We start from the raw sequence: 114,093 nt of genomic DNA on the forward strand, positions 1-114,093 counted from the left end.
GCGGCCGAGTCGGTGATCGAGGCGTTCATGGGCCTGAAGCAGAACATCATGGTTCAGGAGTACATCAAGGAGGCCGGCGGCGCCGATATTCGCTGCTTCGTGGTGGGAGACAAGGTGATTGCCTCGATGAAGCGCCAGGCCAAGCCGGGCGAGTTCCGCTCCAACCTGCACCGGGGGGGCGTCGCCAGCCTGATCAAGATCACCCCGGAAGAGCGGATTACCGCCATTCGTGCGGCCAAGGTGATGGGGTTGAGCGTGGCGGGTGTTGATATCCTGCGCTCCAACCATGGGCCGTTGGTGATGGAGGTGAACTCATCGCCGGGGCTGGAGGGGATCGAGGTGACCACCGGCAAGAACGTGGCCGGGATGATCATCGAGCACCTTGAGAAGAACGGCGGGCCTAATCAGACCCGGACCAAGGGCAAGGGCTGAGATTTTGGGGGCTGCCTTGCAGCCCATTCGCAGCACAAGGCTGCTCCTACAGGGGATCGCGTAACCCTGTGCTGCGAATGGGCCGCAAAGCGGCCCCGGCCCTCACACGGCGTTCCGGGGTAACAGCAGCCCAAGCGGCAACCGAACCCGCGCCTCGATCCCGCCACCGGAGCGGTTACGCAGCTCCACATTCCCGCCATGCTGGGCCGCGATGCGCTTGACTATCGCCAACCCCAGACCGGTGCCCTTGCCGCCCCGTGCACGGTCCCCACGAATGAACGGGTTGAAGATGGTCTCCAGCTCCGATTCGTCGATCCCGGTGCCACGGTCCAGCACGCTCAGCACCACGTATGGTGCACTCTCGTCACCCGACACATAGGCAGCCACTTCCACGCCCTTGCCGGCATGGTGCAGGGCGTTGCCGATCAGGTTGCCCAGCATGCGCTTGAGCGAAACACGGCGCAGCGGGAACGGCGGGATTGGCTCCAGGCACAGGCGCACACGTTCTTTCGGCTGGTTGTACGGGGCCACCACTTCACGCACCAGTTCAGCCAGGTCGACCTCTTCCACCGGCTCGTCGCGGCCATCGCGGATGAACGCCAGGAACTGATCGAGGATCGCATCCATGTCCTCGATATCGCGGACCATGTCGTCACTCAGGTCGCTGTCGCTGTCCAGCAATGACAACGACAGGCGCAGGCGCGTCAACGGTGTGCGCAGGTCGTGGGAAACCCCGGCCAGCATCAGCTCGCGCTCGCGCCCGGCCTGCTCGACATCTTCGGCCATCTGGTTGAAGGCCTTGTACACCTCGGTCATCTCGCTGGGTGTATCGCTGATCGGCAGGCGCACGCTGCGCCCCTGGCCCAGCTGACGAGCGGCGAATACCAGGCGCTTGAGCGGCTGGTTCAACTGGCGCACGAAGATCCAGGCAGAGGCTGTGGACAACAGGCCGATGGCCAGGAACCAACCCAGCACGTTCCAGATCTTCTGCCCACGCAGCGGGTGCGGGTACAGCGGCACTTTCAGCCAGCCCGGGCCCAGGCTTGGCGCATTGACCCACAACGCCGGTGGCGCATGAATACGCAGCCGCACCTCGGTGTCTTCGCCCAGCTCCGCCTGCATCTGCCGTTGGTAGATTTCGCTGTAGGGCCAATGCTGCTCGCCCTCGGGCACACCCGAGCCGGTCACGCGGATAAGGCCCGCCGCCTCGGCAATCTTGTCGCGGTTTTCTTCGTCGGCAGCCCAATAGGCGCGCAAGGTCAGCGCCACACCGTGGCTGTACTGACGGTCGACCAGCACGTCCTCGTTCATCAGCAGGTAGACCAGGGTCAAGGCCTTGCTGAACAGGACGACGATCAACACCAGCCACAGGGTGCGGGCGAAGAAACTCTGCGGAAACCACAGCGGCGTTTTCATGGACGACGCGGCATCATTTACCTGCGTTTCCGTCTGGCACGAACACGTAGCCCACGCCCCAGACGGTCTGGATGTAACGCGGTTTGGACGGGTCCGGCTCGATCATGCGGCGCAGGCGCGAGATCTGCACGTCGATGGAGCGCTCCAGTGCATCCCACTCGCGGCCACGGGCCAGGTTCATCAGCTTGTCGCGGGTCAGCGGCTCGCGGGCGTGCATCACCAGGGCCTTGAGCACGGCAAACTCGCCGGTGGTAAGCATGTGCACTTCATCGCCACGCTTGAGCTCGCGGGTGGCCAGCGACAGCTCGTAGTCGCCAAAGGTGACCGATTCGTCCTCACTGCCCGGCGCACCCGGCACGGCGGGGGCCTGACGGCGCAACACAGCCTTGACGCGGGCCATCAGCTCGTCCGGGTTGAACGGCTTGCCCAGGTAGTCGTCAGCGCCCAGCTCCAGGCCCTTGATACGGCTCAGCTCGTCGCCCTTGGCGGTGAGCATGATGATCGGGATCTGGTTGTTCTGCTGGCGCAGGCGCTTGCACGCGGACAGGCCATCCTCGCCCGGCAGCATCAGGTCGAGCACCACCAGGTTGAACACCTCGCGCTGCAGCAGGCGGTCCATCTGCTCGGTGTTGGGCACCGCGCGGGCACGGTAGCCCTTGCTGGTGAAGAAACGTTCCAGCAGGCTGCTAAGCCCCGGATCGTCGTCGACGATGAGAATCTTGTCACCTTCAGCGGTGTTTGCGGTGCCGGTCATGAATAACTCCTCTGATATCGCCGCGCATTATGGCGTAGCCATTGCTGCACGTTGCGTGAGCATTGTTAGCAGATTTTTCCCCCGGCGCCAGTTCCAGCTGGCTGGGCGCCATCACCGCAAGCCGTTTGCGATGGGTATAATGCGCGGCTTTCATCCAGCGCCGCCGGGCGAAAAGCCCACAGGCGACCCCCGTATTCACAAATGTCAGGTGGTTTACATGGACAGCATCAACAGCCGTATCGCCGAGGAACTGGGCGTACGCCCCCAGCAGGTCGAGGCGGCCGTGGGCCTGTTGGACGAAGGCTCGACCGTGCCCTTCATCGCCCGGTACCGCAAGGAAGTGACCGGTAGCCTGGACGACACCCAGCTGCGCCATCTGGAAGAGCGCCTGCGCTACCTGCGCGAACTCGACGACCGTCGCGCCAGCATCCTGTCCAGCATCGAGGAACAGGGCAAGCTGACCCCGGAACTGGCCCGCGAAATCAAGCTGGCCGACACCAAGACCCGCCTCGAAGACCTCTACCTGCCGTACAAGCAGAAGCGCCGCACCAAGGGCCAGATCGCCCTGGAAGCCGGCCTGGGCGACCTGGCCGACGGCCTGTTCAACGACCCCACCCTGGCCCCGGAAAGCGAAGCCGCACGCTTCGTAAACGCCGAAAAAGGCGTAGCCGACGTCAAGGCCGCGCTGGAAGGCGCCAAGTACATTCTCATGGAGCGCTTTGCCGAAGACGCCGCCCTGCTCGACAAGCTGCGCAGCTTCCTCAAGCAGGAAGCCGTGCTCAGTGCCCGTGTGGTGGCCGGCAAGGAAGAAGAAGGCGCCAAGTTCCGCGACTACTTCGCCCACGATGAACTGCTGCGCAACGCGCCGTCGCACCGTGCCCTGGCAATCTTCCGCGGGCGCAACGAAGGCGTGCTGAGCGCTTCGCTGAAAGTGGGCGAAGAACTGCCTGGCACCCTGCACCCGTGTGAAGTGATGATCGGCAACCACGTCGGCGTCGAAAACCGCAGCCGCCCGGCCGACAAGTGGCTGGGCGAGGTGGTGCGCTGGACCTGGAAGGTCAAGCTGTACACCCACCTGGAAACCGACCTGTTCGGCGAACTGCGCGACAACGCCGAAGGCGAGGCGATCAACGTATTCGCCCACAACCTGCACGACCTGCTGCTGGCCGCCCCGGCCGGCCCGCGCGCCACCCTGGGCTTCGACCCGGGCCTGCGCACCGGTTGCAAGATCGCCGTGGTCGATGCCACCGGCAAGCTGCTGGACTACACCACGGTGTACCCGCACGCGCCAAAGAATGACTGGGACCGCACCATTTCCATCATGGCCGCACTGTGCGCCAAGCACTCGGTGGAACTGATCGCCATCGGCAACGGCACCGCCAGCCGTGAGAGCGACAAGCTGGTGGCCGAACTGGTCAAAAAATACCCAGCGCTGAAAATTACCAAGATCATGGTCTCCGAGGCCGGTGCGTCGGTGTACTCGGCATCGGAACTGGCCGCCCGCGAGTTCCCGGACCTGGACGTATCGATCCGTGGCGCCGTGTCGATTGCCCGCCGCCTGCAGGACCCGCTGGCCGAGCTGGTGAAGATCGACCCGAAATCCATCGGCGTCGGCCAGTACCAGCACGACGTTTCCCAGCTGAAACTGGCGCGTGGCCTGGACGCCGTGGTCGAGGACTGCGTGAACGCCGTGGGCGTGGACGTGAACACCGCCTCGGTCGCGCTGCTGACCCGAATCTCCGGCCTCAACGCCACGCTGGCACAGAACATCGTCGCCCATCGCGATGCCAACGGCCCGTTCGCCACCCGTGCAGCGCTGAAAAAGGTCAGCCGCCTGGGTGAAAAAACCTTCGAACAAGCCGCCGGCTTCCTGCGTGTGATGAACGGCGACAACCCGCTGGACGCCTCCGCAGTACACCCGGAGGCTTACCCGCTGGTGCAGCGCATCGCCGCCGACACCGACCGCGACATCCGCTCGCTGATCGGCGACAGCAGCTTCCTCAAGCGCCTGGACCCGAAGAAGTTCACCGACGAGTCCTTCGGCCTGCCGACCGTCACCGACATCCTGCAAGAGCTGGACAAGCCTGGCCGTGACCCACGCCCCGAGTTCAAGACCGCCACCTTCCAGGACGGCGTCGAAGACCTCAAGGACCTGGAGCCCGGCATGATCCTGGAAGGCGTGGTGACCAACGTCACCAACTTCGGTGCCTTCGTCGACATCGGCGTACACCAGGACGGTCTGGTGCACATCTCGGCGCTGTCGGAGAAGTTCATCAAAGACCCGCGTGAAGCGGTCAAGGCCGGCGACGTGGTCAAGGTCAAGGTCATGGAAGTGGACATCCCGCGCAAGCGCGTCGGCCTGTCCATGCGCATGGGCGACACCCCGGGCGAGAAGGTCGAAGGCAACCGCGGTGGCAACCGTGGCAATGGCGGCAACCGCCAGCAGCAGGCCCAACGCCCGCGTGAAACCGCCACTGCCGCACCGGCCAACAATGCCATGGCCTCGCTGTTCGCCAACGCCAAGCAGTTGAAGAAGAAGTGATGGAGGTACCCCGCGAATACGTCGAAAGCGCCTTCAGCCAGCTGCTGGGCTGCCGCCTGCAACGCCTGGACACGGGTGTTGCCGAGGTGGCCCTGGCCCTCGAGCCGCACTTGCGCAACCGTGGCCAGAAGCTGCACGGCGGGGCGATCTTCAGCCTGGTGGACATCGCCATGGGCCTGGCCTGCTCGGCCAGCCATGGCTTTGACCAGCAAAGTGTCACCATCGAGTGCAAGATCAACTACATGCGCGCCGTCAGCGACGGCGAAGTGCTGTGCACCGCCCGTGTGCTGCATGCCGGGCGTCGTACCCTGGTGGTCGACGCCGACGTAGTCCAGGGCGACAAGCTGGTGGCCAAAGCGCAAGGAACCTTCGCGGTTCTCTAGCTCACCAAGCAGTATCTGCGGTATTTTCAGCAGTGCGCTGGCACTGCTGGAACCGCGTAAACCAGGCGACAACGCCAGTTCCTTTCTTCCTACCCTTGTAGACCGTTATCTCTACCCCCATATTGGGGCGACTGACGCGTGAAGGAATACATCTTGAGCGAACTCCTCAACCGCCGCCTGAGCCTGCTCGGCGCCAATCTTCCCCTGCTCAAGCAGTGCCTGCACGGTATTGAGCGCGAATGCCTGCGCGTGACCGACGAAGGTCGCCTGGCCCAGACCCCACACCCGGAAGCTCTGGGGTCGGCGCTGACCAACGAGCAGATCACCACTGATTATTCCGAGTCGCTGCTGGAGTTCATAACCCCAGCGCTGCCCGACCCGGCCAAAGTGCTCGAAAGCCTCGAACAGATCCACCGTTTCGTCTACAGCAAGCTGGGCGACGAATACCTGTGGAGCCCGTCGATGCCGTGCACGCTGCCGGCCGAGGAGGACATCCCGATCGCCGAGTACGGCAGCTCGAACATCGGCAAGCTCAAGCACGTCTACCGCAAGGGCCTGGCCCTGCGCTACGGCCGCACCATGCAGTGCATCGCCGGTATCCATTACAACTTCTCGCTGCCCGAAGCCCTGTGGCCTCTGCTGCGCGAAGCCGAAGGCAGCACGCAAGACAACCGCGACTACCAGTCGTCAGCCTACATCGCCCTGATCCGCAACTTCCGCCGCTACAGCTGGTTGCTGATGTACCTGTTCGGCGCCTCGCCAGCGCTGGACAAAGGCTTCCTGCGTGGCCGCCCGCACCAGCTCGAAGAGCTGGACGCCGAAACCCTGTTCCTGCCCTACGCCACCAGCCTGCGCATGAGCGACCTGGGCTACCAGAGCAACGCCCAGGCCGGCCTCACGCCTTGCTACAACAACCTGGCCAGCTACACCGACAGCCTGCGCAAGGCCGTGGGCACGCCCTACCCGCCTTATGTCGAGGTCGGTACGCACGTGGACGGCGAATGGGTGCAGCTGAACACCAACATTCTGCAGATCGAGAACGAGTACTACTCGAACATCCGCCCCAAGCGCGTCACCTACACCGGCGAGCGGCCGATCCAGGCCCTGACCTCGCGGGGCGTGCAGTATGTGGAAGTACGTTGCCTGGACATCAACCCGTTCCTGCCGGTAGGTATCGACCTGACCGAGGCGCGCTTCCTCGACGCGTTCCTGCTGTTCTGCGCCCTGGAAGACAGCCCGCAGCTGGACAACGGCGAATGCCGCCAGTGCACCGACAACTTCCTGACCGTGGTGAAGGAAGGCCGTCGCCCGGGCCTGGAGCTGCATCGTGATGGCCAGCCGATCACCCTGAAGGATTGGGCCAGCGAGCTGATTGAGCGTATCCGGCCACTGGCCGACCTGCTCGACCAGGCGCAAGGCGGCGATGCCCACGGCAAAGCCCTGGATGCCCAGCAGGCCAAGGTGGATGATGCCGCGCTGACCCCGTCAGCCCAGGTGCTGGCACGCATGACCGAGCACGACGAAACCTTCATCCAGTTCTCCCTACGCCAGAGCCGTGTCCACGCCGAGACATTCCGCGAACAGCCACTGAGCAACGAACAGCAACAGGCGTTCGAAACACTGGCCCGCGAATCGCTCACCAAGCAGTCCGAGCTGGAGCAGGAAGAGGTCGGTGACTTCGACCTGTTCGTCGGCGCCTATCAGGCCAGCATCCTGGCGATCAGCAACTGATGAGCCGCGCCGTCGCCTCGCGCAAGCCGCGCGCCAGCAGCCAGGCCAGGATCGAGGCGATCCTGGCGGCTGCGCGTGAGCTGCTGGCCGAACAAGGGGTGGCGGCACTTTCCATCTACAGCGTGGCCGAGCGGGCGCAGATTCCACCGTCGTCGGTGTATCACTTCTTCGCCAGCGTGCCGGCCTTGCTGGAAGCGCTGACGGCCGATGTACACCGGGCGTTTCGTGAAGCCCTGAGCGCACCGTTCGACAGCAGCGCGTTCAGCACCTGGCACCAGCTGTCACGGCTGATCGAGCAGCGCATGCTGGATATCTATAACGAAGATGCTGCGGCGCGGCAGCTGATTCTGGCCCAGCACGGCCTGAGCGAAGTGGTGCAGGCCGACCGGCAGCACGACATGGAACTGGGCGACTTGATGCACAAGTTGTTCGACCAGCATTTTCACCTGCCGGTGATGCCGCTGGATGTGGATGTGTTCGCCCTGGCCATGGAACTGAGCGACCGGGTATATGCGCGGTCGGTGCAGTTGCACGAGGCGATCACCCCGCGCATGGCCGAAGAAGGCAAGCGGGTGTTCGAGGCGTATCTGGGGTTATACCTGCCGCCGTTTCTGGCCAAGCGTTCCAGCTGAAGTTATTGGGGCCGCGTTGCGGCCCATTCGCGGCACAAGGCCGCTCCTACAGGAGATCGCATTCCCGTGTAGGAGCGGCCTTGTGTCACGATAGGGCTGCCAAGCAGCCCCAATATCGAGCAGCATCACAGCTTGGCGATAGACACTTCAGTCGATTTCACGAAGGCAATCACTTCGCTGCCAACCTGCAGCTCCAGCTCTTTTACCGAGCGGGTGGTGATGACCGAAGTGACGATACCCGAGGCAGTCTGCACGTCGATTTCCGACAGTACCGGGCCTTCGAGGATTTCTTTCACGGTGCCTTTGAACTGGTTGCGGACGTTGATGGCTTTGATGGTCATGATGTCATTCCTTCTCTATGGCTTCAGTCAGGTAAGTGAGTGGTTCAGTGCGCCCAACGCAGTTGCGTGGGCAGAGGGGCTACAGGGTCCGGCTCGGGCGCAGTGCCCGGGGCCGACAGAACACGGTTGAGCACTTCGCTTTCCAGCGCGGCCAGGCGGTGCGAACCACGTGCCCTGGGCCGTGCCAGGTCGACCGTAAGGTCAAGCCCGACTTCGCCGTCCTCGATCAGGATCACCCGGTCAGCCACGGCAACTGCCTCGCTGACATCGTGGGTGACCAGCAGCACTGTGAAGCCGTGCTGACGCCACAGGCGTTCGATCAGTTGCTGCATTTCGATACGGGTCAATGCATCCAGCGCACCCAGCGGCTCATCCAGCAGCAGCAGGCGTGGCTGGTGAATCAAGGCGCGGGCCAAGGCCACACGCTGCTTCTGGCCACCGGAGAGGGCTGCCGGCCATTCATTGGCGCGGTCGGCCAGGCCAACCGCATCCAGCGCTTCCAGCGCACGTGGGCGCCAATCACCCGACAGGCCCAGGCCAACGTTGTCGATCACCTTCTTCCACGGCAGCAGACGTGCGTCCTGGAACATCAGGCGGGTTTCTTCACGGGCCTCTTCCAGCGGCGCAGCACCGGCCAGCAACTGCCCGGCAGTGGGCTGGTCGAGCCCGGCCAGCAGGCGCAGCAGGGTGCTTTTGCCGCAGCCGCTGCGGCCAACGATGGCAACGAACTGGCCGGCCGGAATGTGCAGGTCGATGCCCTTCAACACTTCGCGCTGGCCAAAGGTCTTGCGCAGGCCATTGGAGGCCAGCGGGATGCCACGCAGCAGGCGTGGCGGCTGTTCCTTGAGCACAGTCATGCGCCCTCCTTCTTGGCCACTTGATAGGCCGGGTGCCAGCGCAGCCAAACACGTTCCAGGCCACGGGCGGCGAGGTCGGCGAGTTTGCCAAGCACGGCATACAGGACGATGGCCAGTACCACCACGTCGGTCTGCAGGAACTCACGGGCGTTCATCGCCAGGTAACCGATGCCGGCATTCGCCGAAATGGTTTCGGCAACGATCAGGGTCAGCCACATGAAACCCAGGGCGAAGCGCACACCTACCAGGATCGAAGGCAACGCACCCGGCAGGATCACCTGGCGGAACAGGCTGAAGCCGGACAAGCCGTAGCTGCGGGCCATCTCTACCAGCGCCGGGTCGACGTTGCGGATACCGTGGTAGGTGTTCAGGTAGATCGGGAACAGCGTGCCCAGCGCGACCAGAAAGATCTTCGCCGACTCGTCGATACCGAACCACAGGATCACCAGGGGGATAAGCGCCAGGTGCGGCACGTTACGGATCATCTGCACCGAGCTGTCGAGCAGGCGTTCGCCCCAGTTCGACAGGCCGGTGATGAAGCCCAGTACCAGGCCGATGCTGCCGCCGATGGCGAAGCCCAGGCCGGCACGCCAGCCACTGATGGCCAAGTGGGTCCAGATGTCGCCGCTGCGCACCAGTTCGACGCCGGCGCTGACCACTGCGCTAGGTGCCGGCAGGATGCGGGTCGACAGCCAGCCAGCGCTGACCGCCAGTTGCCAGACTGCCAGCAGCAGCACCGGCAGCGCCCACGGCGCCAGGCGCTGGGTCAGGGTGGAGGAAGTTACACGACTCATGGCCCGGCCCTCAGCTCTGCGACACGGATTTGGGCAGGATGTCGTTGGCAACCATCTCGCCGAACGGGCTTACGTAGCCACCGGTTTTCGGTTGCTCCGGGCGCTGAACATCAAGGTGCGGGAACAGCAGCTCGGCAACGCGGTAAGACTCTTCGAGGTGTGGATAACCCGAGAAGATGAAGGTATCGATCCCCAGGTCGGCATATTCCTTCACCCGCGCCGCGACAGTCGGGCCGTCGCCTACCAGCGCGGTACCGGCGCCACCACGTACCAGGCCAACGCCTGCCCACAGGTTGGGGCTGACTTCCAGGTTGTCGCGGTTGCCGCCGTGCAGGGCAGCCATGCGCTGCTGGCCCACCGAGTCGAAGCGCGCCAGCGAGGCCTGGGCACGGGCGATGGTGTCATCGTCCAGGTGCGAGATCAGGCGGTCGGCGGCGGCCCAGGCTTCTTCGTTGGTTTCCCGCACAATCACGTGCAGGCGGATACCGAAGCGCACTTCACGGCCTTGAGCGGCCGCTTTTTCGCGCACCTGGGCGATTTTCTCGGCAACGGCTGACGGCGGCTCGCCCCAGGTCAGGTACAACTCGACCTGCTCGGCGGCCAGGTCCTGAGCGGCCTCGGACGAACCGCCGAAATACAGCGGCGGGCGTGGTTGCTGAATCGGCGGGTAGAGCAGCTTGGCGCCCTTCACCTGGATGTGCTTGCCGTCGTAGTCGACGTTTTCGCCTTCCAGCACCTTGCGCCAGATACGGGTGAACTCGACCGAAGCTTCGTAGCGCTCCTGGTGGTTCAGGTGCAGGCCATCACCGGCCAGTTCATCCGGGTCGCCACCGGTTACCAGGTTGAACAGCGCACGGCCATTGGACAGGCGGTCGAGGGTCGCCGCCTGGCGTGCTGCCACGGTCGGCGAAATGATGCCCGGGCGCAGGGCAACCAGGAATTTCAGGTGCTGGGTCACAGGGATCAGCGACGCGGCCACCAGCCAGGAATCCTCGCAGGAACGGCCGGTAGGGATCAGTACCCCACCAAAGCCCAGACGGTCGGCGGCCTGCGCGATCTGCTGCAGGTAACCGTGATCGACCGCACGTGCGCCGTCGGAAGTGCCCAGGTACTTGCCGTCACCGTGGGTCGGGAGGAACCAGAAAATGTTAAGGCTCATTGGAGTTGTCTCCTCAAGGGTGGCTCAGCCAGGGCGGCGCCCCGGCACAGGCGAATCAATCAAGGCGCGCTAGCGACCTTGGCCGGGGGTGTCCAGATCACGTCCTTGATGCTCAGCGGCTTGGGTATCAGCTTGAGCGCCTGGAAGGCATCGGCAATCTTCTGTTGCGCGGCCACTACCTCGGGGGTTAGCGGTGCTGCACCGTAGCCCTGGCGCTTGACCGAGGTCAGGGTGATGTCGGCAGGCAGGCCGAGCAGCGGTGCCACCTGGTCGGTCACTTCCTGCGGGTTGGCCTGCGACCACTCGCCCACGGCGCGCACTTCCTCGATGAGGGTGTTGATCACCGCCGGGTGCTGGGTCGCGTAATTGCGGGTGGCCAGGTAGAACTGGTGGTTGTCGACCAGGCCCTTGCCGTCACGCAGGGTACGCGCCTGCAACTGCTGCTCGGCGGCGGCCTGGTACGGGTCCCAGATCACCCAGGCATCGACACTGCCACGCTCGAACGCAGCGCGGGCATCAGCTGGGGGCAGGTACACCGGCTGGATATCGCTGTACTTGAGGCCGGCGTCTTCCAGGGCGCGGACCAGCAGGTAGTGGACGTTGGAGCCTTTGTTGAGGGCGACTTTCTTGCCTTTGAGTTCCTTGACCGACTGGATCGACGAACCCTTCGGCACCAGGATCGCTTCGCTGTGCGGCGCTGGCGGCTCGTAGGCCACATAGAGCAGATCGGCGCCGGCGGCCTGGGCAAATACGGGCGGGGTTTCGCCGGTAACACCAAAGTCGATGGAGCCGACGTTCAGCCCTTCAAGCAGCTGCGGGCCGCCGGGGAATTCGGTCCACTGCACCTGCACGCCCTGCTCGGCCAGGCGCTTTTCCAGCGTGCCCTTGGCCTTGAGCAGCACCAGGGTGCCGTATTTCTGGTAACCGATACGCAGGCTTTCGGCCTGGGCTTGGGTAATGGCGCCGAAGGACACAGCCGCCGCAAACAGGGCGACCAGACCGCGACGCAAGAAGACTGTGCGCATGGCGCTCTCCTGTGCGAATGAGGTTCGGGTTGCACCTGCTTGCCTCGTTATCGGGCGAGTAAGGTGGTGAAGCGGGTTGTGCCGGTCAGATGCTCCAGCGGGCGCTGATCAGGCGTTCGTTCAGTACGCCGGGGGCCACGGGGCGTGGCCGACGGGCCAGGGCAACGTGGAAGGTTTCCAGCGAGTCCAGCAGGCGTTCTTCCAGTGCTGGCACCAACTGCGCGGGCTTCGTGCCGTCTGCATAAGCCACCTGGCTGTCGTCGGCGAAGATCCCTTGCAGGGTCTCTTGTGCCTTGAGTGCCGACAGCACGGGTTTCAATGCGTAATCCACCGCCAGCATGTGGGCGATGCTGCCGCCGGTGGCGATCGGCAACACGATCTTGTGGGCCAGGGCGCGTTCGGGCAGCAGGTCCAGCAAAGTCTTCAGTGCACCGGCAAACGAAGCCTTGTACACCGGGGTGGAAACGATCAGGCCATCGGCCTGGGCTACCAGCTGCTGGAAGTGCTGCACATGCGGGCTGTCGAAACGGGCATGCAGCAGGTCTTCGGCGGGGAAGTCACGTACCTGGAACGTCACCACTTCAACGCCCCGGCCCTGCAGCCACTGGCGCGAACGCTCAAGCAGCACGCCGGAGCGTGAACGAGGACTTGGGCTACCACCGATTGAGACGACCAGCATTGCTGCGCTTCCTTGTGTTCTGTTGGAAATGACATTAACAGCTGCCGCATATATCTAGAAATCATATTTTTTCATTTGTTTATTCCATTTCTATCTTTTCCGCGCGAATACGGCCACACTTTTGTTCAGGCATAAAAAAGGGCCGTCGAAACGGCCCGAAAATCCCTGCTTGGCTAAGAGCAATGCAACGAGGAATCCATTAACGATTTGGCTGTGGGGTCAGACGCAGATAGGGTTTGACCGCCCGGTAACCTTTGGGGAAGCGCTGCTTGATTTCTTCCTCATCTTTGAGCGAAGGCACGATCACCACCTCGTCGCCGTCCTGCCAGTTACCTGGCGTGGCGACCTTGTGGTTGTCGGTCAACTGCAGCGAGTCGATCACCCGCAGGATTTCATTGAAGTTGCGCCCGGTACTGGCCGGATAGGTAATGGTCAGGCGCACCTTCTTGTTCGGGTCGATGACGAACAGCGAGCGCACGGTCAGGGTGTCGCTGGCGTTCGGGTGAATCAGGTCGTACAAGTCGGACACCTTGCGGTCGGCATCGGCGATGATCGGGAAGTTGACCAAGGTGTTCTGGGTCTCGTTGATGTCCTCGATCCATTTATGGTGCGAGTCGACCGGGTCTACCGACAGGGCGATGGCCTTGACCCCACGCTTGGCGAAGTCGTCCTTGAGCTTGGCAGTCAGGCCCAGCTCGGTGGTGCACACCGGGGTGAAGTCGGCAGGATGAGAGAACAACACCCCCCAGCTGTTGCCCAGCCACTCGTGGAAGCGGATTTTGCCTTCGCTGGAATCCTGTTCGAAATCGGGGGCGATATCGCCGAGTTTGAGGCTCATGGGCTGCGGCTCCTTGGCTGGGTTTTGTACCGTATGGGTTCAATGTGCCTGCATTCGGTTAAAAACAAAAAGAATAAATAACGATTTATTTATAACCATAATGCATACAAATTTACGGGCACAAAAAAGCCTCGCACTAGGCGAGGCTTCTTTTTCAGCTACGGCTTACAGGAAGTTGTAAGTGTAGTTGAAGATCAGACGGGTCTGATCCTGGTCAGCCAGTGAGCTGGTGCCGGTGCCACGGTATACGCCGTGACGCAGGCTGGCGCCCAGGCCCTTGAAGGTGCCTTCCTGGATGACGTAGTCGATACGGGCATCACGCTCCCACTCGCTGAAGTGGCCGTTGCCGTTGGCGTTCTTGCCATCTTCACCTTTCAGGTAGGCAACCGATGCTTTCAGGCCCGGCACGCCCAGGCGAGCGAAGTCGTAGGCGTACTGGCCGAAGGTGGTGTTTTCACCAGCCTTGGCGAACTGGTTGATCATGCTGTCGGTGAACAGGTAGAAGCTGGAGCCACCGGCGCCTTCGTTGCGGCCGTTGCCGTCAACCACGTTGCCTTGGTTCAGCCAGACGAAACCACCATCGTCATTGACGCGCTGGTGGCCGAGCATCAGCGAGTGGCCACCCAGGGTGTAGGTGAACATCGCGGACCAGGTCTTGTTGTCGACCTCGCCAGTGTTCTTGGCATAACCGCCGTTGTTGCTGAAGCGGTAGCCGGCCTCACCGTTCTTGCCGTCGCTGCTGCTGTCGAAGTAGCGCAGGTCGGTCTTGAACGACTGATCGTCAGCGATCTTGAACACGTGGGTCGCGCCCAGGAAGTGCTGCTTGTAGAAGTCTTCCAGGTTCGAGTAGTAGTACTGCAGGGTCAGGTCTGGAGTGAGCTTGTAGTCCAGGCCGCCGTAGCGGAACTTGTTGCTGTCCTGGGTAGCACCGGCTACCGACAGGCCGGTACGGTTGCTCGAAGCACGGCCCATGGCGTGGGTCAGCTGACCGGCGTTGATGGTCAGGTTGTCGATTTCCTTCGACTGGATGGTGCCACCCTCGAAGGTTTGCGGCAGCAGACGGCCATCGTTGGAGACCAGGATCGGCAGGTTCGGCGCCAGGGCGCTACCGTAGTGAACTTCGGTCTTCGAGAAGCGCGCCTTGGCGTTGGCGCCAACGCGAGCCCACTGGCTTTCAGCAGAGCCGTCGCTGTCGCTCGGGAAGAAGCTGCTGTTGTCTGGGTGCTTGCCACGGCCACCATCCAGGTGGATACCCCACAGGGCCTGGGCATCGACACCGAAACCAACGGTGCCTTCAGTGAAGCCGGAGATGTAGTCGAGCTTGAAGCCCTGACCCGACTCGCGGTTGTCAGCACCGCCATCACGGTTGTCGTTGTTGAAGTACATGGTGCGCGAGCTGAGCGACAGTTTGCTGTCTTCAACGAAACCGGCAGCGCCTGCTTGTTGGGCGAGAACCCCCAGTGCCACGGCCAGGGCCAGGCTGGACTTGTACATGTTTTGCTCCTCTACGTTCTAATTTTTGTGTATCTCTGGCGGAGGGATCTGCTGCCCCTTCTCACCGTGGATTGGCGATTTAGTCCCAAAGCGTGACCACTAAGTCAATCGTTTCTAAACGTTTCGCGACTTTGGTCTAAGACGCCAGCTGCGCTACAGGATAATGACAATCCTATAAATCCAAAATGACCGTTTTATGAATTGGTAAGATTTTTACGGAATATGGTTGGAACCTTTACAGCCAAACGTTGTAGCAATCCCGCCAATCATAACCATTGGTTATTTGCAAACGTTTGCTCATAATCTAATACCTTAACGTTCTATAGGGACGAAAAAGCCTAGCAGCGCGCTCTGATTTCGCCACCGGGCAGGGTTGCCCCAAAGTAGCGGGGGCCTTTTACGGTCAATGTGGGAGCGCACTACCCCTGGGCTTAAAGCATTTGGCTCCTAAGCTAATGCAAAAAGGTTATTTATTTCTAAATTCTTAGATCATTTAGTCTTCTCGCCATCCATCGCCCTGATTGCCTGACGAGAGGTTCACCATGATCCCGCACGCTCCGCTGCGCCTGTTCGCCGCCCTGACCCTCGCCAGCACCAGCTGGGTTGCCCAGGCCGCCGACCTGACCGTGGCCTACCAGACCACCGTCGACCCGGCCAAAGTGGCTCAGGTCGATGGCGACTATGAAAAAGCCAGCAAGGCCAGCATCGACTGGCGCAAGTTCGATAACGGCGCCGACGTGATCACTGCGGTGGCCAGCGGCGACGTGCAAATCGGCTACTTGGGTTCCAGCCCGCTGGCCGCTGCCGCCACCCGCAAGCTGCCGGTCAAGACCTTCCTCATTGCCACCCAGATTGGCGCTGGTGAAGCGCTGGTCGCCCGCGACAGCATCAAGACTCCGCAAGACCTGATCGGCAAGAAGGTCGCCGTGCCGTTCGTTTCCACCGGCCACTACAGCCTGCTGGCCGCCCTGAAAAGCTGGAACATCGACCCGTCCAAGGTACAGATCCTCAACCTGGCGCCACCGGCCATCATTGCCGCCTGGAAGCGCGGCGACATCGATGCCACCTACGTCTGGGACCCAGCCTTGGGCGTGGCCAAGGAAAACGGCAAGGTGCTGATCACCTCGGGCGAACTGGCCCAGAAAGGCGCACCCACTTTCGATGCCTGGATTGTGCGCAAGGACTTCGCCGACAAGCACCCTGAAGTGGTCAAGGCCTTTGCCAAGGTCACCCTCGATGCCTACGCCGACTACCGCAAGGACCCGAAAGCCTGGCTGGCCGACAAGGGCAACGTAGACAAGCTGGTGAAGCTGTCCGGCGCCAAGGCCAGCGACATCCCGGTGCTGCTGGAGGGCAACGTGTACCCCCTGGCCGCAGACCAGGCCAACGCCTTGGGCGCGCCGACCACCCAGGCACTGACCGACACGGCCAACTTCCTCAAGCAGCAAGGCAAGGTCGACGCCGTACTGCCGGACTACTCGCCGTACGTCAGCGCCAAGTTCCTTCCAAACTGATCCGGAGCCCGTCATGGCCTTGCTCGAGCTGGAGCGCATCAGCGCACAGTACCCTGGCGCCAGCACCCCGGTGCTGGCCGACATCAACCTGAGCCTGGGGCCACGCCAGCTGCTGGTGGCCCTGGGGCCGTCCGGCAGCGGCAAGACCTCGCTGCTCAACCTGATCGCCGGCTTCGTCGCCCCCAGCGCCGGGCGCATCACCCTCGACGGCGTACCGGTGCAGGGCCCTGGTGCCGAGCGCGGCGTGGTGTTCCAGGACGATGCCCTGCTGCCATGGCAGAACGTGCTGGGCAATGTCGCCTTCGGCCTCGAACTGGCCGGCGTACCCCGCGCCCAGCGTGAGGCCAAGGCCCGCGAAATGCTCGCCCTCGTCGACCTCGATGGCTTTGGCGAACGGCGCATCTGGCAATTGTCCGGTGGCCAGAAGCAGCGCGTAGGCCTGGCCCGCGCGCTGGCGGCCGACCCACGGGTACTGCTGATGGATGAGCCGTTCGGCGCCCTCGACGCGTTCACCCGCGAGCAGATGCAAGAACTGCTGCTGCAGGTGTGGCAGCGCACCGCCAAGCCGGTGTTCCTGATTACCCACGACATCGAAGAAGCGGTGTTCCTTGCCAGCGAACTGGTACTGCTGGCGCCCAACCCGGGGTGCGTAGTGGAGCGCCTGCAACTGGACTTCGGTCAGCGCTATGCCGCTGGCGAATCGGCCCGGGCCATCAAGTCCGACCCCGCCTTCATCGAAACCCGCGAGCATGTGCTGGCGCGGGTGTTCTCCCAACGCCAAAGCCTGCAGGAGCGCGCATGAGCAGCCTGGACCTGCCGGTCGCCGGCAAACACAACGCCCAAACCCGGCCAGCCGCCAAGCAGCGCCGGCCATTGTCCACCCGCTGGATAAGTACCCTGACCATGGTCAGCCTGCTGCTGGTCTGGTGGCTGGTGACGGCCGCCGGCTGGATCGAACCCCTGTTCCTGCCTTCGCCCGGTGACATCCTGGCCAGGGCCTGGACCCTGCTGACCCAAGGTTACATGGACGCCAGCCTGTGGCAGCACCTGGGCGCAAGCCTGGGCCGCATCGGCCTGGCGCTGGTGGCCGCGACCCTGACCGCGATCCCGGTCGGCATCGCCATCGGCTACAACCGCGTGGCCCGCGGCATCCTCGACCCGCTGATCGAGTTCTACCGGCCCATCCCGCCGCTGGCCTACCTGCCGTTGATCGTCATCTGGTGCGGTATCGGCGAGCTGTCGAAGGTGCTGCTGATCTACCTGGCAATCTTCGCCCCGATCGCCATTGCCACCGCCACCGGTGTGCGCACGGTCGACCCGGCCAAGCTGCGGGCGGCACAGTCGCTGGGCGCGACCAAGGCGCAGCTGATCCGCCATGTGATCCTGCCCAGTGCGCTGCCCGACATCCTCACCGGCATCCGCATCGGCCTGGGGGTGGGCTGGTCGACACTGGTCGCCGCCGAGCTGATTGCCGCCACCAGCGGCCTGGGCTTCATGGTCCAGTCGGCGGCGCAGTTCCTGGTCACTGATGTGGTGGTGCTGGGTATTTTGCTGATCGCCCTGATCGCCTTCGCCCTGGAAATGAGCCTGCGTGCCCTGCAACGCAAACTGGTGCCCTGGCATGGGCAGAGCCACTGATTGCCGACTGACCACGCCGGCAAACCGGCGCCTAGAACGAGAAAAGACATGAGCCTGACCGTTACCCCTCTCAGCCCGGCCCTCGGTGCCCAGATCAGCGGCGTGGACATCAGCCGCGATATCACTGCAGAAGAACGCGACGCCATCGAGCAGGCGCTGCTCAAGCATCAGGTGCTGTTCTTCCGCGACCAGCCGATCAACCCCGAGCAGCAGGCGCGCTTTGCCGCCCGCTTCGGCGACCTGCACATTCACCCGATCTACCCCAACGTGCCGGAAACCCCGCAGGTGCTGGTGCTCGATACGGCAGTCACCGATGTACGCGACAACGCCGTGTGGCACACCGACGTGACCTTTTTGCCGACCCCGGCACTGGGCGCGGTGCTCAGCGCCAAGCAGTTGCCGGCCTACGGTGGCGATACCCTGTGGGCCAGCGGTATCGCGGCCTTCGAGGCCTTGTCGGCGCCGCTGCGCGAAATGCTCGACGGGCTGACCGCCACCCACGACTTTACCAAGTCGTTTCCGCTGGAGCGTTTTGGCACCACGCCGGAAGACCTGGCGCGCTGGGAGGCCACGCGGCGCAACAACCCGCCGCTGTCGCACCCGGTGGTGCGCACGCATCCGGTGAGCGGGCGCAAGGCGTTGTTCGTCAATGAAGGGTTTACTACGCGCATCAATGAGCTGAGCGAGCTGGAAAGCGATGCGCTGCTGAGGCTGCTGTTCGCCCATGCGACGCGACCGGAGTTCAGCATTCGCTGGCGTTGGCAGGAGAATGACGTGGCGTTCTGGGACAACCGCGTCACCCAGCATTTTGCGGTGGATGATTACCGGCCGAACCGGCGGGTGATGCACCGGGCGACCATCCTGGGGGATGCACCTTTCTGACAGTTTTTGCGAGGCCTTTGGCCTCCATTCGCAGCACAAGGCTGCTCCTACAGGGGATCGCGTACCCCTGTAGGAGCAGCCTTGTGCTGCGAATGGGCCGCAAAGCGGCCCCGGCAATCTAACGGACCAGATGCAGGTACTGCATGTGCCGCTCGTACTGGTCGAGGATGTCGTTGATGATCTGCTCCTTGCTGTAGCCCACCAGGTCATAGTTCTGGCTGCCTTCGCTCAGGTGCACCTCCGCCCGGTAATAGCGGCGGTTCTTCAACTCCTGCGTACCCAGCCCACCCAGGGCGAACGACGGCGTGAAGTAGCCACGCATCTGCACCTGGTAAATGAACGGCTGTTCCTCGCCATGGCCAATCTTCAGGCTGACGTTGTCGTGGCTCGGGTCGTCCTGGGTAATCAGCACCAGGCCCTTCTGCTCGAACACTTCGCGCACATCAGCGATCGCCGGGCGCACCACGTCGTCCATGAAGCGGTACACCTCATCACGCGACGGGAAGTGCACGGCCTGGCTCAGGCGCTGGCGCCAGCCGCCACGGCCGCGACGTGACTGGGCGAACGGGGCCAGCGAGTGCATCTGCGCGATCTGCCGTTGCGACTCCAGGTAAAACGCCTTGTGCAGCCCCCACATCATGCACAGCAGAATCAGCGAGAACGGCAACGAGGTCAGCACCACCGCCGACTTCAGCGAGTCGATGCTGCCCGCGAACAGCAGTGCACTGGTGATCAGCGCCGTCATCGCGCCCCAGAAGATGCGCAGCCAGTTCGGCCCGTCCTCGTCCGCGTCGCCACCCTTGGCCGACAGAGTCGACAGCACCACAGTGCCCGAGTCGGCGGAGGTCACGAAAAACACGAAGCTGATGAACACCGTGGTGGCGATCACCACCTTGCTCCACGGGTAGGTTTCCAGCAGCAGGTACAGGCTCATCGACGGGTTATCCAGTGCCGACTGGCCCAGCGCGGTCATGCCGTGGTTGATGACCTGGTCCAGGGCGCTGTTGCCGAAGATCGACATCCACGCCAGGGTAAAGCCCAGCGGAATCAGCAGCACGCCAAAGACGAACTCGCGGATGGTGCGGCCGCGGGAAATGCGCGCGATGAACAGGCCCACGAACGGCGCCCAGGCAATCCACCAGGCCCAGTAGAACACTGTCCAGCCGCCCAGCCAGTCGCGGTTATCACCGTAGGCATACACATCAAAGCTCTTGCGTGGCAGAGCGCCCAGGTAATCACCCAGGTTCTGGATCAGCGTGTTGAACAAGTGTTGGGTAGGCCCGGCAAACAGCACGAACAACAGCAACGCGCAGGCCAGGAACAGGTTGATGTCGCTCATCACCCGCACGCCCTTCTCCACCCCGGCAACGGCCACGGCCACTGCCGCGCCCATCATCAGGGTGATGAGGATCACCTGTACCCACTGGCTGTGGCTGATACCGAACAGGTAGTCCAGGCCGGCGTTCAGGTGCAGTACGCCAAAGCCCATGTCGGCACCCAGGCCGAACACCGTGGCAATGATACCGAAGCCATCCACTGCGTAGCCGATAGGGCCGTTGATGCGCTTGCCGATCAGTGGGTACAGCGCCGAACGCAACGCCAGCGGCAGGTTGTGGCGGTAGGCGAAGTAGGCCAGCGCCATGCCGACAAAGGCGAATACGCCCCAGCCATGCAGGCCCCAGTGCAGGAACAGGATCTGCATCGCCTGGCGCCCGGCCTCGGCCGTGCCCGCTTCGCCCTGGGGCGGTTGCAGCATGTGCGTCAGCGGTTCGGAAACGCAGAAGAAGAACAGGGTAATGCTGATACCGGCGGCGAACAGCATGCCGGCCCACGAGAGGTAACTGAACTCGGGTTCGTCGTGGTCTGCACCGAGCTTGATCTTGCCGTAGCCGGACAAGGCGGTGACCACCACGAAGACCAGATACAGCGTCATGGCCAACATGTAGTACCAGCCGACCGTGTTGGCCGCCCAGTTCTGCGCCGCCAGCAGCCAGTCGCCTGCGGCTTGCGGGTTGGAGATGACTACCAGGCCAAAGATGAGGATGAAACTTGCCGCAAAGTAGAACACCGGGGGGTTCATGCGGATTTTGCCGTTAGCGGCGGAAGGGTTCGGTGCACTCATCGGGCGTGCACCTCGTCGAATGACGTGAGGTTCGGAATGAACGGGTTCAGCAAAGGAATCCTCCTGTTGAACACCGGCAGCGGACCAGCGTTTTTACATTGAACAAGCGTTCAAGTTAAACATGGATCGGATTTCAATGCGAATTGGGCCGCTGATTGGCGTCCTCCTGCACTGGCATCTTCGCGGGCTTGCCCGCCAAGAGGCCAGTGCAGCTAATATCAATGCCAGATCAGTTCTTGTCCTGGCAATCCAGCTGCAGGTTGGCCTGGGTGATGTTGCTTTCAGCAGGCACACTGCGGGTCAGCCACACGTTACCGCCAATGGTCGAACCCTTGCCGATGGTAATACGCCCCAGCACCGTGGCCCCGGCGTAGATCACCACATCGTCCTCGACAATCGGATGGCGCGGCAGGCCTTTGTGCAGGGTGCCGGACTCATCGCTGGGGAAGCGCTTGGCGCCCAGGGTCACCGCTTGGTAGATGCGCACGCGCTCGCCGATGATCGCGGTTTCGCCGATGACCACGCCGGTGCCGTGGTCGATGAAGAAGCTCGGGCCGATCTGCGCGCCGGGGTGGATGTCGATACCGGTGGCCGAATGCGCCAGCTCCGAGCTGATCCGCGCCAGCAGCGGCAGGCCGGCCTTGTACAGGTGATGCGCCAGGCGGTGATGGATGATCGCCAGGATGCCCGGGTAGCACAGCAGCACTTCATCGACGCTGCGCGCGGCGGGGTCGCCGTGATAGGCGGCCAGCACGTCGGTGTCGAGCAGCACTCGCAGTTCCGGCAGCGCAGCAGCAAAGCCCTGGATCAGCTTCAACGCATGGCCATCGACGCTGGCCAGTTGAGCCTTGCTTTGCCGGGCGGCGTAGCGCAACTCCAGGCGCGCCTGGGTCAGCAAGGCGGTCAGCGCGGCATCCAGGGTATGGCCAACGTAGAAGTCTTCGCTCTCTTCGCGCAGGTCCACAGGCCCAAGGCGCATGGGGAACAACGCGCCGCACAGTTGCTCGAGAATTTGTCGCATCGCCTCGCGCGACGGCAGCTCGCGCCCGCCCTGCTCACCAATGCTGCGGCCATTGCGGGTGCGCCATTGCTCACGGGCGCCGCGCAGGCCGGTGACAATGCTGTGCAACTGCCAGTGCGCGGATGAAGGTTGTTCGCTCACGGTTTTCTCCTGCCGTATAGGCCATCTGGTTTTTTTCGCCAGGCCCGAGCCTTTCGCGGTCCCTGTGGGAGCGGGTTCACCCGCGAAGAGGCCGAGCCTGCCTACATGCAATCCACTCTACGGCAAATCCGTCCCTTGGAAAAAACAACGCTTTATTCCATCCTGCGCTAAGTCAGGCATAAGCCGCGATGACGTAGCGAGCATCCTCGCCTACCCTCAAAGCAGCCAACACCTGGCACAAACTAAAAATGGAATAACAAAATAATTTTTTATTATTTCCTGGCCTAAGCAGCCGACCCTATAGTCGCCACCTCACTACTTACACAACAAGCGCGGGGCTCTGACATGTCGAAATTCGCCAAACCGCTACTCAACGCCAGCCTGGCCATCCTGCTGGGTGCCGGCCTGCTCAGCCAGGCGTTCGCCGGCGAGCAGTTGAAGACCATCCAGGAAAAAGGCGTGATCAACGTCGGCCTCGAAGGCACCTACCCACCGTTCAGCTTCCAGGACGAGAACGGCAAGCTGGCCGGCTTCGAGGTGGAGCTTTCGGAACTGCTGGCCAAGGAGCTGGGGGTCAAGGCCAAGATCCAGCCGACCAAGTGGGACGGCATCCTTGCCGCGCTGGAATCCAAGCGCCTGGACGTAGTGGTCAATCAGGTGACCATCTCCGAGGAGCGCAAGAAGAAATACGATTTCTCCGAGCCCTACACCGTTTCGGGTATCCAGGCCCTGATCCTGAAGAAGAAAGCCGCGGACCTGAACATCAAGACTGCGCAAGACCTGGCTGGCAAGAAAGTCGGCGTGGGCCTGGGCACCAACTACGAGCAGTGGGTCAAGCAAGACGTCCCGAAAGCCGAAGTGCGCACCTATGAAGACGACCCGAGCAAGTTCGCCGACCTGCGCAACGGCCGTATCGACGCCATCCTGATCGACCGCCTGGCCGCGCTGGAATACGCGCAAAAAGCCAAAGACACCGAACTGGCCGGCGATGCCTTCTCGCGCCTGGAAAGCGGCGTGGCCCTGCGCAAGGGCGAGCCTGAATTGCTGGCGGCCATCAACAAGGCCATCGACAAGCTCAAGGCTGACGGTACGCTGCCCAAGCTGTCCGAGAAATACTTCGGTGCCGATGTCACCAAATGATTGCTGAAAGCCTGCAACTCGTTGTCGACTCCGCGCCCTTCCTGCTGAAGGGCGCGGGTTATACAGTGCTGCTCAGTGTCGGCGGCATGTTCTTCGGCCTGCTGCTGGGCTTTGCCCTGGCGTTGATGCGGCTGTCGAAGATCTTGCCACTGAACTGGCTGGCGCGGATCTACGTGTCGTTCTTCCGCGGCACGCCGCTGCTGGTGCAGCTGTTCGTGATCTATTTCGGCATGCCGCAGATCGGCATCGAACTCGACCCCATCCCGGCTTCGCTGATCGGCCTGTCGCTGAACATGGCGGCCTACATCTGCGAAATCCTGCGCGCTGCAATTTCCTCGATCGACCGTGGCCAGTGGGAAGCAGCCGCCAGCATTGGCATGACCCGCGTGCAAGCCATGCACCGGGCGATCCTGCCACAGGCCTTGCGCACCGCGTTGCCACCGCTGGGCAACAGCTTCATTTCGCTGGTCAAGGACACTGCCCTGGCGGCGACCATCCAGGTGCCCGAGCTGTTCCGCCAGGCGCAGCTGATTACCGCACGCACCTTCGAAGTGTTCACCATGTACGTGGCGGTCGCGGTCATCTACTGGGTGCTGTGCAGCATCCTCGCGCACTTCCAGAACCGCATGGAAGCGCGGGTCAACCAGCATGACCAGGAGCAATGAGCATGATTGAAGTCAAAGGCCTGACCAAGCGCTTCAAGGGCCAGACCGTGCTCAACGGCATCGACCTGACCGTGCAGCCCGGCGAAGTGGTGGCCATCATCGGCCCAAGCGGCTCGGGCAAGACCACCTTCCTGCGCTGCCTGAACCTGCTGGAAACCCCCGACGCCGGGCAGATCAAGATCGGCGCCATCAGCATCGATGCCAACCGCCCGCTGGGTGGCCAGCAGAGTGCGATACGCCGCTTGCGCCAGCAGGCCGGGTTCGTGTTCCAGAACTTCAACCTGTTCCCACACCGCACCGCCCTGGAGAACGTGATCGAAGGGCCGGTGATCGTCAAGAAGACGCCCCGCGAGCAGGCCATCGAGCTGGGGCGGCGCCTGATGGCCAAGGTCGGCCTGGCGGGCAAGGAAGACGCCTACCCACGGCGCCTGTCCGGCGGGCAGCAGCAACGGGTGGCCATCGCCCGCGCCCTGGCCATGGAGCCGGAGGTGATCCTGTTCGACGAACCCACCTCGGCACTGGACCCGGAGCTGGTGGGTGAAGTGCTGGCGACCATCCGTGGCCTGGCCGAAGAGAAACGCACCATGATCATCGTCACCCACGAGATGAGCTTTGCCCGGGACGTGGCGAACCGGGTGATCTTCTTCGACAAGGGCGTGATCGTGGAACAGGGCGAGGCCAAGGCACTGTTTGCGGCGCCGAAGGAAGAGCGTACCCGCCAGTTCCTGCGCAAGTTCCTCGGCACCGCTGCCTCCGAGTAATCACGCACAGACGCAGATCCCTGTAGGAGCGGCCTTGTGCCGCGAAAGGGCTGCGCAGCTGCCCCCAGGTTTCAGCAACACCGCTGAGATTGCCGGGGCTGCTGCGCAGCCCTTTCGCGGCACAAGGCCGCTCCTACACCGATCGCGCCTGCCTGAAACAGCCACTCTCCCCCTTCCATCTATACATATTCCAAAGAGTTAGTTCATAAACTTTTTATAAAGCATTAGGGTATATAAACCGGACCACCGGACCAGCACACCTTTGTCGCGACCAGCTGTAGCGACACAACTTTTTTGTGAGGTCAGGAATGGTCAGGATCACAATCACCCCAGTGCGTATCGCCAGGGCATTGAGTGCAGCCAAGGAGCGGTACTGATGTCCAGCCAGCCAAATACCCAATTCCATAGCGATCTCGACAGCTCGCCCCTGCTGCTGCCGGCCAAGGTACTGCGCAACGACGCCGAAGCCTTGCAAGCGGCCCGCGAACTGGCCGAGGTTGCCCGCGAGCAAGCCGCCCGCCGCGACCAGCAACGCAAACTGCCGTGGGCGGAGATCGAGCTGTTCACCCGCAGCGGCCTGGGCAGCATCAGCGTACCCAAGGCCCACGGCGGCCCCGACGTGTCGTTCGAAACCGTAGCCGAAGTGTTCCGCCTGATCAGCGCCGCCGACCCGGCCTTGGGGCAGATCCCGCAGAACCAGTTCGGCATGCTGCAACTGATTCGCCTGACGGCCACCGAGGCGCAACAGGCGCTGATCTTCCGCAGCGTGCTCGACGGTTGGCGCATCGGCAATGCCGGCCCCGAACGCGGCACCAAGGACACGCTCACCCTCAAGGCCCGGATCACCCGCGCGGGCGATAGCTATCGCATCAGCGGCGAAAAGTTCTATTCCACCGGTGCGCTGTTCGCCCACTGGGTAGCAGTGAAGGCACTGGATGACGAAGGCCGCCAGCGCCTGGCGTTCGTGCGCCGTGGCAGCCCGGGGCTGCGCATCGTCGATGACTGGTCCGGGTTCGGCCAGCGCACCACCGCCAGCGGCACTGTGCTGCTGGACCAGGTGCCGGTAGACGCGGAGCTGGTGATCGACAACTGGCGCCAGCGCGATATCCCCAACATCCAGGGCGCAGCCTCGCAGCTGATCCAGGCGGCGATCGACGCCGGCATTGCCGAAGCGGCAATCGATGATGCGATCACCTTCGTGCGTGAAAAGTCGCGCCCGTGGATTGAAGCCAACGTGGACCGCGCCAGCGACGACCCTTATGTGATCGCCGACATCGGCAGGCTGAAACTTGAGCTGCACGCCGCCGAAGCGCTGCTGCGCAGGGCCGCCCGGGTACTCGACGAGGTCAATGCTGCGCCCATCGACGCAGCCAGCGCGGCCCGGGCCTCGATTGCGGTAGCCGAGGCCAAGGTGCTGACTACCGAAATTGCCCTGCAGGCCAGCGAGAAGCTGTTCGAGCTGGCCGGCAGCCGCGCCACCCTTGCCGAGTTCAACCTCGACCGCCACTGGCGCAATGCCCGGGTGCACACCCTGCACGACCCGGTGCGCTGGAAGTACCACGCGGTGGGCGCGTACCACCTCAACGGCACCCTGCCTGCGCGGCATTCCTGGATCTGATTTTTAGGCCTTGGGGGCTGCTTTGCAGCCCATCGCGGCACAAGGCCGCTCCTACGCGGGATCGCGTACCGACATGGGATCGCGCATTCCTGTAGGAGCGGCCTTGTGCCGCGAAAGGGCCGCAACGCGGCCCCAATGGCCCCGGAGAAACAACATGACTACAAAAATCATCACCAGCGACACCGAAGCCCTGAATGTCGCCGAGGACATCGCCCAGCAACTGCGCCGCGACAGCGCCCTGCGCGACCGCGAGCGCCGCCTGCCCCACGCCGAACTGGAGCTGTTCACCCGCTCCGGCCTGTGGGCCATCAGTGTGCCCAAGGCCTTTGGCGGCGCGGGCGTGTCCAACGTCACCCTGGCCAAGGTCATCGCCCGTATCGCTCAGGCCGACGGCTCGCTGGGGCAGATCCCGCAAAACCATTTCTACGGACTGGAAGTGCTGCGGGTAAACGGCAGCCCCGAACAGCAACAGCGCCTGTACGCCGAAGTACTCGCCGGCCGCCGCTTCGGCAATGCTTTGGCCGAGCTGGGCACCAAGACCGCCAACGAGCGCACCACCCGCCTGAGCCGAGACGGCGAGGGCTTTCGCATCAACGGCCGCAAGTTCTACTCCACCGGCGCCATCTACGCCCAGCGCATTCCTACCTCGGTCGTCGACGACCAAGGCGTACAGCAGCTGGCCTTCGTCCCGGCCGACAGCCAGGGCCTGCAGGTGATCGACGACTGGAGCGGCTTCGGCCAACGCACCACCGGCAGCGGTTCGGTGGTGTTCGACAACGTGTATGTCAGCGCCGCCGACGTGGTGCCGTTCCAGAGCGCTTTCGAGCGCCCCACCCCGGTTGGGCCGCTGGCGCAAATCCTCCATGCCGCCATCGACACCGGCATCGCCCGCGCCGCCTATGAAGACGCCCTGCACTTCGTGCGCACACGCAGCCGCCCGTGGGTCGACTCCGGCCTGGACAAGGCCACGGATGATCCGCTGACGCTGAAGAGCTTCGGTCACCTGGCGATCCGCCTGCATGCCGCCGAAGCCCTGCTGGAGCGCGCCGGCGAATACCTCGACCGCGCCCGCGACGACAGCACCACCGACAACGTGGCCGCCGCCTCCATCGCCGTGGCCGAAGCGCGGGCCATCAGCACCGAGATTTCCCTCGCCGCCGGCACCGCCCTGTTCGAACTGGGCGGCAGCCAGGCAACGCTTGCCGAGCACAACCTCGACCGCCACTGGCGCAACGCTCGCGTGCACACCCTGCACGACCCGGTGCGCTGGAAGTATCACGCGATTGGCAACTACTACCTCAACGATGCCAACCCACCACGCCGGGGGACCATCTGATGGCCAGACAGATTCTGCTCAATGCCTTCAACATGAACTGCATCGGGCACATCAACCACGGCCTGTGGACCCACCCACGGGATACCTCGACCCAGTACAAGTCCCTGGAATACTGGACCAACCTGGCGCGCCTGCTGGAGCGCGGCCTGTTCGACGGGCTGTTCATCGCCGACATCGTCGGCACCTACGACATCTACGGCCAGTCGCTGGACGTCACCCTCAAGGAGTCGGTCCAGCTGCCGGTCAACGACCCGCTGCTGCTGGTTTCGGCCATGGCTGCGGTCACCCGCCACCTAGGGTTCGGCCTTACCGCCAACCTCACCTACGAGGCGCCGTACCTGTTCGCGCGGCGCCTTTCCACCCTCGACCACCTGAGCAATGGCCGGGTGGGCTGGAACATCGTCACCGGCTACCTCGACAGCGCCGCCCGCGCCATGGGCCTTGAGCAGCAACCCGAGCACGACCGCCGCTACGACCAGGCCGACGAATACCTGCAAGTGCTTTACAAGCTGCTGGAAGGCAGCTGGGCCGACGACGCCGTGGTCGCAGACCGCGAGCAGCGTGTGTATGCCCAGCCCGACAAGGTGCGCAAGGTCAGCCACCACGGCGAGTTCTACGACGTCGAGGGCTATCACCTGAGCGAACCCTCGCCGCAACGCACCCCGGTACTGTTCCAGGCCGGCAGCTCGCAGCGTGGCCTGGCGTTCGCCGGCAACCATGCCGAATGCGTGTTCATCAGCGGCCAGGACAAGGCCGCCACCCGCGCCCAGGTCGACAAGGTACGCGCTGCCGCCCAGGCCGCCGGGCGCGACCCGCAAGCGGTCAAAGTGTTCATGGGCATCACGGTGATCGTCGCCGCCACCGAGCAAGTGGCCCAGGCCAAGCATGCCGAGTACCTGCGCCATGCAAGCCCCGAGGCCGGCGTCGCGCACTTCGCCGCATCCACCGGCATCGACTTTGCGGCCTACGGGCTGGACGAGCCGATTGGCTTCAGCCAGGGCAATGCCATCCAGTCCGCCACGCGCCAGTTGCAGGACAACGCCTGGACCCGCCGTCGGCTGCTTGAACAGCACGCCCTGGGTGGCCGCTACGTAACCCTGGTCGGCTCACCGGAACAGGTGGCCGAACAGTTGATCGCCTGGATCGACGAAACCGGGCTGGACGGTTTCAACCTGACCCGCACCGTCACCCCGGAAAGCTTCGAGGACTTCATCGACCTGGTCATCCCGCAGTTGCAACAGCGTGGCCGCTACAAGACCGCCTACGCCGAAGGCACCCTGCGCGAGAAGTTGTTCCAGGCCGACCACCCGCACCTGCCCGCCGATCACCCGGGCTCGACCTACCGCTTTACCCCAACCCCTGCCCCGACTGGAGCCCTGCACCATGCTTGAGAAACTGTTCCGGCCCGTCGCGGCCTTTGCCCTCACCCTGGGCCTGACCGCCAGCGCCCTGGCTGCCGAACCGCTGAAGATCGGCACCACCTCGGCCTTTGCCATTCCGCTGGAAGCCGCAGTGGAAGAAGCGCACAAGCAAGGCCTGGAAGTGAAGCTGATCGAATTCAGCGACTGGATTGCGCCCAATGTCAGCCTCAACAGCGGCGACATCGACGTGAACTACTTCCAGCACATCCCGTTCCTGGAAAACGCCAAGGCTGCTGCGGGCTTCAACCTGGTGCCTTACGCCTCGGGCATCATCAACAACGTTGGCCTGTACTCGAAAAATTACAAAAGCTTCGCCGAGCTGCCTGAGGGCGCCAGCGTCGCCATCGCCAACGACCCGATCAACAGCGGCCGTGGCCTGCAACTGCTGGCCAAGGCCGGGCTGATCACCCTGAAGCCCGGCGTTGGCTACAAGGCCACCGAAGACGACATCGTCGCCAACCCGAAAAAGCTGAGAATCCTTCAGGTCGAGGCGGTTCAGCTGGTACGCGCCTACGACGACGCCGACCTGGTGCAGGGCTACCCCGCCTACATCCGCCTGGCCAACACCTTCGATGCCACCTCGGCATTGCTGTTCGACGGCCTGGAAAACAAGGAATACGTGATCCAGTTCGTCATCCGCCCGCAAAGCAAGGACGACCCACGGCTGGCCAGGTTCGTCGACATCTACCAGCATTCGCCGGTGGTGCGCGCAGCATTGGACAAAGCCCACGGCAAGCTCTACCAAGCCGGCTGGGAAGGCTGACATGAGCCAGGCCAGCGCGCTCAGGGCGCCTACACCACAACCATTGCCGCCAACGGTCAAGGAACAGGCCCTGCGCCCGGAAGTCAATGAAGCCCATGTGCGCTTCATCGGCCTGGGCAAGACCTACCCTGGCCAGACGCAACCGGCCTTGCAAGGCATCGACCTGAACATCCGCCATGGCGAGATCTTCGGCATCATCGGCCGCAGCGGTGCCGGCAAGTCTTCCCTGCTGCGCACCATCAACCGCCTGGAGCAACCCAGCCAGGGCCGGGTACTGATCGACCAGGTGGACATCGCGCCCTTCGACGAGGACCACCTGGTCGCGCTGCGCCGGCGCATCGGCATGATCTTCCAGCACTTCAACCTGATGTCGGCCAAGACCGTGTGGCAGAACGTCGAGCTGCCGTTGAAAGTGGCCGGCGTGGCCAAGGCCGAGCGCCAACGCAAGGTGCGTGAGCTGCTGGAGCTGGTCGGCTTGCAGGAAAAACACCACGTCTACCCGGCGCAACTGTCCGGCGGGCAGAAACAGCGCGTGGGCATTGCCCGGGCGCTGGTGCACGACCCCGAGATTCTGCTGTGCGACGAGGCCACCTCGGCGCTGGACCCGGAAACCACCGCTTCGATCCTTGAGTTGCTGCGCGACATCAACCGGCGCCTGGGCCTGACCATCGTGCTGATCACCCACGAAATGGCGGTAATCCGCGATATCTGCCACCGGGTGGTCGTGCTGGAGCGCGGCGAAGTGGTCGAGCAGGGCGAAGTCTGGCGGGTGTTCGGCGCACCACGCCATGAGGTCACCCGCACCCTGCTTGCACCGTTGCAGGCCAGGTTGCCTGCCGCGCTGCAAGCCAGCTTGCGGGCGAACCCGGTTAGCCGCGACAGCGCTTTGGTACTGAAACTGACCTTGCTCGGCGAACCCGAGCTGTCTGCCCTGTTCAACGATCTGGGCGGCCGCGTGCGCCTGCTGCAGGGCAGCGTGGAAACCATTGGCGAGCATGCCTTGGGGCAACTGATCCTGTCGGTGCAACACTCGCCGCACGATACCCATCAACTGCTGGAACGTGCCCGCCGCTGGGCCGAGGACGTGGAGGTACTGGGCCATGTGGTTTGATCGCCTGCTGGAAGGCTTGCTCGATACCTTGCTGATGGTCGGCGTGTCGTCGCTGATCGCCCTGCTGGTGGGGGTGCCGATGGCGGTGCTGCTGGTCACCAGCGACAAGGGCGGAATCTTCGAGGCACCGTTGCTGAACCGGGTGCTGGGCGCCTTCGTCAACCTGTTCCGTTCGATCCCGTTCCTGATCCTGATGGTCGCGCTGATCCCCTTCACCCGCCTGGTGGTAGGTACCACCTACGGCGTGTGGGCGGCGGTGGTGCCGCTGACCATTGCCGCCACGCCGTTTTTTGCGCGGATTGCCGAGGTCAGCCTGCGCGAGGTCGACCATGGTTTGGTGGAAGCTGCACAGGCCATGGGCTGCCGGCGCTGGCACATCGTCTGGCACGTGCTGTTGCCCGAGGCGCTGCCGGGCATCGTCGGGGGTTTCACCATTACCCTGGTGACCCTGATCAACTCCTCGGCCATGGCCGGGGCGATCGGTGCCGGGGGCTTGGGCGACATTGCCTATCGGTATGGGTACCAGCGTTTCGACAGCCAGATCATGCTGACCGTGATTGCCATGCTGGTGGCATTGGTGGCGTTGATCCAGCTGGGCGGTGATCGCCTGGCGAAGGGCTTGAACAAACGATAGCCAGGGGGCCGCAAGCGGCCCCTGGGTCTCAATCCCAGCGCAGATCCGCAGCCGGCACCGGCCGACCAAACCAGTACCCCTGCCCCAGCTGGCACTGCTCCAGCAGCAGGAAGCTGGCCTGCTCCGCCTGCTCGATGCCCTCGGCATGCACCTGCATGCCCATGCTGCGTGCCAGGGCAATGATTACCCGCACGATCGCGATGTCATCCTCATCCAGAGGCAACCCGGCCACGAACCCCTGATCGATCTTCAGCTTCTGCACCGGCAAACGCTTGAGCCGCAGCAACGACGAATACCCGGTGCCAAAGTCGTCGATGGCCAGGGTCACCCCCAGCTCGCGTAGCCGATGCAGTTGCTCCAGCGCCACCTCCGGGTCTTCCATCACCGCGCTTTCGGTCACTTCCAATTCCAGCAGGGCCGGAGCCAGGCCAGTCTCGTGCAGCACCTCGGCCACCTGCCCGTACAGTTCATGCTGGCCAAACAGGCGGCTGGAGATGTTCACTGCCACAAACGCCAGCTGCCGGCCTTCGGCCTGCCACTGCACCATTTGCCGACAGGCCTGGCGCAGCACCCAGGTGTCGATTTCGGCAATCAGCCCGGTGCGCTCGGCAATCGGGATGAACTCGCCCGGCGGCACCAGGCCGCGCTGGGGGTGCTGCCAGCGTACCAGTGTCTCGACCCCTACCTGTCGGCCTGTTGCCAGATCATGTACCGGCTGGAAGTAGGCCCGCAGCTCATCCTGCTCCAGTGCCCGACGCAGCTCACCGGCGGTCTCGACCCGGTGCTGGGCGTGAGCGGTCAGCTCTTCGGTGTACAGCGCATAGCAGGCACGCCCGTTGCTTTTGGCCTTGTACAACGCCGCATCGGCATTACGCAGCAACTGCTCGGCGCTCAAGGCGTCGCTGGGGAACAGGCTGATACCGACGCTGGCACTTATGAACAGGCGATTTTCCTCGAACACGAACGGCTCGCGCATGCGTTCGATAATGCACTGCGCCAGCTTGCCCGCCTGGCCGACCTGCTGGCAGTTCTCGGCCAGCACACCGAACTCGTCGCCACCCAGGCGTGCCAGGGTCACGCCATTGCCCAGCACCTCGCCCAGGCGCTCGCCCACCAGCTTCAGCAACTGGTCACCGATGGTGTGGCCCAGGCCGTCGTTGATACTCTGGAAATGGTCCAGGTCCAACAGCAGCAGGGCACAACCGCGCTTGTTGGCCTGGGCGGCCGCCAGGGCCTGCTCGACCCGGTCGCTGAACAGCAGGCGGTTGGGCAGGCCGGTCAGCGGGTCGTGGTGCGCCAGGTAGGCCAGCTCCTGTTCCGAATGCTTGATCGCACTGATGTCACTGAACACCGCTACGTAATGGCTCAGCTCACCGTCGTCATCGCGGATGGCGCAGATGGTCTGCCATTGCGGGTAGATTTCGCCGCTTTTGCGCCGGTTCCAGATTTCGCCGCTCCATTCGCCCTGCTCGGCCAGGGTGGCAAAGATCTGCTGGTAGAACGCCTGGCCGTGGCGGCCCGATTTGAACTTGCTCGGGCGCTGGCCGATCACCTCGTCCTGCTGGTAGCCGGTGATGCGCATGAAGGCACGGTTTACATGCACGATCAGGCCTTGGCGGTCGGTAACCAGTACGCCTTCGAGGGTACTGTCAAACACCGCAGCGGCCATTCGCAGCCGCTCGCGGTCCTCGCAGCGCAAGCGCGCACCGACACCGATGAAGTTCAGCAGCCGCACGCGCGACACATAGATCAGCACGGCACTGAACAACACCCACAGCACCACGTTGATCTGCCGCCCCACGGTCAGTGCCAGGGGATCGTCAGTCATGCCGTGCAGCATCACCTCGGCGAGCGCCAGCCAGAGGATCGAGAGCACCACATACAGCGCAGCCATGCGCAAGGCGTCGCGAACGGAAACAGACATGTCGGGTGGGATTGACCATCAGAAAGGAAGGGCGATTATAAAGGTTCTGGTGCTCTATGGGGGCGGGCACGCCCGCTCCCACATCGATCGCGTGAAACATCGCGTGGTCAGCTTTGACTGGTTTTATTTCCCTGCCAAGGGATAATCAGCCCTTCCCCCCCGCATTTCGAGGGTATTTACACCTATGTGGTACAACGGCCTGCTCGACTTGTCGGCCTGGCAACTGGTCGGCATCACGCTGCTGATGACCCACGTGACCATTGTCAGCGTCACCGTCTACCTGCATCGCTATTCCGCGCACCGGGCCCTGGAGCTCAATGGCGCGCTCAAGCATTTCTTCCGCTTCTGGCTGTGGCTGACCACGGCGCAGAACACCCGCGAATGGACCGCCGTCCACCGCAAGCACCACGCCAAGTGCGAAACCCCGGACGACCCGCACAGCCCGGTGTTCAAGGGCCTGGGCACAGTGCTGCGCAAGGGCGCCGAGCTGTACCGTGAAGAGGCGCGCAACCCCGAAACCCTGCGCATCTACGGCAAGAACTGCCCGGATGACTGGATCGAGCGCAACCTCTACTCGCGCTACAAGCTGGGTGGCATCGCGCTGATGGCGGTGATCGACCTGCTGCTGTTCGGCACCGCCGGCATTACCATCTGGGCAGTACAGATGATGTGGATCCCGTTCTGGGCCGCCGGCGTGGTCAACGGCCTGGGCCACGCGCTCGGCTATCGCAACTTCGAATGCCGCGACGCTGCCACCAACCTGGTGCCATGGGGCATCGTCATCGGTGGCGAAGAGCTGCACAACAACCACCACACCTACCCCAACTCGGCCAAACTGTCGGTCAAGCGCTGGGAGTTCGACATGGGCTGGGCGTGGATCCGCCTGTTCTGCCTGTTGCGCCTGGCCAAGGTGCAGCGCGTGGCGCCGATTGCCCACCGTGTGGCGGGCAAGGCCAGCCTGGACATGGACACTGCCATGGCCATCCTCAACAACCGCTTCCAGATCATGGCCCAGTACCGCAAGCTGGTGATCGGCCCGCTGGTCAAGCAGGAGCTGGCCCGGGTGGACGCCTCGGTGCGCCACCATTTCCGCCGCGCCAAGCGCCTGCTGTCGCGCGAAACCAGCTTGCTGGAAGACCGCCACCATGTGCGTATCGAGTCGATGCTTGCCCATAGCCAGGCGCTGAAGACCATTTACGAAAAACGCTTGGCCCTGCAGCAGATCTGGGCGCGCACCAGCGCCAACGGCCACGACATGCTGGCTGCCATGAAGGACTGGATACACGAGGCCGAAACCAGCGGCATCCACGCCCTGCGCGACTTCGCGGCGCAGCTCAAGACCTACTCCCTGCGCCCCTCCGGCGCCTGACCGCCGTTGATCGGCACGCCCCATTGCGGTGCGTGCCTTTCGGAACTTAGCCACCTCGACTTGACTCAAATTTGGCACATCGCCCGCGTGGCGGGCCAGATGCTGGCCGCACGCTTTTACGTCGAGACCCGCTTCGTGCACATGGCCAAGAACATTCCAACGACATTGCCCGGCACCCCACCTCCCGAAGCCGCCCAGACTTTACTGGCGCTACTCCACGCCCAAGGCGAGGTAGCCCGCCTGAGCGAGCGCGACCAGTTGTTCAGCTCGTTGCTGGACAGCGTTAACGCGGTGCTGTGGGCCTTCGACTGGGAAACCCGTCAGGTGCTGTACGTAAGCCCCGCCTACGAGCGCATCTTTGGCCGCCCGGCCAGCCTGGTGCTGGCCGACTACAACGAATGGCGCGACAGCATCTACCCTGACGACCTCGAGTTCGCCGAACGCAGCCTGGCACAGGTGCTGCTCAAGGGCTCGGTGGAAGACCGCGAGTACCGCATACTGAATGCCGACGGGCAACTGCGCTGGCTAAGCGACAAGTGCTACATCAACCAGCAACACGAGGGCGACCGAGTAATCATTGTCGGTATCGCCGAAGACATCACCGAGAAAAAGCAGCTTGAAGGCGAATTGCAGCGCCTGGCCACCACTGATGTGCTGACCCAGAGCAGCAACCGCAGGCACTTCTTCGAATGCGCCCAGCAGGCCTTTGACAGCGCCCGCGAAGACGGCACGCCGCTGGCCTTTCTGCTGCTGGACATCGACGACTTCAAACGCATCAACGACAGCTATGGCCACCAGGAAGGGGACCAGGTGCTGCAACACATTGCCGACAGCGGCAAGGCCGTACTACGCCGTGGCGACCTGTTCGGGCGCATTGGCGGCGAGGAGTTTGCGGCGGTGTTCCCGGGTTGCAACACGCAGGTGGCAGAGCAGATTGCCGAACGCTTGCAGCGGCAGATTCAGCGTTTGAGCTTCAACCATGGCGAGCAGACATACGGGGTGACAGTGAGCCAGGGGCTGACCGGACTGACCGAAGAAGATGTGGCCCTGGACAGCCTGTATGCCCGGGCCGATGCGGCGATGTACCAGGCCAAGCGGCAGGGCAAGAACCAGATCGTCCGTGGCTGACCCATCCCCCGCTGGAAAGGTATAACTGGGGCTGCAAAGCAGCCCCAAAAACTCAGCTGGGCGCTTCAGCCTCCGCCACAGGAGGCTCTTCCTGGGGCTTCACCTCCGGGTTATCCACCTTGCGCAGCCGGTTCAGCTCCGGCAGGCCAAGCTTGAGCAAGCGCGCGGTCTTGCCGCTGGCCACTTTCTCCAGCCCCTGCTCGGCCGGCAGCCGCGACAACTGCCCGGCCAGGTTCATCGCCAGGATCTCCCGCGAATACACGCCGCCGCCCAACTGGTAGATCGCCGCGATCAACTCGCGCAATGCCAGCGGCAAGCGCCAGCGCGTGCGTAGCGCCGAACCGAACGCCGCACCAAACTCATCCAGCGATTGCTGCACGTTGCGTTCGTCCAGCTCGCCCCCGGCCAACCGCCACTCTTGCAGGCAACGCAACACCGCCAGGTCGCCCAGGCAATGCAGCAACCCCGCGCAATAGCAGCGCCCTTCGTCCAGCTCGAGCATGCGTGCCAAGGTACGGCCATATTCGGCCGTATGCAGGGAAAGGTCCCAGTAGCCGGCCGCGTGCTGCGCCAGCAACGGGTCGCTGAGCCGTGCGCTGCGCTTGAGGGCCATGCCAAGAATCAGGTTCATGCTCTGGGTACTGCCAAGCTTGTTCAGGGCCTGCAGCAACGTTTGCACCGGTGCTTCCCGGTGCAGCGCGGCGCTGTTGGCGGCCGCGATCAACACGGCGGTAACCTGAGGGTCGCTACGCACTTCCTCTTCGAGCACCTTCAGGTTCAGGCCCTGAGGGTTGAGCGCTTGCTTGATCGCGACCTGCACATCGGCCAACAGCGGCCCGCCATCGGCGGTAGCACGGCGCTGCTCAAGGTAGGCGAACAAGCTGGCACCTGCCTGCAAGGCTGGCACCGGGCAGGCGATTTCTTCGCCAACGGCCAGCAGCAGCTCTTCCAGGCGCTTGCGCAGGTTGTCCAGATTCAGTGGTTTACTCAGGTAGGCGGTAGGGTGCAGGGGCAATACCTCGTGCACACTGGCGCTGTCGCTGCGGTTGCTCATGAGGATGAACGGCAACCCCGGCCCTTTGGCGCGCACCTTGCGCAACAGGTCCAGGCCATCGACACCGGCCAGCTCGCGGGCGGCGATAATCAGGTCTGGCTTGCTGGACAGGGCGCTGAGTGCCTGCGCCCCATCGACGCATACCTGCAGGCGGGCATCGCAGCGCACGCTTAGCAGCATCTCGCTGAGCATGTCACGCACCCAAGGGTCGCCTTCGACAATCAGTACGCTGGGTGGGGTGGGGTCTACAGCGCTCATCGCCAACTACTCCTGAATAGCCTGACACACATTCCGTCGCAGCTTCCAAAGCAAATCCTCCGCTAACCATAGCGCCCCATGGCTTTTCTGGGCACAAAAAAAACCCGCCGAAGCGGGCTTTTTCAGAAGCGCATCACATCAAGCGAGTTCAGCGAAGCACTCTTCGATGATGGCCAGGCCTTTGTCCAGCAGTGCGTCTTCGGCAGTCAGCGGTACCAGGATACGCAGAACGTTGCCGTAGGTGCCGCAGGACAGCAGGATCAGACCCTTGTCGCGTGCCTTGGCAACAACCTGGCCAACAGCAGCAGCGTTCGGGGTGTGAGTGCCTTTCTCGAAGACTTCAACAGCAATCATCGAGCCCAGACCACGGACGTCGCCGATGATCGGGTACTTCTTCTGGATTTCGCGCAGGCCGGTGGTCAGACGCTCACCTACAGCCTTGCTGCGGTCCAGCAGTTTTTCTTCTTCGAACACTTCGATCACAGCCAGGGCCGCAGCGCAAGCGATCGGCGAACCGGCGTAGGTGCCGCCCAGGCCGCCCGGCGCGATGGCGTCCATGTACTCGGCCTTGCCGCACACACCGGCCAGCGGGAAGCCGCCAGCAATGGATTTGGCGAAGGTGGTCAGGTCAGGCGCAACGCCCATCTGTTCCATGGCGAAGAAGGTACCGGTACGGCCAGCGCCAGTCTGTACTTCGTCGGCGATCAGCAGGATGCCGTGCTGGTCGCACAGGGCGCGCAGGCGCTTCATCAGCTCTTTCGGCGCTGGCAGGAAGCCGCCTTCGCCTTGTACCGGCTCGAGGATGATCGCGGCGATATCGCGCGGCTCGGCGTCGTTCTTGAAGATGCGCTCGACCGAGGCGATGGCGTCGTCAACGCTTACACCGTGCAGTTCGCTCGGGAACAGGGCGCGGAAGATGCCACCTGGCATCAGACCCATGCCAGCGGAGTACGGCACGACCTTGCCGGTCAGGCCCAGGGTCATCATGGTACGGCCGTGGTAGCCGCCGGTGAAAGCGATGACGCCAGCACGGCCAGTGGCGGCACGGGCGATCTTGACGGCGTTTTCAACAGCTTCGGAGCCGGTGGTGACCAGCAGGGTCTTCTTGTCGAAGTCGCCTGGTACCAGCTTGTTGATCTTTTCGCACAGCTCTACGTAGGGTTCGTAGGCCAGCACCTGGAAGCAAGTGTGGCTGACTTTGGTCAGCTGCTCTTGCACGGCTGCAACCACTTTCGGGTGCAGGTGGCCGGTGTTCAGTACTGCGATGCCGCCGGCGAAGTCGATCAGTTCGCGGCCTTCAACGTCGATCACGGTCGAGTTCTTCGCGGTGTCGACGAAGATCGGGTGGATCTGGCCAACGCCACGTGGGACGGCAGCTACACGACGTTGCATCAAGGATTCGTTGGTCTTGCTCATAATGCCCTCATTGCGCCGACAGGAATGGCGCTTTTATTCGGGGGTGGCTGGGAGTGCTCGCGCACAGTATTCGTTGATCGACTGCCGTAAACGCCCTGGCCACCAGGTACTGCGATGTAAAAAAGGCCAGCGAGACGTCGCTCTCGCGCCCCGCTGGCAGAGGTAAAGCCTTTACCGTGCTATCAGACGCTGATGCACAGGTATTTGATTTCGAGGTAGTCCTCGATACCGTATTTGGAACCTTCGCGGCCCAGGCCCGAAGCCTTGATGCCACCGAACGGTGCTACTTCGTTGGAGATCAGGCCGGTGTTGATACCCACCATGCCGTATTCCAGGGCTTCGGCAACACGGAACACACGGCTCATGTCGCGGGCGTAGAAGTACGAAGCCAGGCCGAACTCGGTGTCGTTGGACATGGCGATGACTTCGGCTTCGTCTTTGAAGCGGAACAGAGGCGCCAGTGGGCCGAAGGTCTCTTCCTTGGCGACAGCTGCGGTTTTCGGCACGTCGACCAGGATGGTCGGCTCGAAGAAGTTGCCTTCGATCAGCTTGCCACCGGACAGCACCTTGGCGCCTTTGGAGACGGCGTCTTCGATGTGTTCCTGAACCTTGGCGACAGCTTTGCCGTCGATCAGCGGGCCAGTGGTAGTGCCGTCTTCCAGGCCGTTACCGATCTTCAGCTTGGCAACTGCAGCGGCCAGCTTCTGGGCGAACGCATCATAGACGCCGTCCTGCACGTAGATACGGTTGGCGCAGACGCAGGTCTGGCCGTTGTTGCGGTACTTGGAGATGATCGCGCCCTCGACAGCCTTGTCCAGGTCGGCGTCGTCGAACACGATGAACGGGGCGTTGCCACCCAGCTCCAGGGAAACCTTCTTGATGTCCTTGGCGCATTCTTGCATCAGCTGGCGACCGATTTCGGTCGAGCCGGTGAAGGACAGCTTGCGTACCAGGGAGTTGCCGGTCAGTTCGCCGCCAACTTCGCCAGCGCTGCCGGTAACGACGCTCAGCACGCCAGCCGGGATACCGGCACGGTGTGCCAGCTCGACCAGCGCCAGGGCGGAGTAAGGGGTTTGCGATGCAGGCTTGAGCACCATGGTGCAGCCAGCGGCCAGGGCCGGGCCGGCTTTACGGGTGATCATGGCAGCCGGGAAGTTCCACGGGGTAATGGCCGCAGTAACGCCGATTGGCTGCTTGATGACGATCAGGCGCTTGTCTGGCTGGTGGCCCGGAATGGTGTCACCGTAGACGCGCTTGGCTTCTTCGGCGAACCACTCGATGAACGAAGCGGCATAGGCGATTTCGCCCTTGGCTTCGGCCAGTGGCTTGCCCTGCTCGGTGGTCATCAGGCGAGCCAGGTCGTCCTGGTTCTCGATCATCAGTTCGAACCAGCGACGCAGCTTGGCCGAACGCTCTTTGGCGGTCAGTGCACGCCAGGCCGGCAGGGCCTTGTCGGCAGCTTCGATGGCACGGCGGGTTTCCGCAGTACCCATCTTCGGCACGGTGCCGATGACTTCACCGGTGGCCGGGTTGGTCACCTTGATGGTCTGGCCATTGTCCGCATCCAGCCACTCACCGTTGATGTAGGCTTGCTGGCGGAACAACTGAGCGTCTTTGAGCTGCATGTCGGCTTCCCGAATTGTTGATTGTTGAAAAGCGCCCAAGGCAGGGCATCGAGCGTTTGAAATCTCAAACGAATGCTAAGCGGCTGCTGGGGTGTTGGACAATAGGCTGTTCGAAAAAAAGAACGAATGGTTGAACAGTCCATCTGAAATCGCCCGAAAAACGGCCCCTGCAGGGTAGACGATCAAGCAGAAAGAAATGTGAAAGGGGGAGTGGTTGCCGTGAGATCTTCAGCGCCTATGAAAACGAGCGCCGCCCGCGCGGCGCTTCGCAGCACAAGGCTGCTCCTACATTTGTTTCGGGCCAATTATTCCTGAGGTCAAGGCGCGCGGCCCTTTGGTGCTCACCTCAATATCGTGTCGAACAAACAAGGCGGTCGCGCGCGTTGGTGCAGGCGTCACTGGCCCGAAACAAATGTAGGAGCAGCCTTGTGCTGCGAAGCGCCGCGCGGGCGGCGCTCGATGTACGCATCAACACAAAATTTACGTCAGGCCTACCAAGCTCAAAATGCCTTGGCCAGGTCGATCACCAGTGCCCGGTAGCCAACACTGCCCGGCTGCCGGCTGTGCACCTTCAACTCCACCAGCACCTCCTGGGTCCCGCGCCGCACCTCGTTGAGGACGGTGGTGGTCAGTTTCTCGGGGGTGAGGAAGTTCACCGAAGCCGAGTAGATGAACTGGGTGTCGGTCTCCGGCCGGTAGGCCACCACCGAGGTCACCGGGCTGTACCACTCGTCGCCGCGCTCCTTGCCGTACTCCCACACCTGCTCGACCGTGCCCTTGGCTTCGTCGATGCGGTACTCCACCGCCCGGCTGTAGTTGCCGGCAAGCTTGGTCGGCGCAAAGTCGCGCCCCCAGCCGTTGTCGAACACGGTCAGCGTGCCTTTGCCAGTCAGCCAGGCAGTGTGCTGGGTCCACGACCAGTCGAAGTTTTCGCTCGCAACCGGTGTCAGCACTTTGTCGCGCAGGCGCTCAGGCCAGCCTTGGGGCGAGGCAAGAATCCACTTCACCTGCTTGTCGCGACCAATCTTCACCACGCCCTGATGCCGTGCTGAAACGATGATGCTGTCGTCATCAGCGTCGTAATCGATGGCATTGACGTGTGCCCAGTTGCGCCCGGTACCCACCCCCGGGGTGTCGCCAAACGGCAGGTTACCCTCGGCCAGTTCGTTGGCCAGGCGGTCGTCCTGCTTCTGCACCCCTTCCGGCAACTGGATAGCGGCCTTGCCGAGGGTTTCCAGCAAATCGCCGCGGTACGGGTCGAGGATCTGGTTGAGGTCCCAGAAGTCCAGTACATCCCCGGCTTCGCTGACCTCGATGATGTGGTCGCGAATCGAACGCACACGCTTGCCGTCCGGGCGGCGGTAGTCGCTGGTGCCCACCCGCAGCAGGTAGGTGCCGTTGGCGGTTTCGCGGATTTCGTGGGAGAAGTCGGCGAATTTGTCGGGCAGGCTGCGCTGCCATATGCGCCGGCCCAGCAGGTCGTACTTGGAGTAGGTCTGGCCCTGGCCCCAGATCAGCTTGCCGTCGCGGGTCTGCTGGAAGCCCATGGTGCCGCCCAGGCCGTCGCGGCGGTTGGAGTCGTGGATCTGCTCGATATCCAGGTACCAGCGCACATCGCCATTGCTGTCGGCAATCCAGTTGTTGCCCACCTGGTCCCATTCCGCTGCGCCACCCAGGGCATTCCACTTGAAGGCGCGGCCGCCCGGGATGTCACCCTGCAGGTGGTTGAACAGGTACAGGCGCCTTTCAAAGCCAGGCGTCACCTTGACCGGCTGCACTTCCGGCAACGCGGCGGTCTGCCTGGCCACCACCGGCAGGCGCACGGCCGGGGCGTAGACCTGGTACTGCTCGCGAATGCGCTCGCCGTCGAGCTTGTAGGTCACCTCGACCTGGTTGACGTAGTCCGGGTACAGCCCGAATACCGGGATGCCGCCGTAGGTCCACAACGAACGATCAGACACGTCATAGACAATGTCCACACCGCGCTCGCCACGCCCCAGCACACGCACATGCGCGTCACTCAGGCTGCGCCCACCGTCGCGGATGATCGCGGTCAGCGGCGCCAGGCGGTACGGGTTCACAACCACATCGCCGAGCAGCGCCTCGTCACGCTCGGGGACCTTGGCGGTCAGGCAGGCGCCTTCAGGCAGTGCAGGGGTTTGGGTCTTGGCATTCATGGCAAAGCTCCTTGTGCTCAGAAATCGTAACGGGCGGTGGCGCCGAAGGTGCGCGGGGTGCCGAGCACGCCGGCATAACCACCGTTGGCGGAGTTCCACAGGCTGGTGAAGTAGGTTTTGTCGCCGGCGTTTTTCACCCATAGCGACAGGTCGACCACGCCGTCGCCCTGGTCCAGGCGCACACCAGCGGAAAGGTTGACCAGCGCGTAGCTGGGGATCTGGCCGAAATCGGAATCGTCGATGGTGCCCACGGCCTTCGAGCGGAAGGCGTAGCTGGCAGTGACGTAGGGCTCGACATGGTCGGTGGCTTGCCACTTGTACTGGGTGTTGAGGTTGGCGATGTACTTGGAGGCGCCGACCACCTGGTGGCCAGACAGGTCGCAGGTGGCGGTGGCATTGGCCAGGCTCACCTCAGGCGGGCATGGGGCATCCTTGTACTCGGTGTAGCGCACGTCGTTCCACGAGCCGTTGAAGTTGACCGTAAGGCCACGGACCGGCAGCGCCGTGGCTTCGAACTCCAGGCCGCGCGAGCGCACGCTGCCGGCGTTGGCCAGGTACTGCACGCGGTTGATCTGGTCGTAGACGTTGGCCTGGTAACCATGCACCTCGGCCCAGAACAGGTTGCTGTTGAGTTGCAGGCGACCGTCGAACAGGGTGCTTTTCAAGCCCAGTTCGGCGTTGTTGACCCGCTCGGTACCCACCAGCAGCGAATCGGTCCCCAGCCGTGGTGCGGCGCCGACGGTCAGGTTGACGCCACCAGACTTCTCACCGTGAGTCAGGGTGGCGTAGCCCAGCAGCTGTTCGTTGAAGCGGTAGCTCAGGCCCAGCAGGCCGGAAGGGCTGAAGCTGTACTGGTTGAGATCGCCCGAATCGTAGGCCCCTATCCGCGCCTGGCGCGCGGTGGCAGCAGCCCCGGTTACAGCGGCGCCACCGTCAGGTGCATCGCGGGTCACCCAGGCGCTCTTTTCTTCATAGGTACCGCGCACGCCGGCGGTGAAATCCAGGCGGTCGGTGACATGCCAGGTGCCCTGGGCGAAAAGCGCATAGCTGTCGGTATCAATGTGCCCGTCACCAATGGTGTTGACGTTGTTCAGCGCACCGGCCGGGGTGAGGTTCCAGACATCCGCCTGCGGCCCGTAGTAAGTGAAGGACTTGTTGTCCAGGTCCTGCTTGAAGTAGTAGGCACCCAGCACGTAGTCGAAGGCGCCACCGGTAGGCGAAGCCAGGCGGATTTCCTGCGAGTACTGCTTGTCGCGTACCGATACCCCGGCGCTGTAGAACACCGGCACGTCCAGGCCATCGTCGTTGCGCGGGGTAAAGTCCCACCAGCGGTAGGCAGTGATCGAGGTCAGGGTGAAGTCGTTAGGCAAGGTCCAGTTGGCTTCCACCGAGGTGCCGCCCTGGAACACCGTCACCTGCTGGTCGGCGTCGAAATTGACCTTGCGGTCCTTGCCCGACACCAGCGTCGCGCCCGCCTGGGCGGCCAGGCTTTCGTAGCGGTTGACGCCATTGATGGTGGGGCCGGTGCTGTACAGGCTGAGGATGCCGTTATTGGAGTCTTCTTCGTTGTATTCGCCAATCCAGCGCAGGTTGAAGGTGTCGCTGGGCTTGAACAGCAGCTGGGTGCGAAAGCCCTGGCGCTTGCCGCCGTTGAGGTCGTCACCGTTGTGGATGTTCTTCACATAGCCGTCGTCTTCGGTGCGGTAGGCACTAATGCGTCCGGCCAAGGTCTCGCTGATCGGCCCCGAAAAGCTGCCCTGGGTTTGCAGATAGCCGTCTTCGCCAATCGACTGCTGGATGCTGCCTTCGCGGTGGAAGGTGGGCTTGCGCGTGTTGATGTTGAGCACGCCGGCCGTGGTGTTCTTGCCGAACAGCGTGCCCTGAGGGCCGCGCAACACTTCCAGCTGCTCCACATCCAGCAGGTCGAAAACCGCCATGCCCGGGCGGCCGAGGTAGACGTTGTCCAGGTAGATGCCGACGCTGCCTTCCAGGCCATCGCTGGCCGGGTTGTTGCCCAGGCCACGGATCGAGATGCTCGACTGGCGTGCATGCACGTAGGCGACGTTGGTGCTGGGCACCAGCTGTTGCAAATCCTGCACGCGGTAGATGCGCTGGGTTTCCAGGGTTTCGCTGTCGAGCACGCTGATGGGCGTGGGCACGCTTTGCGCGGTTTCTTCGCGGCGGCGGGCATTGACGGTGACGGTGCCGAGCTTGGCTTCCTGCTCTACCGCCGGGGTGGCGCTGACCGGCTCTTCGGCGAAGCTGCCAGAGGACGCCGCCAGCAACACGCCGGCGGCCAAGGGTTGCAAGGTGAAACGCGACGCGCGCGCAGGCCAACTGGAAAGTCCGGACATGCAAATGCTCCTTGAGGCGTGGGCCCTGGCGAGCATTTCCGTTGGCGGAACCGAATCGCGGTCAGTCGGGCTTATATTCTTTTAAGTAATATAAATATTTGTAATTCATATTTAGTGGAATAAGTAACACCCTTTATAAGGGGACTCACCCTTGTCAGCAATTGCATTTGACCGAAGGTTTTAATGTAAAAAATGCATATCGATCTGCGTCAGTTGCGTCACTACATCGCCCTTGTCGAGCACCGCAGTTTCGTGGCCGCTGCGGCGGCCGTGAACCTGTCGCAATCGGCCTTCAGCCGCAGCATCCAGACCCTGGAGCACAACATCGGCTGCCGGCTGGTGGACCGCGCGAGCAAAGAGCTGGCGCCGACCCGCCAGGGCTTGCTGGTGCTGGAGCATTCGCGGCGGCTTGTGCACGGGGCGCACAATCTGGTCAACGAAATCCACCAGTTCAATGGCGCCACCACCGGGGTGGTGCGCTTTGGCTCCGGCCCTGCGCCAGCCGGTGGCCTGGTGCCGCGCGCGGTGGCCCGCTTCGTGGCTGAGTACCCGGCGGCGCGCACCTGCTTCCAGGTGGACAACTGGCAGGCGCTGAACCGCAAGCTGGTGGCCGAAGAGATCGAGTTCTTTGTCGCCGACACCCGCCAGTTCGAGTCCGACCCGGACTACCAGGTGCACAAGCTGACGCCACAGCGCTGGCACTTCTGCTGCCGCGCCGGTCACCCGCTGACCGAGCAGGAGGCCGTGCAGGCGCGAGACCTGTTCCACTACCCGATGGCCACCACCTTCCGCCCGCCGAACATCCGCAAGATCCTCAGCGACCTCAGCGGGCGGCAGGACTTCCTGCCAGCGGTAGAGTGCGAGCACGGGTATGCGCTGCTGAATGTGGTGATGCACTCGGACACCATCGGCATTGCCTGCAATGCCAACTTGCGGCCGTATCAACGCGAGGGCGGGTTGGTGCAGTTGAAGCTGGCAGACCTGACGCCCGAGCAGGAAGAGGCGTGCCATACCCGCTATGGGGTGGTGAGCCGGGTGGGGTATGGCTTGTCGCCGTTGGCGCAGGGGCTGGTCAGGCAGTTGATTGCCTGTGATACCGAAATGTGAAGGCTTGCGCAGACTGATGTAGGAGCAGCCTTGTGCTGCGAAGAGGCCGGAGCTGACACCATCAATCTGCGGTGCCTGCACCGGCCTCTTCGCAGCACAAGGCTGCTCCTACACAGGGTTCTCTGCTGGGCTCAGCCCTTGCGGGTAGTCCGGCTCAGTTGCCCATCCACCCCGACCGGCACCTCGCCCGCCAAGGTCACCCGCCGCACCACCCGCGGCTGGGTGCCGTAATCATCCACCGCATAATGCTGCGTCGCCCGGTTATCCCAGATCGCCACATCCCCCGCCTGCCAGCGCCAGCGCACAGTGTTCTCCAGGCGCGTCACATGCCCTTGCAGCACAGCAAACAGGTGCTGCGAATCCGCCAGCGAATACCCCTTGATGCGCTTCACGAAATGCCCCAGTTGCAGCGCCCGCTCACCACTGATCGGGTGCACACGCACTACCGGGTGCTCGGTCTCGTAAACGGTCGATGTGAACACCTTGCGATAGCGCTCCAGCTTGGCCGGGTCGACATCCGGCTTGATGCTGGCGTAGTCGTATTCGTTGCTGTGCACCGCCCACAGCTTGTCGGCCAGCTCGCGCAGCGGCTCGGGCAGTTCCTGATAAGCCGCGGCGGTGTTGGCCCAGACGGTATCGCCACCCGAAGCCGGCGCTACCACGCTGCGCAGTATCGAAGCCTTGGGGTAGGCGTCGACGAAGGTCACGTCGGTGTGCCAGGAGTTGGCCCGCTGGCCTTCGGCGCCATCAAGTTGCAGCAGGTAGCTGGTGCCATCCACCACCGGTACGGTGGGGTGGGCGACCGGCTCGCCGAGCAGTTTGGCAAAGCCTTCCTGGCTCTGGTCATCCAGGTGGGTCTGGTCGCGGAAGAAGATCACCTTGTGCTGCACCAGTGCAGCCTGGATAGCCTCGATGGTGGCTGCATCGAGGTCGGCGGACAGTTGCACACCGCGGATTTCGGCGCCGATACGGCCGGCAACCGGGTGAATGTCGAGTTCGAGGGGTTGTGGCGCGGTGGCCAGGGCGGCATTGCTCATGGTCGTGGTCCTTGCGGTCATTGTCGGGTTTTTGAAGGTTTAGCGGGCGGCCTGCACGGCCTGTTCCTGTTTCAGCGCAGCATCGAGGAAGCGCGGTTCGATCCAGTCGGCTACCTGGAAGCCGCGGCGGATCAGGCGTTCCTTGGCCGCCAGGTCTACGCCCTGCTGCAGTTGGCCGACGAAGCCAGCGTCCAGGCGTGGGTCGAAGTAGTGGGCGAGGTCTTCCTTGGCCAGGTCATCGCTGAGGATGCTGCGCGGCCAGTTGGCGTTGCTGGCCACCAGCTCGATGTAGGCCTGGCGGTTGTGTTCATCCCGCAGCCAGGTACTGGCCTGCTCCTGGGCGTTAACCAGGCGCTGGACCAGCTCGGGGTACTTGCGAATGAAATCGCCGGTGCCCAGCAGCACCGCCTGGGTGCTGCCGGCGCCTTCGAGATCCCGCGAGTTGACCGGCAGTTCGACCAGCCCGCGCTCACGTAGCGACAGCAGGTTGGACAGCCCCCAGGTGGCGTCAATCTGCTTGGCGGCCAGTGCGGCATTGGCGGCGTTGAAGTCCAGGTTGATGACTTTCAGCTCGCGCTCGGTCAGCCCTTGGCTTGCCAGAGCGCTGGCGAACGACAGCTGGTTGGCCGTGCCGCGGAACACCGCCACGCGCTTGCCCTTGAGGTCATGCAGGGTCTTGATGCCAGAGCCGGGCACCACGCCCAGGTAGCTTTTGACCCCACGCACGCCTGCCGACAGCACGCGGGTGTCCAGCCCATTGGCCTTGCCGACGATCGCGGCCAGGTCGCCCAGGTAGGCGAAGTCGGCCTGGCCGTTGGCCAGCGCCTCGTTCACCACGGGGCCGGCGCCCTTGAAGAAGTGCCAGTCGATGCGGATACCGTCCTTGGCGAATGCCTTCTCCAGCAGTTGCTGGTCACGCAGCACATCGACCACGCCACCGGCGCTGGGCTTGCTGCCGGCGCTAAGGTCGGGCACGGCGATGCGAATGCTTTCTGGTTTGGCGGGTTCAGCCGCGTGGGCACCGAGGCTGAAGGCCAGCCCAAGGGCGGTGATCAGGTGGCGCAATGGGGTTTTCATGGCAAGGCTCCTTGGCAGGCTGCCACCGGCGAAGGCCGGCGCTTTGGCCAGAAGCTAGGCAGGTCTGGTTAGAACCTACAAAGATCAAAACTTCATTTTTTAGTAACCGAAAGGCATAAACCAAGCGGCATGCGGGCCGGCGGGGAGCTTGCGGAAAACGCATGGAAAATATGAGGAAAACGCAACGGCGAGGGGCTTCCGTATGCAGGGAACGCATGCTCTTATCTCTTGAAATTCACATTACAGTTTTTTTAATTCCATAAGTGAATAACCTAACAACGCTTCGAGAGATGGCCGATGAATGGAGTTCTGAGCAGGAATCGGGGGGGGCCGCTACGCGACCCATTCGCGGCGCAAGGCCGCTCCTACAGGGGTCGCATCTTCTCTGAGGAGCGGGTGCTACCCTGGTTGCTGCCTGTGCTCATTGCCCTGCTGTGGATTGTTGCGAGCCGGCAGCACTGGATGAGCGAGCAGATCCTGCCGGCACCGGCGCTGGTGTGGCAGAGCGCGCTGGAGTTTGGCTCCGGGGAGCTGTGGGGGCACCTGTGGATAAGCCTGCAACGGTTGTTCTGGGGGCTGGCGGCGGGCATTGCCAGCGGCTTGCTGCTGGGTGTGTGCCTGGGGGCTTCGCGGCGGGCACAGACGCTGGTACTGCCGACTTTCGTGGCGCTGGCCCAGATCCCTACCCTGGCCTGGATTCCGTTGTTCATGCTGTTCTTCGGCATTGGCGAGGTGCTGAAGCTGGTGGTGCTGGTTAAGGCCGTGGTGGTCCCGGTCACCTTGCACACGTTGGTGGGTGTGCGCGATGCCCAGCCAAAACTGCGTGAGGCCGCTGCGGCGCTGCGCCTGCCCCGGCACCTGCTGTTCCTGCGCCTGTTACTGCCGGCTGCCCTGCCTGCCTTCCTCACCGGCGTGCGCCTGGCGCTGACCACCGGTTGGACCTCGCTGCTGGCGGTCGAATTGCTGGCCTCCAGCGAGGGGATCGGTTACCTGATGGTGTGGGGCCGGCAACTGTTCATGCTCGACCTGGTGATGCTGTGCATTCTGGTGATCGGCCTGGTCGGCGCCGTGCTGGAGCGCAGCTTCTCAGCCCTGGAAAAACGCCTGCTGTACTGGCCGCAACCAGCCACTGGCGAGCAGCAGCGCGGGCCTGTGCCCCGCGGCTGGCAAAGCCTGTTGCTGCCCCTGGGGCTGTTGGCGCTGTGGCAGGCCAGTAACAGCTTTGGCTGGGTTGACCCGAACATCCTCACCTCGCCACTTGAGGTACTGCGCACGCTGTTGGTCGGCCTGGCCGATGGGTCGTTGCCGCAGGCCTTGTTGCTGAGCCTGGAACGTACCCTGAGCGGCCTGCTGCTGGGCGGCGCCGCAGGCTTGCTGGCCGGATTGCTGCTGGGGCTTTCCAGTGCAGCCGAACGCGTCTTCGGGCCAAGCCTGTCGGCCTTGCGCCAAGTGGCACTGTTCGCCTGGGTGCCTTTGCTCACTGCGTGGTTCGGCCTGGGTGAAGGGGCCAAGCTTGTGTTCGTTGGCCTGGCCGCATTCTTCCCGCTGCTGATCGCTACCCAGCGCGGTATCGCCAGCCTCTCGCCGCAGCTGGGCGAGGCGGCCCGCAGCCTGCGCCTGAACCTGTGGCAACGCCTGCGCCTGCTGGTACTGCCCGGCGCGGCCCCGGCGATTTTCGCCGGCCTGCGCCTGTCGCTGATCTACGCCTGGCTGGGCACCATCGGCGCCGAATACTTCATGCCGTCGGACGGCGGCATCGCCAGCCTGATGATCGGCGCCCAGCAACTGTTCCGCATGGACCAGGTGATGGCCGCCATGGTCCTGATCGGCCTGGTCGGCGCCCTGCTCGGCACCCTTGGACAACGCCTCGAATCGCGCGCCACGCGCTGGAGAACCGCATGAACGCATTCAACACTTCGCACCTGCAGGCGGCCAACCAGCCCGACACCACCCCGCCGCTGGTCAGCTTCGAGGGGGTCGGCAAGGTGTTCAGCGTGAACGGCCAGCCGCTGGAGGCTATCCGCAACTTCAACCTGTCGATTAACGAGGGCGAGTTCATTGCCATCGTCGGGGCTTCCGGTTGCGGCAAGTCCACCCTGCTACGCCTGTTGGTGGGGCTGGATACCGAATACAGCGGCAGCATCCGCGTCGATGGCCGCGCCGTCAGCGGCATTGGTGGCGAACGCGGCATCGTGTTCCAGGAGCACCGGCTGTTCCCGTGGTTGAACGTGGAACAGAACATTGCCCTGGGGCTGGTCAACGAGTCGCTCACCCAGGGTGAACGTGCCCGGCGGGTGCATGAATTCGTGCAACTGGTGGGGCTGGTCGGCTTCGAGTCGGCTTATCCGCACCAGCTGTCGGGCGGCATGGCGCAGCGCGTGGCCATTGCCCGTGGCCTTGTAGCCAGCCCGCGTATCCTGCTGCTAGACGAGCCGTTCGGCGCCCTCGATGCCCTGACCCGCCAGCAACTGCAGGACGAGCTGCTGGCCATTCGCGAACGGGCAGGTATCACAACCTTACTGGTGACCCATGATGCCGAGGAGGCGACGTACCTGGCTGATCGGGTTGTGGTGCTGGAGCCACGTCCGGGCAGGATCAAATCGGTGGTCGAGATAGACCTGCCGCACCCCCGGTTGCGCACCGGTGTTGCACTGCATGGGCTGCGCGAGAAGGTGCTGCACCAGATCACGGGGGATGGCGGCTACCTGCCACCGCCGGTGCGACGGGTCGAAGGGCTGCGGCCGGAGCTGATTGCATTGTGAATGACCGGCGACAATTTCAATGCAGACACAAGCCCTGTAGGAGCAGCCTTGTGCTGCGAAGAGGCCATCGCAGCTGAAAATAATCTTTAGCCTTACCGGCCTCTTCGCAGCACAAGGCTGCTCCTGCAAGGGGATGCGGTAGCCTGAGGGATCAGCTTCACTTGCTGACCAGGTCACGCAAGTAAGCCCAAGGGTAGATCCCGCGCTCATGCCCATCGCTGAACACCAGCTGCACCCCATACCCTTGCGACTCGATTTGCACCACGCGCACATCGTCGCGCACCAGGCTGATCTCCCCCGACAGGCGCGCCGCTCGGCATTGTGAGCAAGGGCAAGCACCGCGCAACCGGGTGTGGCTGAGGCTGTGCTCGCCGTCTTCCCATTGCAGTACCAACTGCCCTGGCCCGCGCAGGTTGCGAATGGCTTGCGGGGCGTTCATCAGGCAGCCCCGCGCAGTTGCGCCAAGGCAATCCGCACAGCCTTGCGCACCTCGGGATCGCTGTCGGCCTCGGCGGCCTGCAGCACCGGCAAAGCACGCGCCTGGCCCAGCTCGCCCAGCGCCAGCGCCGCCTCCTTGCGCAGGTTGGCGATGCCATGGCCAAGCAACGCGCCAAGCGCGTCCAGTGCAGCGGCATAGCGCAGCCGACCCAGTGAGCGCGCTGCCCGTAGGCGTACCTGCCAGAAGTCATCGGCGAGGGCATCCACCAGCGCCGGCCCTGCTTGGTCCTGACCGACCTTGCCTAACGTGGTGGCGGCTTCCTCGCGCACTTGCCAGGCCTGGTCAGTCAATGCCCCCACCAACGCAGGCAACACCGAGTTGTCCCGGGCCAGGCCCAGCGCGCCGATGGCCGCGCGGCGCACCTCGGTGTCCGGCTCGGCCTCGGCGAGCGCTGCCAGCGCCAGCAACGCCGGCTGGTGCTTGAGCCAGCCAAGAATGCCCACTGCCTCACGCCGCACAGTGGCGTCGTCATCGGCCAGCGCCAGCAGCGCAGGGTCGGCGGCATCCTGCAGGCGCAGCTCGCGCAAGGCTCGCAGGGCACTGGCGCGGACGAAGGCATCGGCGTGTTTGACCCACGGGAGGATCAGCTGGCCGGCCTCAAGGCTCTTGAGTTCGCTGAGGCTCTGCGCAGCTGCCAGACGTACCGGCTCGGCGCCATCGGCCAGCGCAGCGCACAGGGCTTGCACAACTTCGGGTTCTTCCCAGGCCTCAAGTAGGCGCGCGGCCTCGGCACGCACCTCGTCGGCGGCGTCCACCAGCAGGGCATCGGTGAGCCAAGGCAAGCCATCCGGGTCTTCCAGGTCGGCCAGCTCGATCAGGGCAATGCGGCGCACGCCAGCGTCGCTGGCATCAAGACGAGGCAACAGGGCAAGAATGTCGGGGTTGTCGGTCGTTCGGTCAGTCATAGCGCGATCCGTAGCGGTGGGTGGTCAGTGTCCGGCAGGCCCAGCGGGGTCAGGCGCGGCAGTTCGCGGCCTTCCTCGTGGCGCAGCAACGCCAGGCAGTGACGCTTGAGGTGAGTGAATTCAGGGCTGGTCAGCAGGCTGGCGCGGCGCGGGCGCGCAAAGTCCAGGCGCAGGTCTTCGATAAAGCGACCGGGGCGCGGGCTCATCACCAGGATGCGGTCGGCGAGGAACAGCGCTTCGTCGATATCGTGGGTGACGAACACCACGGTGGTGCGGATGCTGGCCCAGATATCCAGCAACAGCTCCTGCATGCGGGCACGGGTTTGCGCATCCAGTGCGCCGAAAGGTTCGTCCATCAGCAAGAGCCGTGGGCGGTTGATCAGCACCCGGGCGATTTCGGCCCGCTGCTGCATACCGCCGGACAGCTGGTTGGGCCAGCGCCCGGCAAAGTCGGCCAGCCCCACCAGTTGCAGCATCTCGCGAGCCTGCCGGTGACGTTCGGCGCGGCCCAGGCCCTGCATCTTCAGGCCGAAGGCCACGTTGTCGAGTACGCTACGCCAGGGCAGCAAGGTGTGATGCTGAAACACCATGCCCCGCTGCGGTGACGGCCCGGCAACGGTCTGGCCGTCCACCTTCAACTGGCCGCTGCTGGGCACCAGGTGGCCGGCCAGGGCGCCGAGCAACGTCGACTTGCCACAACCGGAGGGGCCGAGGATGCAGACGAACTCGCCCGGCTCCACGGCAAAGTCCAGGCGCTGCACCGCCTCGAACGCTTCGCTGCCGTGCCCCAGGCGAATCGACAGGCCACGACCATCGATACGCCCCTGCGCCTGTTGATAACTGTTCATCAACTGGCCCCCCGCGTGCGGTACCACGGCGTGGCCAACGCCCCCAGGCGCTTGACCAGGGCGCTGCTGCCCATGCCCAGCACGCCGATCAGCAGCATGCCGACAATGATGTCCGGGTAGTTTTGCAAGGTGTAGGACTCCCAGGTGTAGTAGCCGATGCCGAACTGCCCGGAAATCATCTCGGCAGTGACCAGGCAGAACCATGACGTACCCATGCCGATGGCAAGGCCCGTGACGATGCTCGGCAACGCCCCAGGCAACACCACTTCGCGCAGGATCGCCCAGCGCCCGGCACCGAGGCTGCGCGCCGATGCCACCAGGCGCGGGTCGACGGCCTCGACGCCATGCACGGTGTTGAGCAGGATGGGGAACAACGCACCGGTGAAGGTGATGAACACCATCGACAGTTCCGACGACGGGAACATCAGGATTGCCAGCGGGATCCACGCCACCGCCGGAATCGGCCGCAGCACTTCCAGCGGCGGCAGCAGGGTATCTTCAGCCCATTTCAAGCGGCCGATCAGCAACCCCAGGGCCACGCCAACCAGTGCCGCAGTGGCATAACCGGCAAATACCCGCGACAGGCTGCTGCCCAGGTGCGCCAGCAGGGTGCTGGAGGTCAGCAACTGCCAGGCAGCGTCCAGCACCGCCCTGGGTGTGGGGACATAGGTGAACGTCAGCAGACCAAGGTCCAGTTTCACGTTTGCCGCCACCTGCCAGAACAGCAGGCAGGCCAGCAGCGACGCCAGGCGCACCGGCCAGCGCTTGAGGTTGCGGGTCATGTCGGTGCCTCCCGGTCAGCGCTGGGCGACCAGCTTCTGGTTGGCGCTGACGAAGTCCAGCGCCTCGCCACCATGGGCCTTGGCATACTGCTCGGCCTGGTCCTTGAGCAGGAACGCCGCCAGTTCGCCTTTACCGTTGCGCACGAACCAGGCCTGGTTTGCCAGCAACTTGATGCCGCTGTCGGCGGCCTGGGCGTAGATGGCGCGGATGTCCTTGCCCTCCTGCTCCAGCTGGGCCAGGGCGCCAAGGGCCGCTTCCGGCGAAGCGTAGTGGCGGACCTTGTCTTCACCGCGCACCCAGATCTGCGCCAGGCGGCTGAAGTCGGTGATCGGTTTGCCGGTCCGCGCGTCATTGGCCTTGAGTGGCAGCGCGTCGTAGTCTTTCAGCGCCTTGTCGTAGTCCAGGCCAGCCTCTTTGAAGGCGGCACGGATGTACTGGTCGTCGATGAACTTGTCGGTGTCCAGGCCACGGTCGGTCTTTTTCAGCAGCTTGAGCGTATCGATGGATGTAGCCACTGCCTGCCGGTATTCAGGCTTCCAGGTCAGGTCGCGGGTCTGCAGGCCGAGCGGGCCATGGAACAGGTAATTGACCTCGGCTTCGATCCCCGTGACCTTCTCGATCAACTCGCTGTACTTTTCAGGCTGCGCAGCGATCAGGCGGTCGGCTTCAAGGCTGGCACGCAGGTAGGCGGTGACCACTTCCGGGTACTTCTTCGCGTAATCGGCATCGACCAGGGCACCATGGAAGGTCGGTGCGTTGGCCTGGGCGCCGTCATAGATCTTGCGGGCGAAGCCGCGGTTGGGGAACAACTCGGCGAACGGTACAAAGTCGGCGTGGGCCTCGATGCGGTTGCTGCGCAGCGCGGAACCGGCGATCTCCGGTGCCTGAGCGATGATCCGCACATCCTTCTGTGGGTCCCAGCCCTGAGCGGCGACGGCGCGCAACAGCATGCCGTGGGCAGTGGAGGCGAACGGCACCGAAATGGTCTTGCCCTTGAGTTCAGCCAGCGACTGCACGCTGGAGGCGGCGGGCACGACGATGCCGTTGCCGCTGCCATGCACGCTGCCCGACAGCACACTGATGAACAGGCTGCGCTTGCCGGCATCCAGGTGGGCAACGCCGTTAAACGACCCCGGGAAGTCGGCCATGGCGCCGAAGTCGAGCTTGCCGGCGACCATTTCGTTGGTCAGCGGCGCACCGCTGGTGAAGTTCTTCCACTCGATCTGGTAGGTGGCATCCTTGTACTTGCCGTCGTGCGGCAGGTACTTGTCCAGCAGGCCCAGCTCACGGATCAGCAGGCCACCGGTGGCGCAGTTGATGGTGGTGTCCTGGGTGCCGATGGCGATGCGTATGGTTTCGGCACTGGCGCTCAGGCCAGTGAGCGCCAGCGCAAGGCCGGCCGCGGTTGCAACAAGGCGCATGGGTGTTTCCCCTCGAATCGTTATAAGAGTTGGGGTCGTCTCCGCCGCCCGGCTTGGGTGGTGGGAAACGAGGGGCACAGCAGGAGGGCGTCCGGTGGTTCGCCGGATGGCAGGATGAATCAGCGCAGCAGGTACGGGATGTCGACCTTCACCGCACCGGTGGGGCAGTCCTTCTCGCAGGGCATGCAGTACCAGCATTCGTCGAAAGCCATGTAGGCCTTCTGCGTGGCCGGGTTGATCGCCAGCAGGTCCATGGGGCAGACCTCGACACACACTGTGCAGCCTTTTTCAGCGATGCATTTGTCTTCGTCGATGGTGACCGGGGCGCTGCTGCGGAAGAAGATTTCTTGCGGCTGGTAGGCCATTTCACGGAGTCCTTGGGGCCTGTGGCCCTCGTTCTGTTTTTTGCAGAGGCTGATGGCCTCATTCACGCTGCATCAGCCTTCACTCGCAACCGGTCATAGGCGGTCTGTTCATCGGCATCCAGGGCGATCAGGTAGGGTTCGACGGCCTTCCTGAAACTGGTCATTTCACCGTTCTCGCCCTTTTTCAGGTGGCAATGGCAAAACCACTCGCTATCGTTGCGCTCAGGGAAGTCCACCCGGTGGTGGTACAGGCCCCAGCGGCTTTCCTCGCGGAACAACGAGGCCCGCGCCGCCATCTCGGCGCAATCGCGAATCACCGACACTTCCATCGCACGCATCAGTTCATGAGGGTTGCTGGCCTTCATCTGCTCCAGATCACGCTCGATCTCGGCAAAGCGCGCCAGGCCGATTTCCATCTTCTTGGTCACCTTCGGCGGCTGCAGGTAGTCGTTGACCATGCGCCTGAGCTTGTACTCGACCTGGGCTGGGGGCAGGCCATGCTCACGCTGCAGCGGGGCAAACACCCGCGCGCGCTCGCGTTCGACCTGCGCGGCATCGACCTCGGCGAGTTCGCGCCCGGCCACGTAATGCGCGGCGTTCACACCGGCAAACCAGCCATAGGTAAAGGCGCCGAGCATGTAGTTGTGCGGCACCGCAGCCATGTCGCCCGCGGCATACAGCCCTTTGACGCTGGTCTCGGCCTTTTCATTGACCCACACGCCCGACGCCGAATGCCCGGAGCAGAAACCGATCTCGGAGATATGCATCTCGACCATGTGCTGGCGGTAGTCGGTGCCACGCCCGGCGTGAAACTGGCCACGGCTGGGGCGCTCGTTGCTGTGCAGGATCTCTTCGATGTTCTGGATGGTCTCTTCGGCCAAGTGGTCCAGTTTGAGGAACACCGGGCCATTGCCGCCTTCGAGCTCCTGGTGGAACTCCCACATCATCTGGCCGCTCCAGTAGTCGCACTCGATGAAGCGCTCGCCCTTGCTGTTGGCGGTGTACCCACCCAGCGGGCCGGTGACGTAGGCACAGGCCGGGCCGTTGTAGTCCTTGATCAGCGGGTTGATCTGGAAGCACTCGAGGTTGGCCAGCTCGGCGCCTGCATGGTAGGCCATGGCGTAGCCGTCACCGGCGTTGGTCGGGTTCTCGTAGGTACCCATCAAATAACCCGACGATGGCAGGCCCAGGCGCCCGGCGGCGCCGCAGGCAAGGATTACCGCCTTGGCCCGCACCACCCGAAACTCGCCGCTTCGGCAGTCGAAGCCCAGCACACCCGCGGCGGCGCCTTCGCCATCGAGCAGCACACGAGTGCAGACCATGCGGTTGCTGATTTCCACCCGGGCACGCTTCAGCTGGCGGTACAACACCTTCTTGATGTCGTGGCCTTCGGGCATTGGCAGCACGTAGGCGCCCATGTGGTGAACCTTCTTCACCGCGTAGTCGCCGGTCTCGTCCTTCTCGAACTTCACCCCCCAGCGGTCAAGTTGCTCGATGGTTTCAAAGCTGTGGGTTGCGTAGGCATGCACGGTGGCCTGGTTGACGATGCCGTCATTGGCCACGGTGATTTCCTTGGTGTACTGCTCGGGGGTGGCGTGGCCGGGGATGATGGCGTTGTTCAAGCCGTCCATGCCCATACTGATGGCACCGCTGCGCTTGACGTTGGCCTTGTCCAGCAGCAGCACGCGCAGGCTTTTGTCCTGCTCCTTGGCCTTGATCGCCGCCATCGGCCCGGCCGTGCCGCCACCGATGATGATGATGTCGTAGTCCTGGGTCTGGATGCTCATGCCTTGCCCCCTTTCTGGCGATCAATGCGCAGGCGGTACTGGAAGGCATCGCCGCGGTAATAAAGGTGTTCGAAGTCCAGCGGCGTGCCGTCGGCAGCATGGGTCAGGCGCTCGATGCGCATGATCGGCGAGCCTTCTTCAACATCCAGCGCCTGGGTCAGGTCGCTGTCGGCCAGTACCGCATCGATGGCCAGGTCGGCGTGGCCAAGGGCGATGGCGCAGTCGTTTTCCAGCAGCAGGAAGATGTCGCGGGTGACCAGGTCGGCCTTCTCCAGTTTTTCGCCGACAGCCTTGGGCAGCCAGGTCAGCTCCAGCGACACCGGCTCGCGGTTGATCAGGCGCACCCGGCGGATCTCGGTGACCAGGCTACCCTCCTCGACCTGCAGCCGGGCGGCAACCAATGCGTTGGCCGGCACATGGCGGAAGCTGCGCAGGCGGTTGATCACTTCGTAGCCCATCTGCGTCATCGACTCGCCCAAGCCCTGCAAGGTACTGACGTTCTGGAACGCCTTGGGCTTGGCGACGAACGTGCCTTTGCCGTGGATCTTGAAGATCAGCCCTTCCTTCTGCAGGTCGCCCAGCGCCTGGCGCACGGTAATGCGGCTGACGTCGAAGGCCTTGCCCAGTTCGCTTTCCGAGGGCATGCGGCTATGCGGTGGATAAGTGCCGTCGAGGATGCGCTCGCGCAGCAGTTCCTTGAGCTGGGTATAGAGCGGTACCGGGGACAGGGGGAGCAGTTCGGCCATGGGGTCTCTTCGCTGATCGATGACTTGTTATAACAAGTTGTGACCAGAGGATAGAGGGCATAAGAAGGGTGTGGGAAATATTGATATCGCATATGGATAGATAAATTTGCGCAGGCCGGTGGCCCGCAAAAGCCGCCTGCGCAAAAAGAGGAAAAAGGCCACAGATCAAGGCGATGGACGTCAACGACACAGATGGGTATCATGCGTGCGCGTTGCACTCGTAGCTCAGCTGGATAGAGTACTGCCCTCCGAAGGCAGGGGTCGTGGGTTCGAATCCCGCCGAGTGCGCCATATCAAAAAAGCCCTGGGACATCTCCCGGGGCTTTTTCGTTTATTCCGCCTGCCCTTCTATCAACTGGCCGGCACGCCTGTCACCGTGCAACGCCATGTACCTGGCCAGTTCGCCCAGACGCTTGTCCAGCGCCTGCAGCAGCCTGTCGCGCGTACCGTTCACTTCGTTGGCGTTGAAAATGCCAGGCTCTTTCAAGTAAAGCTGGAACTGCTGGTTGATCTGCCTCGGCGAGAGGGTCACGAAGTTCTGCCCGGCGTTATGGTTGTACAGCGCCACCATCTGCCCCATGTCCTGATTGGCGTTGCGCACAAACGCCATGCTCACATACTGCCCAGGGCGCAGGCGCACACCATTGTTGTTCAGCTGGAAACACGCCTCGGTGCCATTCTCCAGGCGCACCCAGAACTCGTGCTCCTGAACATTGTGCGCAGTGACCTGCATGGTCGATGAGCTGCTACCGGTATGGCCCGTGCCCTGCCACATGTGGCCACCGGTGGTGCGGTGCGAGTGGTAGGCGTCCAGGTGCGTCTGGTTGCGCTTTTCGCTTTCCAGCACCTCGCCGTTACGCACGAAAAACATCAACTGCCGCTCAAAATGGTTGAACGGTTCCTCGACGAAATTGACGTCTTCCGGGGTTAGGGTGATGTCATACATGGTGCGGATCATTTCCGCGCGCGCGGCCTTGTCGCGCTTGGCCTGCTCTTGCAGCTGGGCACGACGCTGCTTGGCATCGTCAATCGCCTTCAGGGCCTGGGCCTTGAGCAACGGCGTTTTCTCTTGCGCGTAGCCTGCGGCCTTGTCACTGGCTTCCTTGATCAAGGGCGCGGCTTTCTGCCCGGCCTCCACCGCCAGGTCCTTGGCCTTTTCCAACGCCTGGGCGGCCTTGGCGGCCAGCTCCGGGTTGGCATCGTAGGCCTTTTTCTTCAGGTCATCCCAAAGGCTCATGCTCTTCGTGCTCCATTCGTCGATGATGAGTTGCCGATGCCGTTGATCGGACCAGGCGGAGTGTAACCGGATAAAACGTCCTTTGACGTCAAAAAGCCATCCATATGAATTGACGAAAAAAGCACTTTGCCATTAGTGTGACTCGGTTTTTCGGTATTGTTTAATGGATACCGAATGGATTCGGCTAATAGACTAGGTAGGTCTACAAGGATGCGCGGAGTATTACTACGCAGCGGTAGAAGTGAGCACTTCACCGCATTGGGCGAGACTGGCCAACCCGTCTATCGCGCTGCTTTGCAGATTCGCGAAGCGATTCGGCGCAAGTACCCGGAGCACCCGGAGCTGATCGAGCACCTGGCCATCCCGCAGAGCGATGAGCAGGGCCGCACCATCGATTGGTACAGCGACCGCCCAGGCGATGTAATCCCCTGGAGCAGCGCCACCGAGGAAGAACGCGCGCCAGCACGTGCGCAGCTCGAGGTGTTGCAAACCAAGATCAACGCCCTGAGCAACACCTTGCTTGGCCTGGATGCCAACGGCCAACCCTCGGCAGCGGCCAGAAAGGCCGCCGAAGGTGATAACGCGGTGTTCGGCAAGCTGCTGACCTGTGTCGTGCCCTTCCCTGACGAAAACTTCGTCTACCTGGTCGATGGCCGCCCTGTACTGACCTTCTGGGGCTTCATCCATGCCGGTGCCGAGCGCAGCCGACAGCCCCTGCACTGCCTGTATCCGCGCACCGCACCCATCGCCGAACCCGTGGCCACGCCGCCGGTTCCCCCAGCCGCGCCCATTGCGCCGGCGGCAGCAGCAGCGGTAGCGCCAGCCGCTGCCGTCGCACGCCTGCCGTGGTGGCGCAACTGGCGCTGGCTGCTGCCATTGCTGTTGCTGCTGGCGCTGCTGCTCCTGCTGTTGTTCGGGCTGCGCGGCTGCATCCCTGGGGTCAACCTTTCCGGTCCAGGCATCCCGGACTTTGGCCGCGATACCTCTGCATCAAACAACTACCAAGCCCAAGTGCCTACACAATCGTCGGGCATTGTTGGCGCTGCGAACGGTGCAACGGGTGTAGCTGCCCCGGACGTGGCGGTGAGTAATGGCAACCCGGCGGGCCTGCCGGGCGACTCAGCCGATGCAGGCGGTGCCGCGCCACAAGGCGATAGCCAAGCGCCGTCGGACAATGCCGACACCCCTGCGCAGGGCAAGCCAGAAACACCGCCAGCGCCGGAGCAACCGCCGGAGCCAGAGCAAACATCCGACACGCCACCGCCAGGCGGGCCCGAGGCATCAACGCCAGGGAACACGCCCCCTGCGCCACCACAGCTGGCCGATGAGCAAGCGCAAACCAGCGCTCAGCCGCCGCAACCTGATGACTTGAGCATCCCGCCAGATGCGGCCGACGGCAACGCGGACTTCCTCAACGGCAACTGGGCGGGTGCAGGCATTCAAGAAGCCGGCACTGGCAAACCCCTGCGCCTGAAATACGACTTCCAGAACGGCAAGGGCCAGGCCACGGTCACCCGCCCGGACAATGTGCAGTGCCATGCGCCAGTTGCCGCAGCCATGCAAGGCGGCCTGTTGTCGATCAACAGTTCCGGCCAGGCCGCCTGCGCCGATGGCAGCAGCTATGACTTGCCGCAAGTGGGTTGCAAAGCCAACGCCAACGGCGCTGCCGATTGCAACGCCAACTACGGTGCCAAAGGCTTCGACATTCAAATGAAAAAAGCCGGCTAATCACACGAGAAACGCAGAAGATGTTGCCCGAAATCACCCAGTTCGAAGAAACGGTCACGCTGGTCAGCGATACCGGAATTCAATTCATGGATTTCGCCCTGCGTCTCGGCCCGGATGGCGAGCAGACCGGCAAATTCGTCCAGCTCAACAACGGCATGGTGCCGACACGCCTGCTGTGGTCCAAGGAGTACAAGGACTTCTACGAGCCCGAGCCAGACAAAGTGGTGCAGGTGGAGTTCGACACCAGCGAAGAGAGCCACTTCCGCTTGCCCATGGAAGACAGCCTGAAGCTGCTGGACGGGGTCTGGTTGCCGATCCCGGTCCTGCGTTTCACGCCGCCTTATCGCTTTGACGAAGGCCCGAACAACTGGGCGCGCATGCGCCTGGTCAAGCTCGCGGAGCCCGATGTCGACGGCAACACCCACCGCCTCACCCTCGGCTTCGACAGCCGCACCATGCCAGTGGTTACCGGCGCACCGTACCTGGCGCCCAACGAAGACGACGTGCGCTCGGGCGTGGCGTTCAAGCTGGCGTGCAGTGCCCGCGAATATGGCTGGTTCCTGACGCACACATGGATCCGCGACTGGCTGGTGGAGGTGTACACCGAGGCGCGTGCCGAGTGGACGCGCGAACGCCTGGATCGTGACCTGCAGGGCAACCGCCACCTTGGCCACTATCTGAACCTGCTGAGCCTATTGCGCCGCCCGGTCCCGGCCGAGCAGAGCAACGAAAAGCCAAAGGTCGAGATCCCGGAAATCAAGGTGATCGCCAACGAGGCCAATGGCATCGTCAAGCCGATCCCGGTGGACCTGGTGCTGGACGTCGGCAACTCGCGCACCTGCGGCATCCTCATTGAGGACCATGGCCAGGCGGGTTCGGGCATGCGCCACAACTACGTACTGGCACTGCGCGACCTGAGCGAGCCGGAAAAAGTCTACAACCAGGCTTTCGAGAGCCGGGTCGAGTTCACCCACGCCGCCTTCGGCAAAGACCACCTGTCGATCAAGAGCGGCCGCCACAATGCCTTCCAGTGGCCGACCATCGCCCGTGTCGGCGGTGAAGCCAGCCGCCTGGCCAGCCGCAACCGCGGCACCGAAGGCTCGACCGGCCTCTCCAGCCCCAAACGCTACCTGTGGGATGAAAAGGCCTACGGCCATGGCTGGCGCTTCAACACCGCCTACGTCAAGACCGACAAGGAGCCAATGGCCGTCGCCGCGCCGTTCGCCAACCTGATCAACGACCGTGGCCAGCCGCTGTACCTCAAGCCCTTCGACATGCCGGTCTTCAACCCGCGCTATTCGCGCAGCAACCTGATGACCTTCATGCTGGCCGAAGTGGTGACCCAGGCGCTGACCCAGATCAACAGCCCGGCGCAGCGCTCGCGCCAGGGCCATGCGCGGGTGCCGCGCCTGCTCAACAGCATTACCCTGACCGTTCCACCAGGCATGCCCCAGGCCGAGCGCAGCCTGCTCAGCAACCGCCTGTACGAGGCCATTGGCCTGGTGTGGAAGAGCCTGGGCTGGCACCAGGACGAGAGCAACCCGTTCAAAGGCAAGGGCGTCGCGACCCGCACCCCGTTCCCTAGCGTGCGTGTGGAGTGGGACGAAGCCAGCTGCGGCCAGCTGGTCTACCTGTACAACGAGGTCAACGAGAACTTTGCCGGTCACCCGGAGGAGTTCTTTGCCACGCTGGCCCGCCCGGACAAGCTTGAGCACGAACAGATCACCCTGGCGACCATCGACATCGGCGGCGGCACCACGGACCTGGTGATTACCGATTACCGCCTGGATCGGGGCACCGGCGGTGGCGCCGGCGCCAACGCGCACATCGTGCCGAACCAGCGCTTCCGTGACGGCTTCAAGATTGCGGGCGATGACATCCTGCTGGATGTGATCCAGGAGTTCATCCTGCCCTCCTTCGCCAACGCGCTGCGCAATGCCGGCGTGCCGGCACCGGATGCGTTGATGTCGAGCCTGTGCGGGAACGGCGGAGCCACCGTCCAGGAACGCCTGCTGCGCCAGCAGTTGAACCTGCAAGTGTTCGTGCCGCTGGGCCTCGCACTGCTGAAGGCCTACGAGCAGTTCGACCCGGCCCTGCCACCCGCCGCGGTCGAGCAAACCTGGCAGCAGGCGCTGGGTGAAGCCGTTGTCAGCGACAAGGTGCTGGCGTACGTCGACGCCGCCGTGCGCCGCGAAGTGGGCCGCGATGGCACGCTTGACCTGCTGCAGACGCCGATCACCTTCGACCTCGAACAGGTGCACGCCGCGTTCATCGGCGGCCAGATCAACGTCACCAGAGCACTTGCCGAACTGTGCGAAGTGGTCGCCAAGTACCCTTGCGACATGCTGCTGCTGACGGGGCGGCCATCGCGCCTGCCAGGCATTCAGGCGTTCATCCGCCAGCGCCTGCCGCTGCCGCCCGGGCGCATTCTGCCGATGCAGAACTACCGCACCGGCGGCTGGTACCCGTTCCATCGCAACGGCCTGATCGACGACCCGAAGAGCACCGCATCGGTGGGCGCGATGATCTGCCTGCTGTGCTCCAACCACAGTGTGCCGAACTTCTATTTCCGCACCGCCGCGCTGAAGCCTTACTCGATCATCAAGCACTTTGGCCAGATCGACGCTGCCGGCACCATCAAGTATCACGACGTGCTCTACCACGACCTGAAGTCTGATAAAGGCCTGATCGAACTGCCCATCGTCGGCGAAGGCGATGAGCGTGGTACGCCTTGGCTGGAGATGCGCGGCGACCTGCACCTGGGTTACCGCCAACTGGCCACCGAGCGCTGGTCGGCCTCACCGCTTTACACGCTGCGTTTCACCCCCTCGGGCAAGGCAGCGTTCTCCAGGGCGATCGGCAAGAATGGCGAAGCGCCGGTTTTGCGCATCCGCCTTGAAGTCGAGCAGTTCGAACAGGAAGAACGCGACCAGGGGCTGATCAGCGACAAGCTGGTCATCCAGAAGCTGGAATCGAACATCCAGGATGCCGACTTCGACTTCGACCGGGATCTTGAACTCTCACTCAACACCATGCCAACCATGAGCTTGAGTGACAGCGACTATTGGCTCGACAGCGGGAACGTCAAAGGAAAATGAGCGACCTTACGCCAAAGCAACAGCAGTTGATGGGTGCCTGGGGCGCCATTCACAAAGGCGCCGGCGAGGCGCTGGAATGGATCGAGCAGGTGCGTGGCAATGCCGCCAGTGTCGAGGCCGAGGCCGATGGCCTCAACCTGCGACTACGCCAGGCCCGCAACCGCGCCAAGGACCTGCAGCGTGCCGCTTCCACACCCATGGTGATCGGCTTCTTCGGCCTGTCCCAGGCGGGCAAGTCGTACCTGATCTCGGCATTGGCCGCTGACCGCAGTGGCCGCCTGGAAACCGATTTCGGCGGCCGCACCCTGGACTTCATCGAACATGTGAACCCGACCGGCCTAGGCAAGGAAGCCACCGGCCTGGTCACCCGTTTCAGCCGGCGCGCCAGACCCAGCCCGGATGCCAACCATCCGGTCGAGCTGAAGCTGTTCAGCGAAATCGAAGTGGCAAAGATCCTGTCCAATGCCTGGTTCGAGGATTTCGACCAGGAAAAGCTGGATTACACCTATACAGACGAACGCATCCAGACCCTGCTGGCCGGCTTCGAGGGCCGCGAGAACGAAGGCCTGCAACCGGGCGTCAACGGCGATGACGTGGTCGCCCTGTGGGACTACCTCAAAGGCAACTACGAAAAGTCGGTGCGCAAGCTCAACGAGCTTTACTGGCCACGGGTGATCAAGCTGGCACCACGCCTGAACCCGCGCCAGCGTGCCAAGCTGTTTTCAGTACTGTGGGGCGAACAGGACGCCCTCACCGAAATTTATGAACTGCTGGTCGGCAGCCTGCAGAAACTGGGTTTCCCTGACACCGTCTACGCCCCCTTGAGCGTGCTGGTGAAGGAAGAAAACGGCGCCTACACCCAGGCCAACAGCATCATGAACGTCGATATTCTCGGCCGCCTGGGTACTGGCCGCGACCTGCCAGTAAACGTACTGCCGCTGCAGGGCGACAAGGTGCAGGGGAGCGTAACACTGTCGGTCGCGCAACTGGCGGCACTGACTGCCGAGATGACCTTCCGCTTGACCAACAGCCCCAAGGACCCGGTCGTTGAAGAAGTCGACCTGCTCGACTTCCCCGGTTACCGCACTCGCCAGAAGTTGCTGCGTATCGAAGATGCGGCAAGCCCGGACGTGGTCGAAGAGGTCAACCCGGCCGCCAGCCTGATCCTGCGTGGCAAGGTCGCCTATCTGTTCGAGCGCTATACCGACGCCCAGCAGATGAATGGCCTGGTGCTGTGCACCAGTTCGTTCAAGCAAAGCGAAGTGGTCAGCGTGGGGCCGGTGCTGACCCGCTGGATCCACAAGACACAGGGCGCCACGCCCAAAGAACGCAGCCAGCGCACCCCCGGCCTGATCTGGGCGCTGACCATGCTCGATGGCTTCATCGGCAACACGCTCGCCCTGAGCGAAGGGCAGCTGCCCGAAGGCTGCGAGAACATGATGAAGCTGACCATGATCGAGCGCTTCGGCAGCCAGGAGTGGATGAAAGACTGGTCCGGGGTACCGTTCAACAACACCTACCTGGTGCGCAAGCCGCGCCTGGATACCGCGTTCATCGAGCGCGATATCGGCAACGGCGAAGAAACCAGCCTGAACGAGCGCCATGCACCGCGCCTTGTACAGTTACAACAATGCTTCGCGCAAAGCCCGTCGGTGCTGCGGCACATCAAGGACCCGGCTGACGCCTGGGCCGCGATGCTCGAACTGAATGACGGCGGGATCACCCGCTTCAGTGGCAGCTTCCGGGGCATCAGCAACATCGACTTCAAGCTCACCCGTATCGAAGAACAGCTGGAACAGTGCCGCACCGACCTGCTGGAGCACGGCCTGAACACCTGGCGCGAGGAAGACTTCGAGCAACTGCTGAACAAGAAGCGTGAAAAAACCCAGTACCTGCTCGACAACCTGGGCGCCGACCCGGACGCGATCAGCGAACTGATCCATGCCTTGCAGGTGCCTGTCGAACAGCTGCGTGAACTGTACCTGGGCGGTGTGTACGACATCGACGGCATTGACGGCGAGGCCGGCGAAGAGCCGGAACCCGCCGTCAGGGCCCCGGCCAACAAGGCCCCGGCACTCAACTTCGGCAACGTGTTCGGCAACACTGCCTCGGCAACGCCAGCAGTTGCCCCCAAGCCTGTGGCCAAGCGCCTCAACTCCGAGCAACGCTTTGTACGCGCGGCGCTGAAGGCGTGGATCAAGCATATGCGCGAGCTGGGTACGCAACCGCTGCACCTGAGCAGCCTGCGCATGAGCCGCGAAGTGGTCGAGGCCCTGGTCGAGGAACTGGTCAGTGCAGTACGCCGACCGGCCTTCATCGAACAACTGGATGCCGCCGTCATGCGCCGGATTTTCAACGGCGTGCGCCGTGACCAGATAGTCCAGCGCCAGGTCCTGACCGTGCAACTGGCCATGCGGGACTTCCTGTCCTGGTTCGACCTGCTGGGCAAACCTGTCAGCGAGCGCCCGACCGCCCTGCTGGGTGAGGGCCAACCCGTATTCGGCGCCTACCAGACCTTCGCCCAGGGCGAATTGCCAGTGCTCCCGAAAGAGCCGTCCAACCAGGAGCAGAGCTTCCAGATCGACTGGCTGTCGAGCCTGGCCTGGCTGACCCAGGAAAACGCCAAAAGTGGCGCGGACCCGGAAATCACCACCGAGCAGCGACGCCAGCTGGCGGTGCTGCTGAACACCTTTCAAGCGAGTTGATTGCAATGGGTATCAGAGTTGATGTGCTGCCACTGGACGTGAACACACCAGGCCAAGGCCTGTTGCGGATCACCGGCTGGGAAGGCACCAGCGAAGGGCTGCAATGCTCTCTGCAAAGTAGCCAGTCCCACGAGTTTCTTCATGATGGCGGGCACTGGGCCAAAGTGGCTCACTGGTTCCGCCTGGATGGCATGAATGCTGTCGCAGGCGCCCCGGCCATCGAAACGCGGATCGGCCCCAACCTGATCAACCCATTGCTGCAAGCCAGCGGTACCGCCACCTTCCGCATCGAGGTCAGCGACCCGCAGACCGGGCGCAGCGACCTTGGCATGGTGCGTATCAACAGCGCCATCATCGCGTCTGTCGAGTCTGGGCCAGCGCTGGAGAAATCGCCGCCCCCGGCACCGTTGCCCAGCGCGACGGTGATTGTCGAGCCACCTGCGGTGACCACCCCTGAGCCTGCTCCGGCAGTGGCGCCAGAACCCGAGCCCGAAGCCGCGCCAGCCCCCCAGCCGGCACCTGTGGCACCGCCGCCGAAGGCGCCTGCCAAGCAAGGCCAGAAGTGGGTGCTGCCCCTGTTGGCCCTGATCCTGCTGGCGCTTGCCGCCGGGGGCGGTTGGTGGTGGTTCAACCGCAGCGCAGGCGAAGCAACTGCAGCCGTGCCGCCTGAAGACAAGCCCGTCGCACAGGCCGACGCGGCCAAACCTTGTTCGCTGGAAAGCATGCAAGGCCAGACGTCACTGGCGTTCCTGCAGTCGTGCATCCAGAGCAAACCGGACAGCGCCGCACTGCTTGAAGTGATCAGCCTGGCCAAGGCCAACGACCAGTGCGATGTGGCCCAGCGCCTGTATGCCAACCGCGCCAATGCCGGTGACATCCAGATCGCCACGGCCTACGCTCACGAATACGACCCCAAGTACCACCAGCCAAGCAACTGCTTCAAGGCGCCGGAAGCCGCCACCGCAGCCTCCTGGTACGAGACCATCCTCAGCTTCGATGAAAACAACGCCGAAGCCAAGCAGCGCTACGAGGAGCTCAAGCCATGAAGATGCGTAGCATTGGCGCCGCGCTGCTGGCCTTGTCGCTCAGCCCTGCCCTGCAGGCGGCCGACAAGCCCCTGCTGCAGGACGGCAAGAAAACCCTGTTCCAGCGCGTGTTGACCACGCCGGGCTGCAAGCTGAGCGATAACGCCGGGGCTGCCCCTGGCGCCGCGCAACCCACCTTCAGCCGCTTCTACGTGTACGAACGCGCCCAGGCTGACGCCCGCGAGTGGCTGCGGGTCGGCCCTGACACGCAGGGCAAGAGCATCGGCTGGCTGCCTGCCGATTGCACCGTCGAATGGAAAATGCAGCTGACCCTGGCGTTTACCAACCCCGCCAACCGTGATCGGCTGATGTTCTTCAAGGAGCGCAACCAGCTCGAAGGCATTCTCAACGCCCCCGACCCGGTCAGCCATGTGGCCCCGCTACGCGCCAAGCTCAAGCACGGCACCGAGGCGCCCGGCGTGCTGGCCGAAGAGCCCGAATACTTCGTCGACCTGCAGAAAAACTTCTACCTGCTGCCCGTGCTCAGCGGCGAAGAAGTGATGACCGAGGAAGGCTTCCGCACGCGCATCCTCAATGTGGCTTCGGTCAGCAAGGCCGACAGTGCCGCAGCTGCCACACCTGCGCCTGCCCAGGCCGCTGCCAACCAGCAGTTGAAGGCGTTCAGCGCGGCCGTGGTGTTCGTCATCGACTCGACCATTTCGATGGACCCGTACATCGACCGCACCCGCGAGGCGATCAAGCGCGTGTACGGGCAGATCGAGAAGGAAAACCTCGGTAAGCAGGTCAAGTTCGGCCTGGTCGCCTACCGCTCCAGCACCAAAGCCGTGCCGGGCCTGGAATACGTCAGCAAGATGTACGCCGACCCCAACACGGTGAAGGACGGTGCCGACTTCATGGCCAAGGTCGCGGACCTGAAGCAAGCCAAGGTGTCGAGCAGCGAGTTCAACGAAGATGCCTACGCCGGTGTCATGTCTGCCGTCGACCAGATCGACTGGAGCCAGTTTGGCGCACGCTATGTGGTGCTGATCACCGATGCCGGCGCCATTGACGGGGGTGACAAGCTGTCGAGCACCGGCCTTGGCGCCGAACAGGTCAAGATCGAAGCCAGCAACCCTGGCGTGGCCCTGTACACCCTGCACCTGAAAACCCCCAGCGGCGCCAAGAACCACAGCTCCGCCGAAGCGCAGTACCGCACCCTGTCGAACTACCCGGGCACCAACACCTCGCTGTACTACCCGGTCAATGCCGGCGATGTAGAGGCCTTTGGCCGCAAGGTCGACGGCCTGGCTGCCGCCATCACCCAGCAAGTGCGGGCGGCCTACATGGGCGAGGCGGCCATCGGCAGCGCAAACAATGCCAAGGCCGACCCTGCCGAGAAGAAAATGCTCGAGGATGCCGCACTGATCGGCCACGCCATGCAGCTAGCCTACCTGGGCAAGGCCAACGGTACCCAGGCGCCGCCGGTGTTCCAGGCCTGGATCAGCGACCGCGACCTGATCAAACAGAACGTGCCGACCACCGATGTGCGCGTCCTGCTGACCAAAGCCCAACTCAGCGACCTGAGCGATGTACTCAAGCAGATCCTGGATGCCGCCAACGAAGGCATGATTTCGCCAGACGAAATGTTCACCCGCCTGCGCTCGGTTGCCGCGACCATGGGTGCCGACCCGAACCAGCTGAAGCAAGGCTCGACCACTCGCGTGGCAGACCTGGGCGTGCTTGGCGAGTACCTGCAAGACCTGCCCTACCAGAGCGAAGTGCTGAACCTGGACGAAGAAACCTGGAAGGGCTGGGATGGCCTGGCCCAGGAGAAATTCATCCGTAGCCTGAGCACCAAGCTGCGCCATTACCAACGCTACAACGCCGATGTCGACCGCTGGGTTGCCCTGGCGCCGGGCAGTGACAGCCGCGACAACGTCTACCCGGTACCGCTGGAAATGATGCCCTGACCCCATATGCTCGATATCAAGGGACTACTAGTCGTTCGAGGCGAAGGATCGCAGGCTCACCGGGTACGGCTGGACGCCCTGTGCCTGCAACCCGGCGAAGTGCGTGCCATCACGGGCGAGAGCGGCTGCGGCAAGAGCACACTGCTGGAGGCCATTGGCCTGCTGCTCAAGCCTGAGCAACTGACGCACTACAGGCTTGGCCCGCAACGCCAGGACGTGGCCAGCCTGCTGGCCAGCGACCAGCAGCCAGCGTTGGCGGCATTGCGTTCGCGCGAGCTGGGCTTTGTGCTGCAGAACGGCGGGCTGCTGCCTTTTCTCAGTGTGCGCGACAACATCCTGCTGCCACGCCGCCTGCTCGGCCTGCCACCTGCCAGCACGGCGGTGGACAAGGCTGTCGAGGCACTGCGCCTGGCGCCGCTGCTGGGCAAGCTACCCCAGGCGCTGTCCATCGGCGAGCGTCAGCGGGTGGCCTGCGTGCGTGCCATCGCCCATGAACCCCGGGTGCTGTTGGCCGACGAGCCCACCGCCGCGCTCGACCCGCACAATGCAGCGCGGCTGTTCGAACTGCTGCTGCAGCTGGTGGCTGAGCTAGGGCTGAGCGCCTTGGTCGTGTCCCACGACTGGGCACTGGTCGAACGCTTCGGCCTGCCGCGCCTGGGTGCCATCAACGGTCAAGGGGAAACACGCTTTGAACCCGTGGCATAAACGCCTGGCACTGCTGGCACGGTTATCCCTGGCCGATCTCTGGCACGACCGTAACGTTTCCTTGTGCATGGCGGCCTCGCTGGTCGCTGTCATTGCCCCGCTGTTGTTGCTGTTCGGCCTCAAGCACGGGGTGGTCAGCCAACTGCAACAGGAACTGCTCAGCGACCCCCGAAACCTTGAGGTCAAGATGCTCAGCAGCGGCCATTTCGACCAAGCCTGGCTGCAACGGTTGCAGGCACGCCCGGAGGTGGGCTTCGCCATCGGCCAGACCCGCTCGCTGAACACCCAGGCCGACCTGCTGGGTACACACGGCCGCTTCGCCGACAACGTCGAGGTCATCCCTACCCGGGCCGGCGATCCCTTGTTGGCAACAGATCTGAGTGAGCTGGCGCCCGACCAGGTGATTCTCAGCGAACGAGCCGCCGAACGGCTCGACGCCAAGGCCGGTGACACCCTGCGCTTGCGCGTTGCCCGGCGCCTGAACGAAGTCAACGAGCGTGGCGAGCGCACGTTGCAGGTAAGTGCCATCGTCAGCTCGGTGCGCTTCGCCCGCCCTGCAGCCTTCGTCAGCCCCGAGCTGCTGATGGAGCTGGAACACTATCGCGACGGTTATCTGGTCGCCAGCCTCGGGGCAAGCAGTGGCCAGGCCCTTGATGCCCTGAACGTCGGCTACGCCCGGGCCCGGGTCTATGCGCGGGACATCGACAGCGTGGCACCGCTGGAGCGCTGGCTTAACGAACAGCGCATCGAAACCGCCAGCCGCCTGGCAGAAATCAACAGCGTCAAGGCAATCAACCACGTGCTCGGGCTGATTTTCAGCGTTATTGCCGGGGCCGCCCTGATCGGCTGCATCGCCTCGCTGGTCGGCGCCTTCCTGGCCAACATCGATCGCAAGCGCCGCCACCTGGCCGTGCTGCGCCTGCTGGGCTTCAGCAGCCCCGCGGTATCGGCCTACGTGGTGCTTCAAGCACTCGTGCTGAGCCTGGTGGGCTACCTGGGCGGCCTTGGCAGCTACTACCTCGGCAGCCTGCTGTTCGACCGCTTGCTGGTCAGCAGCCAGGCAACCGGCGCCTTCATTTGTCACATCACCGTATGGCATGGCCTGGTCGCCCTGCTGCTGGCCTTCCTGGTCGCCGGCCTGGTCGCCCTGATCGGCGCCTTGCGTGCCATACGCATACAACCTGCGGAGAGCCTACGTGAACTCTAAAGCCTACAGTCGCCTGCTTCTGGCGCCACTTGCTCTCGGCTTTGCGCTGCAAGCCACAGCGGCGACCTGGGAAGAGAAATACTACAACCCCATGGCCGACGCCGATGACGTGGTGCTGCCCATGCCGTGTGACGGCGCCATGGTGTTTCGCAAGGTGATGATCCCGGTGGCCGGCCCGCTGGACGACTACCCCATCAACATCGGCCAGGACAGCGCCGAGTGGGGCTATGTCGAGCAGACCCGCCCGGCGTTCATTGCCGGCAGTTTCACCAGTGCCAAAGGTGAGAAGTCGCGCTACTACCTGCTGGCCAAATACGAGATGAGCCAGCTGCAGTACAGGGCGTTGATGGACGAAACCTGCCCGACCGCCTCCAACAAGCAGCGCCTGCCGATTGTATCGGTGTCGTGGCTGGACGCCCTGCAGGCTGCCGACAAGTACAACCGCTGGTTGCGTGCCAATGCACCCGACAAGCTGCCCCGAGAAGATGGCGCCCAAGGCTTCTTGCGCCTGCCAACCGAGGTGGAGTGGGAATTCGCCGCGCGTGGCGGTTTGCAAGTCAGCACGGCCGAGTTCCGCGATGGCCGCTACCCCATGCCCGAAGGCCTGAATGCCTACGAGTGGTTCGCCGGCGCGCAGTCCGCCAACGGCCAGTTGCAGCTGAGCGGGCTGCTCAAGCCCAACCCGCTGGGCCTGCATGACATGCTCGGCAATGCCAGCGAGATGATGTTCGAGCCGTTCCGCCTGAACAAGCTCGACCGCCAGCACGGCCAGGCCGGTGGCTATGTGGTGCGCGGTGGCAACTACCTGACCAGCGAAGGCGACCTGCGCACCTCGCTGCGCCAGGAAGAGCCGTACTACAACGCCGAGGGTGCAGTGGCCAAGAAAACCAACGGCCTGCGCCTGGCCATGGTTTCCCCGACCCTCACCTCGCGCGACCGGGTAAAAAACATCGAGAAGAGCTGGAGCAACCTGGGCAACGATCAACCGGCTGCCGAAAGCAAGCAGAAAGGCACCGTCAAGGCGCTGGAAGAGCTTGCTTCCAACGTGGAAGACGAAGCCCTGAAGAACCAGCTCAAGACCGTCGAGAACCAACTGCGCGCCAGCAACCAGCAGCAGCAGGAAGCGCGAGACCAGGCGATTCGCGCCAGCCTCAACCTGGGCGCCTTCCTGTGCACCAAGATGCTCGACGACGGCCAGTACCTGGACTTTTTGCAGAAAAACTACGCCAGCAACTGCAAGGCCGGCGAAGAAGACCCGACCTGTGGCGTGCGCAAGGTCAAGCTCGAAGAGCAACAGGAGCGCCTGCACAAGCTCAGCCGCTACTACGCCAGCTCCCTGGTGGAGTCGGGTTCGCTGTACGGCAAGGACCTGCTCGAAGCCCAGGTGCCGGTGCTGGACGGTTCGTTCAAAGCCAACAAGAACCTCAAGGACCTGTCGCCCTACCTGCGTACCCACTGGGCCAACCAGATGTCGTTCCTCAAGACACAGAAGATTGATGCCAACGCATGGCTGAACAGCTGCAAGACCGTCGCACACTGACCCAAGGACATCCAGGAGCCACCATGAACTTCCCTACATCCACCCGTATCAACCCTTGGTTGGGTCTGCTGATGGCTGCTTGCCTGGCCGTTACCGGTTGTGCCAATACCGGTAGCTCGATGACAGGTAGCCAGGGCACTGTCGATCCGCGCCTGACCAGCGGCAACGATGCCAAGTTCTTTACCACATCGGGCTTCCAGGCCTGTGCCATCGCGGCCAGCGCTGGCATTCTTGCCTGCATGCTGTCCAACTCCGGCAATAAGGCAGCCTGCTCGATCATTGCCGGTGTCGGCGCGTGCGGTGTGGCCATGGGCGCCAACTACTACCTTGATCAGCGCCGGGCGAAATATGCCGATACCACCGAGCGCCTGAACGCGATGACTACCGAAGTGCAGGGTGAAACCGCCAAGGTCGCGCAGCGCAGCGATACGCTGCAACGCGTCATCAACGACGACAAGCAACAAATTGCCAGCATCCAGCAGAGCATGAAAGCCAAGACCCTGGACAAGGCCAAGGCCCAGCGGGATATCGCCAACATCGACCAGAACATCGGGTTGATGCGCAAAGACCTGACCAACATGAAAAAACGCGTTACCGAATACCAGCAGGTGGCCAAGCTTGAACGTGATGGCGGCGCCAGCCAGGCCGAAGTGCAAAAGGTCGAAGCCGAGATCACCAAGATGAACACCAAGGTCGCCTCGCTGCAGCAGGAGGTCGATGGCCTCTACAGCCAGCGTTCGGCAATCACCCTGGGCTGAAGGAGTGCACGCCATGTTTCTACGTAACTGCCTGTGCCTGGCACTGCTGGCCAGCCTTGCCGGTTGTGCGACCACTGCCTCCCAGTGCAATGCCTCCGACAGCAGCGCCAGCCTGATCGGCAAGCTCAACTGCGATTACGGCGGAGGTTATGCCGAGGGTGTACGCAACAGCGAACAGGAGCTGCTCAGCGCCAAGGAGCAGAACCGCCAGTTCAACGAAGTGTACGCACAACTGAGTGCACTGCAGGCCTCGACCCGCCAGGACCTGCAAAGCCAGCAGCGGCAGCAGGCCAGCCTGGAAAAATCGTTGAACGACCTGCTGGGCACGCTCAAGGCGCGCCATGGCAACAAGAGCGATGTGCAAAAGCAGATCGCCGGCCTGGAGCAACAGCTCAAGGCTAACCAGGCCGCACCCTCGCAAAATGCCAGCAACGCCCAGATCGAAGCCCGCAAGCAGAAGCTCGCGGCCCTTCAACAACAGGTCAGCCGCCTTCAGCTGAGCCTGGGTTACGAGTAAAACCTCATCGGCAGCTTCGGCTGCCGAATCTTCTCAGGATATCCACATGCAGCGGGTCACCCGCGACACCAGCCCCGCCAAGGACGACCTGCGGGTGCTCGAACAGGCCATGGCGATCATCGTCAGGCATTTTCCGCCGAGCATCGCTCATCTGTTTGCCACCCCACGCAACGGCAAGGATGGCGTGCGCGAATGGTGGTCGGAACTGCAAGGCCAACCGCACCAATACCATGACCTCGGCGCCGAGCAACAGGCCGCGTTGCTGCGCCTCTACGACGAGCGCCAGGAAGCCGTACACCAGCTGGTAAGCAAACTGGAAAGCCTGGGCCAGGCCAACGATGCGGCGCTGCTGCGCAAGCTCATCGGGCCTGCCGACCTGAACAACCTGTACAGCATCAACGGCCAACCGCTGGTCGTGCGCTGGGCCGAAGCTGCCCCGGTCAAGCCGTCGCCCACACCGCTGCCGCCACGCCCCGCGCCCGTGGTACGTCGGCGCTGGGTATGGCTGCCATGGTTCTTGTTGCCACTGCTCGGCCTGCTGTTGCTGGCCCTGGCCTTGTGGTTCGGCTGGCCCTACCTGCAGCATTGGCTTGGCAACCGCCCCGCCACGCCCTTCGCCTGCGTGAAAGACACCCGCATACAGCCGCCCGAATTTTCCGTGGTGCTCGACACATCGGGTTCGATGCAACTCAACGTCGCCACCACCCTTGAAGACGAACAATGGTTCTTCCAGCACATCAATGACGACCCGAACATCGATCAGCAGCGTGTCGCGCAACTTACCCGGGCCCCGGTGCGTATGGACGTGGCCAAGAGCAGCCTGACCCACCTGATCAACGACCTGCACCCGGCGGTGGATATGCGCGTGGTGACCTTCGATGGCTGCCGCGCGCCGCTGGACCACGGCGTGTTCACCCTGGCCCAGCGCCCGGCATTGATCAAAGGTATCCAGGCACTGGTACCCAATGATGGCACCGCCCTGGCGGCCAGCCTTGATGTGGCGGCCAAAACAATGAACGGTCGCGACCGCGATGGGGTGATCCTGATGTTCATCGACGGTGCCGACGGCTGTGAACAGGACGTGTGTGCAGTGGCGCAGCGGATTGCCCGCGAGCAGCCGAGGTTGCGCGTCAATCTGGTCGACATCAGCAACAGCAATTTGGCCAGCTGTGTGGCCGAGAGTACGGGTGGGAGCATCTATTCCGCCAGCGATGCCGGGCAGGTTGCCACGGCCATCAAGCTTGCCAGCCAGGAAGTCTCCAGCACAGCCGATTGCGACTAGGACAAAACATGCAAAGGGTAAACCGCGACACCCACGCCAGCCAGGATGCTGCCAGCGCGCTCGAACTCAGGGTGGCGTTGATCCGTCAGCACTTTCCGCCGGGCATCGCTCACCTGTACGCAATACCCCGGCAGGGCCGCGACGGTGTGCTGGAATGGTGGTCTGAACTGGAGGGGCAACCGCATCTGTATGCCACCCTCGGCCGAGAGCAGCAGGCTGCCTTGCTCAAGCGCTATGAAGAGCGCCAGGCAGCCGTCAGCCAATTGGCCGATGAGCTGCAACGGCGCGGCCAGGCGCCCGCAGCCGAAGCGTTGCGCACACTGATCGGCCGACCCGACCTTGCCAACCTGTACAGCATCAACGACGAACCCTTGGTGATTCGCTGGGGGCAGCCGGCACCTGTCGCTGCGCCGCCCGTGGTGTCGCCACCTCCGGCACCGCGACAGCCAGCGCCGGCCAAGCCAAAACCCGCACCAACCCCCAAGCCCACCCGGACACGAACCGTGGTGATGACCGAACGCCGCCGCCTGCGCCTGTGGCCCTGGCTGCTGTTTGGCCTGTTACTGCTCCTGCTCTACTGGCTGTACAGCAGCTGGCCTGTGCTGTACCAGCGCTGGCAGGGCTATACGCAGACTGCAATCTGTACCCCGGGGGGCGCCTTCCAGGCATCGGAGTTTGCGGTGGTGCTGGACACCTCGGGCTCCATGGACCAGCGCATCAGGGTGAAAAAGGAAGATGACCCTTGGTACATCGGCCTGCTGGCCCGCATTCCTTACGTTGACGAGCTGCTGGCCAACAACCAGCCGCAACGGCTCACCCGCATGGACGTGGCAAAAAGCTCGCTGACCGCAGTGATCGGCGACCTGGACAAGGCCGTGGACATGCGCCTGGTAACCTTCGATGGCTGCCGCAGCCCGGTGGACCACGGCGTCTTTGGCCAAGGCCAGCGCGCAGACCTGGCCAAGCGGGTGGCCGACCTGAACGCACGTGGCGGGACGGGGCTGGGTATCAGCCTGCAAGCAGCCGCCAGCAAGATGAACGGCCGTGATCGGGATGGCGTGATCGTGATGTTCGTGGATGGCCGGGACAGTTGCGGTACCAGTGTGTGCAGCGTGTCGGAACAGATCGCCAAAAACCAGCCGCGCCTGCGCATCAACGTAGTCAACATCAGCGCCAGCACCGGCTCCAACTGCGCAGCCAGCAACACCGGCGGGCGGGTGTATACCGCCAACGATGCCGCCGCTGTGGCCGCGGCACTCAAGGAAGCGAGCCAGGAGGTGGCCGCGACCGGTTGCCCGTAGGCGCAATGACGGCTGATGACGTTTTTCAATCGACTCCATGCCGTTTCCTGCATTGCCGTGCAGAGCGCCGTGCCGGATGCTTTAGTTACTCCGAGACAGCGCTTTTTTCACCCGCAGAGGCCCGTATGAAGACCGTCGAACAACTCCTCAAGACCAAGTCCCAGCACCAGACCGTTTACACCATCGGCCCGGATGACTCGGTGCTCGACGCCCTGAAAGTGCTGGCGGAGAAAAACGTCGGTGCGTTGCCCGTGGTCGAGGGCGACCAGGTGGTGGGTATCGTCAGTGAACGGGACTATGCGCGCAAACTGGTCCTCAAGGGCCGCTCTTCCGCCGCCACCCCGGTGCGCGAAATCATGAGCGCACCCGTGGTCACCGTGGAACCGAAGCGGAAGCTCGATTTCTGCATGAACCTGATGACCGACCGTCACCTGCGTCACCTGCCGGTGGTCGACAACGGCAAGCTGCTCGGCCTGCTGTCGATCGGCGACCTGGTCAAGGAAACCATCACCGAACAGGCCAGCCTGATTCAGCAGCTGGAGCAGTACATCCGCGGCGAATGACGCCCCTCAATGGTAGGCGCGCTCCAGCTCGTCCAGTTGATGGTCAAAGCTGCGCAGGCGCGCCGACCAGGTGTACACCAGCACCTCCAGGTCACGGTTGAGCACGGCAGTATTGCCATTGCCACTGCAGGTTGGCTCGCCCAGGTCCAGCTGGTAGCGTTCACGAGCCATGGCCTGGGCCACGCTGGACAGGTCGCGGGCATTGGCCAGCCAATGGTGATGGTGGTCATGGATTTCACGGTCGAGTACCCGGCACTGTCGCTTCAGCGCATCCAGGCTCTGCTCCAGCGGCGTGCCCTTGAGCTCGCCCATGACTTCTTCGAACGTGCGCCCCGAATGCCAGTAGCTGCCCCAGAAATAGCGGTCGAATACTGTCTCGACGCGGCGTAGCGCCACCTTGGTGTTCCAGATGGTGAGCAACGTTCGTCCCTGAATCACTTCGCGCTTGTTCAGGTGCAACTGTTGCCAGGCGATCCAGGTCAGCGCCACCAATACCACCGCCACCGTGACAGCGGCAGCCGCATACAGGAAGTGCACAGCCTGGTTCATCTGTTGCGTTTGCCTGATGCCATAGAAGTAACTGGCCGTCAGGGTGCCCAGGATCGTCACGGAGCACCAGAAACCTGGTGCATAGGGATCTTTCATCGCGCTATCCCCTTATTGTTTTCCTGAGCATAGCAACGGCCAATCACTCGTCAGGTGCCGCTCGGCGCTTTATTTTCGGGGGCGGCGCAACGCTTCGTTGAGTTGATCGAAGGGCACGGCCCAATCGGAATCTTCAATGATGCTTTCCTTGAGAAAAGCACGCTGGGAGTCGGTCCAGAACGGCGCATCCACCAGCTTTATCTCGTTCTTCAGCGGAGAATGGCTGGTGATGAACTGATCAATACTCTCGGGATCGTCGGGCAAGCCCAACTGTTTAAACAAGTCGGCAAAGGGATGGATCGGCGCTTCCATGGTTCCTCCTGAGCGCCAGGCAGGCCGTCCACGACGCCCGTCTGGCATGGGTGTGAAAACATCAGCACAGCTCGCGCACTTCGGCGTGCGGCACCAATTTCATGTACTGCTCCATGCTCATGTGGATCAGGTGATCGTGGTCACCCGCCTCCAGATAGACATCGCCTTGGCGAGTAAGACTCGGATCAAGCAGCATTTTTATCTGGTAGGCGTCGCCAAGGGCCGGCACGGCGCCGCGCTCGCAGTCGCCGAACAAGCTCGGCAGGCCGCTTTCTCGGGTCAATTGCCAGGCCCCGGACATGCGCACCTTGGTCATGTCCAGATGCCGGTTGGCCGGTAGCACGGCCATGATGTAGTTGCCATGCCGGTCATCGAGCATCACCGACTTGGCGACCCGCTCGGCGGGCACGCCGGCCGTACGGGCCGACTCCAGGCTGGTGGCCGAGTGTGGATGGGGAATGATGTCGTAGTCGCAGTTGGCCTTGTCCAGGCGGGCCTGCAGGGTCTTTGCCATACGCATGATGCACCTCCGGTTTCGCCCCCCAATCTCCAATTTTAGGCCGGCTGGCGCCAGCCAGGGCTAAACTTGTGTAATAGGGCCAAACGAGGTGACGACAGGTGATCGCCCGCTGCTGGCGCTGGCTGTTGCTGCTGTTGCTGCTTGGCATCACGCCAGGTGGCCAGGCAGCGCCCGGTGCAGTGTGGGTGCTGGGCATCGATGATGCCATCGGCCCGGCCAGCGCCGACTACCTGGTACGCAGCCTCGACCAGGCCCAGGCCCAGGGCGCGCAACTGGTGGTGATCCGCATGGACACCCCAGGTGGCCTGGACAGCGCCATGCGCCAGATGATCAAGGCGATTCTCGCCAGCCCCGTGCCGGTTGCCACCTACGTGGCCCCAAGCGGTGCCCGCGCTGCCAGCGCCGGCACCTATATTCTCTACGCCAGCCATGTTGCCGCGATGGCCCCCGGGACCAACCTGGGGGCCGCCACACCCGTACAGATTGGCGCCCCCCCAGGTGCGCCCAAGGACGACAAGACCAAAGGCAGCGATGATGAAACCCTGGCACACAAGCAGGTCAACGATGCCGCTGCGTACATCCGCGGCCTGGCGCAGCTGCGCGGGCGCAATGCCGATTGGGCGGAGAAGGCCGTGCGCGAGGCTGTCAGCCTTCCTGCCAGCGAAGCCTTGCGGCTGAATGTGATCGACCAGGTAGCCGACGACCTGCCCGCCCTGCTGCGCAAACTCGACGGCAAAACGCTGGAGGCCGCCGGCCAGCCACACCAGTTGCAGACAGCCGGCGCCAGCCTGGTGGAGCACCTGCCGGATTGGCGCACCCGGGTACTGGCGGTCATTACCAACCCGAGCGTGGCGCTGATCCTGATCATGGTCGGGGTGTACGGCCTGTTGTTCGAATTCATGAGCCCCGGCTCTACCTTGGGAGGCGTGGTCGGCGGCATCTGCCTGCTATTGGCACTGTACGCCCTGCAGCTGTTACCGGTGAGCTTCGCCGGGGTGGCGCTGATCTTGCTGGGCATCGCTTTCATGATCGCCGAAGCCTTCCTGCCCAGTTTCGGCGTGGTCGGGTTTGGCGGCATCGTTGCCTTTGTGGTCGGCGCGCTGATCCTGATCGACACCGACGCACCCGGCTACGGTATCCCGCTGGCCTTGATCGGTACCCTGGCAGTGCTCTCGGCGCTGTTGATCGGCGGCGTGCTGGGCATGGCCCTCAAGGCACGTCAACGGGCGCTGGTCAGCGGTGACTCCAGCCTGGTCGGCAGCCTGGTCACCGTCACCCAAGTGATGGCAGGCAACCCGTTCCGTGGCGTGGTACTGGCCCAGGGCGAGGAATGGCAAGTGCAGTGCGCAACGCCGCTGCAAGCTGGCCAGGACGTGCGGGTGACCGCGCGCCATGGCGTGATGCTGGACGTGAGCGCCGCCGCGCCTGCGGCGCAAGGAGAATAACCATGTTCATGCAAGTGGGTTTCACTGCCGTGCTGATCGTGCTGGCGATGCTGCTGTTGTCGGCGTTTCGCATCCTGCGCGAATACGAACGCGGCGTTGTGTTCCAGCTGGGGCGCTTCTGGCAGGTGAAGGGGCCGGGGCTGATCCTGTTGATCCCGGTGATCCAGCAAATGGTGCGGGTAGACCTGCGCACCGTGGTGCTGGATGTGCCACCACAGGATGTAATCACCCGCGACAACGTTTCGGTCAAGGTCAACGCGGTGCTCTACTTCCGCGTGCTCGACCCGCAAAAGGCGATCATCCAGGTCGAGGACTTTCTGGTGGCGACCAGCCAATTGGCGCAGACCACGCTACGTGCGGTGCTGGGCAAGCACGAACTGGATGAGCTGCTCGCCGAACGTGAGCAACTGAATGCGGATATTCGCCAGGTGCTGGACGCGCAAACCGATGCCTGGGGCATCAAGGTGGCCAACGTCGAGATCAAGCATGTCGACCTCAACGAATCGATGGTACGCGCCATCGCCCGGCAGGCCGAGGCCGAACGCGAACGGCGGGCCAAGGTGATCCATGCCGAGGGGGAATTGCAGGCGTCAGAGAAGCTGATGCAGGCGGCGCAGATGCTGGGCAAGGAGCCTGGGGCGATGCAGTTGCGCTATATGCAGACGCTGGGGGCGATTGCGGGCGACAGGACCTCGACCATTGTCTTCCCGATGCCGGTGGACTTGCTGACGGGCTTGGTAGACAAGCAGAAAAAATAAAGGCCGCTCCGCAATCCCTGTAGGAGCAGCCTTGTGCTGCGAAGAGGCCGGTGAGGCTAAAGATCATCTTCGGCTGCAATGCCCTCTTCGCAGCACAAGGCTGCTCCTACAGAGTCTGTGTTTGCGCCCGTGGCCCGATCAGATCGGCGCGCGACGCAGGGTAGCGAGGAAGGTCGCCGCCCCAATGAACAACCCGGCAAAAGTCCGGTTCAAGCGCTTCTGCTGCTTGGGCGTACGCAGCAAGCGCAACACCCGCGAAGCCAAGCCGGTGTACCCCGCCATCACCAGCATGTCCACGGTGATCATGGTCACGGTGATTGCCACATACTGCGGCAACAGCGGTGCATGCGGGTTGATGAACTGCGGCAGCACCGCCAGCATGAACACCAGCGCCTTGGGGTTGCTGACGTTGACCAGGAACCCGCGGAACATCAGGCTCAGCGGTTTGCCGATAGGCCGCACGCCGGACTCATCGGACATGTCCATCGGCAAGGCGCGCCATTGCTTGTAGGCCAGGTAGACGAGGTAGGCAACGCCGAACCATTTGATGACCTGGAAGGCGGTGGCCGAGGCGGCCAGGATGGCGCCGACGCCGGCGGCAATAATGGCGATTTGCACAATCAGGCCCAGTTGCAGGCCCAGAGCGTTCCAGTAACCACGCCAGAAGCCGTATTGCAGGCCGCTGGACATCGAGGCAATTGCCCCGGCACCGGGTGACAGGCTGATCACCCAACAGGCGGCAAAGAAGCCCAACCATACTTCCATCGACATCACACACCTCGCTCGAACACTTGTTGCAAAAGGTTAAGCTAAGGTTTTGGTGAAAAAATAACCAGCGATTTCTGATGGATTTCTATCGCCTGTATCCGCGAAGAGGCCATTAAAGGTTTAGTCGGCTTCGGCAGCTGTTTCTTTGTGCAGGGCCTGTACCTCGGCCCCGCGCCAGCGCCGGACCGACTTCTGGAAGAACTGGCTATTGGGCACCTGCACCAGCGCCCCGCCCGCTTCGGGCATTTCCAGCAAGGTGGTAAACAGCAGGTTTATAGCGATCACCCGCCCTTTCACCCCCGGCTTGTCCAGCGTGTCGACCAGCTCGACCACATCACCGATGCGAAACGGCCCGACCGTGAAGATCAGCACCGCGCACAGCAGGTTGGACAGCACGCTCCACATGGCGAAGAACGCCACCGCCGCCACCGCGACAAAGCCGGACAGTGCCGTCCACAACACGGTCGCCGAAACCCCCAGGCGCTCCAGCACAAACAGCAGCGCGCTGCCCATGATCAGCCAGCGCAGGCCGCCACGCACCGGGACCAGCAGCTCGGGCGGCAGCGGATAACGCTGGCCCAGGCGGCTCAACCCGCGAGCAACGATGCGCTGCAGGACGAAGGCCGCCACCAGGATCAACAGAATCTGCAAGCCCAGCCAGAAGGTGTCCATCCATTGCCCTGGCAGCAGCGAACGCAGTTCCTCCATCAGGACAGCGCCTCGAGCTCGGCCTGCATGCTTTCGAGGGTTTCCAGCGCTTCCATCCAGGCTTCTTCCAGCTCGCCTTCGCGTTGCTTGAGCTTGGTCTGGCGCGCCAGCAGGTCACGCAACTCGTCCTTGCGCGCCGCTTCGTAGAGGCCACCGTCACCCAGCGCGGTCTCGATCTCGGCCAGTTGCACGTGCACCTGGTTGAGCTCGGTTTCCAGCTTGTCGGCCGCCTTCTTGTGCGGTGCCAGTTGCTGGCGCAAGGCTGCGGCAGCCTGGCGCTGGGCTTTCTTGTCGGTCTTGTCCGGGTTGACCGGGGCCGTACTGGCCGGCGCGCTGCGCTGGCGGTACTCGACCAGCCAGCGGCTGTAGTCGTCCAGGTCTCCGTCGAAGGTTTCGACCTTGCCGTCGGCCACCAGCAGGAAGTCATCGGTCGTGCTCTTGAGCAGGTGACGGTCGTGCGACACCACCACCACAGCACCGGCAAACTCCTGCAACGCCATGGTCAGCGCCAGGCGCATTTCCAGGTCCAGGTGGTTGGTCGGTTCGTCGAGCAGCAGCAGGTTCGGCCGTTCCCAGGCAATCAGCGCCAGCGCCAGGCGGGCCTTTTCGCCACCGGAGAAATTCACCACCGGCTCGTCAGTGCGGGCACCATGGAAGTCGAAGCCACCGAGGAAGTCGCGCAGGGTCTGCTCGCGCTCGGTGGGGGCAATACGCTGCAGGTGCAGCAGCGGGCTGGCCTTGTCGTCCAGCGAGTCCAGCTGGTGCTGGGCAAAGTAGCCAACCGCCAGGTTCTCGCCACGGACCAGGCGGCCCGACAACGGCTCCAGCTCACCCGCAAGGTTCTTGATCAGGGTCGACTTGCCGGCGCCGTTGGGCCCGAGCAGGCCAATTCGCGCACCCGGGGTGAGCTGCAGCTTGACCTTGTCGAGGATGGCCTTGTCGCCATAACCCAGGCGGCCTTCGGACAGGCTCAGCAACGGGCTGGAGATTTTCTGCGACTCGCGGAAGACGAAGTCGAACGGCGAGTCGACATGCGCCGCCGACAGCTCCTCCATGCGCTCCAGGGCCTTGATCCGGCTTTGTGCCTGACGGGCCTTGGTGGCCTGGGCCTTGAAGCGGGCGATGTACTTTTCCATGTGCGCGCGCTGTGCCTGCTGCTTCTCGTAGGCTTGCTGCTGCTGCGCCAGGCGTTCGGCACGGGTGCGCTCGAAGGCGGAGTAGCCGCCCTTGTACAGGTTCAGCTTGCGCTGCTCGACGTGCAGCACATGGTCGACCACGGCGTCGAGGAAGTCACGGTCGTGGGAGATCAGCAACAATGTGCCGGGGTAGCCCTTGAGCCAGTCTTCCAGCCACAGGATGGCGTCGAGGTCCAGGTGGTTGGTGGGCTCGTCGAGCAGCAGCAGGTCGGACGGGCACATCAGCGCCTGAGCCAGGTTCAGGCGCATCCGCCAGCCACCGGAGAAGTCGCCGACGCGGCGGTCCATCTGCTCGTTGGTGAAGCCCAGGCCCGCCAGCAATTTGCGCGCACGGGCGTCAGCGGTATAACCGTCCGCGCCTTCCAGCTCACTGTGCAGGCGCGCCAGGGCGGTGCCATCGTGGGCCTGCTCGGCCGCAGCCAGTTCGGCCTGGACCTTGCGCAGGCGAAGATCGCCATCGAGCACGTAGTCCACGGCCAGGCGGTCGAGGGTGTCGACCTCTTGGCGCATGTGGGCGATGCGCCAGTCGCCGGGCAGCTGGCAATCGCCACCATCGGGCGACAGCTCACCGCGCAGCAAGGCGAACAGGCTGGATTTTCCGGCGCCGTTGGCGCCGATCAGGCCGGCTTTGTGACCGGCGTGCAGGGTCATGTCGGCGCCGTCTAGCAAGCGCTGCGGACCACGCTGTAAAGTGAGATTGGTTAGTCTGATCATGATGGTCGCGGAGTCTACCAGCTTCCTCGGCCCATAGCGCGAGTGGAACCATGCACACCGACCTGTGGAATTACGCCTTGGCCCTGTATGCGAGGCCCGGCGTGGAAGCGGCCTGCCTTGAACTACAGGCGCAGGGTGGCGATGTCTGCCTGCTGCTGTGCGCCACCTGGCTGCAGGCACGTGGCGTGGCCCTGCTGGACGCGCGCGCACAAGCCCTGCACGACATTGCCGCGCCCTGGCAGCGGGAAGTGGTGGGCCCGTTACGCAGCCTGCGCCAGCAATGGCGGGCATCAGCGTCGGGTGATACGCAACTGGCGGCGTTGCGTGAGCAGGTGAAGGGGCTGGAATTACAGGCAGAAAAAGCGCTGCTGGCGCGTATGCAGGAATGCTCGCGACGGTGGCCCGCGGACTCCCATGAGCCCACGGACGACTGGCTGGCCCGGCTGGCGCCGGACCCTGCCCGACACCACGACGCGCTGGATCTGTTGCGCGTCGCGGCGGCTGCGCTTCAAGACGCCGAAGACGGTGCCTGAGCCGGGGTGCTGGCAGGTGCTGCCGAAGCGGCCGGAGTGGCCGGGGTGGCCGAGTTGGTTGCTGCGGCCGGGGTGCTGACGGCTGGCGTAGCAGGTTTGGCTTCGGCTGGCTTGCTGGCAACAGGCTTGGCGGCAGCTGGCTTGGCGGCCGGACGTGCAGGAGCCTTGGCGGCAGCAGGCTTGGCCGCAGGTTTCGCAGCTGGTTTCGCGGCAGCGGCTTTGGCTGGCGCTGGCTTGGCTGCAGGTTTGGCAGCGGCAGCAGGCTTGGCCGCAGGTTTGGCGGCAGCAGTCGCTTTGGCAGCTGGCTTCGCGGCAGGTTTGGCTGCAGCAGTAGTCTTGGCAGCTGGCTTCGCGGCAGGTTTGGCTGCAGCAGTAGCCTTGGCAGCTGGCCTCGCGGCAGGTTTGGCTGCAGCAGTGGCCTTGGCAGCTGGTTTGGCAGCTGGCTTGGCGGCTGGCTTGGCAGCAGCAGTAGCCTTGGCAGCCGGTTTAGCGGCTGGCTTGGAGGCAGGTTTGGCTGCAGCAGTAGCCTTGGCAGCTGGCTTCGCAGCAGGTTTGGCTGCAGCAGTAGCCTTGGCAGCTGGCTTCGCGGCAGGTTTGGCTGCAGTGGTTCTGGCAGCTGGCTTGGCAGCGGCAGCCTTGGTGGTTTTGACGGCGCGCTGGTCAAGGGCTTTGGCTGCTGCTTCGCGAACCTTGCCTACACCTTGGGCCAGCTTGAGGCTGTCCTGAGCATCGCGCTTGAGTTGCTGGATATAAGAGCGGGTCTGGGTTTGACGTTCCTTGAGGGCATCGAGCAGCCCTTCAAGTTCACCAACGGCTTTTTGCGCTTTGGACTGCGCCTTGGCTTTGCCTGCCTTGGCGGCATCCTGCAATTTGAGGCGCCCGTTGTGCAGTTTTTCCTGGGCCTTGCCACGCTGCTTTTCCAGTTTTGCCAGCAGTTTTTCCGCATCAGCCAGCGCTTGCGAGCAGGCATCTTCCAAGTGTTCGAGCAGGCTGCCCGAAAGTTGCTGGAGCAGGTGTAACGGCGTACTTACTGGCTTCTTTTTGGCCGACATGGTTTACCTCCTGGCTGACGAGATTGCGGCTCATACTATGCTTCTGCTGCTACCGCCGCTAGGGCATGTTGACAGTAATATTTACGCCGCGTTGCATGCCTGGGCAAAGTTGTTATCTTGCAGCTGCGTGAAAGTGTAGTTGCTGAATTAATCATTGCTGATATTTGGGAGTCAGGGCATTGCCTCGATATCTTGTATTAGGTTTATGCCTGCTGGTGCCAGTTGCAATGGCCGACAGCAACGACCATGACCTCGCCTACAGCCTGGGCGCCAGCCTGGGTGAGCGTCTGCGCCAGGATATGCCTGGCCTGCAACTGGACGCACTGGTCGAAGGCTTGAAGCAGTCCTATCAGGGGCAACCCTTGAAGCTCGACAAGGCTCGTATGCAGGCCGTGCTCCAGCAACACGAAGCGCAGGAAGGTGACGCCGCCACGCAGAAGTTGCAGGCAGCCGAAACACGCTTCATGGCCAACGAGCGTGGCCGTTATGGAGTACGCGAACTACCGGAAGGTGTGCTCTACAGTGAACTGCAGCCAGGCACAGGCGCGCAGCCCAAGGCTGGCGGCAAAGTGCAGGTACGCTATGTGGGCAGGCTGCCGGATGGTTCGGTGTTCGACCAGAACCAGACGCCCCAGTGGTTCAGCCTGGATTCGGTGATCGAAGGGTGGCAAGTGGCCTTGCCAAGGATGCACGCAGGGGCCAAATGGCGCCTGGTAATTCCGTCGGCGCAAGCTTATGGCGCCGAAGGCGCGGGTGACCTTATCGCACCCTATACACCCTTGGTGTTCGAGATCGAATTGCTGGCGGTTGGCGACTGACGCCAACCCTCATGCCTGGACCGCACCCTCTTCCTTGTGTGCGTTGTGCAGCACCTCGATCAGGCAGTCTTCAAGTTCGAAGCGCTCGTGCAACAGCCCGCCCAACTTGCCTAGCTTTTCGGCAAAGCGTTCGGTGTCCTTGCACTCACCCTTGGTGCATTGGTCATTGAAGGCCAGTGCAATCTGGGTACTGTCGTTGATCCGTGGGTTGATTTCTTCGGCCAGCCTCAGCGCCTTCTCGTCTCCGAAAGCTTTGGCCTCGCTGACCAGTTGCTCGCAAACTTCGAAGTGCCACGCCGAAACGTAGTCGACCAGGAGCGCGCAAAAGTCCCCGTTGGTGTCCTTGTCGGCGAAGGCTGGCTTCAAATCGCGCAGTGCGCCGAAAGACTGCACCAGGTCCTGGCGCGCCTTCAGCCAACGGTCGATCAGGTCGTGAACCCCACCCCAGCGTTCCTGGGCATTCTGACAACTATCGAGCATGGCAATCTCTTCCCTTCTGGGTAGATGCCGCTGCACCTCGCACCACGACCGCGCAGCACAAAGGTGACATCAGCAGGACGGCATCGAGCAGTTGTATTTTCGGTATGCGTGCTGGGAGATTATTCCCGCGCGTGCTGCCCATCAAGGTACGCAGCGGACAAAGTTCATACAAGTGTTTAATACCCTGTTAATACGCCATTGGTCGCGCTAGTGGCCCAGCCTTGTTCCAGGTCAACTTCTTGCCAGGGTGCGGAAACGATACGCCAGCAGGCAACTCAAGGGCGGCACGGCCAGCAACAGGAAGGCCAGCAGGCTCCACTCAGGCAGCGTCAGGTCGAGAAAGCTCCAGGTCAGCGAGCTGCATTCGGGGCCGCCGAGCAGCAATTGCCGCGCCGCCTCGCTCCAGGATTGCTCGAACACACGCCCGATCGGTACCGGGCATACAGGGATAGCACCGCTGGCCCCCTGCAACCAGACATGCCGTGCTGCCAGCAACGCGCCAGCCAGCGTGCAGCCCAGAGTCGCCCGCGCGTAATGGAGGGTGCCCTGCGTGCCTGGTGCCTGCAGCACCGCCGCCAGGCTCAGCAGTGCGTACACCGCTAGCAGCAGCCGCTGGCTGAAGCACAACGGGCACGGCATCAACCCCCGTATGTTTTCCAGGTGGTATGACGCGACCAGCACCGCAAATGCGGCCAGGCAGGCAGGAAGGAAAAAGGTGCGCAAACGGGCCGGAAGCATGGGCGGTGAAAGTCCCGGGGAAGATGTTGGGATGTGAGACGGTAGAGGAAAGATGCGCTTTGTATCAAGGCGCGACAGTAGCGACAAGTCGCTGAATGGTGTAGGAAATTTCAAGCGATACGGTAGGAGGCGGCTGAGGAACTGCACTGCAGATCTAACTGGCAGCGGTAGAAAAGTTACCCAACCCCAAAGCCCGCACCTTGGCGCGGGCTTTGGGGTGGGTCAGGCGCGTACGCCTTCTGGCAAGGGCAGCGCCAGCAGGCGCTCGTCCAGCAGGCCAAGGCCCTCCTGGAACAACTGGTTGCTGCGCTCGGTCTCGCCCAGGCCAGCGAGCAGGCGAGCCAGTTCGGCACAGGCCTCGGGGTTGCGTTCCATGCGCAGGCTGCTTTCCAGGTAGTCCCGCGCTTTGCCCCACAGCCGGTTCTGCAGGCTCAGGCGGCCCAGGGTCAGTAACAGGCTGGCGTCTTGCGGGTGATCCTTGAGCCAGCCTTCGGCGGTTTGCAGCTGGCGCGCCGGGTCATCACCGCGCACCAGGCCGTACAGACGGGCCAGGTGGCTTTCGTATCCACGCTTGAGGGCGGTGCGCAACACCTGCTCGGCTTCGTTCTGGGCACCTACCTGGCGCAATTGTTCAGCGTAGGCCAGCACCAGTTGCGGCTCCTGGCGCTGGGCCGCGGTCAGCTGCTGCCAGGCGCGTTCCAGGGCCTGACGTGCACTTTGCGCGTCTTCGCCACGGGTGGTGGCCAGGCTCAGGTTCTGGCCCCAGGCGCGTTGCTCCAGGGCGGCCAGCTCGGCGGCAGGAAGCACCTTGCCCTTGCGCAGGTCGGGCAACAGACGGATCAGTGCCGACCAGTCACCGCGCTCCAGGTACAGACGCTGCAGCAGGCGCAGCACCTGGCTGTTGTGCGGGTGGCGTTCCTGCATGGCCAGCAGGGTTTCCAGGGCGCCGTCACTTTCACCACGGTCCATCTGCAACTGCGCATGGGTCAGGGCGATGGCCAGTTCTGCTTGCGGCTGACGCTCCAGCGCGCGCTCCAGCAGGTTGTCGCTGTCTTCGGTGCGGCCCTGCTCGTTGGCAGCACGGGCGGCACCGAGGTAGTACAGCAGCGGCTGGCGCTCGGCCTCGGCGGCACGGTGCAGGTGGCGTTGAGCACTGGCCCAGCGGCCCTCGGCAAGGTCCAGCTGGCCCTGTTCGATGGCCAGACGGATGCGCCGGCTGCGATTACGCCGCGACCACGGGTTGACCACACCGCTGGAGGTCAGCACCAGGCCGACCAGGTAACGCAACAGCCACAACACAGCGACCACGGCCAGCAGCCCGGCCAGGGCCGCCCACAGCCCCGATTGATAGCGGAAGCTTCCATAGGAAAGCAGTACGTAACCGCTGTGCTTGGCGACCGCAATACCCAGTGCCGCGGCAATCACGATTGCCAGCACGGCCAGCAGGTAGACACGCTTCATGGTTTGCCCCCTTCAGCCTCAGCCGGCAGGTGACGGCGCTGAATGTAGGCCTGCACGGCCGCCAGGCTTTCGCTTAGGTCGGGGGTAACCACCGACACCGGCTGATCGGCCAGGGCATTGAGGCTCTCAAGCATTGCCTTGCTTTGCGGGTTGTCGGCGTTGAAGTTGGCCAACAACACGCTGCGGGCGTCGTCCAGCGCCTGGGTGTAGACCTTGGCGTCACCATTGAGCGCCGCCCACTGGGCCTGCTCGATGGTCAGGCTCAGGGCCAGGCGCAGCTGGTTCAGTTGCTGCCCGGCCAGCAGCGGCCGCACGTTTTCATCCGCGTTGAAGTCGATCTGGAAGTACTTGGAGATTTCTGCCCACCACTGCGACAGCCGGCTGGCACCATCGCCGTCGGCGGTCAGGGCACCCAGCGCATCGGCATTGCTGTCGAACTCGGGCGACTGCGCGCTCAGTTGCTGTACCAGCTCACGCTGTGCGGCCAGTTTCAGGAACAGGCCGGTACGGTCCGGTTGCTGGGTGCTGCCGAGGGTGGCCAGGCTGCGCGCCAGCTGCTCGCGGGCGGCGAATGCGCCTGGGTCGCTCTGCTCGCGCAGGATCTCGTCGGCGCCCTCGACCAGGGCCTTGGCGCTGGTGATGTCCTGCAAGGCCGACAGGCGCAGGGTAGCCAGGCGTAGCAGGTGCTCGGCTTCAGCCAGGCGCCACTCTTTGCGGCTTTCGCCTAGCACGGTTTCCAGGCGCTGGCTGAGACGCTGCTGGTCGCCCTGCAATTGCGCCACCAGGCGCCGGCGGTCTTCCAGCTCGCTGGCCGCCGGCAGGCTGGCCAGTTGCGCGCTGATCTGCTGTTCGCGCTGCTGCAGGGCTTCGGCGCGCTGGGTGAGCGCCTCGATGTGCTGGCCCTGGTTGAACTCGCTGCCTTGCAGTTGACGTACCTGCCAGACACCCCAGCCACCTACTGCCACCCCGGCCGCACCCAGCAGCAAGGCCAGCGCTGCCAGGCCACTGCCGGAGCGCTTGGCAGGTGGGGCGGTGACGGGTTCCGCCGGCGCCTGTGCCGACGGCTGATCATTATTGGACAAGACAGTCTCGCTCACGTATCCATCCTTTGCATGGGGGCGCATCGCGTTCAGCTTAGCGCCTTAAGAGGCAGGTGCAGCGCTGCGCTGCACGGCTACCAGCAAGGCCGTGGCACTGGCGCCACGGCAATCCACAACCTGTTGGGCCCCGGCGGCCCGGGCCTGTTCGGCAACCCGTGGGCTGGGCACGAACAGCGGCAGGCGTGCCAGCTGCGGCCAATCCGCACCGGCCAGCTGCTGCAGATGTTCAAAACCCTGCCCACTGCTGACCACCAGGCCATTGAGGCGTTCCGCTTCGATGCGGCGCTTCAGGGTGCCCGCCGGGTAACCCGGCAGGCAGCGACGATACAGTTCCAGATATTCGACACTAGCACCTTGCTCTGCAAGACGCTCTGCCAGCAGTTCGCGACCTCCGACGCCGCGCACGACCAGGACACGCGCTGCAGGCACGGCAACGGCCTGAAGCAGGGCCGGTAACGCCAGCAAGGCTTCGCTGTCATCGCCACGCGGCGGAGTGTTTACCTCCAGCCCGGCGCCCTGCAGCACTGCAGCGGTTGCCTCACCCACGGTGAACCAGCCTTGCCGTGGCGGCTGCATGCCGGCTTCGGCCAGCTGCTCAAGCAACAGCCTGGCAGCCGGCTTGCTGACCACGATGATCGCCTGGAAGCCATGCAGGCCTTCCAGCAGCAGACGTTGCCGGGGCTCCACGGTGACGGGCTCTATCGCCAGCAGCGGCAGGCAGCTGCTGCCCACCCCCGCTGCCGCCAGGCTTTGCGCCAGCGCCGCACAGTCCTCGGCAGGCCGGGTCAGCAGCAGGCGCCATTGGCTCACGGGTGGCCGGCCTCGCCGTAGACTTCCTTGAGGATGGCCTCGGCACCTTGGCCCAGCAGGTCTTCGGCCACCTGTACGCCCAAGGTCTCGGCAGCAGCGCGCGGGGCACGGGCTTCGGCCACCAGCAGGGTACCCCCGCTCGGCTGGCCAACCAGGCCACGCAGCCAAAGCTGGTCACCTTCGAGCACCGCGTAGCAGGCGATCGGCACCTGGCAGCCGCCATTCAGGTGTTTGTTCAGGGCGCGTTCGGCCACTACCCGGTCGGCGGTGTCGGCATGGTGCAGCGGCGCCAGGAGTGCGTGGATCTCGAGGTCGGCACTGCGGCACTCGATGCCCACCGCACCCTGGCCGCCAGCAGGCAGGCTGTCATCGACGCTGATGGTGGCGGTGATGCGGTCTTCAAAGCCGAGGCGGATCAGGCCGGCGGCGGCGAGGATGATGGCGTCGTACTCGCCGGCATCCAGCTTGGCCAGGCGCGTATTGACGTTGCCCCGCAGGAAGCGGATTTGCAGGTCCGGGCGGCGCGCCAGCAACTGGGCCTGACGGCGCAGGCTGGAAGTGCCGACGATGCTGCCGGCAGGCAGCGCTTCAAGGCTGTCAAAGGTATTGGAAACGAAGGCATCACGCGGGTCTTCACGCTCGCAGATGCAGTACAGGCCCAGGCCTTCGGGGAAGTCCATGGGCACGTCTTTCATCGAATGCACGGCGATGTCGGCTTCGTTGTCCAGCAGGGCGGTTTCCAGCTCTTTGACGAACAGGCCCTTGCCGCCGATTTTTGCCAGCGGCGCGTCGAGCAGCTTGTCACCCCGGCTGACCATGGGCACCAGGGTCACCAGCAGACCGGGGTGGGCCTGCTCGAGGCGGGCTTTGACGTATTCGGCCTGCCACAAGGCCAAGGCACTTTTACGGGTGGCAATGCGGATTTCGCGAGTGGACATGGAACGCCCCGATCCAGAGAAATGCCGCCGATGATAACAGCATCTCCTTTATCGCTTGCAGATGTGGATCACCTGAGGGCCTCTTCGCGGCTAAAGCCGCTCCCACAGGGTGAGCTGCCGCTCTACAGGCCAATGATCCACCTGTGGGAGCGGCTTTAGCCGCGAACAAGGGCGCAGCCCTTGCCATGCGGGCGCCGTATCAGAGGGTCTGCATCATCTTGCGCACGCCGGCAACATGCCGGCGGCTGACTGTCAGGGCATCACCGTCCAGGCCTTTCAGGTACAGCTGAAAGTGCCCCAGCGGGGTACGCTGCAAGCGTTCGATGCGCTCGCGGGCAACCAGCGCATTGCGGTGAATACGCACGAAGCGTTCGCCAAATTCATCCTCCAGGGCTTTGAGCGGCTCGTCGAGCAGCACTTCCCCGGCCTCGTGACGCAAGGTGACGTATTTGTGGTCGGCAATGAAATAGATCACCTGGGGCAAAGGAATCAGCTCGATGCCTTTACGCGTGCGGGCACTGATGTGGCTACGTGGGCCGCCACCTTCATTGGCCGGCCGGGTAAGCGCCGCCAACTGGGCGCGGTTGGGTTTTTCGGCCTTGCGCAAGGCATCGCGCAACGCCTGGGCCTGGAACGGCTTGGTCACATGGCTGAGGGTACTGTCCTTGAATGCCTCGGCACCGTATTCGTCATCCCCGGTGCAAAACACCACCGCCGGCGGCGCCTCGCGTTCGCACAGGCGAGCGGCTACCTGCAGGCCATCCAGGCCTGGCATGCCGATGTCCAGCAGGACCACATCGGGCTTGAGGCTTTCGATCAGCGCAAGGGCCTCCTCGCCGTTGGTGGCGCTAGGCTCCAGCACGGTATAACCCTCCAGTTCGCCGAGTAGCCGGCTGAGGCGTTCACGGCCTTGGGGTTCGTCATCAACGATCAGGACATTCATAATTGCGCTGGATTCCTGAATGAGTCTCGCACAGGTATAGCGTAGACAGGTGTAGTTCGAGCGACACTGCGGTCACGCTCTAGACCGGTGCGATGGCCAAAGATTCACTCGGACGGCAGATTCACCGCCAGTCCTTTGTCCAACTGTAGACGGTCCGTGGAACACTGCCGTTCATTCCTTAAAATCCTTCTCTGCCATTTTCCGGGCATTTCTCTCGACCGGCGCCCTGCGGCAGCCAGCCCAACCCTGCTATTATCGGCGCCACTTTTTCGTTCACGCCTGCAATGAGTGAATCCATGAGCACCGACAAGACCAATCAGTCCTGGGGCGGCCGCTTCAGTGAGCCCGTCGACGCCTTCGTCGCCCGTTTCACCGCCTCGGTCGATTTCGACAAGCGCCTGTACCGCCACGACATCATGGGTTCGATCGCCCATGCCACCATGCTGGCGCAGGTCGGCGTGCTCAGCGATGCCGAGCGCGACACCATCATCGATGGCCTGAAGACCATCCAGGACGAAATCGAAGCCGGCAACTTCGACTGGCGCGTCGACCTCGAAGACGTGCACATGAACATCGAAGCACGCCTGACCGACCGCATCGGCATCACCGGCAAGAAGCTGCACACCGGTCGCAGCCGCAACGACCAGGTGGCCACCGATATCCGCCTGTGGCTGCGCGACGAAATCGACCTGATCCTGGCCGAAATCACCCGCCTGCAGCAGGGCCTGCTGGAGCAGGCCGAGCGTGAAGCCGAAACCATCATGCCCGGTTTCACCCACCTGCAGACGGCCCAGCCGGTCACCTTCGGCCACCACCTGCTGGCCTGGTTCGAAATGCTCAGCCGCGACTACGAGCGCCTGGTCGACTGCCGCAAGCGCACCAACCGCATGCCCCTGGGCAGCGCCGCGCTGGCGGGCACCACCTACCCGATCGACCGCGAGCTGACCTGCAAGCTGCTGGGCTTCGAAGCTGTGGCCGGCAACTCGCTGGACGGCGTGTCGGACCGTGACTTCGCCATCGAATTCTGCGCCGCTGCCAGCGTGGCGATGATGCACCTGTCGCGCTTCTCGGAAGAGCTGGTGCTGTGGACCAGCGCGCAGTTCCAGTTCATCGACCTGCCGGACCGCTTCTGCACCGGCAGCTCGATCATGCCGCAGAAAAAGAACCCGGACGTGCCAGAGCTGGTACGTGGCAAGAGCGGCCGCGTGTTCGGCGCCCTCACCGGCCTGCTGACCCTGATGAAAGGCCAACCGCTGGCCTACAACAAGGACAACCAGGAAGACAAGGAGCCGCTGTTCGACGCTGCCGACACCCTACGCGACTCGCTGCGTGCCTTTGCCGACATGATCCCGGCGATCAAGCCAAAGCACGCCATCATGCGTGAAGCGGCCCTGCGCGGTTTCTCCACCGCCACCGACCTGGCCGACTACCTGGTACGCCGTGGCCTGCCGTTCCGTGACTGCCACGAAATCGTTGGCCACGCGGTGAAGTACGGCGTGGACACCGGCAAGGACCTGGCCGAGATGAGCCTGGACGAACTGCGCCAGTTCAGCGACCAGATCGAGCAGGACGTGTTTGCCGTGCTGACCCTGGAAGGCTCGGTGAATGCCCGTGACCACATTGGTGGTACGGCACCGGCGCAGGTACGCGCTGCCGTTGTTCGTGGCAAGGCGCTGCTGGCTTCGCGTTAAGCCAGCCTCGCTGCCCTGCTTTTTGTAGGAGCAGCCTTGTGCTGCGAAGAGGCCGGTGCAAACACCATGGATAGAGGGTGTCTGCACCGGCCTCTTCGCAGCACAAGGCTGCTCCTACAGGTTCAGCGCTAGCTCCGGTTAGCGTTTCCCGCTGCGAATCATCTCCATGAAGGCCGGCATCGACGCTTCCTTGTCCGCCAAGATCCGCGCCATGTGCGGGTTCTCGCCCATCAGCTGCAGCAACGCCTTGGCCTGCGGGAAGTCGGCCAAAAAGTCGATGTTCAGCACTTTCTTGCCCACGGCATAAGCCAGGTCGACCGAGAAGCAGAACATCAGGTCTGCCAGCGTCAGCTGCTCGCCCGCCACATAGGGCGCAAAGCGACCGTTGCGCTTGAGGGTGGCAAAGCCGGCCAGCAAATCGGCACGCGCTTTCTCTTTGACCAATGGCTCAACCGACATGCCGAAGAACGACTCGGCATAGCAAGTACGCGCCGGCAGCTCGATGTACAGCTCGATTTCCTTGAGCAGCTCACGCACCTTGGCCTGCCCGAACGGGTCGGCCGGCAGCAGTGCCTTGCCGCCTTGGGTCTGCTCGATGTAGTCGAGGATTACACTGGTTTCGCTGAGGAAGCCGTGCTCGGTCTGCAGCACCGGCACCTTGCCCCGCGGGCTCACTTCCAGCGCCTGTGGCGCCTGGCCGCCATAGAAGGTGACTTCTTCGAAGGGCAGGCCTTTTTCCAGCAGGGCTAGCTTGACCATGTTGTAGTAGTTGCTGACCGAGAATCCATGAAGCTTGAGCATGAGGTAACAGCCTCCAGGCCGTAAGGGGTTGGCCCGGCTTTTATAGACTCTAAGCCCGCCCCTGACCAGCGTCATGCACCCCGTCAATGCCCGGGCATTGCCGCCACGGGCGTGGCACACTGTGCATCCCATCACAGGAGTACCGCCATGAGCGAGCCCACCGACATCGACAATGACGACGAAGCCTTCGCCGAGGCGACACTGACCCAGGCCATCGAAAACCAGATTGAAAGCGGCGAACCGCCTGCGGCCAAGGCCACCTTCAACAAGCTGACCCTGGTCGGTTACGAGCGCGAGGACATCCTCAACCTGATGGCCCATGTGCTGGCCTTCGAAATCGACAACATGCTGGTGGAAGACCGCGCGTTCGACGGCGAGTGGTACGAGAACGCCTTGCGGGCGCTGCCGGAGCTGCCGCCTGAGATGGATCAAGGCGAGGACGAATAACCCGACTACACTCGAAGGTCAGGCACCGTAAGCGGTGCCGCCATCCTTGTCTGGAAGTCAGGAGTCGCCATGTCTTTTACCCCCGATCTGATCGCTGAACTGGAAGTACTCGCGCTGTTCAAACACGACAGCAGCCAGGAAGGCATCAAGATAAACAGCAACGCCGCCCCTGCCCTGGTCGCCGCTGCGAAACGCCTGCATGAGAAGGGGCTGACCGATCAACCCGATGGCGGCTACCTGACCAGCCTGGGTCATGACGCCGTTGACAGTGTCCAGCTGCTGCAGAACATCCTCAAGGCGCCACAGCCGGCCTGAACCGAGATTACAAGGGGCTGCCATGCAGCCCATCGCCGGCAAGCCAGCTCCCACAGGTATTGCACATGGCTTGAAACTGATGCGGTCGGGGTGGGAGCTGGCTTGCCGGCGATGTGCCGCAGCGCGGCCCCCGGTCAGTTGGCCGTTGCCCTGCGCTTTTCCACCAGCCACGAGCGCCCATACAGGAACACAATGGCCAGCAAGGCCACCGCCTGTGCCGACAGCGAGTAGGCATCAGCGTGAATGCCCAGCCAATCGAACTCGAAGAACGCCACCGGCCGTGTGCCCAGCACCCCGGCTTCTTGCAGCGCCTTCACACCATGCCCGGCAAACACCACCGACAGCGCGCACAGCAGTGCGGCGTTGATGCTGAAGAACAGCGTCAGCGGCAGCTTGGCAGAACCGCGCAAAATCACCCAGGCCAGGCCCACCAGCAGCACCAGCGCCGTGGCGCCACCCGCCAGCACCGCGTGGTGCCCGGCAGGGCCTGCCTGCAACCACAGGGTTTCGTAGAACAGGATCACTTCGAACAGTTCGCGGTACACCGAGAAAAACGCCAGCATGGCAAAGCCAAAGCGCCCGCCGCCGCTGACCAGGCTGCTTTTGATGTAGTCCTTCCAGGCGGCAGCGTGGCGGCGGTCATGCATCCATACACCGAGCCAAAGCACCATCACCGCGGCGAACAGCGCCGTGCAGCCTTCCAGCAGTTCGCGCTGGGCGCCGCCCACATCGATCACATAGGCCGCCACCGCCCAGGTGGCGAACCCGGCGACCAGCGCCAGCCCCCACCCGATGTTGACGCTGCGTACCGCCGACTGCTGCCCGGTGTTACGCAGGAAGGCCAGGATCGCGGCCAGCACCAGAATCGCCTCCAGGCCTTCGCGCAGCAGGATCAGCAAACCGGAGATATAACTCAGCGACCAGCTCAGGCCGTCGCTGCCCAACAGCTTGGCGGCCTGGTCGAGCTTGCCTTTTGCCTCAGCCAGACGCTGCTCGGCCTGGGCCACGGGCAGGCCATCCTGCAGGGACTGACGGTAGGCCATCAGGGATCTTTCGGTGTCCTTGCGCGCCTGGGTGTCGATGTTGTCCAGCGAGCTTTCCACCAGCTCGAAGCCTTCCAGATAGGCCGCTACCGACAGGTCATAGGCCTGGTCGTGGTCACCTGCGCGGTAGGCGGCCAAGCTTTTGTCCAGCGTGCTGGCGGTGTATTCGAGCAGTTGCGCCGGGCCGCGCTTGACTTGCGGCGGCTGGGCTCGCTGGGCACGGAACGCTTCCACGACCGCGCTGCCTTCGTTGGCGGCGACTTCGGCCGGGGTCTGGCGAGCCAGGTCGGCGATGTTCCAGGTCTTGTCGCCTTTACCGGCTTCCGGCTTGGCGGTGAAGCTGGCGATATAGGCGGCTATATCCCAACGCTGACGGTCATCCAGCTGGTCGGCAAAGGACGGCATCTCGGTGCCGTCGATACCCAGGGCGAGGGTGTTGTAGAGGTCGAACAGACTCAACTGGTCCAGGCGTGAAACATCGCGCAGGTTGGCGGGCGCAGGCTCCAGGCCCACGCCAGCCGGGCCGTCGCCCGCGCCGGTGTCGCCGTGGCAGATCGAGCAGTTTTGCGCGTACAGCGCAGCGCCGCGGGCCGGGTCCGGGGTAATCACCGGGGCCTGGCTGACCTCGTAGGCCACTGCCAGGCGCGCGCCCAGCTGGCGGGCCTGCCTGGCGACAGCCGTGCCCTCCTGGCGCTGATCGATGGCCTGGCGCAACGCCTGGACGCCCTGCTCCAGCGCGGCTTGCTCGGTATTTGCGGGCAGGGCTTTGACCAGCTCGGCCAATACCGCGCTGAATTCCTGTTGCTCGCGGTATTCGCCCTCGTCGATCACCTTGCCATCTTGTACGGTCGGCGGGTAGTCGGCGCCAATGTAGTCCAGCAGGTGCAGGGCTTTGCCGGCCTCGGCGGGGGACTCGGCCAGCGCCAGGGAGCTGCACAGCGCCAGCACTGGGCCGAGTAATAAAGCCGGCAACCAGGCAAGCAGACGTGAACGGGTTTTCATGGCCAGTCTCGAAGGGAATGCGAAAGAGAACATTGTTCACTCCCACTTTGCTTCCCTCAAGGGTGCCGGGCAGATTTCATGAAAAATCTTGCTACAAATCAGATGCCAAGTATTCCGCCGCCCTCAGAAGCTGCGCTGATCAGTGGGGGCTGGCTTGCCGGCGATTGGGCCTCAAGGCTTGGCGGTGTCCTTCCAGCCTCCACCCAGCGCCAGGAACACCCCAATCTGCCCCATGGCTACCTGACTATTGGCCGCTGCCAACTGCGCACGCATGTCGGTATAGGTGCGTGTGGCCTGCAAATCCGCCAGGAACGATTCACGCCCTGCCTGGTAATACCGGTGGGTCTGGTCCGCCGCTTCCTTGGCCGATTTTTCTGCCTCGGCCAAGGCATCACGCCGGTCCAGCAGGGCGCTGTACTGCGCCAGGCGGGTCTGTGTTTCGCGGATGGCGTTCAGCACAACCCCATCGAAGTTCGCCAACGCCGCCTGGGTTGAAGCTTCGGCCATGCGAATACGCGCACGGGTGCCGTTGGTAGGGATGCTCCAGCTGATCTGCGGGCCAAAGCCCCAGCGGTTGGTTGCGGGCTCACCGAGGTTCTCCAGGATACCGATAGTGCCAACCTGGGCGCCAATGCTGATGTCCGGGTACAAGGCGCCAGTGGCCACGCCAATATAGGCGGTGGCAGCAGCCAACTGGCGCTCCGCCTGGCGCACGTCTGGGCGACGTTTGAGCAGCGCGGCGCCATCACCCACCGGGACCAGCTGGTTCAGGTGTGGCAGCTCGGCACAATCGGCGGTACCGGCAGGCAACTGGTCGACCGGTTTGGCCAGCAGCGCGGCCAGTGTGTACATGCCAGTTTCTCGCTCGGCCTTGAAGCGTGGCAGTTCGGCGCGCAAGGATTTGAACTGGGTCTGCGAACGGGTGACCTGGGTTTCATCACCGCGGCCGGCATCGCGCAGGCGCTGGTTGAGCGTGACGCTCTGCTCCTGCAGGTCCAGCGACTCGCGGGCGATGTGGAGTTCCTCGTTGGCCGAACACACCTGGGTGTAAGCCTTGACCACATCCGCCACCAGGGTGATACGCGCGGTATCGGCAGCGGCCTGCACCGCGTCGGCATTGGCCTTGGCGGCCTCGGTGCCGCGCTTGAAGGTACCCCACAGGTCGAATTGGTACGAGGCACTGATAATAGCCTCGCCAATGTTGGCCACTGGTACCTTCTCGGGCTGCAGGAAGGCTTCGCCCGACTCCTGCAACCGCTGGGCGCCGAGTTTGACGCCACCATTGAAGCCACCTTGCGATTCGGCCACTTCGACCTGGGCGCGGGCCTTGGCGATGTTGGCCGCCGCCACGCGCAACTCGGTGTTTGCACTCAGGGCCTGACGCACCAGCGCGTTCAGCCGCTGGTCCTGATACAGCTGCCACCAGTCCTCGGGCACCGGCGCCGAGACCACGCTATCGGCATCCTGGCGCAGCGGGCCGCTCAGATCGCTGCGTTGCACCGCAGCGTCCTTGGGCACCTCATAGTCGGGCCCGACCATCATGCAGGCCCCCAGCGACAGGCACAGGCCGGCCAGGATCAGCTGCTTCATGGGCGCTGGCCCTCGATGATCGACACCGTGGCGGTGCGCCCGGCAATCATGCGGAAGTCCTGCGGCACTTCATCGAAGGCGATGCGCACCGGAATACGCTGGGCCAGGCGCACCCAGCTGAACGCCGGGTTGACGTTGGGCAGCAGGTTGGCGCCGCTGCTGCGGTCGCGGTCTTCGATGCCCGCGGCAAAGCTCTGCACATGGCCGCGCAGGCGGGTGTTGTCGCCCATTACGCGAATGTCCACGGCATCACCGATGTGGATGCCACCCAGCTTGGTTTCTTCAAAGTAGCCATCGACGTGGTACGAGGTGCTGTCGACCACCGACAGCACCGGGCGGCCGGCGGTGACGAATTCGTGGTTACGCGGGGCGCGGTCGTTCAGGTAGCCGTCCACCGGGCTGCGCACCACCGAACGGTCGAGGTTGAGCTGGGCGGTATCGACTGCCACCTGGGCCTCGCTGACAGCCGAGCGGGCGCGGGCCTCGCGGGACTGGCTTTCTTCCAGCTGCTCGGCGGCCACCAGGTTGCCCAGCTTGCGGTTGCGCTGCGCCTCGCGTGAGGCCTGGGCCAGGGTTTCCTGGCGTTCGCCCAGGGTAGCCTTGGCCTGGCGCAGGGCCAGGCTGAAGCGGTCCTGGTCGATGGTGAACAGCACGTCACCGCGTTTGACGGTCTGGTTGTCGCGCACCTCGACCTTCTGGATCAACCCCGACACATCGGGGGCGATCTGGATCACGTCGGCGCGGATGTGGCCGTCGCGGGTCCAGGGGGCAAACATGTAGTACACCACCATCTGCCACACGAGCACGGCGGCGAAGGTCACTACCAGCAACGTCAGGACCACACGGCCCAAGGTCAACAAAGGTTTTTTCATGGCAGCATCAGGTTTCGGCAAAAGTGGTCCACCGCGCCAAGCAGCACGGCATACAGAGCAACGTTGAACAACGCCCGGTGCCAGACCAGGCGGTAGAAATGCAGGCGCACCAGCACCGCGTGCACCCCCAGGAACACCAGGTAGGTGCTAAACATCATCACCAGCAGCGTGGGTAGAAACACCCCGCTGATATCCAGTTCACCAATCACAGGGGCGCTCCGTCGAGGCCGGGGGGCAGTTGCGGTTGTTCGGCGGGTTCGAGCATCACTTCCACGCCCGGCAACAGCGCCAGCCGCAGGCCACTCAGGGCATGCAACAGGTGGGTGCGGGCATCGCCACGCTCGTACAATTCATCCAGGTTCAGCGCCAGGCGTGCGCGTTCCATGTTGCGCAGCAGCGCGGCCGGGGCATGCAGGCGCTCACCGGCCCGCAGGCAGGCGGCGTAGTGCGCGCCGACTTCTTCGACCACCGTGCGCAAGCGCTCGCGGGCCTGCTGGCCGGCGCGCGGCATATAGGCCAGCAGGTCGAGCAAGTTCAGCCCCACGCGCAGGTCACGCAGTGCCACGCCGCTGTCCTGGCCGGTTTGCGACAGGCGCGGGAGGTGCTGCATCAGGCGGTCGAGCATCTGTACGCCCACCTGGCGTTGCTCGGCCAGGGTCGCCGGCTCGGTCATTTCGACAATGTCGCGCCAGGCGAAGCGGGTCATGCGCTTGGCCGCCAGCTCCACGCCGAACGGGCGCATCACCAAGGTCCAGATGAACGCGAACAACAGGCCAACGGGGCCGGCCAGGTTGGCGTTGAGGAAGGTGAAGAAGTCGGCGTCGTAAGCACCCTGGATGCTGATGAAGGTCGAGGTGTTGACGATGGTCAGCAAGGTGCCCAGGTAGAAGCGCGGCTGCACGGTCAGGGTGCCGATACAGATGAACGGCACGGCAAACGCCAGCACCAGCATCGGGAAATCGTGCAGGTTGGGCAGCACCAGGAACAGGTACAGGCTGGAGAAGATGACCGACATCAGCGTCCAGAAGAAGAACCGGTAGATCTGCGGCGCCGGGTCGTCCATGGCAGCAAAGAAGCTGCACGACACGGCAGCAAGGATCACGGCGCTGGCGCCATCGTTCCAGCCCAGGCCAATCCACAGGCCGCACGCCACCACAATCGCCAGTACGGTAGAGGCCACCGAGTACAGCATCAGGCCACGGTCGAAGAATGCCGTCAGGCGGCCCAGGCGCCAGTGGCGATACACCGCGCGCCAAGGCTTGGCATCGTCGGTACGCAAGGCGTGCTGCAGGGTGCAGCAGTCCTGCCACAAGTCAGCCCATTCGGTCAGGCGGTACAGGGCGTTGGACAGCAGCAGTTCGGCGCGCTGGTCGAGGGCGGCGGCACCGGGCTGCAGGCGGTCGATCTGCTCGTGCAGCGCGGTCCAGCGCGTTACCGAAGCGCTGTGAGCAGTGCCTTTCAGCCATTCGCGCGCGGCTTCAAGCACGGGTTGAAGCTGGGCGAACTGGGCCGGGGCACGGCCCTCCAGGGCCACAAGTGCGTCGTCGAGCGCATCAATGACCGGCAGCAGGTGAATCATCCGCCCACGCAGCTCACGAGCGTTCTTCAGGGTATGTGGGCCGGCACCTTCGTGGCCTAGCTGGCCGATCATCAGCTCCAGCGAGTTGAAGGTGGCGACCATCGCCCCGCGCATGCCGCCGACCTTGTCGGCGCTGGCTTCGCGGGCCAGGTAGGTGTCGCTGTAGCGGATCGCCTCGGTGAACCAGTTACCGGTGGCGCCGACCACCACGGGGGCCAGCCGGCGCGGCCAGAAAATGGCGCCGACCACTGCCGCACAGACAATCCCCAGGCAAATTTCCTGGGCACGGGAGGACGCCACGTCGAACACCGCCAGCGGGTTGTCGACCACCGCCAGGGCGATCATCGGCAGGGTATAGCCAGCCAGCATCAACACGTAGTTGTTGGCCGTGCGCAGGTTCAGCGACAGGAACAGCAAGGTGCCGGTCCACAGGGCGATGGCGATGCTCAGCAGCAACGGCGACTGCACCAGCGGCGGCACCAGGAAAATCGCCCCGCCGGCACCCAGCAGCGTGCCCACGGCGCGGTACAGCGCCTTGGAACTGGTGGGGCCGACGAAGGGGCTGGAAACGATATACACCGTGGCCATGGCCCAGTAGGGGCGCGGCAGCTGCATGAGCAACGCGATGTACAAGGCGATCATGGAGGCGGCGAAGGTACGCGCACCGTAGAACCAGTCGCGGGCCGGTGGTACAGAGCTGAAGAAGCCGTTCATGCCACCCCGCCCGTACCGCCCAGGCCGGCTGCTTCAAAGGCGCGCAGCACGCGCAAGGTGGCTTCCAGGTCGGCCTGGTCGATACCGTTGAGCACATCGCGGCGCAGGCGCACCAGCTCGGCTTCGATGGCCTCGGCCAGGGCACGGCCTTCGGCGGTCAGGCTCAGGGCCTTGGCGCGACGGTCCAGTGGGTCCTCGCTGCGGCACACCAGGCCAGCCTTGCACAGTTGGTCGAGCAGGCGCACCAGTGATGGGCTTTCCAGGCCGGCAGCCTGGGCTACGGCCACCTGGTGCACACCGTCGCCCAGGCGCACGATCATCAGCAGCGGCGCAGCGCAGGCTTCGGAAATGCCGTAACCGGTCAGGGCGGTATGGCAGATGCGCCGCCAATGACGGGCGGCGACCACCATGCCACTGCTGACTTGCAGGCGCAGGAGATCAAGGGACATGAAGGGAACCAAGGATATTCATAGTTTGCTAACTATCAATATACGCCTTGCCCTCCCCCTGTCGTCAACAGTGGGCGACGGACAACCGGGTTAAATGTTGTTCATTTTTTAGCCTGTGCCGGCCTCTTCGCGGGTAAACCCGCTCCTACAGGTACCCCACATTTTGAGGCTCGTGGTTTCCCGCGAAGAGGCCGGAACAGGCAACAGAAAATCAGGGCTGGATCTGGTCTTCCAGCTTCATGGTCAGTGCCAATGTGCTGCCCATCTGCACCGCCCGGTCCCGCCATTCCTGATAGCGCGCTGCATCACGGCTGCTGAAATGCACCGCCAGCTCCTCTGCCGCCTGCACCACCCCCGCCGCTGCCGCCAGCTCCAGCCAGTACAGCGCGGCCTTCAGGTCGGCCTCTACATACAGCCCGTGCATCAGCCGGTAACCCACCTCAAAGCGACAGCGTGCTTCACCCCGCTCTGCCCCGCGCATGAACCAGTGGTAGGCCTGAACCAGGTCGACCTGCCAGTCCAGGTCGCCGTCGCACACCTCCTCCTCATACAGGTCGCCCAATGCCGCGGCCGCGTGGAGCATGCCCCGCTCAAAGGCCTGCCGATAGCACTCCGCTGCCTGCACGTAGGAAGGGTCGATGCCTTTGCCAAAGTAATGCTGCTGCCCCAGGTTGAACCAAGCGGCGGCATTGCCTTGCAGGGCCGCCATGCGCAGCAGGTGGCCGGCCAGCACGGTATCGGCACGCCAGTACTTGCCGTTGAGCCAGATCCAGCCGAGGTCGTTGAGTGCCGCTACGCTGCCCAGCAACGCCTGGCGGCGCAGGTCGGCATACACCGCCTGCAGGTCGCTGGCCTCATCCAGGCGGTTGACCAGCAACGAGCGCTGGCTGGGCAGACCCACACCGGCAAACAGCCACTGTCGCCTCCCGACCGGGGCCGGTGGCGCAATGACCCGCTCGGGAAGAAGGCGGGCAAGCAGCGAATGGATATTGCTGGCAGCAGACATGTTCATCCTCATTGAACGACGCACAACCCCAACCTTCGGCTGTGATGAGGCGTGATTCTGCGTGACGTCACGTCAAAACCTGTCGCGAACGAATCGGCACACGGCAACCAAATGCGAGTTCCTTGATCTGAGCAGGCTGTGGCCAATTGCCATACAGCACGCGTGCCGCCATCCTGTTGCGGCAAGCCTAGACAAGGACGTTACATTTTGCCGTTCGCCACCACTCGCGCCACCCTCAGCCGTCAGTGGGCGCTGCTGCGCCAGCTGCCCAACCGCTCCCCCGGCATTACCAGCGCCGAGCTTGTCTGGGGCCTGCGCGATGTCGGCTTCACGGTCAGCAAACGCACTGTCGAGCGCGACCTCAATGAGCTGTCGCTGATATTCCCGCTGGAGCGCAATGACAAGAGCATCCCGTTCGGCTGGCACTGGTCGGCGAGTGCGGTGGGCGAGTTGCGCGGTAACTTCGACTTGCTGACGCACCTACGGGGGGATGCGTTGCAACCGGCGAAGGGTGAGGGGGTGGAGCTGGTGGCACGGATCAGCGATGCACTGGCGCGGCAACTGCGTGTTGCACCGTTGAGCAGCGACATGCAGCTGACGGCGCTGGAGCATGGGCATCGGTTGCGGGCCACGGTGAGTGACGGCTGGCCATTGCGCTGGTGGCTGTTGAGCCATGGGGATGGGTTGGTGGTGGAGCAGCCTGTGGTATTGAGGGAAGAGATTGGCAAGATCCTGAGCAATGCGGCGGCTCAGTACCTGAGTTGATAGCCTGTACTGGCCCTATCGCCGGCAAGCCAGCTCCCACTGGAAAGCCACAAGCCTCACGACCTGTGGAGTACCTGTGGGAGCCAGCTTGCCGGCGATAGGGCCAGTACAGGTCAGCGCTGCATCCCCCAACGCCGCACGGTCAGCCGCTCCAGGGTGTTGAACACTAACCCTTCCACCAGCAAACCAATCAGGATCACCACCGCCAACCCGGCAAATACCTTGTCGGTATACAGCTCGTTGCGGTTCTGGAAGATGTACCAGCCCAGCCCGCCTTTACCGCTGCTGGCGCCAAACACCAGTTCGGCGGCAATCAGGGTGCGCCAGGCAAAGGCCCAGCCGATCTTCAGCCCCGACAGGATCGACGGCAAAGCCGCCGGCACCAGGATGTGCAGCACCAGCCGCAGCCCTTTCAGGCCATAGTTACGGCCCGCCATGCGCAGTGTTTCCGAGACCCCAAGAAAGCCCGCGTAGGTATTCAGCGCCAAAGCCCACAGCACCGAATGCACCAGCACGAAGATCAGGCTATTGTCGCCCAGCCCGAACCACAGCAAGGCCAGCGGCAGCAGGGCAATGGCCGGAAGCGGGTTGAACATCGAGGTCAATGTGCCCAGCAGGTCGCGGCCCAGCTGGGTCGAAACCGCCAGGCTGGTCAGGCCGAATGCCAGGACGATGCCCAGTACATAACCCTTGAGCAGAATCACCAGCGACACGCCAACCTTGGCCGGCAGTTCGCCACTGATCATCCCGTCCCACAGGGCGGCGGCGGTTTGCAAAAAGCCTGGCAACAGCAGGTCGTTGTCCTGATAGCGGGCGACGGCCTCCCACAGCACAGCGATCACCAGCAGGATAACCGCCTTGCGCAGCCAGCCTTGCTGCCACAGGCGCCGGGCCAACGGCAGTTGTCGTTCCAGAGGCACACTGAGCAGGGGCTCCAGCTGCACCTCGTATTCCTGGCGTACAGGTGTAGTGGTCATGGCTGAAGCTCCTGTCAGTAGGCGATGCGAATATCGTTAAAACCAAGCTCGTCAGGCTGTTGCGGGGTGTCCGCCTCGTCAAACAGCAGACGGTGGATACGCCGGGCACTGGCCTGGAAGTCGCTGCCACCCAGGCTGCCCAGGTCGTACTGATGGCTGTGCACTTCGGCCCGTACCCGCCCCGGGTGCGGCGACAGCAGCAGGATGCGGTTGCCGACCACCAGCGCCTCCTCGATGGAGTGGGTCACGAACAGCAGGGTGAACCGTACTTCCTCCCACAGCAGCAACAGCTCTTCCTGCATCTTGCGCCGGGTCAGCGCATCAAGGGCGGCGAACGGCTCATCCATCAACAAAATCTTCGGCTGTGTGGCCAAGGCCCGGGCAATCGCCACGCGTGCCTTCATGCCACCCGACAAGGTGTGTGGATAGGCATCAGCGAAGGCGGCCAGGCCGACCTTCTCCAGGTAATGCAGTGCCCGCTCTTCGGCTTCGGCGCGCTTGAGCTGGCGCGACACCAGCAGCGGGAACATGACGTTCTGCTTTACCGTTTTCCACGGCGGCAGCTGGTCAAACTCCTGGAACACCACTATGCGGTCGGGGCCCGGACCACGGACAGCCTGGCCCTGCAACAGAATCTGCCCTTCCTGCGGCTGGATGAAACCGGCGACGGCCTTGAGCAAGGTGGACTTGCCGCAGCCTGAGGGGCCAAGTAGCACAAAGCGGTCGGCACGGTCGACTTCAAAGCTGACCTCGTGGGTGGCCCGCACCACGCGTTGCGCGGTGCGGTATTCGAGGCTGAGGTTATCCACCTTGAGCAAAGGCGGCGTTGCGACACGGCTCAGGTTGCTGGCCGTGTGGCCTGGCAATGGGGCGGTCATGATCGATCAGCTCCCTTGCAGCGGGCGTTCATCCTGGAAGAAGTAGTCCTTCCACGATTCCGGCTTATGCTTGATGGCGCCTACCCGATAGAGGAAATCGGCCAGCTTGTAGGTGTTCTTTGGCGTGACGGTGAATTCGTACTGCGGGTTGTCGATCAGCTTGATCAACGCGTCGCGGTCGATCTTGGCCTTGGTCACACGGATGTAGGTGTCGGCGGCAGCTGCCTTGTCTTTCTGGGCGAAGTCTGCGGCTTCGGCCAGGGCGTCAACGAAGGCCTTGTAGGTTTTAGGGTTGTCCTTGCGAAATTTCTCGGTGGCGAACAACAAGGTCGGCGAGTTGGGGCCGAGCAGGTCATAGCTGTTGAGCACCACATGCACGTCCTTGTTGGCCAGTACCTGATCCTGGAACGGCGGGTTGGAGAAGTGCCCGTTCAGCTCGGTACCGCCGGCCAGCAGCGCGGCAGTGGCATCGGGGTGAGGTACGGCGAGGGTGTATTTGTCGAGGCGGTTGTATTCCTTGTCGCCCCACTGCTGGGCGGCGGCATACTGCAGGAAGCGCGACTGCACCGAAACACCGACCGCTGGCACGGCGATGCGATCTTTGTTGGAGATGTCGGCGATGGTCTTCACGTTGGGGTTGCTGCTGACCAGGTAGTACGGGAAGTTGCCCAGCGAGGCCACGGCCTTCACATTCTGCCGACCCTTGGTGCGGTCCCACACCGTAAGCAACGGGCCGACACCCGCGCCGGCGATGTCTACCGAACCGGACAGCAGTGCGTCGTTGATGGCCGAGCCACCCGACAGCTGGGCCCAGTCGACGTCGATTTCGATGCCCTGCTCCTTGCCGTGCTTTTCGATCAGGTGCTGGTCACGCACCACGTTCAGCAGCAGGTAGACGATGCCGAACTGTTCGGCAATGCGGATCTTGCCTTCGGCCTGGGCCACTGCAGGGGCAGCCAGGCTGCCAACGACCAGGCTTGCGCCCAGGCCGATGCTTGCCGCCAGGCGGCTGATGGATTTGCGCATGATGATGTCCTCAGTCGTCAGAACGGGGCGTCGCCCTGGATGGTGGTGCGGTACAGCTTGCGGCGCAGGTGTGCGGGGCAGCCGGCGGCCAGGTGGATCAACGAGCGGTTGTCCCAGAACACCAGGTCATGGGGCTGCCATTGGTGGCGGTAGATGTTCTGCTCCAGCACGCTCAGTGCGTACAGCTGTTGCAGCACGTCGCGGCTTTCATCGTCTGGCAGGCCGACGATGCGGGTGGTGAAGCCTTCACTGACAAACAGCGCCTTGCGGCCGTTCTCCGGGTGGGTGCGGACCACCGGGTGGATAACTTCCTGTACCTGCGCCAATTGCTCGGCGGTCAGGTTCGGGCGCCAGTTACCTTCAAATTTGGTTTCGGCGTAACGGGCGGTATAGGAGTGGGCAGCACTGCGGCCCTCGACCACTTTGCGCAGGGCGTCGGGTACGGCGTCCCAGGCTTTGTGCATGTCGGCGAACAGCGTATCGCCGCCTTCGCTTGGCAGTTCCTGGGCATGCAGCATGGAACCGAGGCTGGGCAGCGCTTTGTATGAAAGGTCGGAGTGCCAGAACTTGCCAGCATCACCCAGGCCGATGTTCTGACCGTTTTCGATGATGTTGGAAACGATCAGGATCTCGGGATGGCCTGCCAGCAGGAACTGCTTGAGCACATGGATCTGCAACTCACCAAAGCGGCGGCTGAAGGCAATCTGCGTTTCCGGGCTGATGCGCTGGTCGCGGAACACCAGCACATGGTGGTCGAGGTGGGCGCGATGGATACGGGCGAAATCCTCGGCGTTGACCGGTTTGGCCAGGTCCAGGCCGATGATCTCGGCGCCTACGGCACCGGAGAACGGGCGGATTTCGAAAACTTGCGGCTGGGCGCTGTCGATGGTCGACAAGGCGTTCGAGGCGGCTGACATTTATCACTCCCACGCAGTGCGCGACTTCAATGGCGCGCAACGATCAGAAACGCACGGGGATTTCCCGTGTGGGTTCAAGTCGTGCGGCGCATCGATTGGTCGACGGGTACGCAGTGGATGTGACTATAAAGTCATAAGCGCGATATTTTAAATACCTTTAAAGAATAACCATATCACTGTCGCCGGGGCTGCCCTGCTGTCAGATCAGCCCACCCTGCTCTTCTTCGTCGATCAGGTTGTTGAGGCTGCTGAGCGCCTTGCGCGCGGTGGAGCGGTTGAGCAGCTTGGCCTGTGCGCCGGCGGGCAGGTCGGTGATCTTGAACACCCCCTTGGCGGTCAGCACGTCGATGAGGTCCTCGAGCACGCGGATCATGTCCAGGTCACTTTGCTTGAGCTGGTTGAGGCTGTTTTCCACGGCGTCATCGGCAAACCATTCCTGGATATCGGCATGGTCGGCGGGGAGCATTTCGGTGAACTGGTCAAAAGCAGCTGCTTCTACCCGCAGCAACTGGCCAGCGGCGTCGCGTTGCACGTAGAACATGGCGGTGTCCCTCGTCACGTTGGTTCCTTGTTGGTAGACAGCAGCATAGGCAAAGATCGCCGGGCGCGCAGGCCCGGCGCAAGAGTATGCGCTGTCAGCAGATGGCAGGAAAGACCCGTGTGGGAGCGGCCTTTGTGTCGCGAAAGGGCCGCGAAGCGGCCCTGTAGCGCATCAGCTGTCTTTGTTGTGGATGATGATGGTCGGGTCAGCACCGCTGATCAACGAGTTGACCGTGGTGTTGGACCAGTTCACCCCTTCAAGCTTGATGGTCACATCGGCATTTGCCAGACCGCCAGCATCGTTGAGCTTGCCTTCGCTGCTGACCTGCAACGTGGTCGTGCCTTCCACAGTGGTGAGTTTCAGGTAGTTGTCGATCGTGCTGCCCTTCTCACCTTGCAGCAGATCGCTCAAGTCGATCTTGTCTTTCTCGCCTACCTTGAAGTCCTTGATCACGTCGTTGCCGTAATCGCCCGCCTTCCACACGAAGGTGTCGGCACCGCTGCCACCGATCAGGATATCGTCGCCGTGGCCACCGATCAGGGTGTCATTGCCAGTACCGCCCAGCAGGATGTCGTTACCCCTGCCACCATCGAGCGTGTCGTTACCACCTTGGCCGAAGAGGATGTCGTTGCCGTTGCCGCCGGACAAGAAGTCCTTGCCGTCGTTGGCACCGGAGATATCGAACTCGGTGTAATGCTCGGTGATGTACTGGTGCACGTTGCTGGTGGTAACAGCACTGGCTTCGACACCGCTTTTCTGCGCAACGTAGGTCTGCAGGGCCTGATACCCCTCGCTGACGACACCATTGAGGGTGATCAGGTCACCGAAGATGATGTCGTTGCCGTTGCCGCCATCGATGGTGTCTGCACCTGGCAAGATCGCCTCGGAGTGGCCCAGAATCGCCTTGGCCAGGTCGGCCGGGTCGATGTTGGCCTGTGGCTTGCCAGCAGTGTCATAGGCTGTCAGGTCGCTGAGCGAGACATCGCTGTTCAGGCCAATCGCCTGCACCTTGCTCAGACCGGTATCTTTGCCACCAAGTACGGCAAAGCTCGCAGTGGAACCTGCCGCTGAGTAGTAATAGTTCCAGGCGTCAGCGTAGCCAGTACCCGCCAGGTCGGAGGTCTCGTAGGTACCATCACCTTGGGCATGGATCGTCCCGATCTCCTTGGTCGAGTCGAGCCTGCCATTACTCCTGTAGGTAGAGACGGTGATGAGCCCGTTACTGCTGATCTCAACCTTGTGCGTACTGTCGGCCCAGGCACTGAAGGTGTCGCCAATCTTGTAATTGTTGACGTTGACCACGTCATCCAGATACTTGCCATTGGTCCATAGGCGAGGGTTGGTGCTTTCCCCGTTCTGGTAGTAAGTCGGCTTGCCATCAGTGATGAAGTAGGTGAGGTTCTCCGCACCAGAATTGCTCAAGGCCACAGTGCTCTTGAAGAAGTTGGACGTGGTCTTGAACGCGTCTTCGTAGTTGGTACCACCGCCGTAGCGAGAACCGCCCACCATCGAGTCCAGTACCGTCTGCAACTTGCTCAGGGCATCGGTATCGTTCAGGTTCACCGTCACGTTCTTGTTGACCTGGGTGTCGAAGTCGACCAAGAAGATGTTCACGGTACCGGAGGAGTCGGAGCCCAGGCTCGCTTTCAGCGTCTGGAACACGGACGCCAGCTGGGCCTTGGCCGTGGCAACAGACTGGTCACTCATACTGCCCGAGCTGTCGACCATGAAGGCAATGTTGTAGTTCTTGCCCTGGACCACGTTCAGGCCCGACACGTCGGCGACGATGATGTCGTTGCCTTCGCTGCCGGTCATGGTGTCGTTGCCCGAAGTACCCACGCTGGCCTTGTAGGTTGCGCCGTACACCGTCACCGGGATGTTGCCGGTGGTGATGGCCGAACCGCCCAGGCTTTCGGTGGCAGTCGAGGTGACCGTGATGTCGAACGAGCCTTTGTAGTAGGCCGGCGGCGTCAGGGTCAGGCCGCTGAGTTTCCAACCGGTTACATCCACCGGTGCGCTGCCTACCGTGACCGTGTGGCCTGCACCATCGCTGAGTACAGTGCCTTTCGGGATGCCGCTGAGGCTAACGTTCAGGGTTTCGGAGCCATCGGTGTCGGTCAGGGCAGTATTGATACCAACCAGTTTCACCGAGCCACCTTCCGGCCCTTCGTTTAGTTTGTAGCCGTCGTAGTAGCTCTGACCATTCACGGTGTGCAGGTCGGACACGCCCAGGCCAGCGTTGGCCATCTCGGTCACGTTCTGATACATCTTGATGTTCGAGCTGCTCAGGTCAGTGGCCGCACCCGAGCCTACCTGGATGTTCAGGTCATAGCTGCCTGGACCAGACTGGTTGGCATGGTAGACCTCGATCGGGTAGTAGCCACTGGTGTTCGGGGTGAAGGTACCCGAAACCTGGCCACCGGCACCCCAGGTAGCCGTGACCACAGTCTTGCCACCAATGGTGACCACGAAGCTGTCGTCGGCGGTACCGCTGAAGGTGTAGGTCTTGCCGGCTTCCAGGTAGATCAGGCCCGACGTTTTCGAGCCGGTGCCAGCAGTGACGCTGCCATCGGACTGCACGTTGGTAGTAGTGCTGCTGGAGTTGGCGTTGCCAGAGTTGGCAAATACCGTCTTCAGGTCCTCGCCGGTAATGCCATTGCCACCAGTACCCAGGCCTTTGAGGCTGGTCCAGACTTCCTTGGTCAGGCCTTTGGAGTCGATATCGGCGCTGCCGAAGCTCAGCGTCGGTTTGTCGGCTACCGGACTGATGTCGACCTTCATGGTCACTTCTGTGCCCAGGTTGGTGCCATCGTTCGGCTTGTACCTGAACTGTGCGTAGTCGGCCTTCTGGTTACCCACGCCATTGCCACCGTAGTTATCCGAGCCCGACTGGTTGAGAAGCGGAACGAACTTCAGGTTCTTGGCGATGATGTCAGCTTGGCTCACCACCTGGCCAACGGTCACATTCACCCAGGCAGTACCGTTGAAGAACTGCAGGCTGCCTGCGCCGGGGATAGAGGTAATGGTCACCGACAGACCGGTGTTGCCATCGGCATCGGTGACTTTGAAATCACTCCAGGCGAACACGTAGTCGGTGTCTTCCACGCCAAACACCGCGCCACCAGGCGAAACTGGCAGGTGGTCGTTGTCGAGGATGGTGGTAGTCACGCTCGATTTGCTGCTATCCACCTGCAGGTTCTCGAAGTTGCCACCGGTGGCAGTTTCGATTTTCACCACGAAGTTCTCGGTACCTTCGACCAGCTTGTCGTCGATGGTAGCGATGTTGAACGTGGTGCCTGTGCTGTTGGCCGGGATCTTCACGGTGGTGACACCGGTGAAGTCCTCACCGTTTTTGGCGGTGCCGCTGTAGCTGAGGGTGATCGTGACTTCGGCCTTGGAGGCGTTGCTCAGGGTTAGCG

Annotated in this window: 100 protein-coding genes, 1 tRNA gene and 1 pseudogene (2 of these 102 cut by a window edge); 45 read left to right on the forward strand and 57 right to left on the reverse strand. The window is 63.3% G+C overall.

The window, feature by feature from the left end; all coding sequences use genetic code 11:
• Positions 1-432 carry the 3' portion of a 30S ribosomal protein S6--L-glutamate ligase gene (rimK, locus tag SB765_RS18920; RefSeq protein WP_012316721.1) on the forward strand. Its footprint begins 474 nt before the window's first position, so only the last 432 of its 906 coding nucleotides appear in the window; the start codon falls outside the window, past its left edge; its stop codon occupies positions 430-432.
• A gap of 102 nt (positions 433-534) precedes the next feature.
• On the opposite strand, the gene SB765_RS18925 is transcribed toward rimK, so the two are convergent.
• A complete protein-coding gene (locus tag SB765_RS18925) occupies positions 535-1,848 on the reverse strand; it encodes an ATP-binding protein (RefSeq protein WP_059394994.1) in 1,314 nt (437 codons plus the stop codon).
• Positions 1,849-1,861: 13 nt separating this feature from the next.
• A complete protein-coding gene (gene ompR / locus SB765_RS18930; RefSeq protein ID WP_016484407.1) occupies positions 1,862-2,602 on the reverse strand; it encodes a two-component system response regulator OmpR in 741 nt (246 codons plus the stop codon).
• Between the two features lie 217 nt (positions 2,603-2,819).
• Here ompR and SB765_RS18935 point away from each other — a divergent pair, with 217 nt between their 5' ends.
• From SB765_RS18935 to SB765_RS18950, 4 genes are all read left to right on the forward strand, one after another.
• A complete protein-coding gene (locus SB765_RS18935) occupies positions 2,820-5,144 on the forward strand; it encodes a Tex family protein (RefSeq protein WP_341797310.1) in 2,325 nt (774 codons plus the stop codon).
• Entirely contained in the window at positions 5,144-5,527 is a 384-nt protein-coding gene (locus SB765_RS18940; protein WP_069943168.1) for a PaaI family thioesterase, read from the forward strand. The genes SB765_RS18935 and SB765_RS18940 overlap by 1 nt, the downstream gene beginning before the upstream one ends.
• A 153-nt stretch (positions 5,528-5,680) precedes the next feature.
• Complete coding sequence (gene gshA / locus SB765_RS18945; protein WP_410931745.1) at positions 5,681-7,258, forward strand: glutamate--cysteine ligase; 1,578 nt, start codon at positions 5,681-5,683, stop codon at positions 7,256-7,258.
• Positions 7,258-7,890, forward strand: a complete 633-nt coding sequence (locus SB765_RS18950) for a TetR/AcrR family transcriptional regulator (RefSeq protein WP_043200300.1) — start codon at positions 7,258-7,260, stop codon at positions 7,888-7,890. The genes gshA and SB765_RS18950 overlap by 1 nt, the downstream gene beginning before the upstream one ends.
• A 125-nt stretch (positions 7,891-8,015) precedes the next feature.
• On the opposite strand, the gene SB765_RS18955 is transcribed toward SB765_RS18950, so the two are convergent.
• The 8 genes and pseudogenes from SB765_RS18955 to SB765_RS18990 all read right to left on the reverse strand — a co-directional run bounded on the left by SB765_RS18955 (position 8,016) and on the right by SB765_RS18990 (position 15,077).
• Positions 8,016-8,231 (reverse strand): molybdopterin-binding protein, encoded by a 216-nt coding sequence (locus SB765_RS18955; RefSeq protein ID WP_008095172.1) that lies wholly within the window; start codon positions 8,229-8,231, stop codon positions 8,016-8,018.
• Positions 8,232-8,275: 44 nt separating this feature from the next.
• Positions 8,276-9,113 (reverse strand): annotated as a pseudogene (ssuB, locus tag SB765_RS18960) (aliphatic sulfonates ABC transporter ATP-binding protein).
• On the reverse strand, positions 9,085-9,882 hold the full coding sequence (gene ssuC / locus SB765_RS18965; protein ID WP_341797308.1) for an aliphatic sulfonate ABC transporter permease SsuC: 798 nt from the start codon (positions 9,880-9,882) through the stop codon (positions 9,085-9,087). Before ssuC ends, ssuB begins: the two are co-directional and overlap by 29 nt.
• A 10-nt stretch (positions 9,883-9,892) precedes the next feature.
• Entirely contained in the window at positions 9,893-11,041 is a 1,149-nt protein-coding gene (gene ssuD / locus SB765_RS18970) for an FMNH2-dependent alkanesulfonate monooxygenase (RefSeq protein ID WP_016484400.1), read from the reverse strand.
• Positions 11,042-11,100: 59 nt separating this feature from the next.
• The gene (locus SB765_RS18975) at positions 11,101-12,066 is read right to left on the reverse strand and encodes a sulfonate ABC transporter substrate-binding protein (protein WP_338745778.1); all 966 of its coding nucleotides are present in this window, start codon (positions 12,064-12,066) and stop codon (positions 11,101-11,103) included.
• Between the two features lie 85 nt (positions 12,067-12,151).
• Positions 12,152-12,745: an NADPH-dependent FMN reductase gene (gene ssuE / locus SB765_RS18980; RefSeq protein WP_043200296.1), complete on the reverse strand. Its 594-nt coding sequence runs from the start codon at positions 12,743-12,745 to the stop codon at positions 12,152-12,154.
• 199 nt (positions 12,746-12,944) lie between these two features.
• Entirely contained in the window at positions 12,945-13,583 is a 639-nt protein-coding gene (locus tag SB765_RS18985; protein ID WP_410931746.1) for a peroxiredoxin, read from the reverse strand.
• Positions 13,584-13,748: 165 nt separating this feature from the next.
• Positions 13,749-15,077, reverse strand: coding sequence for an OprD family porin (locus SB765_RS18990; protein WP_016497545.1), 1,329 nt, complete (start codon positions 15,075-15,077; stop codon positions 13,749-13,751).
• 542 nt (positions 15,078-15,619) lie between these two features.
• Here SB765_RS18990 and tauA point away from each other — a divergent pair.
• From tauA to tauD, 4 genes are read left to right on the forward strand one after another with little or no spacing between them, the layout of a single operon-like run.
• A complete protein-coding gene (gene tauA, locus SB765_RS18995) occupies positions 15,620-16,591 on the forward strand; it encodes a taurine ABC transporter substrate-binding protein (protein ID WP_410931747.1) in 972 nt (323 codons plus the stop codon).
• Between the two features lie 13 nt (positions 16,592-16,604).
• Positions 16,605-17,393, forward strand: coding sequence for a taurine ABC transporter ATP-binding subunit (tauB, locus tag SB765_RS19000; RefSeq protein ID WP_410931748.1), 789 nt, complete (start codon positions 16,605-16,607; stop codon positions 17,391-17,393).
• Positions 17,390-18,229: a taurine ABC transporter permease TauC gene (tauC, locus tag SB765_RS19005; RefSeq protein ID WP_410911096.1), complete on the forward strand. Its 840-nt coding sequence runs from the start codon at positions 17,390-17,392 to the stop codon at positions 18,227-18,229. The genes tauB and tauC overlap by 4 nt, the downstream gene beginning before the upstream one ends.
• 48 nt (positions 18,230-18,277) lie before the next feature.
• Entirely contained in the window at positions 18,278-19,111 is an 834-nt protein-coding gene (tauD, locus tag SB765_RS19010) for a taurine dioxygenase (RefSeq protein WP_016497541.1), read from the forward strand.
• A gap of 118 nt (positions 19,112-19,229) precedes the next feature.
• Here tauD and betT read toward each other — a convergent pair whose 3' ends face one another.
• Both betT and epsC read right to left on the reverse strand, forming a co-directional pair.
• The gene (betT, locus tag SB765_RS19015; RefSeq protein WP_341797304.1) at positions 19,230-21,233 is read right to left on the reverse strand and encodes a choline transporter BetT; all 2,004 of its coding nucleotides are present in this window, start codon (positions 21,231-21,233) and stop codon (positions 19,230-19,232) included.
• A 229-nt stretch (positions 21,234-21,462) separates the two neighbouring features.
• Positions 21,463-22,395, reverse strand: coding sequence for a serine O-acetyltransferase EpsC (gene epsC / locus SB765_RS19020; protein WP_410931749.1), 933 nt, complete (start codon positions 22,393-22,395; stop codon positions 21,463-21,465).
• 345 nt (positions 22,396-22,740) lie between these two features.
• On the opposite strand from epsC, the gene tcyJ reads away from it, so the two are divergent.
• From tcyJ to SB765_RS19065, 9 genes are all read left to right on the forward strand, one after another.
• Positions 22,741-23,535 carry a cystine ABC transporter substrate-binding protein gene (tcyJ, locus tag SB765_RS19025; protein WP_341797302.1) on the forward strand — a complete coding sequence of 265 codons (795 nt, stop codon included), beginning with the start codon at positions 22,741-22,743 and terminating at the stop codon, positions 23,533-23,535.
• Complete coding sequence (gene tcyL, locus SB765_RS19030) at positions 23,532-24,200, forward strand: cystine ABC transporter permease (RefSeq protein WP_410931750.1); 669 nt, start codon at positions 23,532-23,534, stop codon at positions 24,198-24,200. The genes tcyJ and tcyL overlap by 4 nt, the downstream gene beginning before the upstream one ends.
• A gap of 2 nt (positions 24,201-24,202) precedes the next feature.
• A complete protein-coding gene (gene tcyN / locus SB765_RS19035; protein ID WP_016497536.1) occupies positions 24,203-24,961 on the forward strand; it encodes an L-cystine ABC transporter ATP-binding protein TcyN in 759 nt (252 codons plus the stop codon).
• A 376-nt stretch (positions 24,962-25,337) separates the two neighbouring features.
• Positions 25,338-26,579: an SfnB family sulfur acquisition oxidoreductase gene (locus tag SB765_RS19040; RefSeq protein ID WP_341797301.1), complete on the forward strand. Its 1,242-nt coding sequence runs from the start codon at positions 25,338-25,340 to the stop codon at positions 26,577-26,579.
• A gap of 154 nt (positions 26,580-26,733) precedes the next feature.
• Complete coding sequence (locus SB765_RS19045) at positions 26,734-27,915, forward strand: SfnB family sulfur acquisition oxidoreductase (RefSeq protein ID WP_410911094.1); 1,182 nt, start codon at positions 26,734-26,736, stop codon at positions 27,913-27,915.
• Positions 27,915-29,306: an LLM class flavin-dependent oxidoreductase gene (locus SB765_RS19050; RefSeq protein ID WP_410931751.1), complete on the forward strand. Its 1,392-nt coding sequence runs from the start codon at positions 27,915-27,917 to the stop codon at positions 29,304-29,306. Before SB765_RS19045 ends, SB765_RS19050 begins: the two co-directional genes overlap by 1 nt.
• The gene (locus tag SB765_RS19055) at positions 29,299-30,099 is read left to right on the forward strand and encodes a MetQ/NlpA family ABC transporter substrate-binding protein (protein WP_049274603.1); all 801 of its coding nucleotides are present in this window, start codon (positions 29,299-29,301) and stop codon (positions 30,097-30,099) included. Before SB765_RS19050 ends, SB765_RS19055 begins: the two co-directional genes overlap by 8 nt.
• 1 nt (position 30,100) lies before the next feature.
• Positions 30,101-31,210: a methionine ABC transporter ATP-binding protein gene (locus tag SB765_RS19060; RefSeq protein WP_410911091.1), complete on the forward strand. Its 1,110-nt coding sequence runs from the start codon at positions 30,101-30,103 to the stop codon at positions 31,208-31,210.
• Positions 31,200-31,844 carry a methionine ABC transporter permease gene (locus SB765_RS19065; protein WP_008096606.1) on the forward strand — a complete coding sequence of 215 codons (645 nt, stop codon included), beginning with the start codon at positions 31,200-31,202 and terminating at the stop codon, positions 31,842-31,844. The genes SB765_RS19060 and SB765_RS19065 overlap by 11 nt, the downstream gene beginning before the upstream one ends.
• A gap of 28 nt (positions 31,845-31,872) precedes the next feature.
• Here the strand turns inward: SB765_RS19065 and dibA are convergent, their stop codons facing one another.
• Positions 31,873-33,768, reverse strand: coding sequence for a phosphodiesterase DibA (gene dibA / locus SB765_RS19070; RefSeq protein ID WP_410911090.1), 1,896 nt, complete (start codon positions 33,766-33,768; stop codon positions 31,873-31,875).
• 184 nt (positions 33,769-33,952) lie between these two features.
• Between dibA and desA the strand changes: the two genes are divergently transcribed.
• The gene (gene desA, locus SB765_RS19075; protein WP_341797294.1) at positions 33,953-35,137 is read left to right on the forward strand and encodes a delta-9 fatty acid desaturase DesA; all 1,185 of its coding nucleotides are present in this window, start codon (positions 33,953-33,955) and stop codon (positions 35,135-35,137) included.
• 99 nt (positions 35,138-35,236) lie between these two features.
• Positions 35,237-36,265, forward strand: a complete 1,029-nt coding sequence (locus SB765_RS19080) for a GGDEF domain-containing protein (protein ID WP_258654621.1) — start codon at positions 35,237-35,239, stop codon at positions 36,263-36,265.
• Between the two features lie 52 nt (positions 36,266-36,317).
• Here the strand turns inward: SB765_RS19080 and SB765_RS19085 are convergent, their stop codons facing one another.
• The 5 genes from SB765_RS19085 to SB765_RS19105 form a co-directional block, all read right to left on the reverse strand.
• The gene (locus SB765_RS19085) at positions 36,318-37,577 is read right to left on the reverse strand and encodes a response regulator (RefSeq protein ID WP_341797293.1); all 1,260 of its coding nucleotides are present in this window, start codon (positions 37,575-37,577) and stop codon (positions 36,318-36,320) included.
• Between the two features lie 138 nt (positions 37,578-37,715).
• On the reverse strand, positions 37,716-38,993 hold the full coding sequence (gabT, locus tag SB765_RS19090) for a 4-aminobutyrate--2-oxoglutarate transaminase (protein WP_341797292.1): 1,278 nt from the start codon (positions 38,991-38,993) through the stop codon (positions 37,716-37,718).
• A gap of 182 nt (positions 38,994-39,175) precedes the next feature.
• Positions 39,176-40,618, reverse strand: coding sequence for an NADP-dependent succinate-semialdehyde dehydrogenase (gene gabD, locus SB765_RS19095; RefSeq protein WP_016484375.1), 1,443 nt, complete (start codon positions 40,616-40,618; stop codon positions 39,176-39,178).
• Positions 40,619-41,118: 500 nt separating this feature from the next.
• Positions 41,119-42,795, reverse strand: coding sequence for an aryl-sulfate sulfotransferase (locus SB765_RS19100; RefSeq protein WP_341797291.1), 1,677 nt, complete (start codon positions 42,793-42,795; stop codon positions 41,119-41,121).
• Positions 42,796-42,812: 17 nt separating this feature from the next.
• A complete protein-coding gene (locus tag SB765_RS19105; RefSeq protein WP_410931752.1) occupies positions 42,813-45,149 on the reverse strand; it encodes a TonB-dependent receptor in 2,337 nt (778 codons plus the stop codon).
• Positions 45,150-45,341: 192 nt separating this feature from the next.
• Between SB765_RS19105 and SB765_RS19110 the strand changes: the two genes are divergently transcribed.
• Positions 45,342-46,256 (forward strand): LysR family transcriptional regulator, encoded by a 915-nt coding sequence (locus SB765_RS19110; RefSeq protein ID WP_410931753.1) that lies wholly within the window; start codon positions 45,342-45,344, stop codon positions 46,254-46,256.
• Between the two features lie 131 nt (positions 46,257-46,387).
• On the opposite strand, the gene SB765_RS19115 is transcribed toward SB765_RS19110, so the two are convergent.
• Positions 46,388-47,293, reverse strand: coding sequence for a TauD/TfdA dioxygenase family protein (locus SB765_RS19115; protein WP_229610014.1), 906 nt, complete (start codon positions 47,291-47,293; stop codon positions 46,388-46,390).
• Between the two features lie 39 nt (positions 47,294-47,332).
• Positions 47,333-48,370, reverse strand: coding sequence for an ABC transporter substrate-binding protein (locus tag SB765_RS19120; RefSeq protein WP_410931754.1), 1,038 nt, complete (start codon positions 48,368-48,370; stop codon positions 47,333-47,335).
• 297 nt (positions 48,371-48,667) lie between these two features.
• On the opposite strand from SB765_RS19120, the gene SB765_RS19125 reads away from it, so the two are divergent.
• Together SB765_RS19125 and SB765_RS19130 are read left to right on the forward strand one after the other, a co-directional pair.
• A complete protein-coding gene (locus SB765_RS19125) occupies positions 48,668-50,272 on the forward strand; it encodes an ABC transporter permease (protein WP_410931755.1) in 1,605 nt (534 codons plus the stop codon).
• Positions 50,269-51,132, forward strand: coding sequence for an ABC transporter ATP-binding protein (locus SB765_RS19130; protein ID WP_341797287.1), 864 nt, complete (start codon positions 50,269-50,271; stop codon positions 51,130-51,132). Before SB765_RS19125 ends, SB765_RS19130 begins: the two co-directional genes overlap by 4 nt.
• A gap of 157 nt (positions 51,133-51,289) precedes the next feature.
• On the opposite strand, the gene SB765_RS19135 is transcribed toward SB765_RS19130, so the two are convergent.
• From SB765_RS19135 to SB765_RS19170, 8 genes are all read right to left on the reverse strand, one after another.
• Positions 51,290-51,571, reverse strand: coding sequence for a DUF971 domain-containing protein (locus SB765_RS19135; RefSeq protein WP_410911085.1), 282 nt, complete (start codon positions 51,569-51,571; stop codon positions 51,290-51,292).
• On the reverse strand, positions 51,571-52,536 hold the full coding sequence (locus tag SB765_RS19140; RefSeq protein WP_341797285.1) for a HEAT repeat domain-containing protein: 966 nt from the start codon (positions 52,534-52,536) through the stop codon (positions 51,571-51,573). The genes SB765_RS19135 and SB765_RS19140 overlap by 1 nt, the downstream gene beginning before the upstream one ends.
• The gene (locus SB765_RS19145; protein WP_410911084.1) at positions 52,533-53,384 is read right to left on the reverse strand and encodes an ABC transporter ATP-binding protein; all 852 of its coding nucleotides are present in this window, start codon (positions 53,382-53,384) and stop codon (positions 52,533-52,535) included. Before SB765_RS19145 ends, SB765_RS19140 begins: the two co-directional genes overlap by 4 nt.
• Positions 53,384-54,166: an ABC transporter permease gene (locus SB765_RS19150; protein WP_341797283.1), complete on the reverse strand. Its 783-nt coding sequence runs from the start codon at positions 54,164-54,166 to the stop codon at positions 53,384-53,386. The genes SB765_RS19145 and SB765_RS19150 overlap by 1 nt, the downstream gene beginning before the upstream one ends.
• A gap of 15 nt (positions 54,167-54,181) precedes the next feature.
• Complete coding sequence (locus tag SB765_RS19155; protein ID WP_410911083.1) at positions 54,182-55,588, reverse strand: ABC transporter substrate-binding protein; 1,407 nt, start codon at positions 55,586-55,588, stop codon at positions 54,182-54,184.
• Between the two features lie 119 nt (positions 55,589-55,707).
• Complete coding sequence (locus tag SB765_RS19160) at positions 55,708-55,953, reverse strand: ferredoxin family protein (protein WP_008096634.1); 246 nt, start codon at positions 55,951-55,953, stop codon at positions 55,708-55,710.
• A gap of 62 nt (positions 55,954-56,015) precedes the next feature.
• Entirely contained in the window at positions 56,016-57,740 is a 1,725-nt protein-coding gene (locus tag SB765_RS19165; RefSeq protein ID WP_341797281.1) for a fumarate reductase/succinate dehydrogenase flavoprotein subunit, read from the reverse strand.
• Positions 57,737-58,486 carry a GntR family transcriptional regulator gene (locus tag SB765_RS19170; RefSeq protein WP_016497511.1) on the reverse strand — a complete coding sequence of 250 codons (750 nt, stop codon included), beginning with the start codon at positions 58,484-58,486 and terminating at the stop codon, positions 57,737-57,739. Before SB765_RS19170 ends, SB765_RS19165 begins: the two co-directional genes overlap by 4 nt.
• A 214-nt stretch (positions 58,487-58,700) precedes the next feature.
• Between SB765_RS19170 and SB765_RS19175 the strand changes: the two genes are divergently transcribed.
• Positions 58,701-58,777: transfer RNA gene (locus tag SB765_RS19175), tRNA-Arg, on the forward strand.
• Positions 58,778-58,817: 40 nt separating this feature from the next.
• On the opposite strand, the gene SB765_RS19180 is transcribed toward SB765_RS19175, so the two are convergent.
• A complete protein-coding gene (locus SB765_RS19180; RefSeq protein ID WP_063423190.1) occupies positions 58,818-59,723 on the reverse strand; it encodes a hypothetical protein in 906 nt (301 codons plus the stop codon).
• Positions 59,724-59,933: 210 nt separating this feature from the next.
• Between SB765_RS19180 and SB765_RS19185 the strand changes: the two genes are divergently transcribed.
• The 13 genes from SB765_RS19185 to SB765_RS19245 all read left to right on the forward strand — a co-directional run bounded on the left by SB765_RS19185 (position 59,934) and on the right by SB765_RS19245 (position 78,122).
• A complete protein-coding gene (locus SB765_RS19185; protein ID WP_410931756.1) occupies positions 59,934-61,451 on the forward strand; it encodes an SrfA family protein in 1,518 nt (505 codons plus the stop codon).
• A 20-nt stretch (positions 61,452-61,471) separates the two neighbouring features.
• On the forward strand, positions 61,472-64,549 hold the full coding sequence (locus tag SB765_RS19190) for a virulence factor SrfB (protein ID WP_410931757.1): 3,078 nt from the start codon (positions 61,472-61,474) through the stop codon (positions 64,547-64,549).
• Positions 64,546-67,254 (forward strand): virulence factor SrfC family protein, encoded by a 2,709-nt coding sequence (locus tag SB765_RS19195; RefSeq protein WP_410911079.1) that lies wholly within the window; start codon positions 64,546-64,548, stop codon positions 67,252-67,254. Before SB765_RS19190 ends, SB765_RS19195 begins: the two co-directional genes overlap by 4 nt.
• A gap of 5 nt (positions 67,255-67,259) precedes the next feature.
• Positions 67,260-68,300: a hypothetical protein gene (locus tag SB765_RS19200; RefSeq protein WP_341797277.1), complete on the forward strand. Its 1,041-nt coding sequence runs from the start codon at positions 67,260-67,262 to the stop codon at positions 68,298-68,300.
• Positions 68,297-70,249, forward strand: a complete 1,953-nt coding sequence (locus tag SB765_RS19205; RefSeq protein WP_059395017.1) for a vWA domain-containing protein — start codon at positions 68,297-68,299, stop codon at positions 70,247-70,249. Before SB765_RS19200 ends, SB765_RS19205 begins: the two co-directional genes overlap by 4 nt.
• 6 nt (positions 70,250-70,255) lie before the next feature.
• Positions 70,256-70,954: an ABC transporter ATP-binding protein gene (locus SB765_RS19210; RefSeq protein WP_410911076.1), complete on the forward strand. Its 699-nt coding sequence runs from the start codon at positions 70,256-70,258 to the stop codon at positions 70,952-70,954.
• On the forward strand, positions 70,938-72,161 hold the full coding sequence (locus SB765_RS19215; RefSeq protein WP_410931758.1) for an ABC transporter permease: 1,224 nt from the start codon (positions 70,938-70,940) through the stop codon (positions 72,159-72,161). The genes SB765_RS19210 and SB765_RS19215 overlap by 17 nt, the downstream gene beginning before the upstream one ends.
• Positions 72,151-73,701 (forward strand): formylglycine-generating enzyme family protein, encoded by a 1,551-nt coding sequence (locus tag SB765_RS19220; RefSeq protein WP_410931759.1) that lies wholly within the window; start codon positions 72,151-72,153, stop codon positions 73,699-73,701. Before SB765_RS19215 ends, SB765_RS19220 begins: the two co-directional genes overlap by 11 nt.
• 23 nt (positions 73,702-73,724) lie before the next feature.
• Positions 73,725-74,459, forward strand: coding sequence for a hypothetical protein (locus tag SB765_RS19225; protein ID WP_049274575.1), 735 nt, complete (start codon positions 73,725-73,727; stop codon positions 74,457-74,459).
• A 13-nt stretch (positions 74,460-74,472) separates the two neighbouring features.
• The gene (locus SB765_RS19230; protein WP_016497500.1) at positions 74,473-74,976 is read left to right on the forward strand and encodes a hypothetical protein; all 504 of its coding nucleotides are present in this window, start codon (positions 74,473-74,475) and stop codon (positions 74,974-74,976) included.
• Between the two features lie 46 nt (positions 74,977-75,022).
• Positions 75,023-76,258 (forward strand): hypothetical protein, encoded by a 1,236-nt coding sequence (locus tag SB765_RS19235; RefSeq protein WP_410931760.1) that lies wholly within the window; start codon positions 75,023-75,025, stop codon positions 76,256-76,258.
• An 8-nt stretch (positions 76,259-76,266) separates the two neighbouring features.
• On the forward strand, positions 76,267-77,559 hold the full coding sequence (locus tag SB765_RS19240; protein ID WP_410931761.1) for a hypothetical protein: 1,293 nt from the start codon (positions 76,267-76,269) through the stop codon (positions 77,557-77,559).
• Between the two features lie 125 nt (positions 77,560-77,684).
• Positions 77,685-78,122 (forward strand): CBS domain-containing protein, encoded by a 438-nt coding sequence (locus SB765_RS19245; protein WP_016497497.1) that lies wholly within the window; start codon positions 77,685-77,687, stop codon positions 78,120-78,122.
• Positions 78,123-78,128: 6 nt separating this feature from the next.
• On the opposite strand, the gene SB765_RS19250 is transcribed toward SB765_RS19245, so the two are convergent.
• The 3 genes from SB765_RS19250 to SB765_RS19260 all read right to left on the reverse strand — a co-directional run bounded on the left by SB765_RS19250 (position 78,129) and on the right by SB765_RS19260 (position 79,599).
• Positions 78,129-78,767: a hypothetical protein gene (locus tag SB765_RS19250; RefSeq protein ID WP_019473112.1), complete on the reverse strand. Its 639-nt coding sequence runs from the start codon at positions 78,765-78,767 to the stop codon at positions 78,129-78,131.
• A 69-nt stretch (positions 78,768-78,836) separates the two neighbouring features.
• A complete protein-coding gene (locus SB765_RS19255) occupies positions 78,837-79,079 on the reverse strand; it encodes a DUF2789 domain-containing protein (RefSeq protein WP_019473111.1) in 243 nt (80 codons plus the stop codon).
• Between the two features lie 61 nt (positions 79,080-79,140).
• Entirely contained in the window at positions 79,141-79,599 is a 459-nt protein-coding gene (locus SB765_RS19260; protein ID WP_016484356.1) for an aminoacyl-tRNA deacylase, read from the reverse strand.
• 98 nt (positions 79,600-79,697) lie between these two features.
• Between SB765_RS19260 and SB765_RS19265 the strand changes: the two genes are divergently transcribed.
• Both SB765_RS19265 and SB765_RS19270 read left to right on the forward strand, forming a co-directional pair.
• Positions 79,698-81,044, forward strand: coding sequence for an NfeD family protein (locus SB765_RS19265; RefSeq protein ID WP_410931762.1), 1,347 nt, complete (start codon positions 79,698-79,700; stop codon positions 81,042-81,044).
• A gap of 2 nt (positions 81,045-81,046) precedes the next feature.
• The gene (locus SB765_RS19270) at positions 81,047-81,802 is read left to right on the forward strand and encodes a slipin family protein (protein ID WP_341797269.1); all 756 of its coding nucleotides are present in this window, start codon (positions 81,047-81,049) and stop codon (positions 81,800-81,802) included.
• Positions 81,803-81,940: 138 nt separating this feature from the next.
• On the opposite strand, the gene SB765_RS19275 is transcribed toward SB765_RS19270, so the two are convergent.
• The 3 genes from SB765_RS19275 to SB765_RS19285 all read right to left on the reverse strand — a co-directional run bounded on the left by SB765_RS19275 (position 81,941) and on the right by SB765_RS19285 (position 85,188).
• Entirely contained in the window at positions 81,941-82,573 is a 633-nt protein-coding gene (locus SB765_RS19275) for a LysE family transporter (protein WP_341797268.1), read from the reverse strand.
• Between the two features lie 117 nt (positions 82,574-82,690).
• Positions 82,691-83,278: a mechanosensitive ion channel family protein gene (locus tag SB765_RS19280; protein WP_016497491.1), complete on the reverse strand. Its 588-nt coding sequence runs from the start codon at positions 83,276-83,278 to the stop codon at positions 82,691-82,693.
• Positions 83,278-85,188: an ATP-binding cassette domain-containing protein gene (locus SB765_RS19285; protein WP_049274583.1), complete on the reverse strand. Its 1,911-nt coding sequence runs from the start codon at positions 85,186-85,188 to the stop codon at positions 83,278-83,280. The genes SB765_RS19280 and SB765_RS19285 overlap by 1 nt, the downstream gene beginning before the upstream one ends.
• 50 nt (positions 85,189-85,238) lie before the next feature.
• On the opposite strand from SB765_RS19285, the gene SB765_RS19290 reads away from it, so the two are divergent.
• The gene (locus SB765_RS19290; protein ID WP_410931763.1) at positions 85,239-85,721 is read left to right on the forward strand and encodes a TIGR02444 family protein; all 483 of its coding nucleotides are present in this window, start codon (positions 85,239-85,241) and stop codon (positions 85,719-85,721) included.
• Here the strand turns inward: SB765_RS19290 and SB765_RS19295 are convergent.
• A complete protein-coding gene (locus tag SB765_RS19295) occupies positions 85,697-86,773 on the reverse strand; it encodes an AlgP family protein (protein WP_341797266.1) in 1,077 nt (358 codons plus the stop codon). The genes SB765_RS19290 and SB765_RS19295 overlap by 25 nt on opposite strands.
• Positions 86,774-86,952: 179 nt before the next feature.
• Between SB765_RS19295 and SB765_RS19300 the strand changes: the two genes are divergently transcribed.
• Positions 86,953-87,591: an FKBP-type peptidyl-prolyl cis-trans isomerase gene (locus SB765_RS19300; RefSeq protein WP_410931764.1), complete on the forward strand. Its 639-nt coding sequence runs from the start codon at positions 86,953-86,955 to the stop codon at positions 87,589-87,591.
• Between the two features lie 9 nt (positions 87,592-87,600).
• Here SB765_RS19300 and SB765_RS19305 read toward each other — a convergent pair whose 3' ends face one another.
• The 7 genes from SB765_RS19305 to SB765_RS19335 all read right to left on the reverse strand — a co-directional run bounded on the left by SB765_RS19305 (position 87,601) and on the right by SB765_RS19335 (position 94,061).
• Positions 87,601-88,071: an Rsd/AlgQ family anti-sigma factor gene (locus SB765_RS19305; RefSeq protein WP_019471710.1), complete on the reverse strand. Its 471-nt coding sequence runs from the start codon at positions 88,069-88,071 to the stop codon at positions 87,601-87,603.
• A gap of 231 nt (positions 88,072-88,302) precedes the next feature.
• The gene (locus SB765_RS19310; protein ID WP_341797264.1) at positions 88,303-88,809 is read right to left on the reverse strand and encodes a disulfide bond formation protein B; all 507 of its coding nucleotides are present in this window, start codon (positions 88,807-88,809) and stop codon (positions 88,303-88,305) included.
• A gap of 222 nt (positions 88,810-89,031) precedes the next feature.
• Positions 89,032-90,270: a heme biosynthesis protein HemY gene (locus tag SB765_RS19315; protein ID WP_341797263.1), complete on the reverse strand. Its 1,239-nt coding sequence runs from the start codon at positions 90,268-90,270 to the stop codon at positions 89,032-89,034.
• Positions 90,267-91,367 (reverse strand): uroporphyrinogen-III C-methyltransferase, encoded by a 1,101-nt coding sequence (locus SB765_RS19320; RefSeq protein ID WP_258654561.1) that lies wholly within the window; start codon positions 91,365-91,367, stop codon positions 90,267-90,269. Before SB765_RS19320 ends, SB765_RS19315 begins: the two co-directional genes overlap by 4 nt.
• A gap of 45 nt (positions 91,368-91,412) precedes the next feature.
• Positions 91,413-92,180, reverse strand: coding sequence for a uroporphyrinogen-III synthase (locus SB765_RS19325; protein WP_410911067.1), 768 nt, complete (start codon positions 92,178-92,180; stop codon positions 91,413-91,415).
• A complete protein-coding gene (gene hemC, locus SB765_RS19330) occupies positions 92,177-93,118 on the reverse strand; it encodes a hydroxymethylbilane synthase (RefSeq protein WP_063423168.1) in 942 nt (313 codons plus the stop codon). Before hemC ends, SB765_RS19325 begins: the two co-directional genes overlap by 4 nt.
• A 199-nt stretch (positions 93,119-93,317) precedes the next feature.
• The gene (locus SB765_RS19335) at positions 93,318-94,061 is read right to left on the reverse strand and encodes a LytR/AlgR family response regulator transcription factor (protein ID WP_015268539.1); all 744 of its coding nucleotides are present in this window, start codon (positions 94,059-94,061) and stop codon (positions 93,318-93,320) included.
• A gap of 296 nt (positions 94,062-94,357) precedes the next feature.
• Here SB765_RS19335 and argH point away from each other — a divergent pair, with 296 nt between their 5' ends.
• Complete coding sequence (argH, locus tag SB765_RS19340; RefSeq protein ID WP_341797259.1) at positions 94,358-95,752, forward strand: argininosuccinate lyase; 1,395 nt, start codon at positions 94,358-94,360, stop codon at positions 95,750-95,752.
• Between the two features lie 138 nt (positions 95,753-95,890).
• Here the strand turns inward: argH and SB765_RS19345 are convergent, their stop codons facing one another.
• Entirely contained in the window at positions 95,891-96,553 is a 663-nt protein-coding gene (locus tag SB765_RS19345; protein ID WP_410911065.1) for a glutathione S-transferase, read from the reverse strand.
• Between the two features lie 147 nt (positions 96,554-96,700).
• On the opposite strand from SB765_RS19345, the gene SB765_RS19350 reads away from it, so the two are divergent.
• Both SB765_RS19350 and SB765_RS19355 read left to right on the forward strand, forming a co-directional pair.
• The gene (locus tag SB765_RS19350) at positions 96,701-97,000 is read left to right on the forward strand and encodes a hypothetical protein (RefSeq protein ID WP_258654554.1); all 300 of its coding nucleotides are present in this window, start codon (positions 96,701-96,703) and stop codon (positions 96,998-97,000) included.
• A gap of 69 nt (positions 97,001-97,069) precedes the next feature.
• Positions 97,070-97,315, forward strand: coding sequence for a TIGR02647 family protein (locus tag SB765_RS19355; protein ID WP_410931765.1), 246 nt, complete (start codon positions 97,070-97,072; stop codon positions 97,313-97,315).
• Between the two features lie 134 nt (positions 97,316-97,449).
• Here SB765_RS19355 and SB765_RS19360 read toward each other — a convergent pair whose 3' ends face one another.
• From SB765_RS19360 to SB765_RS19390, 7 genes are all read right to left on the reverse strand, one after another.
• Positions 97,450-99,393 (reverse strand): FTR1 family protein, encoded by a 1,944-nt coding sequence (locus SB765_RS19360; RefSeq protein ID WP_410931766.1) that lies wholly within the window; start codon positions 99,391-99,393, stop codon positions 97,450-97,452.
• Positions 99,394-99,531: 138 nt separating this feature from the next.
• Complete coding sequence (locus SB765_RS19365; protein WP_410931767.1) at positions 99,532-100,950, reverse strand: efflux transporter outer membrane subunit; 1,419 nt, start codon at positions 100,948-100,950, stop codon at positions 99,532-99,534.
• Positions 100,947-101,822 (reverse strand): efflux RND transporter periplasmic adaptor subunit, encoded by an 876-nt coding sequence (locus SB765_RS19370; RefSeq protein WP_410931768.1) that lies wholly within the window; start codon positions 101,820-101,822, stop codon positions 100,947-100,949. Before SB765_RS19370 ends, SB765_RS19365 begins: the two co-directional genes overlap by 4 nt.
• On the reverse strand, positions 101,819-102,031 hold the full coding sequence (locus tag SB765_RS19375; protein WP_410931769.1) for a DUF1656 domain-containing protein: 213 nt from the start codon (positions 102,029-102,031) through the stop codon (positions 101,819-101,821). The genes SB765_RS19370 and SB765_RS19375 overlap by 4 nt, the downstream gene beginning before the upstream one ends.
• Positions 102,028-104,115: an FUSC family protein gene (locus SB765_RS19380; RefSeq protein ID WP_341797255.1), complete on the reverse strand. Its 2,088-nt coding sequence runs from the start codon at positions 104,113-104,115 to the stop codon at positions 102,028-102,030. The genes SB765_RS19375 and SB765_RS19380 overlap by 4 nt, the downstream gene beginning before the upstream one ends.
• Positions 104,112-104,564, reverse strand: coding sequence for a MarR family winged helix-turn-helix transcriptional regulator (locus SB765_RS19385; RefSeq protein WP_341797254.1), 453 nt, complete (start codon positions 104,562-104,564; stop codon positions 104,112-104,114). The genes SB765_RS19380 and SB765_RS19385 overlap by 4 nt, the downstream gene beginning before the upstream one ends.
• 211 nt (positions 104,565-104,775) lie before the next feature.
• Entirely contained in the window at positions 104,776-105,570 is a 795-nt protein-coding gene (locus SB765_RS19390) for a tetratricopeptide repeat protein (protein ID WP_410931770.1), read from the reverse strand.
• A 207-nt stretch (positions 105,571-105,777) separates the two neighbouring features.
• On the opposite strand from SB765_RS19390, the gene SB765_RS19395 reads away from it, so the two are divergent.
• Positions 105,778-106,335, forward strand: coding sequence for a WYL domain-containing protein (locus SB765_RS19395; protein ID WP_063426220.1), 558 nt, complete (start codon positions 105,778-105,780; stop codon positions 106,333-106,335).
• Positions 106,336-106,448: 113 nt separating this feature from the next.
• On the opposite strand, the gene SB765_RS19400 is transcribed toward SB765_RS19395, so the two are convergent.
• The 6 genes from SB765_RS19400 to SB765_RS19425 form a co-directional block, all read right to left on the reverse strand.
• Positions 106,449-107,312 (reverse strand): ABC transporter permease, encoded by an 864-nt coding sequence (locus SB765_RS19400; RefSeq protein WP_410911059.1) that lies wholly within the window; start codon positions 107,310-107,312, stop codon positions 106,449-106,451.
• A 14-nt stretch (positions 107,313-107,326) separates the two neighbouring features.
• On the reverse strand, positions 107,327-108,190 hold the full coding sequence (locus tag SB765_RS19405) for an ABC transporter ATP-binding protein (protein ID WP_410931771.1): 864 nt from the start codon (positions 108,188-108,190) through the stop codon (positions 107,327-107,329).
• A 6-nt stretch (positions 108,191-108,196) separates the two neighbouring features.
• Entirely contained in the window at positions 108,197-109,216 is a 1,020-nt protein-coding gene (locus SB765_RS19410; protein WP_341797250.1) for an ABC transporter substrate-binding protein, read from the reverse strand.
• A 17-nt stretch (positions 109,217-109,233) separates the two neighbouring features.
• Complete coding sequence (locus SB765_RS19415) at positions 109,234-110,133, reverse strand: TauD/TfdA dioxygenase family protein (protein ID WP_410931772.1); 900 nt, start codon at positions 110,131-110,133, stop codon at positions 109,234-109,236.
• Positions 110,134-110,332: 199 nt separating this feature from the next.
• Positions 110,333-110,674 carry a tryptophan synthase subunit beta gene (locus tag SB765_RS19420; RefSeq protein WP_341798848.1) on the reverse strand — a complete coding sequence of 114 codons (342 nt, stop codon included), beginning with the start codon at positions 110,672-110,674 and terminating at the stop codon, positions 110,333-110,335.
• A gap of 171 nt (positions 110,675-110,845) precedes the next feature.
• On the reverse strand, positions 110,846-114,093 hold part of the coding region annotated (locus tag SB765_RS19425) for an immunoglobulin-like domain-containing protein (protein ID WP_410931773.1) (this coding region is incomplete at its 5' end). 495 nt of the annotated region lie beyond the right edge of the window; 3,248 of 3,743 annotated nt are visible.

The sequence above is a fragment of the Pseudomonas sp. SIMBA_067 genome, from assembly GCF_046534675.1.
Classification (GTDB): domain Bacteria; phylum Pseudomonadota; class Gammaproteobacteria; order Pseudomonadales; family Pseudomonadaceae; genus Aquipseudomonas; species Aquipseudomonas putida.

What these genes read in the sequence shown, in the direction of transcription:
- SB765_RS18925 (WP_059394994.1), bottom strand. Translation starts at nt 1,848, where the DNA reads ATGAAAACGCCGCTGTGGTTTCCGCAGAGTTTCTTCGCCCGCACCCTG.
- ompR (WP_016484407.1), bottom strand. Translation starts at nt 2,602, where the DNA reads ATGACCGGCACCGCAAACACCGCTGAAGGTGACAAGATTCTCATCGTC.
- SB765_RS18935 (WP_341797310.1), top strand. Translation starts at nt 2,820, where the DNA reads ATGGACAGCATCAACAGCCGTATCGCCGAGGAACTGGGCGTACGCCCC.
- SB765_RS18940 (WP_069943168.1), top strand. Translation starts at nt 5,144, where the DNA reads ATGGAGGTACCCCGCGAATACGTCGAAAGCGCCTTCAGCCAGCTGCTG.
- SB765_RS18950 (WP_043200300.1), top strand. Translation starts at nt 7,258, where the DNA reads ATGAGCCGCGCCGTCGCCTCGCGCAAGCCGCGCGCCAGCAGCCAGGCC.
- SB765_RS18955 (WP_008095172.1), bottom strand. Translation starts at nt 8,231, where the DNA reads ATGACCATCAAAGCCATCAACGTCCGCAACCAGTTCAAAGGCACCGTG.
- ssuC (WP_341797308.1), bottom strand. Translation starts at nt 9,882, where the DNA reads ATGAGTCGTGTAACTTCCTCCACCCTGACCCAGCGCCTGGCGCCGTGG.
- ssuD (WP_016484400.1), bottom strand. Translation starts at nt 11,041, where the DNA reads ATGAGCCTTAACATTTTCTGGTTCCTCCCGACCCACGGTGACGGCAAG.
- SB765_RS18975 (WP_338745778.1), bottom strand. Translation starts at nt 12,066, where the DNA reads ATGCGCACAGTCTTCTTGCGTCGCGGTCTGGTCGCCCTGTTTGCGGCG.
- ssuE (WP_043200296.1), bottom strand. Translation starts at nt 12,745, where the DNA reads ATGCTGGTCGTCTCAATCGGTGGTAGCCCAAGTCCTCGTTCACGCTCC.
- SB765_RS18985 (WP_410931746.1), bottom strand. Translation starts at nt 13,583, where the DNA reads ATGAGCCTCAAACTCGGCGATATCGCCCCCGATTTCGAACAGGATTCC.
- SB765_RS18990 (WP_016497545.1), bottom strand. Translation starts at nt 15,077, where the DNA reads ATGTACAAGTCCAGCCTGGCCCTGGCCGTGGCACTGGGGGTTCTCGCC.
- tauA (WP_410931747.1), top strand. Translation starts at nt 15,620, where the DNA reads ATGATCCCGCACGCTCCGCTGCGCCTGTTCGCCGCCCTGACCCTCGCC.
- tauB (WP_410931748.1), top strand. Translation starts at nt 16,605, where the DNA reads ATGGCCTTGCTCGAGCTGGAGCGCATCAGCGCACAGTACCCTGGCGCC.
- tauC (WP_410911096.1), top strand. Translation starts at nt 17,390, where the DNA reads ATGAGCAGCCTGGACCTGCCGGTCGCCGGCAAACACAACGCCCAAACC.
- tauD (WP_016497541.1), top strand. Translation starts at nt 18,278, where the DNA reads ATGAGCCTGACCGTTACCCCTCTCAGCCCGGCCCTCGGTGCCCAGATC.
- betT (WP_341797304.1), bottom strand. Translation starts at nt 21,233, where the DNA reads ATGAGTGCACCGAACCCTTCCGCCGCTAACGGCAAAATCCGCATGAAC.
- tcyJ (WP_341797302.1), top strand. Translation starts at nt 22,741, where the DNA reads ATGTCGAAATTCGCCAAACCGCTACTCAACGCCAGCCTGGCCATCCTG.
- tcyL (WP_410931750.1), top strand. Translation starts at nt 23,532, where the DNA reads ATGATTGCTGAAAGCCTGCAACTCGTTGTCGACTCCGCGCCCTTCCTG.
- tcyN (WP_016497536.1), top strand. Translation starts at nt 24,203, where the DNA reads ATGATTGAAGTCAAAGGCCTGACCAAGCGCTTCAAGGGCCAGACCGTG.
- SB765_RS19040 (WP_341797301.1), top strand. Translation starts at nt 25,338, where the DNA reads ATGTCCAGCCAGCCAAATACCCAATTCCATAGCGATCTCGACAGCTCG.
- SB765_RS19045 (WP_410911094.1), top strand. Translation starts at nt 26,734, where the DNA reads ATGACTACAAAAATCATCACCAGCGACACCGAAGCCCTGAATGTCGCC.
- SB765_RS19050 (WP_410931751.1), top strand. Translation starts at nt 27,915, where the DNA reads ATGGCCAGACAGATTCTGCTCAATGCCTTCAACATGAACTGCATCGGG.
- SB765_RS19055 (WP_049274603.1), top strand. Translation starts at nt 29,299, where the DNA reads ATGCTTGAGAAACTGTTCCGGCCCGTCGCGGCCTTTGCCCTCACCCTG.
- SB765_RS19060 (WP_410911091.1), top strand. Translation starts at nt 30,101, where the DNA reads ATGAGCCAGGCCAGCGCGCTCAGGGCGCCTACACCACAACCATTGCCG.
- SB765_RS19065 (WP_008096606.1), top strand. Translation starts at nt 31,200, where the DNA reads ATGTGGTTTGATCGCCTGCTGGAAGGCTTGCTCGATACCTTGCTGATG.
- dibA (WP_410911090.1), bottom strand. Translation starts at nt 33,768, where the DNA reads ATGTCTGTTTCCGTTCGCGACGCCTTGCGCATGGCTGCGCTGTATGTG.
- desA (WP_341797294.1), top strand. Translation starts at nt 33,953, where the DNA reads ATGTGGTACAACGGCCTGCTCGACTTGTCGGCCTGGCAACTGGTCGGC.
- SB765_RS19080 (WP_258654621.1), top strand. Translation starts at nt 35,237, where the DNA reads ATGCTGGCCGCACGCTTTTACGTCGAGACCCGCTTCGTGCACATGGCC.
- SB765_RS19085 (WP_341797293.1), bottom strand. Translation starts at nt 37,577, where the DNA reads ATGAGCGCTGTAGACCCCACCCCACCCAGCGTACTGATTGTCGAAGGC.
- gabT (WP_341797292.1), bottom strand. Translation starts at nt 38,993, where the DNA reads ATGAGCAAGACCAACGAATCCTTGATGCAACGTCGTGTAGCTGCCGTC.
- gabD (WP_016484375.1), bottom strand. Translation starts at nt 40,618, where the DNA reads ATGCAGCTCAAAGACGCTCAGTTGTTCCGCCAGCAAGCCTACATCAAC.
- SB765_RS19100 (WP_341797291.1), bottom strand. Translation starts at nt 42,795, where the DNA reads ATGAATGCCAAGACCCAAACCCCTGCACTGCCTGAAGGCGCCTGCCTG.
- SB765_RS19105 (WP_410931752.1), bottom strand. Translation starts at nt 45,149, where the DNA reads ATGTCCGGACTTTCCAGTTGGCCTGCGCGCGCGTCGCGTTTCACCTTG.
- SB765_RS19110 (WP_410931753.1), top strand. Translation starts at nt 45,342, where the DNA reads ATGCATATCGATCTGCGTCAGTTGCGTCACTACATCGCCCTTGTCGAG.
- SB765_RS19115 (WP_229610014.1), bottom strand. Translation starts at nt 47,293, where the DNA reads ATGAGCAATGCCGCCCTGGCCACCGCGCCACAACCCCTCGAACTCGAC.
- SB765_RS19120 (WP_410931754.1), bottom strand. Translation starts at nt 48,370, where the DNA reads ATGAAAACCCCATTGCGCCACCTGATCACCGCCCTTGGGCTGGCCTTC.
- SB765_RS19125 (WP_410931755.1), top strand. Translation starts at nt 48,668, where the DNA reads ATGAATGGAGTTCTGAGCAGGAATCGGGGGGGGCCGCTACGCGACCCA.
- SB765_RS19130 (WP_341797287.1), top strand. Translation starts at nt 50,269, where the DNA reads ATGAACGCATTCAACACTTCGCACCTGCAGGCGGCCAACCAGCCCGAC.
- SB765_RS19135 (WP_410911085.1), bottom strand. Translation starts at nt 51,571, where the DNA reads ATGAACGCCCCGCAAGCCATTCGCAACCTGCGCGGGCCAGGGCAGTTG.
- SB765_RS19140 (WP_341797285.1), bottom strand. Translation starts at nt 52,536, where the DNA reads ATGACTGACCGAACGACCGACAACCCCGACATTCTTGCCCTGTTGCCT.
- SB765_RS19145 (WP_410911084.1), bottom strand. Translation starts at nt 53,384, where the DNA reads ATGAACAGTTATCAACAGGCGCAGGGGCGTATCGATGGTCGTGGCCTG.
- SB765_RS19150 (WP_341797283.1), bottom strand. Translation starts at nt 54,166, where the DNA reads ATGACCCGCAACCTCAAGCGCTGGCCGGTGCGCCTGGCGTCGCTGCTG.
- SB765_RS19155 (WP_410911083.1), bottom strand. Translation starts at nt 55,588, where the DNA reads ATGCGCCTTGTTGCAACCGCGGCCGGCCTTGCGCTGGCGCTCACTGGC.
- SB765_RS19160 (WP_008096634.1), bottom strand. Translation starts at nt 55,953, where the DNA reads ATGGCCTACCAGCCGCAAGAAATCTTCTTCCGCAGCAGCGCCCCGGTC.
- SB765_RS19165 (WP_341797281.1), bottom strand. Translation starts at nt 57,740, where the DNA reads ATGAGCATCCAGACCCAGGACTACGACATCATCATCATCGGTGGCGGC.
- SB765_RS19170 (WP_016497511.1), bottom strand. Translation starts at nt 58,486, where the DNA reads ATGGCCGAACTGCTCCCCCTGTCCCCGGTACCGCTCTATACCCAGCTC.
- SB765_RS19180 (WP_063423190.1), bottom strand. Translation starts at nt 59,723, where the DNA reads ATGAGCCTTTGGGATGACCTGAAGAAAAAGGCCTACGATGCCAACCCG.
- SB765_RS19185 (WP_410931756.1), top strand. Translation starts at nt 59,934, where the DNA reads ATGCGCGGAGTATTACTACGCAGCGGTAGAAGTGAGCACTTCACCGCA.
- SB765_RS19190 (WP_410931757.1), top strand. Translation starts at nt 61,472, where the DNA reads ATGTTGCCCGAAATCACCCAGTTCGAAGAAACGGTCACGCTGGTCAGC.
- SB765_RS19195 (WP_410911079.1), top strand. Translation starts at nt 64,546, where the DNA reads ATGAGCGACCTTACGCCAAAGCAACAGCAGTTGATGGGTGCCTGGGGC.
- SB765_RS19200 (WP_341797277.1), top strand. Translation starts at nt 67,260, where the DNA reads ATGGGTATCAGAGTTGATGTGCTGCCACTGGACGTGAACACACCAGGC.
- SB765_RS19205 (WP_059395017.1), top strand. Translation starts at nt 68,297, where the DNA reads ATGAAGATGCGTAGCATTGGCGCCGCGCTGCTGGCCTTGTCGCTCAGC.
- SB765_RS19210 (WP_410911076.1), top strand. Translation starts at nt 70,256, where the DNA reads ATGCTCGATATCAAGGGACTACTAGTCGTTCGAGGCGAAGGATCGCAG.
- SB765_RS19225 (WP_049274575.1), top strand. Translation starts at nt 73,725, where the DNA reads ATGAACTTCCCTACATCCACCCGTATCAACCCTTGGTTGGGTCTGCTG.
- SB765_RS19230 (WP_016497500.1), top strand. Translation starts at nt 74,473, where the DNA reads ATGTTTCTACGTAACTGCCTGTGCCTGGCACTGCTGGCCAGCCTTGCC.
- SB765_RS19235 (WP_410931760.1), top strand. Translation starts at nt 75,023, where the DNA reads ATGCAGCGGGTCACCCGCGACACCAGCCCCGCCAAGGACGACCTGCGG.
- SB765_RS19240 (WP_410931761.1), top strand. Translation starts at nt 76,267, where the DNA reads ATGCAAAGGGTAAACCGCGACACCCACGCCAGCCAGGATGCTGCCAGC.
- SB765_RS19245 (WP_016497497.1), top strand. Translation starts at nt 77,685, where the DNA reads ATGAAGACCGTCGAACAACTCCTCAAGACCAAGTCCCAGCACCAGACC.
- SB765_RS19250 (WP_019473112.1), bottom strand. Translation starts at nt 78,767, where the DNA reads ATGAAAGATCCCTATGCACCAGGTTTCTGGTGCTCCGTGACGATCCTG.
- SB765_RS19255 (WP_019473111.1), bottom strand. Translation starts at nt 79,079, where the DNA reads ATGGAAGCGCCGATCCATCCCTTTGCCGACTTGTTTAAACAGTTGGGC.
- SB765_RS19260 (WP_016484356.1), bottom strand. Translation starts at nt 79,599, where the DNA reads ATGCGTATGGCAAAGACCCTGCAGGCCCGCCTGGACAAGGCCAACTGC.
- SB765_RS19270 (WP_341797269.1), top strand. Translation starts at nt 81,047, where the DNA reads ATGTTCATGCAAGTGGGTTTCACTGCCGTGCTGATCGTGCTGGCGATG.
- SB765_RS19275 (WP_341797268.1), bottom strand. Translation starts at nt 82,573, where the DNA reads ATGTCGATGGAAGTATGGTTGGGCTTCTTTGCCGCCTGTTGGGTGATC.
- SB765_RS19280 (WP_016497491.1), bottom strand. Translation starts at nt 83,278, where the DNA reads ATGGAGGAACTGCGTTCGCTGCTGCCAGGGCAATGGATGGACACCTTC.
- SB765_RS19285 (WP_049274583.1), bottom strand. Translation starts at nt 85,188, where the DNA reads ATGATCAGACTAACCAATCTCACTTTACAGCGTGGTCCGCAGCGCTTG.
- SB765_RS19290 (WP_410931763.1), top strand. Translation starts at nt 85,239, where the DNA reads ATGCACACCGACCTGTGGAATTACGCCTTGGCCCTGTATGCGAGGCCC.
- SB765_RS19295 (WP_341797266.1), bottom strand. Translation starts at nt 86,773, where the DNA reads ATGTCGGCCAAAAAGAAGCCAGTAAGTACGCCGTTACACCTGCTCCAG.
- SB765_RS19305 (WP_019471710.1), bottom strand. Translation starts at nt 88,071, where the DNA reads ATGCTCGATAGTTGTCAGAATGCCCAGGAACGCTGGGGTGGGGTTCAC.
- SB765_RS19310 (WP_341797264.1), bottom strand. Translation starts at nt 88,809, where the DNA reads ATGCTTCCGGCCCGTTTGCGCACCTTTTTCCTTCCTGCCTGCCTGGCC.
- SB765_RS19315 (WP_341797263.1), bottom strand. Translation starts at nt 90,270, where the DNA reads ATGAAGCGTGTCTACCTGCTGGCCGTGCTGGCAATCGTGATTGCCGCG.
- hemC (WP_063423168.1), bottom strand. Translation starts at nt 93,118, where the DNA reads ATGTCCACTCGCGAAATCCGCATTGCCACCCGTAAAAGTGCCTTGGCC.
- SB765_RS19335 (WP_015268539.1), bottom strand. Translation starts at nt 94,061, where the DNA reads ATGAATGTCCTGATCGTTGATGACGAACCCCAAGGCCGTGAACGCCTC.
- argH (WP_341797259.1), top strand. Translation starts at nt 94,358, where the DNA reads ATGAGCACCGACAAGACCAATCAGTCCTGGGGCGGCCGCTTCAGTGAG.
- SB765_RS19345 (WP_410911065.1), bottom strand. Translation starts at nt 96,553, where the DNA reads ATGCTCAAGCTTCATGGATTCTCGGTCAGCAACTACTACAACATGGTC.
- SB765_RS19350 (WP_258654554.1), top strand. Translation starts at nt 96,701, where the DNA reads ATGAGCGAGCCCACCGACATCGACAATGACGACGAAGCCTTCGCCGAG.
- SB765_RS19355 (WP_410931765.1), top strand. Translation starts at nt 97,070, where the DNA reads ATGTCTTTTACCCCCGATCTGATCGCTGAACTGGAAGTACTCGCGCTG.
- SB765_RS19360 (WP_410931766.1), bottom strand. Translation starts at nt 99,393, where the DNA reads ATGTTCTCTTTCGCATTCCCTTCGAGACTGGCCATGAAAACCCGTTCA.
- SB765_RS19365 (WP_410931767.1), bottom strand. Translation starts at nt 100,950, where the DNA reads ATGAAGCAGCTGATCCTGGCCGGCCTGTGCCTGTCGCTGGGGGCCTGC.
- SB765_RS19370 (WP_410931768.1), bottom strand. Translation starts at nt 101,822, where the DNA reads ATGAAAAAACCTTTGTTGACCTTGGGCCGTGTGGTCCTGACGTTGCTG.
- SB765_RS19380 (WP_341797255.1), bottom strand. Translation starts at nt 104,115, where the DNA reads ATGAACGGCTTCTTCAGCTCTGTACCACCGGCCCGCGACTGGTTCTAC.
- SB765_RS19385 (WP_341797254.1), bottom strand. Translation starts at nt 104,564, where the DNA reads ATGTCCCTTGATCTCCTGCGCCTGCAAGTCAGCAGTGGCATGGTGGTC.
- SB765_RS19390 (WP_410931770.1), bottom strand. Translation starts at nt 105,570, where the DNA reads ATGTCTGCTGCCAGCAATATCCATTCGCTGCTTGCCCGCCTTCTTCCC.
- SB765_RS19400 (WP_410911059.1), bottom strand. Translation starts at nt 107,312, where the DNA reads ATGACCACTACACCTGTACGCCAGGAATACGAGGTGCAGCTGGAGCCC.
- SB765_RS19405 (WP_410931771.1), bottom strand. Translation starts at nt 108,190, where the DNA reads ATGACCGCCCCATTGCCAGGCCACACGGCCAGCAACCTGAGCCGTGTC.
- SB765_RS19410 (WP_341797250.1), bottom strand. Translation starts at nt 109,216, where the DNA reads ATGCGCAAATCCATCAGCCGCCTGGCGGCAAGCATCGGCCTGGGCGCA.
- SB765_RS19415 (WP_410931772.1), bottom strand. Translation starts at nt 110,133, where the DNA reads ATGTCAGCCGCCTCGAACGCCTTGTCGACCATCGACAGCGCCCAGCCG.
- SB765_RS19420 (WP_341798848.1), bottom strand. Translation starts at nt 110,674, where the DNA reads ATGTTCTACGTGCAACGCGACGCCGCTGGCCAGTTGCTGCGGGTAGAA.